106 protein-coding genes, 3 pseudogenes and 1 riboswitch (1 of these 110 cut by a window edge) are annotated in these 111,829 nt (G+C 72.8%); of the genes and pseudogenes, 43 read left to right on the forward strand and 66 right to left on the reverse strand.

Annotated elements, in window-relative coordinates; translation table 11 throughout:
• Both A3Q37_RS37470 and A3Q37_RS06300 read right to left on the reverse strand, forming a co-directional pair.
• Positions 1-241 (reverse strand): annotated as a pseudogene (locus A3Q37_RS37470) (hypothetical protein); the annotation flags it as partial.
• A 146-nt stretch (positions 242-387) separates the two neighbouring features.
• Positions 388-900: a DinB family protein gene (locus A3Q37_RS06300; protein ID WP_065478742.1), complete on the reverse strand. Its 513-nt coding sequence runs from the start codon at positions 898-900 to the stop codon at positions 388-390.
• 143 nt (positions 901-1,043) lie between these two features.
• Between A3Q37_RS06300 and A3Q37_RS06305 the strand changes: the two genes are divergently transcribed.
• Positions 1,044-1,949 (forward strand): Gfo/Idh/MocA family protein, encoded by a 906-nt coding sequence (locus A3Q37_RS06305; RefSeq protein WP_065479508.1) that lies wholly within the window; start codon positions 1,044-1,046, stop codon positions 1,947-1,949.
• Here the strand turns inward: A3Q37_RS06305 and lnt are convergent.
• The 4 genes from lnt to A3Q37_RS06325 all read right to left on the reverse strand — a co-directional run bounded on the left by lnt (position 1,873) and on the right by A3Q37_RS06325 (position 6,350).
• Positions 1,873-3,624 (reverse strand): apolipoprotein N-acyltransferase, encoded by a 1,752-nt coding sequence (gene lnt, locus A3Q37_RS06310; protein WP_065478745.1) that lies wholly within the window; start codon positions 3,622-3,624, stop codon positions 1,873-1,875. The two genes, A3Q37_RS06305 and lnt, sit on opposite strands and share 77 nt — an antisense overlap.
• Before the next feature lie 175 nt (positions 3,625-3,799).
• Entirely contained in the window at positions 3,800-4,297 is a 498-nt protein-coding gene (locus tag A3Q37_RS06315; RefSeq protein ID WP_065478748.1) for a nuclear transport factor 2 family protein, read from the reverse strand.
• Positions 4,298-4,392: 95 nt separating this feature from the next.
• On the reverse strand, positions 4,393-5,262 hold the full coding sequence (locus tag A3Q37_RS06320; protein ID WP_065478751.1) for a universal stress protein: 870 nt from the start codon (positions 5,260-5,262) through the stop codon (positions 4,393-4,395).
• Positions 5,263-5,336: 74 nt separating this feature from the next.
• The gene (locus A3Q37_RS06325; RefSeq protein WP_065478754.1) at positions 5,337-6,350 is read right to left on the reverse strand and encodes a ferric reductase-like transmembrane domain-containing protein; all 1,014 of its coding nucleotides are present in this window, start codon (positions 6,348-6,350) and stop codon (positions 5,337-5,339) included.
• A gap of 228 nt (positions 6,351-6,578) precedes the next feature.
• Here A3Q37_RS06325 and A3Q37_RS06330 point away from each other — a divergent pair, with 228 nt between their 5' ends.
• Together A3Q37_RS06330 and A3Q37_RS06335 are read left to right on the forward strand one after the other, a co-directional pair.
• Positions 6,579-7,253 (forward strand): hypothetical protein, encoded by a 675-nt coding sequence (locus tag A3Q37_RS06330; protein WP_065478757.1) that lies wholly within the window; start codon positions 6,579-6,581, stop codon positions 7,251-7,253.
• A 432-nt stretch (positions 7,254-7,685) separates the two neighbouring features.
• On the forward strand, positions 7,686-8,306 hold the full coding sequence (locus A3Q37_RS06335; RefSeq protein ID WP_065478760.1) for a sigma-70 family RNA polymerase sigma factor: 621 nt from the start codon (positions 7,686-7,688) through the stop codon (positions 8,304-8,306).
• Between the two features lie 37 nt (positions 8,307-8,343).
• Here A3Q37_RS06335 and A3Q37_RS06340 read toward each other — a convergent pair whose 3' ends face one another.
• The 4 genes from A3Q37_RS06340 to A3Q37_RS06355 are packed head-to-tail and all read right to left on the reverse strand — an operon-like array spanning position 8,344 to position 12,695.
• Entirely contained in the window at positions 8,344-9,570 is a 1,227-nt protein-coding gene (locus A3Q37_RS06340; protein ID WP_065478763.1) for an MFS transporter, read from the reverse strand.
• A gap of 10 nt (positions 9,571-9,580) precedes the next feature.
• Complete coding sequence (locus A3Q37_RS06345; RefSeq protein WP_065478766.1) at positions 9,581-10,807, reverse strand: ATP-grasp domain-containing protein; 1,227 nt, start codon at positions 10,805-10,807, stop codon at positions 9,581-9,583.
• The gene (locus tag A3Q37_RS06350; protein ID WP_107471500.1) at positions 10,804-11,958 is read right to left on the reverse strand and encodes a pyridoxal-phosphate dependent enzyme; all 1,155 of its coding nucleotides are present in this window, start codon (positions 11,956-11,958) and stop codon (positions 10,804-10,806) included. Before A3Q37_RS06350 ends, A3Q37_RS06345 begins: the two co-directional genes overlap by 4 nt.
• Complete coding sequence (locus A3Q37_RS06355) at positions 11,955-12,695, reverse strand: class I SAM-dependent methyltransferase (protein ID WP_065478774.1); 741 nt, start codon at positions 12,693-12,695, stop codon at positions 11,955-11,957. Before A3Q37_RS06355 ends, A3Q37_RS06350 begins: the two co-directional genes overlap by 4 nt.
• A 401-nt stretch (positions 12,696-13,096) precedes the next feature.
• Here A3Q37_RS06355 and A3Q37_RS06360 point away from each other — a divergent pair, with 401 nt between their 5' ends.
• Positions 13,097-17,353, forward strand: coding sequence for a bifunctional nitrate reductase/sulfite reductase flavoprotein subunit alpha (locus tag A3Q37_RS06360; RefSeq protein WP_065478777.1), 4,257 nt, complete (start codon positions 13,097-13,099; stop codon positions 17,351-17,353).
• 28 nt (positions 17,354-17,381) lie between these two features.
• A complete protein-coding gene (locus A3Q37_RS06365) occupies positions 17,382-17,948 on the forward strand; it encodes an AAA family ATPase (RefSeq protein ID WP_065478780.1) in 567 nt (188 codons plus the stop codon).
• Between the two features lie 118 nt (positions 17,949-18,066).
• Here the strand turns inward: A3Q37_RS06365 and A3Q37_RS06370 are convergent, their stop codons facing one another.
• Both A3Q37_RS06370 and A3Q37_RS06375 read right to left on the reverse strand, forming a co-directional pair.
• Positions 18,067-18,939, reverse strand: a complete 873-nt coding sequence (locus A3Q37_RS06370; protein ID WP_065478783.1) for an undecaprenyl-diphosphate phosphatase — start codon at positions 18,937-18,939, stop codon at positions 18,067-18,069.
• A gap of 169 nt (positions 18,940-19,108) precedes the next feature.
• Positions 19,109-19,831, reverse strand: coding sequence for a TVP38/TMEM64 family protein (locus A3Q37_RS06375; RefSeq protein ID WP_065478786.1), 723 nt, complete (start codon positions 19,829-19,831; stop codon positions 19,109-19,111).
• 49 nt (positions 19,832-19,880) lie between these two features.
• Between A3Q37_RS06375 and A3Q37_RS06380 the strand changes: the two genes are divergently transcribed.
• From A3Q37_RS06380 to A3Q37_RS06390, 4 genes are all read left to right on the forward strand, one after another.
• Positions 19,881-20,594, forward strand: a complete 714-nt coding sequence (locus A3Q37_RS06380; RefSeq protein WP_065478789.1) for a DNA alkylation repair protein — start codon at positions 19,881-19,883, stop codon at positions 20,592-20,594.
• Positions 20,595-20,648: 54 nt separating this feature from the next.
• Positions 20,649-20,822, forward strand: a complete 174-nt coding sequence (locus A3Q37_RS35435; protein ID WP_176711360.1) for a hypothetical protein — start codon at positions 20,649-20,651, stop codon at positions 20,820-20,822.
• 99 nt (positions 20,823-20,921) lie between these two features.
• Positions 20,922-22,097, forward strand: a complete 1,176-nt coding sequence (tuf, locus tag A3Q37_RS06385) for an elongation factor Tu (RefSeq protein ID WP_065478791.1) — start codon at positions 20,922-20,924, stop codon at positions 22,095-22,097.
• 63 nt (positions 22,098-22,160) lie between these two features.
• Positions 22,161-23,006 (forward strand): spermidine synthase, encoded by an 846-nt coding sequence (locus A3Q37_RS06390; protein ID WP_065478794.1) that lies wholly within the window; start codon positions 22,161-22,163, stop codon positions 23,004-23,006.
• 67 nt (positions 23,007-23,073) lie between these two features.
• Here the strand turns inward: A3Q37_RS06390 and A3Q37_RS06395 are convergent, their stop codons facing one another.
• Positions 23,074-24,168 carry a hypothetical protein gene (locus A3Q37_RS06395; protein WP_065478797.1) on the reverse strand — a complete coding sequence of 365 codons (1,095 nt, stop codon included), beginning with the start codon at positions 24,166-24,168 and terminating at the stop codon, positions 23,074-23,076.
• A 121-nt stretch (positions 24,169-24,289) separates the two neighbouring features.
• Between A3Q37_RS06395 and A3Q37_RS06400 the strand changes: the two genes are divergently transcribed.
• A complete protein-coding gene (locus tag A3Q37_RS06400; RefSeq protein WP_065478801.1) occupies positions 24,290-24,727 on the forward strand; it encodes a DUF4442 domain-containing protein in 438 nt (145 codons plus the stop codon).
• Positions 24,728-24,817: 90 nt separating this feature from the next.
• Here A3Q37_RS06400 and A3Q37_RS06405 read toward each other — a convergent pair whose 3' ends face one another.
• Positions 24,818-25,348 (reverse strand): gamma carbonic anhydrase family protein, encoded by a 531-nt coding sequence (locus A3Q37_RS06405; RefSeq protein ID WP_065479514.1) that lies wholly within the window; start codon positions 25,346-25,348, stop codon positions 24,818-24,820.
• A 160-nt stretch (positions 25,349-25,508) separates the two neighbouring features.
• Here A3Q37_RS06405 and A3Q37_RS06410 point away from each other — a divergent pair, with 160 nt between their 5' ends.
• The 3 genes from A3Q37_RS06410 to A3Q37_RS06420 all read left to right on the forward strand — a co-directional run bounded on the left by A3Q37_RS06410 (position 25,509) and on the right by A3Q37_RS06420 (position 27,629).
• A complete protein-coding gene (locus A3Q37_RS06410) occupies positions 25,509-26,258 on the forward strand; it encodes a DapH/DapD/GlmU-related protein (protein WP_065479523.1) in 750 nt (249 codons plus the stop codon).
• A gap of 155 nt (positions 26,259-26,413) precedes the next feature.
• Positions 26,414-26,986, forward strand: coding sequence for a helix-turn-helix domain-containing protein (locus tag A3Q37_RS06415; RefSeq protein WP_065478804.1), 573 nt, complete (start codon positions 26,414-26,416; stop codon positions 26,984-26,986).
• A gap of 88 nt (positions 26,987-27,074) precedes the next feature.
• Positions 27,075-27,629 (forward strand): YbaK/EbsC family protein, encoded by a 555-nt coding sequence (locus A3Q37_RS06420; protein WP_065478806.1) that lies wholly within the window; start codon positions 27,075-27,077, stop codon positions 27,627-27,629.
• 73 nt (positions 27,630-27,702) lie between these two features.
• Here A3Q37_RS06420 and A3Q37_RS06425 read toward each other — a convergent pair whose 3' ends face one another.
• Together A3Q37_RS06425 and A3Q37_RS06430 are read right to left on the reverse strand one after the other, a co-directional pair.
• Positions 27,703-28,536 (reverse strand): aminoglycoside N(3)-acetyltransferase, encoded by an 834-nt coding sequence (locus tag A3Q37_RS06425; RefSeq protein ID WP_065478809.1) that lies wholly within the window; start codon positions 28,534-28,536, stop codon positions 27,703-27,705.
• A 46-nt stretch (positions 28,537-28,582) separates the two neighbouring features.
• A complete protein-coding gene (locus A3Q37_RS06430; protein ID WP_032778548.1) occupies positions 28,583-28,999 on the reverse strand; it encodes a CoA-binding protein in 417 nt (138 codons plus the stop codon).
• Positions 29,000-29,073: 74 nt separating this feature from the next.
• Between A3Q37_RS06430 and A3Q37_RS06435 the strand changes: the two genes are divergently transcribed.
• The 3 genes from A3Q37_RS06435 (at position 29,074) to A3Q37_RS06445 (ending at position 34,241) form a co-directional block, all read left to right on the forward strand.
• Positions 29,074-29,706, forward strand: coding sequence for a YigZ family protein (locus A3Q37_RS06435; RefSeq protein WP_065478812.1), 633 nt, complete (start codon positions 29,074-29,076; stop codon positions 29,704-29,706).
• A gap of 210 nt (positions 29,707-29,916) precedes the next feature.
• Positions 29,917-31,086 carry an exonuclease SbcCD subunit D gene (locus A3Q37_RS06440; protein WP_065478815.1) on the forward strand — a complete coding sequence of 390 codons (1,170 nt, stop codon included), beginning with the start codon at positions 29,917-29,919 and terminating at the stop codon, positions 31,084-31,086.
• Positions 31,083-34,241, forward strand: coding sequence for an AAA family ATPase (locus tag A3Q37_RS06445; protein WP_065478818.1), 3,159 nt, complete (start codon positions 31,083-31,085; stop codon positions 34,239-34,241). Before A3Q37_RS06440 ends, A3Q37_RS06445 begins: the two co-directional genes overlap by 4 nt.
• Before the next feature lie 22 nt (positions 34,242-34,263).
• On the opposite strand, the gene A3Q37_RS06450 is transcribed toward A3Q37_RS06445, so the two are convergent.
• Positions 34,264-34,710, reverse strand: a complete 447-nt coding sequence (locus tag A3Q37_RS06450) for an Lrp/AsnC family transcriptional regulator (protein WP_065478821.1) — start codon at positions 34,708-34,710, stop codon at positions 34,264-34,266.
• Positions 34,711-34,798: 88 nt separating this feature from the next.
• On the opposite strand from A3Q37_RS06450, the gene A3Q37_RS06455 reads away from it, so the two are divergent.
• On the forward strand, positions 34,799-35,293 hold the full coding sequence (locus tag A3Q37_RS06455; protein WP_065478824.1) for a rhodanese-like domain-containing protein: 495 nt from the start codon (positions 34,799-34,801) through the stop codon (positions 35,291-35,293).
• A gap of 43 nt (positions 35,294-35,336) precedes the next feature.
• Here A3Q37_RS06455 and A3Q37_RS06460 read toward each other — a convergent pair whose 3' ends face one another.
• The 3 genes from A3Q37_RS06460 to A3Q37_RS06470 all read right to left on the reverse strand — a co-directional run bounded on the left by A3Q37_RS06460 (position 35,337) and on the right by A3Q37_RS06470 (position 38,514).
• Positions 35,337-36,218, reverse strand: a complete 882-nt coding sequence (locus A3Q37_RS06460; protein WP_065478827.1) for an ATP-grasp domain-containing protein — start codon at positions 36,216-36,218, stop codon at positions 35,337-35,339.
• Between the two features lie 57 nt (positions 36,219-36,275).
• The gene (locus tag A3Q37_RS06465) at positions 36,276-37,964 is read right to left on the reverse strand and encodes a DUF885 domain-containing protein (protein ID WP_065478830.1); all 1,689 of its coding nucleotides are present in this window, start codon (positions 37,962-37,964) and stop codon (positions 36,276-36,278) included.
• Between the two features lie 70 nt (positions 37,965-38,034).
• The gene (locus tag A3Q37_RS06470; RefSeq protein ID WP_006122929.1) at positions 38,035-38,514 is read right to left on the reverse strand and encodes an Lrp/AsnC family transcriptional regulator; all 480 of its coding nucleotides are present in this window, start codon (positions 38,512-38,514) and stop codon (positions 38,035-38,037) included.
• 59 nt (positions 38,515-38,573) lie between these two features.
• Here A3Q37_RS06470 and A3Q37_RS06475 point away from each other — a divergent pair, with 59 nt between their 5' ends.
• Positions 38,574-39,788, forward strand: coding sequence for a PLP-dependent aspartate aminotransferase family protein (locus tag A3Q37_RS06475; RefSeq protein WP_065478833.1), 1,215 nt, complete (start codon positions 38,574-38,576; stop codon positions 39,786-39,788).
• On the opposite strand, the gene A3Q37_RS06480 is transcribed toward A3Q37_RS06475, so the two are convergent.
• The 5 genes and pseudogenes from A3Q37_RS06480 to A3Q37_RS06500 form a co-directional block, all read right to left on the reverse strand.
• Positions 39,721-41,148, reverse strand: a complete 1,428-nt coding sequence (locus tag A3Q37_RS06480) for a GNAT family N-acetyltransferase (RefSeq protein ID WP_065478836.1) — start codon at positions 41,146-41,148, stop codon at positions 39,721-39,723. The genes A3Q37_RS06475 and A3Q37_RS06480 overlap by 68 nt on opposite strands.
• 85 nt (positions 41,149-41,233) lie before the next feature.
• Positions 41,234-44,005: a DUF6493 family protein gene (locus tag A3Q37_RS06485; RefSeq protein WP_065478839.1), complete on the reverse strand. Its 2,772-nt coding sequence runs from the start codon at positions 44,003-44,005 to the stop codon at positions 41,234-41,236.
• A complete protein-coding gene (locus A3Q37_RS06490) occupies positions 44,002-45,381 on the reverse strand; it encodes an SWIM zinc finger family protein (protein WP_065478841.1) in 1,380 nt (459 codons plus the stop codon). Before A3Q37_RS06490 ends, A3Q37_RS06485 begins: the two co-directional genes overlap by 4 nt.
• A gap of 72 nt (positions 45,382-45,453) precedes the next feature.
• Positions 45,454-47,046 (reverse strand): alkaline phosphatase, encoded by a 1,593-nt coding sequence (locus tag A3Q37_RS06495; RefSeq protein ID WP_065478844.1) that lies wholly within the window; start codon positions 47,044-47,046, stop codon positions 45,454-45,456.
• Between the two features lie 297 nt (positions 47,047-47,343).
• Positions 47,344-47,685 (reverse strand): annotated as a pseudogene (locus A3Q37_RS06500) (PLP-dependent aminotransferase family protein); the annotation flags it as partial.
• A gap of 314 nt (positions 47,686-47,999) precedes the next feature.
• Here A3Q37_RS06500 and A3Q37_RS35440 point away from each other — a divergent pair.
• Positions 48,000-48,842, forward strand: a pseudogene (locus A3Q37_RS35440) (DMT family transporter); the annotation flags it as partial.
• A gap of 186 nt (positions 48,843-49,028) precedes the next feature.
• On the opposite strand, the gene A3Q37_RS06510 reads toward A3Q37_RS35440, so the two are convergent.
• Positions 49,029-49,859: an alpha/beta fold hydrolase gene (locus A3Q37_RS06510; RefSeq protein WP_065478850.1), complete on the reverse strand. Its 831-nt coding sequence runs from the start codon at positions 49,857-49,859 to the stop codon at positions 49,029-49,031.
• A gap of 122 nt (positions 49,860-49,981) precedes the next feature.
• On the opposite strand from A3Q37_RS06510, the gene sigJ reads away from it, so the two are divergent.
• Together sigJ and A3Q37_RS06520 are read left to right on the forward strand one after the other, a co-directional pair.
• Positions 49,982-50,866, forward strand: a complete 885-nt coding sequence (gene sigJ, locus A3Q37_RS06515; protein ID WP_065478853.1) for an RNA polymerase sigma factor SigJ — start codon at positions 49,982-49,984, stop codon at positions 50,864-50,866.
• Positions 50,867-51,151: 285 nt separating this feature from the next.
• Complete coding sequence (locus A3Q37_RS06520) at positions 51,152-51,922, forward strand: GntR family transcriptional regulator (protein WP_065478856.1); 771 nt, start codon at positions 51,152-51,154, stop codon at positions 51,920-51,922.
• 332 nt (positions 51,923-52,254) lie between these two features.
• Here the strand turns inward: A3Q37_RS06520 and A3Q37_RS06525 are convergent, their stop codons facing one another.
• The 3 genes from A3Q37_RS06525 to A3Q37_RS06535 form a co-directional block, all read right to left on the reverse strand.
• The gene (locus A3Q37_RS06525) at positions 52,255-53,412 is read right to left on the reverse strand and encodes an ROK family transcriptional regulator (RefSeq protein WP_065478859.1); all 1,158 of its coding nucleotides are present in this window, start codon (positions 53,410-53,412) and stop codon (positions 52,255-52,257) included.
• 101 nt (positions 53,413-53,513) lie between these two features.
• Positions 53,514-54,164, reverse strand: coding sequence for a response regulator transcription factor (locus tag A3Q37_RS06530; protein WP_030623912.1), 651 nt, complete (start codon positions 54,162-54,164; stop codon positions 53,514-53,516).
• Positions 54,136-55,329 (reverse strand): sensor histidine kinase, encoded by a 1,194-nt coding sequence (locus A3Q37_RS06535; protein ID WP_065479530.1) that lies wholly within the window; start codon positions 55,327-55,329, stop codon positions 54,136-54,138. The genes A3Q37_RS06530 and A3Q37_RS06535 overlap by 29 nt, the downstream gene beginning before the upstream one ends.
• A gap of 108 nt (positions 55,330-55,437) precedes the next feature.
• Here A3Q37_RS06535 and A3Q37_RS06540 point away from each other — a divergent pair, with 108 nt between their 5' ends.
• Entirely contained in the window at positions 55,438-56,370 is a 933-nt protein-coding gene (locus tag A3Q37_RS06540; RefSeq protein WP_065478862.1) for an ABC transporter ATP-binding protein, read from the forward strand.
• Positions 56,371-56,372: 2 nt separating this feature from the next.
• Positions 56,373-57,110, forward strand: a complete 738-nt coding sequence (locus A3Q37_RS06545; RefSeq protein WP_176711361.1) for an ABC transporter permease — start codon at positions 56,373-56,375, stop codon at positions 57,108-57,110.
• Between the two features lie 32 nt (positions 57,111-57,142).
• Here A3Q37_RS06545 and mug read toward each other — a convergent pair whose 3' ends face one another.
• The 6 genes from mug to A3Q37_RS06575 all read right to left on the reverse strand — a co-directional run bounded on the left by mug (position 57,143) and on the right by A3Q37_RS06575 (position 63,161).
• On the reverse strand, positions 57,143-57,757 hold the full coding sequence (gene mug, locus A3Q37_RS06550) for a G/U mismatch-specific DNA glycosylase (RefSeq protein ID WP_065478868.1): 615 nt from the start codon (positions 57,755-57,757) through the stop codon (positions 57,143-57,145).
• A gap of 52 nt (positions 57,758-57,809) precedes the next feature.
• Positions 57,810-59,252, reverse strand: coding sequence for an adenylosuccinate lyase (gene purB, locus A3Q37_RS06555; protein ID WP_006122910.1), 1,443 nt, complete (start codon positions 59,250-59,252; stop codon positions 57,810-57,812).
• Positions 59,253-59,348: 96 nt separating this feature from the next.
• Positions 59,349-60,197, reverse strand: coding sequence for an SGNH/GDSL hydrolase family protein (locus A3Q37_RS06560; protein WP_065478875.1), 849 nt, complete (start codon positions 60,195-60,197; stop codon positions 59,349-59,351).
• 55 nt (positions 60,198-60,252) lie between these two features.
• Positions 60,253-61,272 carry a hemolysin family protein gene (locus A3Q37_RS06565; RefSeq protein ID WP_065478877.1) on the reverse strand — a complete coding sequence of 340 codons (1,020 nt, stop codon included), beginning with the start codon at positions 61,270-61,272 and terminating at the stop codon, positions 60,253-60,255.
• Positions 61,269-62,606 (reverse strand): hemolysin family protein, encoded by a 1,338-nt coding sequence (locus A3Q37_RS06570; protein ID WP_065478880.1) that lies wholly within the window; start codon positions 62,604-62,606, stop codon positions 61,269-61,271. Before A3Q37_RS06570 ends, A3Q37_RS06565 begins: the two co-directional genes overlap by 4 nt.
• A 114-nt stretch (positions 62,607-62,720) precedes the next feature.
• The gene (locus A3Q37_RS06575; RefSeq protein ID WP_065478883.1) at positions 62,721-63,161 is read right to left on the reverse strand and encodes a GNAT family N-acetyltransferase; all 441 of its coding nucleotides are present in this window, start codon (positions 63,159-63,161) and stop codon (positions 62,721-62,723) included.
• Positions 63,162-63,256: 95 nt separating this feature from the next.
• On the opposite strand from A3Q37_RS06575, the gene A3Q37_RS06580 reads away from it, so the two are divergent.
• Positions 63,257-63,484 (forward strand): antitoxin, encoded by a 228-nt coding sequence (locus A3Q37_RS06580; protein ID WP_065478886.1) that lies wholly within the window; start codon positions 63,257-63,259, stop codon positions 63,482-63,484.
• A complete protein-coding gene (locus A3Q37_RS06585) occupies positions 63,481-63,852 on the forward strand; it encodes a fic family toxin-antitoxin system, toxin component (RefSeq protein WP_065478889.1) in 372 nt (123 codons plus the stop codon). Before A3Q37_RS06580 ends, A3Q37_RS06585 begins: the two co-directional genes overlap by 4 nt.
• Positions 63,853-63,873: 21 nt before the next feature.
• Here the strand turns inward: A3Q37_RS06585 and A3Q37_RS06590 are convergent, their stop codons facing one another.
• The 4 genes from A3Q37_RS06590 to bioB form a co-directional block, all read right to left on the reverse strand.
• The gene (locus A3Q37_RS06590; RefSeq protein ID WP_065478892.1) at positions 63,874-64,557 is read right to left on the reverse strand and encodes a class I SAM-dependent methyltransferase; all 684 of its coding nucleotides are present in this window, start codon (positions 64,555-64,557) and stop codon (positions 63,874-63,876) included.
• Positions 64,558-64,871: 314 nt separating this feature from the next.
• Entirely contained in the window at positions 64,872-65,570 is a 699-nt protein-coding gene (gene bioD / locus A3Q37_RS06595) for a dethiobiotin synthase (RefSeq protein ID WP_065478894.1), read from the reverse strand.
• 6 nt (positions 65,571-65,576) lie between these two features.
• Positions 65,577-66,956 (reverse strand): adenosylmethionine--8-amino-7-oxononanoate transaminase, encoded by a 1,380-nt coding sequence (locus tag A3Q37_RS06600; RefSeq protein ID WP_176711362.1) that lies wholly within the window; start codon positions 66,954-66,956, stop codon positions 65,577-65,579.
• Positions 66,949-68,235, reverse strand: a complete 1,287-nt coding sequence (gene bioB / locus A3Q37_RS06605; protein ID WP_065478897.1) for a biotin synthase BioB — start codon at positions 68,233-68,235, stop codon at positions 66,949-66,951. Before bioB ends, A3Q37_RS06600 begins: the two co-directional genes overlap by 8 nt.
• A gap of 148 nt (positions 68,236-68,383) precedes the next feature.
• Here bioB and A3Q37_RS06610 point away from each other — a divergent pair, with 148 nt between their 5' ends.
• Positions 68,384-69,544: an 8-amino-7-oxononanoate synthase gene (locus tag A3Q37_RS06610; RefSeq protein ID WP_065478900.1), complete on the forward strand. Its 1,161-nt coding sequence runs from the start codon at positions 68,384-68,386 to the stop codon at positions 69,542-69,544.
• Here A3Q37_RS06610 and A3Q37_RS35445 read toward each other — a convergent pair.
• Positions 69,537-69,761, reverse strand: coding sequence for a DUF397 domain-containing protein (locus A3Q37_RS35445; RefSeq protein ID WP_255311764.1), 225 nt, complete (start codon positions 69,759-69,761; stop codon positions 69,537-69,539). The two genes, A3Q37_RS06610 and A3Q37_RS35445, sit on opposite strands and share 8 nt — an antisense overlap.
• Before the next feature lie 69 nt (positions 69,762-69,830).
• Positions 69,831-70,694 carry a helix-turn-helix transcriptional regulator gene (locus A3Q37_RS06615; protein WP_065478903.1) on the reverse strand — a complete coding sequence of 288 codons (864 nt, stop codon included), beginning with the start codon at positions 70,692-70,694 and terminating at the stop codon, positions 69,831-69,833.
• 237 nt (positions 70,695-70,931) lie between these two features.
• On the opposite strand from A3Q37_RS06615, the gene A3Q37_RS06620 reads away from it, so the two are divergent.
• Positions 70,932-71,363, forward strand: coding sequence for an ATP-binding protein (locus tag A3Q37_RS06620; protein ID WP_065478909.1), 432 nt, complete (start codon positions 70,932-70,934; stop codon positions 71,361-71,363).
• Between the two features lie 201 nt (positions 71,364-71,564).
• Here A3Q37_RS06620 and A3Q37_RS06625 read toward each other — a convergent pair whose 3' ends face one another.
• Positions 71,565-72,506, reverse strand: coding sequence for a LysR family transcriptional regulator (locus A3Q37_RS06625; RefSeq protein ID WP_065478913.1), 942 nt, complete (start codon positions 72,504-72,506; stop codon positions 71,565-71,567).
• Positions 72,507-72,580: 74 nt separating this feature from the next.
• Between A3Q37_RS06625 and A3Q37_RS06630 the strand changes: the two genes are divergently transcribed.
• Positions 72,581-73,237, forward strand: coding sequence for a LysE family translocator (locus A3Q37_RS06630; RefSeq protein WP_065478916.1), 657 nt, complete (start codon positions 72,581-72,583; stop codon positions 73,235-73,237).
• An 82-nt stretch (positions 73,238-73,319) separates the two neighbouring features.
• Here A3Q37_RS06630 and A3Q37_RS06635 read toward each other — a convergent pair whose 3' ends face one another.
• The 3 genes from A3Q37_RS06635 to A3Q37_RS06645 all read right to left on the reverse strand — a co-directional run bounded on the left by A3Q37_RS06635 (position 73,320) and on the right by A3Q37_RS06645 (position 75,327).
• Positions 73,320-73,793, reverse strand: coding sequence for a C40 family peptidase (locus A3Q37_RS06635; protein ID WP_065478921.1), 474 nt, complete (start codon positions 73,791-73,793; stop codon positions 73,320-73,322).
• A gap of 3 nt (positions 73,794-73,796) precedes the next feature.
• Positions 73,797-73,959: riboswitch (cyclic di-AMP (ydaO/yuaA leader) on the reverse strand.
• Positions 73,960-74,349: 390 nt separating this feature from the next.
• Entirely contained in the window at positions 74,350-74,670 is a 321-nt protein-coding gene (locus tag A3Q37_RS06640; protein ID WP_065478927.1) for a hypothetical protein, read from the reverse strand.
• A gap of 51 nt (positions 74,671-74,721) precedes the next feature.
• Positions 74,722-75,327, reverse strand: coding sequence for an ATP-dependent Clp protease proteolytic subunit (locus A3Q37_RS06645; protein ID WP_065478930.1), 606 nt, complete (start codon positions 75,325-75,327; stop codon positions 74,722-74,724).
• 92 nt (positions 75,328-75,419) lie between these two features.
• On the opposite strand from A3Q37_RS06645, the gene A3Q37_RS06650 reads away from it, so the two are divergent.
• Positions 75,420-75,734 (forward strand): type II toxin-antitoxin system Phd/YefM family antitoxin, encoded by a 315-nt coding sequence (locus A3Q37_RS06650; RefSeq protein ID WP_065478938.1) that lies wholly within the window; start codon positions 75,420-75,422, stop codon positions 75,732-75,734.
• Positions 75,735-75,817: 83 nt separating this feature from the next.
• On the opposite strand, the gene A3Q37_RS06655 is transcribed toward A3Q37_RS06650, so the two are convergent.
• Positions 75,818-76,816, reverse strand: a complete 999-nt coding sequence (locus A3Q37_RS06655) for a hypothetical protein (RefSeq protein WP_065478941.1) — start codon at positions 76,814-76,816, stop codon at positions 75,818-75,820.
• 143 nt (positions 76,817-76,959) lie between these two features.
• Between A3Q37_RS06655 and A3Q37_RS06660 the strand changes: the two genes are divergently transcribed.
• The 7 genes from A3Q37_RS06660 to A3Q37_RS06690 all read left to right on the forward strand — a co-directional run bounded on the left by A3Q37_RS06660 (position 76,960) and on the right by A3Q37_RS06690 (position 82,256).
• Positions 76,960-77,580 (forward strand): TetR/AcrR family transcriptional regulator, encoded by a 621-nt coding sequence (locus tag A3Q37_RS06660; protein WP_065478943.1) that lies wholly within the window; start codon positions 76,960-76,962, stop codon positions 77,578-77,580.
• A 137-nt stretch (positions 77,581-77,717) separates the two neighbouring features.
• Positions 77,718-78,020, forward strand: coding sequence for an urease subunit gamma (locus A3Q37_RS06665; protein ID WP_065478946.1), 303 nt, complete (start codon positions 77,718-77,720; stop codon positions 78,018-78,020).
• A gap of 13 nt (positions 78,021-78,033) precedes the next feature.
• Positions 78,034-78,345: an urease subunit beta gene (locus tag A3Q37_RS06670; RefSeq protein WP_044369300.1), complete on the forward strand. Its 312-nt coding sequence runs from the start codon at positions 78,034-78,036 to the stop codon at positions 78,343-78,345.
• A complete protein-coding gene (locus tag A3Q37_RS06675) occupies positions 78,338-80,059 on the forward strand; it encodes an urease subunit alpha (protein ID WP_065478949.1) in 1,722 nt (573 codons plus the stop codon). Before A3Q37_RS06670 ends, A3Q37_RS06675 begins: the two co-directional genes overlap by 8 nt.
• A 19-nt stretch (positions 80,060-80,078) precedes the next feature.
• Positions 80,079-80,741, forward strand: a complete 663-nt coding sequence (locus tag A3Q37_RS06680; protein WP_065478952.1) for an urease accessory protein UreF — start codon at positions 80,079-80,081, stop codon at positions 80,739-80,741.
• A 67-nt stretch (positions 80,742-80,808) separates the two neighbouring features.
• The gene (ureG, locus tag A3Q37_RS06685; protein WP_065478955.1) at positions 80,809-81,486 is read left to right on the forward strand and encodes an urease accessory protein UreG; all 678 of its coding nucleotides are present in this window, start codon (positions 80,809-80,811) and stop codon (positions 81,484-81,486) included.
• Complete coding sequence (locus A3Q37_RS06690; protein WP_065478960.1) at positions 81,483-82,256, forward strand: urease accessory protein UreD; 774 nt, start codon at positions 81,483-81,485, stop codon at positions 82,254-82,256. Before ureG ends, A3Q37_RS06690 begins: the two co-directional genes overlap by 4 nt.
• 16 nt (positions 82,257-82,272) lie before the next feature.
• Here A3Q37_RS06690 and A3Q37_RS06695 read toward each other — a convergent pair whose 3' ends face one another.
• A complete protein-coding gene (locus A3Q37_RS06695; protein WP_255311752.1) occupies positions 82,273-82,686 on the reverse strand; it encodes a DUF5959 family protein in 414 nt (137 codons plus the stop codon).
• 357 nt (positions 82,687-83,043) lie between these two features.
• On the opposite strand from A3Q37_RS06695, the gene A3Q37_RS06700 reads away from it, so the two are divergent.
• Positions 83,044-84,627: an alpha/beta hydrolase gene (locus A3Q37_RS06700; RefSeq protein WP_255311753.1), complete on the forward strand. Its 1,584-nt coding sequence runs from the start codon at positions 83,044-83,046 to the stop codon at positions 84,625-84,627.
• A gap of 25 nt (positions 84,628-84,652) precedes the next feature.
• On the opposite strand, the gene A3Q37_RS06705 is transcribed toward A3Q37_RS06700, so the two are convergent.
• From A3Q37_RS06705 to A3Q37_RS06730, 7 genes are all read right to left on the reverse strand, one after another.
• Positions 84,653-85,684, reverse strand: a complete 1,032-nt coding sequence (locus A3Q37_RS06705; RefSeq protein WP_065478969.1) for an NAD(P)-dependent oxidoreductase — start codon at positions 85,682-85,684, stop codon at positions 84,653-84,655.
• Between the two features lie 85 nt (positions 85,685-85,769).
• The gene (locus tag A3Q37_RS06710) at positions 85,770-86,486 is read right to left on the reverse strand and encodes a 1-acyl-sn-glycerol-3-phosphate acyltransferase (RefSeq protein WP_065478976.1); all 717 of its coding nucleotides are present in this window, start codon (positions 86,484-86,486) and stop codon (positions 85,770-85,772) included.
• A gap of 198 nt (positions 86,487-86,684) precedes the next feature.
• Entirely contained in the window at positions 86,685-86,843 is a 159-nt protein-coding gene (locus tag A3Q37_RS37155) for a hypothetical protein (RefSeq protein ID WP_176711363.1), read from the reverse strand.
• Between the two features lie 66 nt (positions 86,844-86,909).
• Positions 86,910-87,860, reverse strand: a complete 951-nt coding sequence (locus tag A3Q37_RS06715; protein WP_065478979.1) for a cytochrome c oxidase assembly protein — start codon at positions 87,858-87,860, stop codon at positions 86,910-86,912.
• 123 nt (positions 87,861-87,983) lie between these two features.
• On the reverse strand, positions 87,984-89,009 hold the full coding sequence (locus A3Q37_RS06720; protein ID WP_018516056.1) for a 6-phosphofructokinase: 1,026 nt from the start codon (positions 89,007-89,009) through the stop codon (positions 87,984-87,986).
• A gap of 213 nt (positions 89,010-89,222) precedes the next feature.
• Positions 89,223-89,948: a type 1 glutamine amidotransferase gene (locus A3Q37_RS06725; protein WP_065478985.1), complete on the reverse strand. Its 726-nt coding sequence runs from the start codon at positions 89,946-89,948 to the stop codon at positions 89,223-89,225.
• Positions 89,949-89,982: 34 nt separating this feature from the next.
• Positions 89,983-91,221: a MurT ligase domain-containing protein gene (locus A3Q37_RS06730; RefSeq protein WP_030580492.1), complete on the reverse strand. Its 1,239-nt coding sequence runs from the start codon at positions 91,219-91,221 to the stop codon at positions 89,983-89,985.
• A 114-nt stretch (positions 91,222-91,335) separates the two neighbouring features.
• On the opposite strand from A3Q37_RS06730, the gene def reads away from it, so the two are divergent.
• Positions 91,336-91,881 carry a peptide deformylase gene (def, locus tag A3Q37_RS06735; RefSeq protein WP_065478990.1) on the forward strand — a complete coding sequence of 182 codons (546 nt, stop codon included), beginning with the start codon at positions 91,336-91,338 and terminating at the stop codon, positions 91,879-91,881.
• Between the two features lie 60 nt (positions 91,882-91,941).
• Here the strand turns inward: def and A3Q37_RS06740 are convergent, their stop codons facing one another.
• Positions 91,942-92,616 carry a TetR family transcriptional regulator gene (locus A3Q37_RS06740; protein ID WP_065478996.1) on the reverse strand — a complete coding sequence of 225 codons (675 nt, stop codon included), beginning with the start codon at positions 92,614-92,616 and terminating at the stop codon, positions 91,942-91,944.
• A gap of 185 nt (positions 92,617-92,801) precedes the next feature.
• On the opposite strand from A3Q37_RS06740, the gene A3Q37_RS06745 reads away from it, so the two are divergent.
• Positions 92,802-94,028 (forward strand): acyl-CoA dehydrogenase family protein, encoded by a 1,227-nt coding sequence (locus A3Q37_RS06745; protein ID WP_065479002.1) that lies wholly within the window; start codon positions 92,802-92,804, stop codon positions 94,026-94,028.
• 74 nt (positions 94,029-94,102) lie between these two features.
• On the opposite strand, the gene A3Q37_RS06750 is transcribed toward A3Q37_RS06745, so the two are convergent.
• The 5 genes from A3Q37_RS06750 to A3Q37_RS06770 are packed head-to-tail and all read right to left on the reverse strand — an operon-like array spanning position 94,103 to position 98,230.
• On the reverse strand, positions 94,103-94,591 hold the full coding sequence (locus A3Q37_RS06750) for a glutathione peroxidase (protein ID WP_065479007.1): 489 nt from the start codon (positions 94,589-94,591) through the stop codon (positions 94,103-94,105).
• Between the two features lie 50 nt (positions 94,592-94,641).
• The gene (locus A3Q37_RS06755) at positions 94,642-95,166 is read right to left on the reverse strand and encodes a GNAT family N-acetyltransferase (protein WP_065479014.1); all 525 of its coding nucleotides are present in this window, start codon (positions 95,164-95,166) and stop codon (positions 94,642-94,644) included.
• A gap of 35 nt (positions 95,167-95,201) precedes the next feature.
• On the reverse strand, positions 95,202-95,780 hold the full coding sequence (locus A3Q37_RS06760) for a helix-turn-helix domain-containing protein (RefSeq protein WP_065479017.1): 579 nt from the start codon (positions 95,778-95,780) through the stop codon (positions 95,202-95,204).
• 20 nt (positions 95,781-95,800) lie between these two features.
• A complete protein-coding gene (locus tag A3Q37_RS06765) occupies positions 95,801-97,240 on the reverse strand; it encodes a DUF2252 domain-containing protein (RefSeq protein ID WP_065479021.1) in 1,440 nt (479 codons plus the stop codon).
• A 24-nt stretch (positions 97,241-97,264) separates the two neighbouring features.
• Positions 97,265-98,230, reverse strand: a complete 966-nt coding sequence (locus A3Q37_RS06770; RefSeq protein ID WP_065479024.1) for a DUF389 domain-containing protein — start codon at positions 98,228-98,230, stop codon at positions 97,265-97,267.
• Between the two features lie 173 nt (positions 98,231-98,403).
• Here A3Q37_RS06770 and A3Q37_RS06775 point away from each other — a divergent pair, with 173 nt between their 5' ends.
• Positions 98,404-98,658 carry a DUF6011 domain-containing protein gene (locus A3Q37_RS06775; protein ID WP_065479027.1) on the forward strand — a complete coding sequence of 85 codons (255 nt, stop codon included), beginning with the start codon at positions 98,404-98,406 and terminating at the stop codon, positions 98,656-98,658.
• Positions 98,659-98,665: 7 nt separating this feature from the next.
• Here A3Q37_RS06775 and A3Q37_RS06780 read toward each other — a convergent pair whose 3' ends face one another.
• Positions 98,666-99,541: an acyl-CoA thioesterase II gene (locus tag A3Q37_RS06780; protein WP_065479030.1), complete on the reverse strand. Its 876-nt coding sequence runs from the start codon at positions 99,539-99,541 to the stop codon at positions 98,666-98,668.
• 34 nt (positions 99,542-99,575) lie between these two features.
• Entirely contained in the window at positions 99,576-102,089 is a 2,514-nt protein-coding gene (locus tag A3Q37_RS06785; RefSeq protein ID WP_065479033.1) for an RNA helicase, read from the reverse strand.
• Positions 102,090-102,226: 137 nt separating this feature from the next.
• Here A3Q37_RS06785 and A3Q37_RS06790 point away from each other — a divergent pair, with 137 nt between their 5' ends.
• Together A3Q37_RS06790 and A3Q37_RS06795 are read left to right on the forward strand one after the other, a co-directional pair.
• Entirely contained in the window at positions 102,227-103,018 is a 792-nt protein-coding gene (locus A3Q37_RS06790) for a metal-dependent hydrolase (protein ID WP_065479036.1), read from the forward strand.
• An 83-nt stretch (positions 103,019-103,101) separates the two neighbouring features.
• On the forward strand, positions 103,102-104,637 hold the full coding sequence (locus A3Q37_RS06795) for an ATP-dependent DNA ligase (protein ID WP_065479040.1): 1,536 nt from the start codon (positions 103,102-103,104) through the stop codon (positions 104,635-104,637).
• A gap of 46 nt (positions 104,638-104,683) precedes the next feature.
• Here the strand turns inward: A3Q37_RS06795 and A3Q37_RS06800 are convergent, their stop codons facing one another.
• The gene (locus A3Q37_RS06800) at positions 104,684-106,045 is read right to left on the reverse strand and encodes an NAD(P)/FAD-dependent oxidoreductase (RefSeq protein WP_065479049.1); all 1,362 of its coding nucleotides are present in this window, start codon (positions 106,043-106,045) and stop codon (positions 104,684-104,686) included.
• Positions 106,046-106,268: 223 nt separating this feature from the next.
• On the opposite strand from A3Q37_RS06800, the gene A3Q37_RS06805 reads away from it, so the two are divergent.
• The gene (locus A3Q37_RS06805; protein ID WP_065479053.1) at positions 106,269-107,861 is read left to right on the forward strand and encodes a fused MFS/spermidine synthase; all 1,593 of its coding nucleotides are present in this window, start codon (positions 106,269-106,271) and stop codon (positions 107,859-107,861) included.
• A 123-nt stretch (positions 107,862-107,984) separates the two neighbouring features.
• On the opposite strand, the gene A3Q37_RS06810 is transcribed toward A3Q37_RS06805, so the two are convergent.
• From A3Q37_RS06810 to A3Q37_RS06820, 3 genes are all read right to left on the reverse strand, one after another.
• Positions 107,985-109,766 (reverse strand): ABC transporter ATP-binding protein, encoded by a 1,782-nt coding sequence (locus A3Q37_RS06810; protein ID WP_065479057.1) that lies wholly within the window; start codon positions 109,764-109,766, stop codon positions 107,985-107,987.
• The gene (locus A3Q37_RS06815; protein ID WP_065479059.1) at positions 109,763-111,625 is read right to left on the reverse strand and encodes an ABC transporter ATP-binding protein; all 1,863 of its coding nucleotides are present in this window, start codon (positions 111,623-111,625) and stop codon (positions 109,763-109,765) included. The genes A3Q37_RS06810 and A3Q37_RS06815 overlap by 4 nt, the downstream gene beginning before the upstream one ends.
• Positions 111,626-111,784: 159 nt before the next feature.
• On the reverse strand, positions 111,785-111,829 hold the 3' end of the coding sequence (locus A3Q37_RS06820) for a Gfo/Idh/MocA family protein (protein WP_065479062.1). Its footprint extends 1,440 nt past the window's final position; the window shows 45 of its 1,485 coding nt (coding positions 1,441-1,485); its start codon lies beyond the right edge, outside the window; the stop codon is at positions 111,785-111,787.

Genomic DNA, 111,829 nt, shown 5'->3' on the forward strand with positions numbered 1-111,829 from the left:
CGGCCGGAGGCGCGGGGGAGGGAGACCGGGCGGGCGGCCGGCCCGGATCCGGCACGACCTCCAGCCCCTCACGGGCGGGAGGCTGCACGATCTGCGGGGCCGCGCCCTGAGCCTCCCCGATGCCTCCCGGACCGGGGGAGGACGGGGAGGGAACGGTCCCGGGCGCCACCGAGACGCATCCGGAGACGGCGGTGACCGCCAACCCGACCAGGAGTTTCGCGGTGATTCTGGTTCTCTGCACCCGGCCAACTCTGCGGTGCGGCCCCGCCCCGGGGGCCCCGGAGGGCGGGTAATGGCCCGCACGAGTGACCCGGTCAGCACGGCGCCCCGCACCGCGCCGCCCGGGGCCACCGGCGTCCGGCAGTGCTCGCCGCCGACCCGGGGAGGTCAGGCCCCGGTGGCGCCGTCCACGCGCTCGCGCACCAGGTCGGCGTGGCCGTTGTGCCGGGCGTACTCCTCGATCATGTGCGTGTATATCCAGCGGAGATTGAACGGCTTGCCCGACGAGCTGAGCCCCTGGGAGAAGTCGTCCAGGCCGAACGCGGCGGCGCTCTCGCGCGCCGCCGTCATCTCCGCCCGCCAGACCGCCTCCGTCTCGGCCCAGGTGGTGGTCTCCGACACCTTGAAGTCCGCGTCCGGGTCCTCCTCGGTGGAGTAGAGGTCCGGCAATTCCTCGCCCGCCAGGATCTCGCGGAACCAGAAGCGCTCCACCTCGGCCAGATGCTGTACGAGGCCGAGCAGGGTGAGCGCGGAGGGCGGCACGGACGCCTCGCGCAGCTGGGCGTCCGTGAGGCCCGTGCACTTCGCGATCAGCGTCTCGCGGTGGTAGTCCAGCCAGCCCTCCAGCATGGGGCGTTCGGCGGCGTCGAAGGCGGGTTCCGGGCGTTCGGCAAAAGTCATGGGGTCATGGTGGCCCATGATCATGGGGCTGGCCAGGGGTTTTGCGGACGGACCGGCAGCAGGGTCCAAGGGGGCGGCGACGTATGCTGCCGGGGCGCGAACAGCCGCGCACCGCGGCCCGGCACGGCGACAGGGAGACCCTCGTGAAGATCGGTTGCATCGGACTCGGCGACATCGCGCAGAAGGCGTACCTGCCGGTGCTCACCGCCGTACCGGGGGTCGAACCGCATCTTCAGACCCGTACCCCCGCCACGCTCCACACGGTCGGCGACGCCCACCGCGTTCCGGCCGAGGGCCGTCACGAGACCCTCGACTCCCTGCTCGACGCGGGGCTGGACGCGGCGTTCGTGCATGCCCCGACGGCCGTGCACCCGCAGATCGTGGAGCGCCTCATCGACGCCGGCGTCGCCACCTATGTCGACAAGCCGATCGCCTACGAGTACGCCGAGTCCGAGCGGCTGGTGAACCTCGCCGAGGAACGCGGTGTCAGCCTCGCCGTCGGTTTCAACCGCCGTTTCGCCCCGGGCTACGCGCAGTGCGCGGAGCACCCGCGCGAGCTGATCCTCATGCAGAAGAACCGGGTCGGGCTGCCCGAGGCCCCCCGGACGATGATCCTCGACGACTTCATCCACGTCGTCGACACCCTGCGCTTCCTGGCCCCGGGCACCGTCGACCACACCACCGTGCGGGCCCGGATCGTGGACGGTCTGATGCACCACGTGGTGCTCCAGCTGTCCGGCGACGGATTCACCGCGATCGGCATGATGAACCGGCTGAACGGGTCGACCGAGGAGATCCTGGAAGTCTCCGGCCGGGACACCAAACGACAGGTCCTCAACCTCGCGGACATCGTCAACCACAAGGGGCAGCCCAGCGTGCGGCGGCGCGGCGACTGGGTCCCCGTGGCCCGGCAGCGCGGCATCGAGGCCTGCGTGCACGCCTTCCTCGACGCGGTGCGCCGGGGCGAGACGCTCAGCGCCCGGGACGCCCTGGCGACCCATGAGCTGTGCGAGCGGGTGGTCCGGGAGGCCCTGGAGCAGGCCGCCTGAGCGCCCGCAGCCCCTCGGCGGCGCACAGCGCGGCCAGCGCCGCGAACGCCCCGTACACCGGCCAGTCGCCGAACCGGCCGTAGAGCGTCTCCGCGCGCGCCAGCGGCAGGTCGAACACCTCCGCCGCGCTCGCGTCCGTGGCGAGCGGGCGGCCCACCCGCTCGCCCTCGGGCCCGTACGCCGCGCTGATCCCGGTGAGCGTGGCGTGGACCATCGGGCGGCCGTTCTCGGCGGCCCGCAGCGCCCCCAGCGACGCGTGCTGGGCCGGGGCCCAGCTGTCCTGGAACGTCGAGGTGGCGGACTGCGCGACGAGCACCTGCGCGCCGTCGCGCACCAGCCTGCGGCTCATGTCGGGGAACGCCGTCTCGAAGCAGACCAGCGGGCCGATCCGCAGCCCCCGTGCCCCGTCCGGCAGGGTCATCACCACCTGGCGGTTACCGCGCAGCCGGTCCTCGCCCGCCGCCTTGCCCACGGAGGTCGCCCACCCCAGCAGGGAGCGGGCCGGGACGTACTCGCCGAACGGGACAAGTCGCATCTTGTCGTAGCGGTCCCCGGTCGGCCCGTCGGGGCCCACGAGCACCGCCGACTTGAAGATCCCCGACCGCCCCGAACCGTCCGTCTGCCGCGCGTCCACATTGACCAGCAGATCCGCGCCGACCAGACGGGACAGCTCCGCCAGCCGCCGCGCGGTCTCCGGGTTCTCCCACGCCCCGGCCCCGATGCTGCTCTCGCCCCACACCACGAGGTCCACGCCCCGGCCCGCCAGCGAGCGGGTCAGCTCCTCGCCCCGGTCGAGGCGGCGCGCGACGCTCCCCGGCCCCTCCACGATCCCCGGCTGCACGACGGCGATCCTGACCGTGCCCGCGCTCTCGGGCCGGGGCGCCCAGGCCCACATCGCGGTGACGGACAGGGCGCACACCAGGAGCACGACCCCGGCGGCCGTACGGGCGGCGGGAGCGGCGATCAGCAGCGCCACACCGGTGTTCACCGCCAGCACTAGCAGGCTCACCAGCCACACCCCGCCCACCGAGGCGACCCGCAGAGCGGGGGAGACCTCCCACTGACTCGCCCCGAGGAGCCCCCAGGGCCCGCCGAGCCCTTCCCAGGACCGGACCAGCTCGATCAGCAGCCACCCGGAGGGCACGACGACCACGGCGGCCACGGCACGCCGCGCGGAGGGGGAGCCGCCGAGCAGCCGGGCCACGAGCAGGCCCCAGGGGGCCCAGAGCAGCCCGAGAAGGGCGGCCAGCAGCACGATGAAGACATGGAGGCTCGGCATCAGCCAGTGGTGCACGGCGATGACGAACCCGATGCCGCCGATCCACCCGTCCAGCGCCGCCCGGCGCGGCGTGTGCGCCGTACGGATCAGCGACAGCCAGGGGATCAGCGCCACATAGGCGAACCACCAGAGCCCGGGCGCGGGAAAGGCGAGCGCGGGCAGCGCCCCGGCGAGCAGCAGCGCACCGGCCCGGGTCCAGGGGGAGGCGAGGCGGCCGGCACCGGGGGAGCCCGGGCCGCCCGTCGTGGACCCGGCGCCGGTCGTGCTGCCGCTGGGCGTGCCTCCTGCGGGCGTGCCGTCGTCGGCGGAGCTGCCGCCGGGCGCGTCGGCGCCGCCGCTTCCGGAGGTGTCGGCCGCGTTCCGGCCGACCGGGAGACGCCCGCCCCGGATTCGCATGCCGTGCCCTCCTCGGTCCTGCGCGGGCGGGCGATCGCCCCCGCCGCGTCGACCCCTGGATACCCAGTGTGGGGGAGGTGATCCCCGCCGGACACAGGACGCGGGCCGAGCGGGGCACGGCGTACGGCCCCGGGGCCGGGCGTCGCCCGGCAGGTGCGCAATTCGACGACAGGCTCTACGGACCCGGGGCCCGGCGCCACTTCTCGTGGACGGTGACCGTGCGGATCAGCCAGCCCGGCTCGGCGCGTTGCAGCGCGAAGGTGTACCGGCCGCCGGTCACGAAGTCGGGCGTGGCGCCGCCGGGCTGCCCGGCACCCGCCGCGTCCGGACCGTCCGCCGACTGCCGGGCCAGGCACATCGGATTGAGGTAGTCGGCCCGCACCTCGGCCCGGTCACCGGTGTAGCCGCCCAGGTCCTCCAGGTCTATCCGGCGGTTGACGATCAGGTGCTGGCGTACGGGGAAGAGACGCATCGTCTCCTCCAGCCACCGGGCCACCTCCTCGGCCGGGCCCTCCACGCCGCCCGCGCCCCGGTAGTCCGCGCGGCCGTCCGGGGTGAACAGGGCGCCGTAGTCCGCCCAGGCCCCGTCGTCGACGGCCACCGCGTACCCGGTGATCACCGCATCGATGGCAAGCCGGTCCATTACGGTCGCGAGCGCCACACGCTGTGTCATCGGTCAAGTCTCGGTCAAGCCGCCCGCCGGGCCAAGAGGCCTGCGCCGACCTGAGCGCGGGCCATCTCCCCCCGGTGCGCGCCGGGGGAACGGTCTCAGCAGGGGACGACGGCGACCGGACCCAGCGCGTGCGTGACCGTCGTCTGCGCCACCGGGGACAGCCCGAGCCCGAGCGACTCGCCGCCCTTGCGGCGGCCGATCACCGTCAGGGCCGCCGTCGCCGACGCGGTCACCAGGGTGCGCGAGGCGGAACCGTTGACCGGCTCCCGGACGATCTCCACCTGCGGATACTTCTCGTGCCAGCCCGAGGTCAGCTCGGCGAGCGTCCGGGCGGCCGACCCCGCCGCCTCCTGCCGGTCAAGCACCGGACCGCCCGCGAGCATCGAGGAGAACATCGTCCAGCCGTGGACGATCCGCAGCCGCGCGCCCGGCCGGGAGGCCGCGGTGGCGAAGGCGAACTCCAGGACCGCCTCGCTGCTCTCGTCGGCGGCCACCCCCGCCACGATGTCCGTGAAGGCGTCCGCGTCCGCGCCCCGGTCGTCGTCCCCCTCGGGGCGGTCGTCCTGCACCACGACGACGGGACAGCTCGCCATCGACGCGGTGGCGAGGCTGTTGGAACCGATCATCAGCGAGCGGAAGCCGCCGAGCCCGCGCGATCCGACCACGATCATCGACGCGTCCCGGCCGAGCGAGACCAGGGCCGCCGACGGGAAGTCCAGCGGGGCCAGCGTCGACGGCCGCAGCTCCGGGGCGATGAGCGCGCTCCGGCGTACGGAATCGGCCAGCAGCGCCTCGGCCTCGCGCCGCCCGGTCTCCTCGTCGACCTGCCGGGTGAGCGGGCGGACATGGACGATCAGCAGCGGCAGCCCGCGTCGCACGGCTTCTCGGGTGGCCCAGTCCAGCGCCTGCCGGCTGTGCGTGGAGCCGTCGACGGCGGCGATCACGGGAAGATCGTTGGTGGTCATGCCTCCGAGCGTACGTCGCGGGCCGACGGCGCTCGTCCGTGGTGGCGGACGGCCGCTCGGTCGTGTCAGCAGGGTCAGTCGTGGTTGTGGGTGGAGGAGGTGTCCTCCGGGGGCACGCTGCGCCCGCCGTCCCTGCCACTGGCCACGACGGCGACCAGCGCCACCACGACCGCCACCACCGCGAGCCGGCCGCCCAGCCGCAGCGCCCATCCCGCACGGGCCCCGGCGGTCGCGCCGGGCCGGCCGGGCAGCTTCTCGGAGCGGCGGGCGGGCCGCAGCAGCCGTAGGAGCAGCAGCGCGGCGATCGGGAGCTGGAGCAGCCAGACGGTGGTGCGGAACCAGCCGTCGTACCAGACGTTGGTCCCGTACAGCAGGGTGTGCCAGACGCTGAGGACGTAGACGAGGATCACGAAGCGGTGCAGGACCCGCCAGGTTCTGGGGCCGATGCGGTGGCGTACGTAGAAGAGCAGCCCGAGCGGGATCGCGAGGTAGAGCGCCGCCTGGCCGACGGGGATGGCGATCCGCCCGGTCCCGGAGTCGTAGCCGCCGGGGACGAAGGCCTCCACGAAGGCGGTGGCGACGGCGGAGTTCCAGGCGGCCGTGTCGTGCCGGACCAGTTCGGCCGCGAAGAGCAGGGCGTGGGCCGCGATCAGGGCGATGGTGTTGAGGCTCGTCGTGCGGTGCAGGCGCTCCAGCCGGGGGCCCGACAGCGGCAGGCGGGAGGGGCGCGGGCCGGACAGCATCAGCCCGAGGATGACCGTGCCCCAGGCCCAGAGCAGGGCGGACCAGCCGAACGCCTGGCTGAGGAAGTACATCCAGAAGCCGCCCGCGTCGGCCATGAACGGCATCACGGTGACCGTGGAGGAGGTCTTGTTGCGGATGCGTATGTAGAGCAGGACGAAGACCGCCGCGGTGATGACGAGCGCCACAAGACCGTCGGGCCACGAGTCCCGGAGGTCGGAGCGGAGCGTCGGCCGTCTCGGCTCTCCCGGCCGCCGGGGCCCGGGGACCTGACTGTCGTCGGGCGCGGTGCTTTCGGGTGTCTCGGCGGCCGCTGCCGGTTCATGGGCGGGGGGCGGGTTCGTCATGCGGCCTCTTCGGGGCGGGGATGAGGGGGCGGACGCGGCGGCCCCGGGCCACGAGGCGTACGCAGACGCGTTGTTGGAGCAGTCGGGCGGCGGAAGGGGAAAGTTCCCGGCGCTACCATGTGACATGGATCACAGATGGTGCTGGTGGGGCAAACGAGGTGAACTCCCCCTGTTTCGGCATCTGGTGCTCTTCTCGCCGGGGTGGGTACGGCTGGCACCATGGCTGCCATGGGAGCCGGAACCGCACTCCGACTCGGGCGCACCGCGCTGTTCGCGGTCGTGTGCGTCGCCGTGTCCGGGCTCGGCCATGCCCTGATGTCCGGCGCGCCCCTGCCTCTGCTCGTGCAGGCCGCCGCGCTGCTGCCGGTGTGCGGGGCGGGCTGGTGGCTCGCCGCGCGGCAGCGGAGCGCCCCGGCGACCGTCGCCGCCCACGTCCTGGGTCAGTTGGGGCTGCACGCCTTCTTCTCCGGTGCCGGATCCTGGCTGCCGTCCGGAGCCGGCGCGCACCACGCGGGCGGTGGACACCACGCTTCGGGGGCGATGGGCCACTCCGCGCACGAGGTCCCGATCGGCGGCTCGTCGGATCTGATGGGGCTTCTGGCCGCCTTCGACGGAACGGCGTTCACCCTCGGCATGGCCGCCGCCCACGCGCTGGCCGGGCTGGTCTGCGGCTGGTGGCTGTGGCGCGGCGAGGTCGCCGTCGCCCGGCTGGGCCGCTGTCTGGCCCTGTTCGTCCGCGCCCCGCTGCGGACGGCCTGGCTCCTGTGGTCCGCGACGCCGCCCGCCCCTGCGCCGCCCGCCCGGCGGCGCACCCGCCGCCGGGCCGGCCGCCGCCTCCAGGACCTTCTCGCCCTGCACGCCATCTCCCGGCGCGGGCCCCCGCTCTCCCTCCGCTTCCGCTGACCTCCATCCGCCCTCCGGCCTCTGCGCGCCGGAGGCGGTACGGGTGTGTGCCCCCGCGCACACCCCCGTGACAGGCATGCCGGTCCCCCGGGCCCGCCGCTCTCGGCGGCGCGTCCGGAACGGAACCGGTCACCGGAGCCGGGCGACCGCTGCCGCGGCTCCGCAAGGACGCGAAGGACTGCTGTGACACTTCCTGCTCCCGCACTACCGGCTGCCCCCGCACAACCCGTTGCTCCCGCGCTATCGGCTTCCCCTGCACTACCGGTTGCTCCCGCACAACCCGTTGCCCCCGCACCACTGGTTGCTCCCGTACAACCGGTCGCCGCGCAACGCGCCGCGAAAACCGAGGCCGTGCCTCTGGCCGCTGTACGGTCACCTGCCGCCGCGCCGTCGGCGGGGGCGGCGACCGGCCCCCGGCCGCCGGTCCTCCGGGTGGCCGTCACCCGGCCGCCCCGGCCCCGGGTCCCGGCCGCCCGGCAGAACGACGGGCAGATCACCGACTGGGCGCTGGCCGCGGGCGGCGGGGACCGGGAGGCCGCCGACCGGTTCGTCCGGGCGACCTACGAGGACGTCCGCCGGTTCGTCGCCTACCTCAGCTCCGACGCCCCGGGCGCCGACGACCTGGCCCAGGAGACCTACCTGCGGGCGATGGGCGGACTGGCCCGGTTCGCGGGGCGGTCCTGCGCCCGGACCTGGCTGATGTCGATCGCGCGGCGCGTCGTCATCGACCGGCACCGGGCGGCCGCCGTACGGCCCCGGACCGCCGACACCGCGGACTGGCAGACCGCGGCGGAACGCGCCCAGCCCCGCCATCTGCCCGGATTCGAGGAGTCCGCTGCGGTGCTGGACGCCCTGCGCCGATTGGACCCGGCCCGCCGCCAGGCCTTCGTGCTCACCCAACTGCTGGGCGCGTCCTACGAGGAGGCCGCGGCCGCAGCGGGCTGCCCGATCGGCACGGTCCGCTCCCGCGTGGCGCGGGCCCGCCGCGAACTCGCCGGACAGTGGCGCGCGGAACCGGCCGAACCCGCGCCCGGCGTGTCCGGCGGATCGTGACCGTCGCCACGACGTCCGGCACGCCCCAGGGTGTGCCCTAAGCGGCGCCTGCCCGGGATCCCTCGGGGTCCCGGGCGGTACGGCGCCGGAGCAGGAACACCGGCAGCAGCAGGCACTGGAGGCAGACCGCCGCCCAGAACCCCCGCGCCGAGCCCGCCGCCTCCGCCGCCCCGTACAGCTGACCGCCCACCACCCCGCTCGCGAACGCTCCGATGCCCGCCGCCAGCCGCTGCCGCCCGAACACGCTCGCAGGGGCGGCGGACGAACGGGCCAGCGCCTCCAGGTCGTTCTTGAGGAAGAGCACGATCTCCCCGAGACACAGCAGCGCCCCGCCCACCGCGATCCCGGCGTGCCCTCCGGCGCCGATCGCCGCCATGCCCGCCGCCATCGCCCCGAACCCCCACCGCAACGCGGCCGGGTAGCCCATCGCGGCGACCCGTTCCGCCAGCAGCGGCTGGGCGACGACGAGGAGGGCCGCGTACCCGGTCAGGACGGCCCCGTAGAAGGCGGCGGATGTCCGGGGGACCGCGTACAGCGCCAGGTAGTGCTGGAAGAACATGAACGCGTACACGCTGAGCACGGTCACCACGAACGGCGAAGGCCCCGGGCGCGGCGCGTCCGGAACCCGGTCCGGGGCAGCGGCCCGTGTCTCCTCCCCCCGGTCCGCCGCCCCCGGCGGCAGCAGCGCGTGCCCGGCGCCGACGAGCGCGAACAGCACGGTGACGCAGGAGAACAGCACCCCGGGCGCGCCCATGACGAGGGGTGCGGCGGCCGGAGGGCCCAGCGCCATCCCCGCGTTGAACGCCGAACCGCTCGCCGACAGCAGCCGCGGGCGGGCCGTCTCCGGCGCGCCGTCCACCAAGTACGCCTTGTTCGCCGGGAGATACAGCGCCGCGCCCGCCGACACCAGCAGCAGCGCCCCGACCGCGAGGACCGGACTCGTCAGCCCGGGCACGAACGCGGCGAACCCCGCCGTACGCAGCGCCAGCGCCAGCAGCATCGCGCGCCGCAGCCCGATCCGCCCGGTCACCGGCCCCGCGACCGCGCCCCCGGCGAACTGGATCAGCGAGGCGACGGCCAGCACGAGGCCGACCGTGCCGAGGTCCAGGCCGAGCCGCTGGTGCAGCAGCACCGACATGTAGGGCAGCACGGCGAAGCTGCCCAGCGTGATCAGGAACGAGCCCGCCAGCAGGAACCGTTGGGGACCGGTGAACGGAAGCCGTACGCGGGAACCAGGGGGCACCTTCGCGCGCAGCGGCCTCACCGCCCCGGGCTCACGGCTCGTCCGCGACGACGACCGGGCGGACCCGCACGGCCGCGCTCCACGCCCGGTGCTGGGCCAGCTCCGCCGTGTGCCCCTCGGCCAGCACCATGCCCGTACAGCCCCGCTGGTCGCCGACGTGGACCACGCTCTCGCCGGGCTCGCGCACCGGGAACCACTCCACCGCCCCGGGAAACGCGGCGAGTTCGTCGAGCCCGAGCCAGCCCTTCAGCACCCCGGGCCGCTCCGCGTACACCAACACGAAGCCGTACGCGGGGCCTTCGCCGTCGAGCGAGGCGTCCAGAAGTGCCGGGCGGCGGCCCAGAGCCTCGTCCATCATGGCCGTGTAGACGTTGGTCCGCAGCGTGCGGCACAGCACCTCGCCGACCAGCGCGCCGCCGATCCTCCGGTTGATCTCGACGAGTTCGGGCCCGTCGGCCGTCAGGATGAACTCCACGTGGGCGAAGCCCCGTTGATGCCCGGCCGCCGCCAGGACCCGGCCCGCCCACGCCTCGATCCCGGCCCGTTCGGCCTCCGGCAGCGCCACCGGGAACGCCGCCGCCTCCTCCCGTACCACCGCGGCCCGGGACGTCTGGCGGCTCAGCACCCCGAGCAGCCGGGTGGTCCCGTCCCAGCTGACGGTCTCCGCGCTGTACAGCGGACCGGCGAGGAACGCCTCGGCGAACAGCGCGCCCGCCAGGCGCTGTTCACCCGCCTCCGCCAGCGCCCGGTGCAGGGCCTCCTCGTCGTGCACGATCCACACATCGCGGGACGAGGTGCCCGCCGAGTCCTTCAGGACCGCGGGCAGCCCCACTGCCCGCAGCACCTCCCCGGCGCCTTCGGGACCCGGCGGGACGACCACGGCCGTACTGCGGCTCAGCCCGTGTGCGTGGAGCGTCTCCCGGACCCGGCGCTTGTCCCGCAGCAGCGCCACAGCCTCCGGATCCGGTCCCGGGAGCCCGAGTTCACGGGCCAGGTCGGCGGCCGGCAGGCTCCAGGTGTCCGTCGTGTTGATCAGCCCGGCCAGGTCCGGCACGGCGGCCAGTGCCCGGCGGACGGCGTCCTGGTCCCAGGTGTCGACGTCGACGACGTCCAGCGCGTCCGGCGGCAGCACCGCCAACTCGTGCCGGTAGACCGCGCGGTCGCCCGTCAGCAGGCACAGCCGGTGCCCCGCCTCCGCGGCGGCCTCCGCCATCCGCCCCAGGCCGAAGGACAGGGACTCCAGTGCGACGATCGTCATGGCAGCAGCTCCACGCTCGGTACGGGGGAGGGGACATCGCCCTCATCGGTCCTGGCGGCCTCCGGAGCGGCGCGCCCGGCCCACTCCATCACCGACCACGGCGGCCGCAGTTCGTCCGGCGACGCGATGGTCCGGGGCCGCAGCCCCGCCGGGTCCAGCGCCTCGGCATGCCGGGCGAACACCCGTTCCGCGTAACGGTGTCCGGTGTCGGCGCCCAGCACCAGATGCAGCCGCCCGGGATCGCGGGCCGCCTCCCAGGAGGCCGTCAGATGGGCCGCCCCGGTGGAGAGACCCGCGAACACGGCGTGTTCCCGCAGCAGTCCGACCGCCCCGGCCATCGCATGGCGGAAGTCCAGCCAGTGGACGGTGTCGTACAGCTCGTGGCGGACGTTCCCGAACGGGATCGAGCTGCCGATGCCCGCGATGATCGCCTCCGGGTCCTCGAACCGCTCGCTCCCGAAAGTCACACTGCCGAACGGCTGGATGCCCACCAGCCGCACCGGCCGCCCCGACTCCCGCAGCGCACGCGCCAGTCCGCCGGTCGACGCACCCGTGCCCACCGCGCCGACCACGGTCAGCGGGCCTTCCGGCAGCGCCCCGGTCAGCAGCTCCGCGAACTCCCGGTAGCCCTCGTGGTGGACCCCGTCGTGGTACTGCCGCATCCAGTGGAAGTCCGGCCGCTCGGCCAGCAGCCGGCGCACATGGCGTACGCGCAGCTCCTGGTCCAGACGCAGGCTCTGCGAGGGCGGCATCGCGTCGACCGTCGCGCCGAGGATCTCCAACTGCGCTCGCATGGTGGCGTCCACGGTGGTGGAGGCGACGATGTGGCAGCGCAGCCCGTAGCGGTGGCAGGCCATGGCGAGCGCCAGCGCGTAGATCCCGCTGGAGCTGTCGACCAGGGTCTGCCCGGGGACCACCCGGCCCCGGCGCAGCAGCGAGCGGACCGCGCCGAGGGCCGCGTACACCTTCATCGTCTCGAAGCGGGCGAGGACGACGTCGTCGGTCAGCCGGATCAGGTCCGGGGTCTTCATGGCGTCGGTGATGTGGCGGTGGACGGTGGCGGCCGGCGTGGTGGCGGTGCGCGGAGCGGCGTCCGCCCCCGGCACGGGCGTGGTGGCGGTGCGCGGACGGGCGTCCGCCCCCGCCCTCACTTGCGCCGCCCGCGCACGATGAGCCGGTCCGAGCGCTGGTCGTAGCCGGATGCGTCGAACCCGCCGAAGCACTCCACGTCCGTGAAGCCCGCGCTCTCGAAGAGGGCGTGCAGCTCGGCCGCCGAGTAGAGCCAGGAGGTGATGGAGGCGGTGCGGGCCGTCGTGCCGCGCACCAGCGTCCAGTCGGTGCGCAGCCGCCGCCAGCTGTCGAGGACGGTGTCACGCTGGACGACGTAGGAGCCGTCGGGCAGGTCGACCGCCTTCGGCCGCCCGATCCAGCCCGCCAGCACCTCCTTCCCCATCACGTCCACCAGGAGCTGCCCGCCCGGCGCGAGGCTCTCGTACGCGTTGCGCAGCACCTGGAGGTTGTCCTCGGCCTCGTCGAAGTAGCCGAACGACGTGAACACGTTCAGGATCACGTCGAAGGCGCCCGGCTCCCGGTACGTGAGCATGTCGGCCCGCTCCAGCCGGACCGCGGCGCCCGCCGCGTCGCAGGCGGTACGGGCGCTCTCCAGCATCGACGGGGACAGGTCGACGCCCGTCACCTCGTACCCGCGGCCCGCCAGCGGCACCACGAAGAGGCCGGGCCCGCAGCACAGGTCCAGGACTCTCGTGCCCGGTGGGAAGTCCAGCAGCGGGGAGGACGCGACCAGGGCGGCGGCGGACTCGGCCCGTGCCGGTGGGAACATCGTCGGCGCGAAATCGGACCAGAGCGCGTCGTCCTCGTACCAGTGCATGCCTCGCGGTCTCCTCCCGGGCCCGGGGCCCCGTGGGTGTACTGCGGCGGTCACCCCGGCGGCCGTCCCGTCGCACCGGCCGCCGCTCGCGTCACCGGGAGGGCGTCCGCACCCGGCGTCTCTCCAGTAGTCGGCCGCCCCGGTGGGGAAGTTCCCGCGTAATCACAGGCCGATGTCCTGCCCGGGCCTTCCTCGTGATCACCGGGCGACGTGATCACGGGACGACGCCAGGGGCCCGCTGCCGGAAGCCTCACCGGCGGTTCCCGGCCGGTGTGCAGGCGACGTAACCGGCGTTGTTCGCCCGGTGTCATCCCTGGGTAACGGGCCTTTCCTAGATTCGGGAGCGACCGCCGCCCGCCCCGCGTCCCTCCGGGAACGCCCGCCCCCGAAGGGCCCCGCACATGACCGTGCCGACCCCGCCGCCGGACGCCCCCGCCACCGACCGGGTGCGTACGGTCTGCTCGTACTGCGGTGTCGGCTGCGGGATCGTCCTCGACATCGCCGCCGGGCCCGACGGCCGCCGCACCGTCGTGAAGGCGTCCGGCGACAAGGAGCACCCGTCGAACGCCGGCCGGCTGTGCACCAAGGGCGCGACCGGCGCGGACCTCCTCGCCGCCCCCGGCCGGCTGACCACCGCCCTGGCCCGCGCCGACCGCAGCGAGCAGCCCGCCCCGCTCGGCCGGGACGCCGCCATCGCGGAGACGGCGCGCCGGCTGCGGTCCGTGCTGGACACCCACGGCCCGGACGCGGTGGCCCTCTACGTCTCCGGCCAGATGACGCTGGAGGCGCAGTACCTCGCCAACAAGCTGGCCAAGGGCTTCCTGCGGACCAACACCATCGAGTCCAACTCCCGGCTCTGCATGGCGAGCGCGGGCAGCGGCTACAAGCTGTCCCTCGGCGCGGACGGACCGCCCGGCTCCTACGAGGACTTCGCCCACGCCGACGTCTTCCTCGTCACCGGCGCCAACATGGCCGACTGCCATCCGATCCTCTTCCTGCGGATGATGGAGCGCGTCAAGGCGGGCGCGAAGCTCATCGTCGTCGACCCCCGGCGCAACGCGACCGCCGCCAAGGCGGACCTGTATCTGCGGATCCGGCCCGGTACCGACCTGGCCCTCCTCAACGGCCTGCTGCACCTCCTCGTCGAGAACGGGCACACCGACCCGGAGTTCATCGCCCAGCACACCGAGGGCTGGGAGCAGATGCCCGCCTTCCTCCGCGACTACCCGCCCGCCGCGGTCGCGGAGATCACCGGCATCCCGGAGGACGACATCCGGCAGGCGGCCCGCTGGATCGGCGAGGCGGGCGAGTGGATGAGCTGCTGGACGATGGGGCTCAACCAGTCCACCCACGGCACCTGGAACACCAACGCGCTGATCAACCTGCACCTGGCGACCGGCGCGATCTGCCGCCCCGGCAGCGGCCCGTTCTCGCTCACCGGCCAGCCCAACGCCATGGGCGGCCGCGAGATGGGCTACATGGGCCCCGGGCTGCCCGGCCAGCGATCGGTCCTGTCCGACGAGGACCGCGCCTTCACCGAGGAGCTGTGGGGCATCGAACCCGGCACCCTGCGCGCGGACGGCTCGGGCAGCGGCACCGTCGACCTGTTCCGGCGCATGGCCGAGGGGGAGATCAAGGCCTGTTGGATCATCTGCACCAACCCGGTCGCCTCGGTCGCCAACCGCCGGACCGTCATCGAGGGCCTTGAGGCCGCCGAATTCGTCGTCACCCAGGACGTGTTCGCCGACACCGAGACCAACGCGTACGCCGATATCGTCCTGCCCGCCGCGCTCTGGGCCGAGTCCGAGGGCGTGATGATCAACTCGGAGCGCACGCTCACCCTCTCCCGCCGGGCCACCGACCCGCCCGGGGAGGCGTGGCCGGACTGGCGGATCATCGCGGAGGTCGCCTGCGCCCTGGGGTACGAGGACGCCTTCGGCTACACGAGCGCCGAGGAGATCTTCGCCGAGATCACCCGGGCCTGGAACCCGCACACCGGCTACGACCTGCGCGGAGTGACGTACGAGCGGCTGCGCGGGACGCCGGTCCAGTGGCCGAGCGCGGACGCCGAAGGGCCCGCCCGCAACCCCGTGCGTTACCTCAACGACGGTGTCAGCCAGGAGCTGACCGTACGGCCCGACGGCAGTGTGCCGAGGCTCGCCTTCCCGCTGCCCGGCGGCCGGGCCGTCTTCCACGCCCGCCCGCATCTGCCGCCCGCCGAGATGCCCGACGAGGACTTCCCGTTCGTCCTGAACACCGGGCGGCTCCAGCACCAGTGGCACACCCTCACCAAGACCGCGAAGATCACCAAACTGAACCGGCTGGACCCGGCCCCCTTCGTGGAGATCCACCCCGACGACGCGGCCGCGCTGGGGCTGGCCGAGGGCGACGGCGTCGAGGTCGCCTCGCGGCGCGGCCGCGCGGTGCTCCCGGCCCGGATCACGGACCGGGTCGCGGCGGGGGAGTGCTTCGCGCCGTTCCACTGGAACGACCTGTTCGGCGAGTACCTCGGCGTGAACGCGGTGACGAACGACGCGGTCGACCCGATCTCGTTCCAGCCGGAGCTGAAGGTGTGCGCGGTCCGGCTGGCGAAGGTCGCGGCCCCGGCGGTACGCCTGGCTCCCGCCACGGCGGGGGCTCTCGGCCTGGCGGAGACCGGGGGCGGGGCGGATCCGGCGGACGGGATGGGGCCGGCGGATCGGATAGGGCCCGCGGGATCGGGCGACCGGGCGGGGCTCGCGGACCTGACGGGGCTGGCGGGCGCCCTGGGTCTGGCGGAGACCGCCCCGCCGGTCCTGACCGACGCGGAACGCCGCTATCTGGCCGGATTCCTGGCGGGCCTCGGCACCCGCCCGGCGGGCACCCCGGTGCTTCCGGCGGGCGCCCCGTTCGCCCCGGACCACGCCCTGTGGGTGGACGGAGTGCTGGCCGGCGCCTACTCCCGGCTCCCGGAGCCCCCGGGACCCGGGATCGCGCCCGCACCACCGGAGGATGCCCCGGAGGAACAGAGCGGCCGCCCGGTCGTCGTGCTGTGGGCCTCGCAGACCGGCAACGCGGAGGAGGTCGCCGCGACGGCCGCCCGGACGCTGGCCGCCGAGGGGTACCGCACCACGCTCCTCGGCATGGACGACGGAACGCCCGACGCGCTGCCGAGCCCGGCCGACCTCCTCGTGGTCACCAGCACCTTCGGCGACGGCGACGCCCCCGACAACGGCTCCGGCTTCTGGGAGTCGCTGAACACCCCCGAGACCCCGCGCCTGGAAGGCGTCCGCTACGCCGTACTCGCGCTCGGCGACTCCACGTACGACGACTTCTGCGGCCATGGCCGCCGCCTGGACGAACGCTTCGGCGAACTGGGCGCGGAGCGGCTGGTGCCGCGCACCGACTGCGAACCGGAGTACGAGCAGCCCTTCGGCCAGTGGCTCAAGGAGGTCAGGGCGGCACTGGAGGCGACGAATCCGGAAGGAACGACGGCATCGGAAGCCACGCCGACAAAGGCGATGATCAGAGCAGCGGCACCGGGGGAGAAACAGCCCTCCAGGGCCGAGCCCGTCACAGCCCTCCTGACCGAGAACCGCCTCCTCAGCCTGCCCGGCGCGACGAAGGAAGTCCGCGCCTTCACGATCGACACGCGGCACGCGGAGACCCCGCTGACGTACACGGCCGGGGACGCCCTCGGCGTACGGCCGCTCAACTGCCCCGACCTGGTGGCCGAATGGCTGGCCGTCACCGGACTCGACCCGGCGGCCGAGGTGGACATCGACGGGCACGGGACGGTCGCGCTGGAGACGGCCCTGCACCGCCACCTCGACATCACGCGCATCACCCCGGACCTGCTGCGCCTGGTCGCCGACCACACGGGGGACCGGTCCCTGAAGAAGCTGCTGCGCCCCGACAACAAGGGCGAGAGGGACCGGTGGACGTGGGGGCGGCAGGCCGTCGACGTGCTCGCCGAGTACCCGGTACGGGCCGCAGCCGCCACCTGGGCCGAGGTGCTGGGTCCGCTGCGCCCCCGGCTGTACTCCATAGCCAGCAGCCCTCTTGAGGACCCTCACCGGATGCGCCTCACGGTCTCCGTGATCCGGTACGAGAGCGACCTCGGCCGGATGCGGAAGGGCGTGGCCTCCACGTTCCTCGCGGACGCCGAACCGGACAGCCCCGTCCCGGTGTTCGTCCAGCGCAACGAGCGCTTCCGCCCGCCCGCCGACCCGGCCACCCCGATGATCATGGTGGGCCCGGGGACCGGAGTCGCCCCGTTCCTGGGGTTCCTGGAGGAACGCCGGGCGCTCGGCCACTCCGGCGCCAACTGGCTGTTCTTCGGCGAGCAGCACCGCGCCACGGACTTCTACTACCGCGAGGAACTCGACGCGATGAGCCGCTCGGGCACTCTGACCCGGCTGGACACCGCGTTCTCCCGCGACCAGCGGGCCAAGGTGTACGTCCAGGACCGGATGCGCGAGCACGGGGCCCAGCTCTGGTCCTGGCTCCGCGACGGCGCCCACCTCTACGTCTGCGGCGACGCCTCCCGCATGGCCAAGGACGTGGACCGGGCGCTGCGGGACATCGCCGTCGCCCACGGCGGACTCGAACCCGACGCGGCGGCCGCCCAGGTCAAACAGCTAGCCTCGGACCGCAGATACGTACGGGACGTGTACTGACGGACCGACCGACCGAGGGAGTACGGGAATGGCCTGGGCGGAAGTACCGGTGGACACGAAACCACGGGCGGCGGGGGCGGTCCTGCTGATCGGCATCCCCGGCAGCGGCAAGAGCACGGTGGCCGCGGCGCTGGCCGCCCGGTTCGCCGCCTCCGCCCACATCGAGGTGGACGCCCTCCAGGAACTGATCGTCTCCGGCGGCCGGTGGCCCTCGCCCGACGGGGACGAGGAGGCGGACCGCCAGATCCTCCTCCGGGCCCGCAACGCCTGCCTGCTGGCGGACAGTTTCGCCGCCGCGGGCTTCCTCCCGGTCATCGACGACGTCGTCGTACGCCGCGCCCACCTGGACTTCTACCGCGCCACGCTCACCGGCGGACCCCTGCACCGCGTCATCCTGGCCCCGGGCGCGGCGAAGGCCCGCGAGCGCGATCTCGCCCGGGACAAGACGCTCACGACGGACTGGTCGTTCCTGGAGACGGCGATGCGCGACGAGCTGGCCGACGAGAAGATCTGGATCGACAGCGCGGACCTGACAGTGGCCGAAACGGTCGACGCGGTCCTGTCCGCGACGGGCCTGACGCCCGACCGACCCTGACCCCCCGGCCGTTGTCAGACCCCCACCGTACGGTGGAACCATCTATCCGCGCTGCTGGCTGCTGCGCTGCTGGATCGCCCCGCCCGGCTGCTCCCGGGCGGGGCGCACACCCGTCGGGTCAGCCCGCCGACTCGCCCGCGTGCGGGCTCAACGCGCCGGACCAGATCAGGACGAAGATGAGGATGCCGAGCAGGATGCGGTAGATGACGAAGGGCATGAAGCTCTTGGTGGTGATGAACTTCATGAACCAGGCGATGACGGCGTAGCCGACGAAGAAGGCCACCAGGGTCGCGAAGATCGTCGGGCCCCAGGAGACGTGTCCCTCGCCCACGTCCTTGAGTTCGTACGCGCCCGAGGCGAGCACCGCGGGGATCGCCAGCAGGAACGAGTAGCGGGCGGCCGATTCTCGGGTGTAGCCCATCAGCAGGCCGCCGCTGATCGTCGCGCCCGAGCGGGAGACGCCGGGGATCAGCGCCATCGCCTGGCAGAAACCGTAGATCAGGCCGTCCCTGACGCCCAGGTCCTTGAGCGTCTTGCGCTCCTTCACCACCCGGTGCCTGCCGCCCGTCTCGTCGCGTGCGGCCAGCCGGTCGGCGACGCCGAGCACGATGCCCATGACGATCAGCGTCGTCGCGATCAGCCGCAGATCGCGGAACGGGCCCTCGATCTGGTCCTTGAGCGTGAGGCCCAGCACACCGATGGGGATCGAGCCGACGATGACCAGCCAGCCCATCTGGGCGTCGTGGTCGCTGCGCATCGCACGGTCCGTCAGGGAGCGGAACCAGGCCGACAGGATGCGCGCGATGTCCTTGCGGAAGTAGATCAGCACCGCCGCCTCGGTGCCGATCTGGGTGATCGCCGTGAACGCCGCCCCGGGGTCGTGCCAGCCGGCGAACGCGGCCGTCAGCCGCAGATGCGCGCTGGAGGAGATCGGCAGGAACTCGGTGAGTCCCTGAACAAGTCCCAGGACGAATGATTCGAACCAGCTCATGGGGCTTAGGCCATCCCGGAGGTGATCGTGCATCGGCCACGGGCGGCTGGGCCCGTCGGCTGCGTGCAAAGTGCGGAGTGCGGTCAAGGACAACGAGGTCGCGGGCAGCGTATCGCCTGAAAGTGAACGCCAGGTCGACTGGACCGGTCATCCACGTGCCCCCGTACGCTCAGTTGTCCGGCGTGTCCCGGCCCAGCCGGTGGCGTTTGCGCCAGGCGACCAGCGCCCCGCCGAGAGCGGACAGCACGATGAAGCCCATGGCGGCCAGGAACACCGGCGAGGTCGGCGACGCGGCCTCGCTGCCGGCTATCACGTACGCCGCCGTGTTCGGGATCGACCCGAGACCGGTCGCCAGGAGGAACGGCGGAGCGCCCATCCGGGAGGTCGCCGCACAGTAGTTGGCGGCGGCGAACGGCACCCCGGGGAAGAGCCGCAGCGCCAGGACCGACCGGAAACCGTGCCGGCTCAGCACCCCGTCCGCCGCGGTGAGCAGCCTCCCGCGCAGCAGGGTCCGCAACGCGTCCTGCCCCAGCACCCGGCCCAGCATGAACGACACGCCCGCACCCAGCACCGTCCCCGCCAGCGCCGCCGCCAGACCCGTCTGCGCGCCGAACAACGCGCCCGCCGCGATGTTGAGCAGCGGGCGCGGCACGAACGCCACCGTCAGCGCCCCGTACGCCAGACCGAAGACCATCGCCGCCGTGCCCCCGGTCAGCTGGGGCGGCCAGCCGGACGCCAGCAGCCGCTGCGGTTCGAACAGCAGCATCGTCGACGCGGCCCCGAGCAGGACGACGACGAGCATCGAGAACCGGGACCACGGCGACAGCAGTGTCCGGGTCAGGCGCAGGGCCGGACCCGAGGCGGGCCGGGCGGCGGGGACGGGGTCGAACATTCGGGGAGACTAACCGAAAAGGATGTGTGATCGCCGTAATGTGCGTCGCGTGAACCCCGCCGCCGACGCCCCTGTTCCGCCGGTCAGCGCCCTCGCCGACACCGTCCTGGAGCGGCTCGTCGCCGCCTACGCCCCCGCCGCCGACCCCGTACGGGCCGAGGGCGCCGCCGCGTACATGAAGCACGTCGCACCCTTCCTCGGGATCCCCACCCCCGAGCGCCGGGCCCTGTCGCGGACCGTACTGGCGGGCACCGGGCGGCCGGACGAGCGGGACTGCACGGCCATCGCGCTGCGCTGCTGGCAACTGTCCGAGCGTGAATATCACTACTTCGCCGTCGACTATCTGCGGCGCCACGCCGGCCGCTGCACCTCCGGCTTCCTCCCCGTCCTGCATCACCTCGTCACCACCGTCCCCTGGTGGGACACCGTCGACCTGCTCGCCGCGCATGTCGCGGGCCCCCTGGTCGCCGCCGACCCGGCGCTCGCCCGGGAGATGGACCGCTGGATCGACGACCCCAGCCTCTGGGCCGCCAGGACCGCCCTCCTCCACCAGCTGCGCTACAAGGAAGCCACCGACGCCGACCGGCTGTTCGGCTACTGCCTGCGCCGCGCGGACCACCCCGACTTCTTCATCCGCAAGGCGATCGGCTGGGCCCTGCGCGAGTACGCCAGGACCGACCCCACCGCCGTACGCGACTTCGTCGACGGCGCGCGGCCCCGGCTGTCGCCGCTCTCCGTGCGCGAGGCCCTCAAGAACCTCTGAGAGCCGACCGAAAACCATTCGACGTGGCCGCCGCGCCCGGCCATGATCAGGGGCATGTTCCGGTACGCCTTCCTCGCAGCGCCGTCCGCAGTCGCGGACGCGCCGAAGGCTGCCGTGAACGACGCGGTCGCCGAGGCATGCGCCCGGACCGCAGCAGCAGTTGTCGCAGCAGCAGCCGCATCGGCGTTCGCCGTTGCCGCAGCGCCCATCGGCGGCGCCCGAAGCTGACCCTCCCCCGACAGTCCGGCGGACCCCGCAAGGGGAGGGTCGGCGGGGCCCTGGGGTTCATCTCTCTTCCCGGCTTCGAGTTCTCCGAAGGAATCAGCCATGTCCAAGACGGCTTACGTACGCACCAAGCCGCACCTCAACATCGGCACCATGGGCCACGTCGACCACGGCAAGACCACCCTCACCGCCGCCATCACCAAGGTCCTCAGCGAGCGCGGCGGCGGTTCCACCTCCTACGTGTCCTTCGACCGGATCGACCGGGCCCCCGAGGAGGCGCAGCGCGGCATCACCATCAACATCGCGCACGTCGAGTACGAGACCGACACCCGCCACTACGCCCACGTCGACATGCCCGGGCACGCCGACTACATCAAGAACATGGTCACCGGAGCGGCGCAGCTCGACGGGGCGATCCTCGTCGTCTCCGCGCTCGACGGGATCATGCCGCAGACCGCCGAGCACGTCCTGCTGGCCCGTCAAGTGGGCGTCGACCACATCGTCGTCGCCCTCAACAAGGCCGACGCGGGCGACCCCGAGCTGACCGACCTGGTCGAGCTGGAGGTCCGCGAGCTGCTCTCCGCGCACGGGTACGGCGGCGACACCGTCCCCGTGGTCCGGGTCTCCGGGCTCAAGGCGCTGGAGGGCGACCCGCGGTGGACGGCGGCGATCGAAGGGCTGCTGGACGCCGTCGACACGTACGTACCGATGCCGGTGCGCTACACCGACGCCCCGTTCCTGCTGTCCGTCGAGAACGTCCTGACCATCACCGGCCGGGGCACCGTCGTCACCGGCGCCGTCGAGCGCGGCACCGTCCGCGTCGGCGACAGGGTCCAGGTGCTGGGCGCGGACATCGAGACGGTCGTCACCGGCCTGGAGACCTTCGGCAAGCCGATGGAGTCCGCCGAGGCCGGGGACAACGTCGCGCTGCTGCTGCGCGGGGTGGAGCGCGACCGGGTCCGCCGCGGCCATGTCGTGGCCGCACCCGGCAGCGTCACGCCGAGCCGCCGGTTCACCGCGCAGGTGTACGTGCTGTCGGCGAAGGAGGGCGGCCGGACCACCCCGGTCGCCACCGGCTACCGGCCGCAGTTCTACATCCGTACGGCGGACGTCGTCGGCGACGTCGACCTCGGCGAGGCGGCGGTCGCGCGCCCCGGCGACACGGTCACCATGACCGTCGAGCTGGGCCGTGACGTGCCGCTGGAGTCCGGTCTCGGCTTCGCGATCCGCGAGGGCGGCCGCACGGTCGGCGCGGGAACGGTGACCGAGCTGCTCTGACACCGCCCGCTGCCCGCCACCCCTCGGTTCGGGGTGGCGGGCAGCGGCGGCGACAATGGAGAGGTGAACGAGCCGATACCCGTCATCCGCGAGGTCGACTGCGGCACCGCCCGGCTGCTGCCCGACGTGGACCGCGACCGGGCCTGGCTGCTCACGGTCGACGACGCGCCCCAGTCCTACGTCGACCTCGACGACCCGTCCTACCTGGAGTTCGAGTACGTACGCCGGCTCGCCCACGTCGTGGACGGCGCGGCCGAGCCCGGCGCGCCCCTGGACGTCCTGCACCTGGGCGGTGGCGCGCTGACCCTGCCCCGCTACGTGGCCGCGACCCGCCCCGGCTCGCGGCAGGACGTCGTCGACGCCGACCGGGGGCTGCTGGGGCTGGTCCGGGAACATCTGCCGCTGCCCGACGGGAGCGGCATCACGCTGCACGCGGCCGACGCCCGGGAGCGGCTGGAAGCGGCGGCCCCCGCCTCCGCCGACCTCCTGATCGCGGACGTCTTCGGCGGCTCCCGGGTACCGGCACACCTCACGTCCGTCGAGTACGCGCGGGCGGCCGGGCGGGCCCTGCGCGCGGACGGGATCTACGCGGCCAACCTGGCCGACAGCGCCCCGTTCGCCTTCCTCCGCTCCCAGTTGGCGAACTTCGCCGCCGTCTTCCCGGAGCTGGCGCTGGTCGGGGAACCGGCGGTGCTGCGCGGGCGGCGCTTCGGCAACGTCGTCCTGCTCGCCTCTTACGCGCCCGTCGACGTGGACCCGCTCGTCCGCCGCTGTGCCGCGGACGTCTTCCCGGCGCGGGTCACCCACGGTGCCGCGCTGACCCGGTTCATCGGCGGGGCCCGCCCGGTGGCGGACGCGGACGCGGTCGCCTCGCCCGAACCGCCCGACGGGGCCTTCAGCGTCGGCTGAGGCTCCCGGCGGGCGGGGCGGGGCGGGGCGGCAGAGTGGTGCGGGAACGCGCTGCGCGGTACGGGTGTCAGCCGGTGGGCTCACCCGCGAGGCGGACCGTGCTCAGGATCTGCTGGATGGTGGTGTCCGGCAGCTCGTCCTTGACGCCGGTGGCGGCGTAGAGGACCCAGGTCGAGAAGTCGCCCTTGGAGTTCTTGAAGGAGAACGCGATCGACTTCCCGTCGCTGTCGCACTTCTCCTTGTTGGCCAGCTCCAGGGCGGTGGCCTGCGCGACGCTGCCGGAGAGACCCGACTTGGTGGTGAAGGGCTTGGCCTTGCCGATCTTGACCTTGGACTTCGGGTCGAGCTGGGAGTAGGCGGCCCACACCCAGTTGGCGGCCTCGTTCCGCGCGGCCTCGTCGGTGCTCTTGGCGCCCTGGGCGCCCTTCGTCCCGACGCCGGCGAGCCCGGTGTCCTCCTCGCGGCCGTCCCCGTCGGAGTCGTCGACGCACCACTTGCTCTTGTAGTAGGCGGGTGCGGAGAAGCCGGCGACCGGCGACCCGTCCTCCTTCTTGGCGTCCTCGAAGCCGGCGAACGTTCCCGAACTGGCGACCTCCCAGTCACCGGGAACGTCGAACTGCGTGCCCCACTTGGGGTTGGTGACGACCTTCCAGCCCGGAATGAGCGGCTTGGGGTCGCCGTCGGAGCCCCGCGGGTTCTCCACGGGCGGCGCGGAGCCGGTGGCCGTCTCGCTGGGCTTGGCACTCGGCGACGCGGTCTTCTTGTCGTCGGCGACGTTCTTGCCCTCGTCGTCGTCCTTGCCGAGGACGAGGAATCCGGTGACGCCCGCCGCGATCACGACGGCCAGCGCAGCGACGATCGCCACGATCGTCGTCTTCTTCTTGTCGTCGCCGGGCTTCGGCCCGCCGGGCGGACCCGGGACGGCGTACTGCGGCACCGTCGGCTGCTGGTAGGGATTGGGCTGCGGGTAGCCCGGCTGCCCGCCGGGCTGGCCCTGCGGGTACCCGTAGCCCGGCTCCGCGGGCTGCCCCGGCTGGCCCTGCGGCGGATATCCCGGCTGCTGATAGGGATTCGGCTGCTGGTACCCCGGCTGCTGGTACGGGTTCTGGTTCTGGTCCTGCGGGTTCTGCTCGCCCCCGGGCGGCTGCGTTCCTGGCCACATGGCCAGTAACCATAGATGGGCCGTGCGCCCACTTCTACGCCAGCCCTGTACCGGAGCCGTCACAAGGGGATGGCCAAACGGTGCTACTGGTGAGTAACCTTCGGGCATGAGCGCTGAACAGATGACCGTGGGCGAGATGCTCGTCGCGACGGTTCCGATGGCCCGGACCCTCAACCTCGAATTCCTGGAGACCACCCCGGAGCGGGCCGTCGTCCGGCTGCCCGACCAGGCGGACTACCACAACCACGTCGGCGGACCCCACGCCGGAGCGATGTTCACGCTCGCCGAATCCGCCAGCGGCGCGATCGTCATCGCCGCCTTCGGCGACCAGATGTCACGGGCCGTGCCGCTCGCCGTGAAGGCCGAGATCGGCTACAAGAAGCTCGCCATGGGCGAGGTCACCGCCACCGCGACCCTCGGCCGCCCGATCGCCGACGTGGTCGCCGACCTGGACGCCGGACAGCGGCCGGAATTCCCCGTCGCCATCGAGATCACGCGCGCCGACGGAGCGGTCACCGGCGAGATGACCGTCGTCTGGACCCTGCGCCCCAACGGCTGACCACCGCTGTACGTACATGCGACCGGGCCGCCGCCCCTCCCGTTCCGGAGGGACGGCGGCCCGGCTCGGTGTTCCGGCAGGACGCGGGCGTCAGCCCTCGTGCGCCGCGCGGTGCGCCTTCGCCAGCTCCACGTACCCCGCCGCGTTGAAGCGGATGCTCTCCAGCTCCTCGGCGGTCAGCTGCCGCTTCACCTTCGCGGGCACCCCCGCGACGAGCGAGCCCGGCGGCACCCGCATCCCCTGCGGTACGAGAGCCTGCGCCGCGACCAGCGAACCCGCCCCGATGTGCGCGCCGTTGAGCACCGTGGCGCCCATCCCGACCAGCACATCGTCCTCGATCACACAGCCGTGCAGCACCGCGTTGTGGCCGACCGAGACCCGCGCGCCCACGGTGAGCGGGAACCCGGGGTCGGTGTGCACACTGCAATTGTCCTGGATGTTGCTGTCCGGGCCGAGCGTGATCGGACCGCAGTCGGCGCGCAGCACGGCCTGGTACCAGACGCTGGAGCCCGGGGCGAGCGTCACCTCACCGATCACCACGGACGTCGGGGCCACAAAGGCGTCCACGTCGATGTCCGGCTCCTTGCCGCCCATGCCCGTGATCAACGCCTGCTCCGCCATCGCCTGCTCCTTCGCGCCGGTGTGGTGCTCCTGGGCCCTCTCCACCGGATCGGGCCGACTCTCACGGTAGGCGACGGCCCCCGGCGGGCGCCGCGCAGTGGGGCGAACATCACAGGTCACCGCGGGGATCGCCCACCGCGCCGCCGACTACCGTGAGCGCGTGCCGAAGAACCGAAACACGTTCTCCTTCCTCGCCCGCCTCCCGCGCCGCGCCGCCTCCCGCGCGGTCCACCTCGGCTGGGCCTGGGCACAGCGGGCGGGCGCGGTCACCGCCGAGCACCCCGGGCGGCTGCGGTTCGGCGCGATCGGCGCGGGCACCCGGCTCGCCTTCCCGCAGGGCACCGTGTTCGGGGAGCCGTGGATCGAACTGGGCGCGCACTGCATCATCGGCGAGCAGGTCACTCTCACCGCCGGGATGATGCCGGACCTGGACCTGGGGCCCGACCCGATCCTCACGCTGGGCGACGGGGTGGTGCTGGGGCGCGGCAGCCATGTGATCGCCGACACGACGGTGAGCATCGGCTCGGACACGTACTGCGGTCCGTTCGTCTACATCACCTCCACCAACCACAGCTACGACGACCCGCACGAGCCCGTGGGCAAGCAGTGGCCCCGGATGGAACCCGTCGCGATCGGCCCCGGCTGCTGGATCGGCACCGGCGCGGTGATCCTGCCCGGGGCCCGGCTCGGCCGGAACGTGGTGGTCGCGGCGGGCGCCGTCGTCCGGGGCGAGGTCCCCGACCACGCGGTGGTCGCCGGAGCCCCCGCCCGTGTCGTCCGCAGCTGGGACCCGGAGAAGGGCTGGCAGCCGCCCCTGCGCACGCCCGCACCCGTGCCGATCCCGAAGGGCGTCACGCCCGAGCAGCTGCTGGCCCTCGCCGAGCTGGACGAGGTACGGGAAACGCCGTAGGCCCCCGTAAGCCCTGTGAGGCGGCGGCACGGCCTGGTGAACGGTGGAGTGCGCTGTACGGCAGTGCAATATTCTTGACCCCGGCATGCGCCGTACGTGGCCTGGCCACCCGTACGCCGGTATCCGCACTCCGCCATCCACCGCAGGGACGGTACGTGTCCGACCTCGACCAGCTCACCCAGTCGCTGGCCCGCAATCTCAAGCGCTGGCGGGGCGAGCGCGGCTTCACCCTCGACGCCCTCGCGGCCCGCTCCGGAGTCAGCCGCGGGATGATCATCCAGATCGAGCAGGCGCGGACGAACCCGAGCGTCGGCACCACGGTGAAGCTGGCCGACGCGCTCGGCGTCGCCATCACCACACTGCTCGACCACGAGCAGGGACCCCAGGTCCGGCTGGTCCCCGAAAGCCGGGCCGTCCGCATGTGGTCGACCGAGGCGGGCAGCTCCACCACGCTGCTCGTCGGAGCGGAGGCCCGCGGCCCGCTCGAACTGTGGACCTGCCGGCTGATGCCCGGCGAGGGCACCACGTCCGCCCCGCACCCCGAGGGCACCGTCGAACTCCTCCACGTCACCGAGGGCGAACTGACCCTCCTCGTCGACGGTCTCACCCACGCCGTCCCCGCCGGGACCTCCGCCACCTTCGAGGCGCACGTGCCGCACGGCTACCGCAACGAGGGCGGCGAACCGACGGTCTTCACCATGGCCGTAGCCATCCCGCCCGTCCGCTGAGACGCCTTCGCCGGGGCGCCTTTCGCCGGGATGACCGCCCGCTGAGACGCCCGGCCGGCCCCGCCCCACCGCTGTTAGCGTGAGCGCCATGCGCGCACCCATCGGCACCTTCGAGGACGCCGCTCCCGCCGCGGAACGGCTCGACCTGCTCCCCGCCCCCGTCGTCGCGGCGCTCACCGCGGGCTGGGGCGAGTTCACCGCCGAGCAGCTCGTCCACGTCGACAGCGACCCGGCCGTCGCCGACACCGCCCTCTTCGCCGAGCACCACGGCGTCGAACTGCTCGACACCTCGGCCAACTGCGTCGTCGTGGCGGGCAAGCGCGGCCAGGACGTCACCCTCGCCGCCTGCGTGGTGCTCTCCCGCACCCGGGTCGACGTCAACGGCGCGGTCCGCAAGCACCTCGGTGCCCGTAAGGCATCCTTCGCCCCGATGGAGACGGTGGTCGGCGAGAGCGGCATGGAGTACGGCGGCATCACCCCGATCGGCCTGCCCGCCGCTTGGCCCCTCCTGCTGGACCCGGCCGTCGTGGACGAGGAGTGGGTCCTGATCGGCAGCGGCAGTCGGCGCGGCAAACTCATCGTCCCCGGCAAGGCGCTCGCCGCCCTCCCGGGCGCGGTGATCGTCGAGGGCCTGGGCGTCTGAGCCTCCCCCTTCGAAGGGTCGGGGGCGGGCGGGTCACCCCTTGAACGGCCCGGGGCGGCCGGAGGTGGCCGGCTCAACTCCCGGCTGTCCGGTGCTTCGTGAGCCAGTCCGTGGCGAAGTCGACCGCCGCCCGCAGCCGGACGAGCCGGCACTCCGCCGCGCCCACCCGCCCCGTCCGTACGTCACCCTCGGCGGCGGCCTCCTCGAACGCCGCGCCCAGGGCGGCGAAGTCCCCGTCGTCCAGGGCGACATCCTCGTACTCCCACCACCGGCGCACCCCCCGCGACGCCACCACACAGCGGTAGCTCCGGCGCGGCGGGCCGGGCATCCGGTACTCGCCCAGGTGGAACGCCGTACACGTGGCGTAGCCGGTGCCGAGCAGCAGGATCCGGGCATCCGCCTCGTACAGCCGGGCCAGCGGCGAGTCCTCCCCGAGGTGGCAGTCGGGGCGGTGCCCGGCGAGCAGCCGCGCAGCCCCGGGGCCGAGCCCGGCGAACGAGGTCTGCGGATGCGCGCTGCGCCCGGCCCCCGCCGCCGTCCGTACGGTCTCGGCCAGCGCGCCCATCGACGGCGCGGGCGTCAGCGCCGGGTCGTACGCGGGCATCGCGGCGCGCACCGCGTCGACCGCCCCGGCGTTCAGCCCCCGCACCCGCTCGCGGTAGTGCGGGGAGGTGTCGGAGTTCTCCGTGGTGAAGGCAGGGACCACCACCGTCCCCGACGGTCCGACGGCCCGGCGCAACGCGCCCAGCACCTCCCGCGCCCCGCCCGCCGCCGGCCCCAGCGCGCGCAGCGAGGCATGCACCAGGAGCACATCACCGGGCCGGACGCCGAGCGCGGTCAGCGCGGCCGTCGTCCGGGCCCTGCTGTCGGTCACGTTCGACACGTCGAGTACGTCCACGTCGTCCACGGCGGGGATTCTGCCCGCCCCGGGATGTCCCTCACACCCGGGCAGCTCAGGCGCGTGCGCCCAGCCGCGGAATTTCGATCGCGGGGCACCGGTCCATGACCATGTCGAGGCCCGCCGCACGCGTCCGCCCGTAGGCGTCCCGGTCCACGACACCGAGCTGGAACCACACCGCCTTCGCGCCGACCGCCACCGCCTCGTCCGCGACGGCGCCCGCCAGCTCGCTGTTGACGAACACGTCCACCACGTCGACCGGGAAGGGGATGTCCGCGAGCGAGGCGTACCCCTGTTCCCCGTGGACCGTCTCGGCCTTCGGGTGGACCGGCACCACCCGCTTGCCGAACCGCTGGAGGACCTCCGCCACCCCGTACGCCGCCCGGGAACGGTTGCCGGACAGGCCCACCACCGCCCAGGTGTCGCCTGTGTCCTGGAGAATCCGCCTGATCGTCACGTCGTCTGCGTTCATGCCGGGACAACCCACGGCCCCCACTCCCCATTCCCGCCGGGATCCGCCCTCGCGGCGGCGCATAGGGTGGACGGATGCAGGAGCAGTACCGGACCGTCGCCCGCGCGGGTGTGCACGAGAGCGAGATCAACCGATCCCGTTTCCTCTGCTCGCTCGCCCCAGCCGCCACCGAGGAGGAGGCGCAGGACTTCGTCGCCCGCGTCCGCAAGGAGCACCCGACCGCCACCCACAACTGCTTCGCGTACGTGATCGGCGCCGACGCCTCCGTACAGAAGGCGAGCGACGACGGCGAACCCGGCGGCACGGCGGGCGTTCCCATGCTCCAGATGCTGATGCGGCGGGAGACGCGGTACGTCGTCGCGGTCGTCACCCGCTACTACGGCGGGGTAAAACTCGGGGCGGGCGGGCTGATCCGGGCGTACGGGGGAGTGGTCGGCGAAGCCCTCGACGCGCTCGGCACGATCACCCGGCGGCGCTTCCGGCTCGCCACGATCCGGGTCGACCACCAGCGGGCTGGAAAGCTGGAGAACGACCTGCGGGCCACCGGGCGGGACGTCCGCGAGGTGCGGTACGCCGAGGCCGTCACCATCGAGATCGGGCTGCCGGACGGCGACGTCGAGGCGTTCACCGGCTGGCTGGCCGACGTGACCGCGGGGACCGCGACCCTGGAGCTGGGCGGCGAGGCGTACGGGGACGCGGCCGCGTGAACCTCGTGAACCTCTTGAGGTGAGGGCAGTCCCACGGGTGCCCACGGGTGTCCACGGGTGCCCGTGGGGGGCCAAAATCATGATCGATGCGGGTTCGGCGGGCCGGCGGCGTTAGCGTGGTCGGTGCCGAGCGGGATCACGGGCCGCCGGTGCGCGGCCCACGGGGTGGAGGACGACGACGATGCAGGCCAAGACCGGCGGAGTGATGGCGTGAGGCTCCTGCACACCTCGGACTGGCACCTGGGCCGGTCCTTCCACCGTGTCTCACTGCTGGACGCCCAGGCCGCCTACCTCGACCACCTCATCGCGACCGTCGAGGAGCGCGAGGTGGACGTGGTCCTCGTCGCGGGCGACGTCTACGACCGTGCCGTCCCGCCGCTCAGCGCCGTCGAGCTGTTCGACCGGGCGCTGCACCGGCTCGCCGACGCCGGTGTCCCGACCGTCATGATCTCCGGCAACCACGATTCCGCCCGCCGGCTCGGCGTCGGCGCCGGGCTCCTCGACCGGGCCGGGATCCATCTGCGGACCGACCCTGAGGGCTGCGCCACCCCCGTCGTGCTCGCCGACGACCACGGCGACGTGGCGTTCTACGGGCTGCCCTACCTGGAGCCCGCCCTGGTCAAGGACGCCCTGGGAGCGGGCAAAGCCGGTCACGAGGCGGTGCTCACCGCCGCCATGGACCGGGTCCGCGCCGACCTCGCCACCCGCCCCGCCGGAACCCGCTCCGTCGTCCTCGCGCACGCCTTCGTGGCGGGCGGGGAGCCCAGCGACAGCGAACGCGACATCACCGTCGGCGGGGTCGCCGCCGTCCCCGCCGGGGTCTTCGACGGCGTCGACTACGCGGCCCTCGGCCATCTCCACGGCTCTCAGCGGGTCACGGACCGGGTCCGCTACTCCGGCTCCCCGCTCGCCTACTCCTTCTCCGAGGCCGGCCACCGCAAGACCACGTGGCTCATCGACCTCGACGCCGACGGGAACATCGCCGCCGAGGAACGGATCGACTGCCCCGTGGAGCGGCCCCTCGCCCGGCTCCGCGGCCGCCTCGACACCCTCCTGGAGGACTCCGCCCTGGACCGCCACGAGCACGCCTGGGTCGAGGCCACCCTCACCGACCCGGTACGCCCCGCCGAGCCCATGGCCCGCCTTTCCCGGCGCTTCCCGCACACCCTCAGCCTCGTCTTCGACCCCGAGCGGCCGCCGGAGGATCCGCTCGCCTCCTACGCCCAGCGCCTCAAGGACCGCGACGACCACCAGATCGCCGAGGACTTCGTCGCCCATGTGCGCGGCGGCAGCGGCCCCAGCGACCTCGAACGCACCGTGCTGCGCGCCGCGTTCGACGATGTACGGGTGGACGAGACCGTGCGCGAGGTGTCCCGGTGAGACTGCACCGCCTGAGCATCACCGCCTTCGGCCCGTTCGGCGCCACCCAGGAAGTCGACTTCGACGCCCTGTCCTCCGCCGGCCTCTTCCTGCTCCACGGACCCACCGGCGCGGGCAAGACCTCCGTCCTGGACGCCGTCTGCTTCGCCCTGTACGGGGCGGTCCCCGGCGCCCGGCAGAGCCCCGGGGCCTCCCTGCGCAGCGACCACGCGCCCGTGGACCTGCCCACCGAGGTCCAGCTGGAGCTGACCGTCGGCGGCCGACGCCTCGAAGTCACCCGCAGCCCTGCCCAGCCCCGTCCCAAGAAGCGGGGCGACGGCTTCACGATGGAGAAGGCCCAGAGCAGGCTGCGCGGTTACGACCCCGAGCGCGGCTGGCACGCCCTCAGTAAGTCGCACCAGGAGATCGGCGAGGAGCTGACCCAGCTCATCGGCATGAGCCGGGACCAGTTCTGCCAGGTGGTGCTGTTGCCGCAGGGTGACTTCGCCCGCTTCCTGCGCTCGGACGCCGAGGCCCGCGGCAAGCTCCTCGGCCGGCTCTTCGACACCCGCCGCTTCGCCGCCGTCGAGGAACGCCTAGCCGAACTGCGCCGGGGTGCCGAGGCCAAGGTCACCGCCGCCGACGAAGGCATCCTCGCCCTCGCCCAGCGCATCGCCCAGGCGGCCGGACCCGCCGGGGCCGAGGCTACCCCGATCACCGCCCGGCCCGGCGAACCCGGCCTCGCGGAAGCGGTGTTGGAGTGGGCCGCGATCGCCCGGTCCGGGGCCCGTGAACGGCTCGACATCGCCCACCGCGTCGTCGCCGGGGCCGAGGACCGGCAGCGTGACGCCCGCCACGCCCTGGACGCCGTACGCGAACTCGCCCGCCTCCAGGAGCGGTACGAGGAGACCCGCCGACGCTTTGCGGCGCTGGAGGAACGGCGCCCGGAACACGACCGCTGCCAGGAGGAGTTGGACCGCGCCCGCAAGGCCGACCGGGTCGCCCCGGCGCTGGAACTGCGGGAGGAGGCGGAGCGGGTGTATTCGGCCGCGCGCGACAACCTCGGCCGGGCCAGGGCCCAGCTGCCGCCCGACCTCGCCGACGCGGGCCCCGACCAACTCGCCGAGCTGGAGCGGAAGTTCCAGCAGGAGCTGGGCGGCCTGGAGTCCGCCCGCCGGGCCGAGGCGCGCAGCGCCGAGATCGACGAGGAGCGGGACCGGCTGGAGCGCGAATCCCGGGCCGACGACGCGACCGTCCGGGACACGGAGGTCTGGCTCGCGGGCTGGGACACCGTCCACGCCGGGCTCCGGGAGTCCATCGCGACCGCGCAGGAGGCCGCGACCCGCGCCGAACAGCTCGCCGGACTCCTCGCCCCGGCCCGCCGCCGCCTGGAGGCCGCCCGCCGCCGCGACGCGCTGGCCGCCGAGGTCCGGACCGCCAGGGAAGTGCTCGCCGGGGCCCGCGAGCGCGCCCTCGCCGCCCATGAGACCTGGCTCGGGCTGCGGGAGCGGCGGCTGCGGGACATCGCGGCGGAGCTGGCCGCCGGCCTCGTCGACGGCGCACCCTGCACCGTCTGCGGCTCCGCCGAGCACCCGGCCCCCGCCACGGAGGGCGACGGCCACGTCGACCGCGCCACGGAAGAGACCGCCCTCGCCGCCCACCGTGACGCCGAGGAGACCCGTACCCGCGCGGAGCAGGCCCTCGGACTCGTCCGCGAACGCCATGCCACTGCCGATGCGGAGGCGCGTGAGGGGTGGGCGGAGTCCCGGGGCGCGGACGCCCGCGACCCGGAGGCGTGTGGCGAGCAGGCGCGTGACGAGCTGGCCCGAGGCGCCCAGGCCCGCGACCTGGAGGCGTCCGCGACCGCCCCGGTGGCGAGTGGCGACGACGGCGACGACCGGGCGGTGCCGGACCCCGGCCCGTCCGTCGGTGAACTCCGCGACGCCGTCGACCGGTTGACCGCCGAGCACGCCGAGGCGCACCGCCTCGCCGCCGGGACGCACGCCGCCCGTGAGGCCCTGGACGCCGCCGAGCGCGAGCACGCAGGCCGCCTCGAACTCCGGCAGGAGGCCGAGCGCCGCGCCGCCGCCCGCACCTCCCGGCGCGAGGCGCTGGACCGCGAGCAGGCCGCGCTGCACGGTGAACTCGCCGCCGTCCGGGGCGAGTCCGGGTCCGTCGCCGCCTACGCGGACCGCCTCACGCGGCGGGTGGCACTGCTGGCGGAGGCCGCCGAAGCCGTACGCACCGAACAGGACGCCGCCCAGCGCCGCAAGGAAGCCGACGACAGGCTCTCCGACGCGGCGTTCCGGGCCGGCTTCGACACCCCGGAGGCCGCCGCCGCGACGCTGCTCGACGCCGCCGCACAGCGCGACCTCCAGCACCGGATCGACGCCTGGCAGGCGGAGGCCGCGGCGGTCGCCGACCGGCGTGCCGAGCGCGACGCCCGCGAGGCCGCCGAACAGCCCCCGGCCCAACCGTCAGTGGTGCAGGGCGAGTTCGAGACGGCGGAATGGCTGCTGCGGGAGGCCGCATCGGCACGCGCGGCCGCCCGCGACCGGTGCGCCGAACTCGACCGGCTCTCGGCCCGGGCCGCCGACGAGGTACGGCGGCTCGGCCCCGTACGCCAGGAGTACGAGCGGATCGCCCGGCTCGCGGGCCTCGCGGCGGGCACCTCCGCCGACAACGAACGCAAGATGCGCCTGGAGGCGTACGTCCTGGCCGCCCGCCTCGAACAGGTGGCGGCCGCCGCCACCGCACGGCTCCAGCGGATGTCCTCGGGCCGCTACACGCTGGTCCACTCCGATGCCCGCGCCGGCGGCCGCCGCGCCGGACTCGGGCTGCATGTGGTCGACGCCTGGACCGGCAGCGAACGCGACACCGCGACGCTGTCCGGCGGGGAGACGTTCTTCGCCTCGCTGGCCCTCGCGCTGGGCCTCGCCGACGTCGTGACCGAGGAGGCCGGCGGCGTACGCCTGGACACCCTCTTCATCGACGAGGGGTTCGGCAGCCTGGACGACCAGACGCTGGACGAGGTGCTGGACGTGCTGGACTCGCTGCGCGAGCGGGACCGCAGCGTCGGCATCGTCAGCCATGTCGCCGATCTGCGCCGCCGGATCCCGGCCCGGCTCGAAGTGGTGAAGGAGCGGCAGGGCTCGTCGGTGCGGCACCGCCTGTGACGCCGGGCCCCCTCCGGGCGGTTCAGCGGCCGATCGCGCGGCGGGGGAGCGGTGAGGAGTACACGATGCTCGTGGTGACGGAGCCCAGCGCCCCGATCCGCCCGGTGGTCTCCTCCAGATGCCTCATCGAGCGGGCCGTGACCTTGAGGACGAAACAGTCGTCGCCGGTGACGTGGTGGGCCTCGATGATCTCCGGCGTGGTGTCCAGCAGATCGTGGAAGGGCTTGTAGTTCCCGTTCGGGTAGCGCAGGCGTACCAGGGCGAGGATGGGCAGCCCGAGCCGCTCGGCGTCGACCACCGCCGCGTACCCGCTGATCACCCCCAGCTCCTCCAGCCGCCGCACCCGCTCCGTCACGGCGCTCGGCGACATGGCCACGGCCCGGGCGAGCTCGGCGAAGGTGGCGCGGCCGTCGCGCTGGAGGACGTCGAGGATGCGCCAGTCGGTGGCGTCCGGGGAATAGTCGGTCACCTCACCGAGGCAACAGGGAAATCCCCGGCGGATCAAGAGGAGCGCCGGGGAATCTCACTTCCCGGGCCGGTTTCCCGGTCATAGATTCATGGTCATGACCTCGCACTCCACGGCCACGGCCGCCAACCCCGTCCTGCGCGTCGCACCCGCGTCACCCGCCGCCGCGGCCGCCTACTTCGGCGCTTCGCTCGCCTTCCATGCGGATGTCTCCGACGTCGCCTCCGCGCTCGCCGCCGACGGCGACCCCGGGTTCGTCGTCCTGGACAGCCGCTCCACCGCCTCCTGGGACCAGGGACACATCCCCGGGGCCGTCCATCTGCCCACCGCCCTCATCCCCGAGCAGGCGGCGGCGCTGCTGGACCCGGCCGTCCCCGTGGTCACGTACTGCTGGGGGCCGGGCTGCAACGGCGCGACCCGCGCGGCCCTGGCCCTCGCCCAACTGGGTTTCCAGGTCAAGGAGATGCTCGGCGGGTTCGAGTACTGGGTGCGGGAAGGGTTTGCCTACGAGACCTGGGAGGGCGGCGAGCGGCGCGCGCCCGACCCGCTGACTGCTCCGGTCGACGCGGCGGACTGCGGCTGCTGATCCTCACGGGTCCGGGCGGAGGCCCCCACGGCTCCCGCGGGGTTCAGCGCACCCCAGCAGCCGCCAGCGCGGCGAACAGGTCCCCCGTCTCCGCCCCGGCGGGACCCCCGCTGACCTGGCCGTCGCCCACCTCCACCACCCGCCACACCCCGTCCTCGCGCAACGCCAGGTCGGTGGTGACCCAGCGCAGCCCGAGCCGGCCCACCGTCTCCCGCAGGGCGGGGAGTTCGGGGACGGGGTGGTGGTCGGGGGTGTCCGGGTGGGCGGTGACGAGCACCGCCTCCCCGTCCACCCACCACACCCGCGCCTCGCCGCCCGCGACGAACCGCTCGAAGGCCCGCAGCACCAGGCCGCCCGCGAGAAAGTCACCCTGGAGTTCGACGAATCGCCCGACCACGGAAGCCAGTTGCTTCCGGTCCGTGAGCTCCGGAACGTAACAGGCCTCGTGCCACTCGTGCTTGCGGGACTTCACGAAGTCCTTCACGATGCCGGGCCCCGGCCCCAGCGGCGCCGCGAGCCCGGCCAGCTCGTCCGCGGAGGGCGGCGGATCTCCCGGAACCGCCGTCCGCCAGACACTGCGCGGCGTCAGCCCGTCGAACTCCTCGTACCAACCCGGGAGTTCATGCGCCCGCCGGTAGCCGACGGCGTCGGTGAGCAAGGTGCAGCCCCGCGCGCCGAGCGCCGTCTCCAGCTCCGCGTACCGGGCGGAGGGGATCATCCAGCCGCGGTACCAGTACGGTCCGGAGTCCCGCGCGACCCGGGCCACCGCCCCGGCCGCGTCCCCGGCGAGCAGCGCGTCATGATCGAGCAGGGCGATCCGGCCGCCCGTCGCGCGCGCCGCCGCGAGGTCCTCGGCGAACTGCGGATCGGGCCGCGACGCCCTCAACGGGTCGGCGCAGAAAAGGAATCCGTTGCGCTCGGTCATGACAGGCTGCCTTCCTTCACCTGAGGAGACTCCGGACCGTACGGGTCACTGTGTGAGTCAGAGCCGCGACAGCTCGTCCACCAGATCGTCGAGACCCAGCGACCCCTGCGAGAGCGCCGCCATGTGCCACGCCTTCAGATCGAACGCGTCGCCGTGCGCGGCGCGCGCGTTCTCCCGGCCGAGCAGCCAGGCGCGCTCGCCCAGCTTGTAGCCGATGGCCTGGCCGGGCATCGACAGATAGCGGGTCAGCTCGCTCTCCACGAAGTCGGCGGGGCGGCCGCTGTGGTTGCCGAAGAACTCCTGGGCCAGATCGGGGGTCCAGCGCTCGCCCGGGTGGAAGGGGGAGTCCGCCGGGATCTCCAGCTCCAGGTGCATGCCGATGTCGACGATGACCCGGCAGGCGCGCATCATCTGGGCGTCCAGATAGCCGAGCCGCCGCTCCGGGTCGGGCAGGAAGCCCAGCTCGTCCATCAGCCGCTCCGCGTACAGCGCCCAGCCCTCGGCGTTCGCGCTGACCATGCCGACCGACGCCTGGTAGCGGGAGAGGGTGTCGGCGACATGTGTCCACTGCGCGAGCTGCAAGTGGTGGCCGGGAACGCCCTCGTGGTACCAGGTGGAGACCAGGTCGTACACCGGGAAACGGGTCTCGCCCATGGTGGGCAGCCAGGTGCGCCCCGGGCGGGAGAAGTCCTCGGAGGGGCTGGTGTAGTACGGCGCGGCGGCCCCGCCGGGCGGGGCGATCCGGGACTCCACCTTCCGTACCCGCTCCGCGAGGTCGAAGTGCGTGCCGTCCAGCGCCTCGATCGCCTCGTCCATCAGGCCCTGGAGCCAGTCGCGGACCTCGTCCACCCCTTCGATGTGCTTGCCGTGCACATCCAGATGGGCGAGCGCCTCCCAGGGGCCGGACCCCGGCAGTACCTTCTCGGCCTCCACCTTCATCTCGGCGAGCAGCCGGTGGTACTCCGACCAGCCGTACGCGTACGCCTCGTCGAGATCCAGGTCGGTGCCGTTGTACAGCCGCGACCAGCGGGCGTAGCGCTCCCGGCCGACCGGGTCGGGGGCGCCCTCGATCGCCGGGGCGTACACATCGCGCACCCAGTCTCGCAGCGCGAGCGCCGAGGCCGTCGCCTGCGCGGCGGCCTCGTCCAACTCCGCCCGCAGGGACGCGGGGCCAGGGGCCACGAACTCGGCGAAGAACCCCTCGCTCCCGCCTTCCCCGCCCCACTCCGTCAGCTGCCCGATGAACGTGGCGGTCGCGCGCGGGCCGCCGTACAGCTTGCGCTCCAGACCGAGCGCGAGCGAGGCGCGGTACCCCTCGTACGCGGCGGGCACCGCGCGCAGCCGCTCCACGATCGCCGCCCAGTCCTCGTCCGTCGCGGTCGGCGTGAGGGTGAAGACCTCGGTGATGCTGTGGGCGGGCGACGACAGGTTGGAGACGGCCCGCAGGCCCTCCTCGGCCTCGTGCACGGCGAGTTCCGCCGTCAGGCGCTCCCGCAGGAGCCGTCCGCAGCGCCGCTCGGCATCGCTGTCCGCGCCGGGGAGCTGTTCGGCGGCGTCCAGCTTCCGCAGCGTCGCGCGGATGAGGTCGGCGACCGCCGCCTGGCCGGCCGGTGAGAAGTCGGGCAGCCGGCGCGAGCTTTCGGGCACACCCAGAAAGGTGCCCGTGATGGGGTCGAGTTCGATGAGTGCGTCGACGTAGGCGTCGGCGACCTGACGGGGCAGCGCGCTGCTCGAAGTGTCTGACATGCGGACATCCTCGTACGGCGGCGGCCCTCCCGTCACCACCGGGGGCCGCCCGGTGTCCGGACCCGGCCGGTCAGTTCGCGGCGGGCGGAAGCAACGGACCGCACTCCCACTGCTGGAAGATCAGCCGGGTGTCCACCCGGGCCACCTCCCGGCGCGAGGTGAACTCGTCCAGGACCAGCCGCTGAAGATCCGCCGCGTCGGCCACCGCCACCTGCACCAGATAGTCGTCGGGGCCGGTGAGATGGAACAGCGCACGCGACTCCGGCAGCGACCTGATCCGGTCGACGAACGGCCCGATCAACTCCCGGCGGTGCGGCCTGACCTGCACCAGCAGCAGCGCCTGGAGCCCCCGGCCGAGCTTCGCCGGATCGAGGCGCAACTGGTCCCCGAGGATCACCCCGCTGCGGCGCAGCCGGGCCACCCGGTCCAGACAGGTCGAAGCGGCCACGCCGACCTCGGCCGCCAGCTCGCGGTACGTGGTCCGCGCATCGTTCTGCAACAGCCGCAGAATCTGTAGATCCACCGGATCAAGAGCGACGGAATCGGACATGTGGCGAACGTAGCACGGGGAACGGTCGCTACGAACCGGTAACTGTTCAGAGTGACGCCATGGACAACGAAGTCTCGATGACGCCCCTTGCTCCCACCCCGTCCAGGGCTCTCGCCACCGAAGCCGTGCACGCCGGACGCGACGACCTCGCCTCCCTCGGCGTGCACGCCCCGCCGATCGACCTGTCCACCACCTACCCCTCCTACGACTCGCGCGACGAGGCGATGCGTATCGACGCCTTCGCCACCACCGGCTCCCTCCCCGACGGGCCGCCCGTCTACGCCCGGCTCGACAACCCCACCACGGGCCGCTTCGAGACGGCGCTCGCCCGGCTGGAGGGGACCGACAGCGCGGTCGCCTTCGCCAGCGGGATGGCCGCGCTCACCGCCGTCCTGCTCGCCCGCGCGAGCCAGGGGCTGCGCCATGTCGTCGCGGTCCGCCCGCTCTACGGGTGCAGCGACCATCTGCTCGGCGCCGGGCTGCTGGGCACCGAGGTGACCTGGACCGACCCGGCTGGCATCGCCGACGCCATCCGCCCGGACACCGGCCTGGTGATGGTCGAGACGCCGGCCAACCCGACCCTGGCCGAGGTCGACATCCGGGCCGTCGCCCACGCCTGCGGAACCGTGCCGCTGCTGGTCGACAACACCTTCGCCACCCCCGTCCTCCAGCGCCCCGTCGAACACGGCGCCCGCATCGTCCTGCACAGCGCCACCAAGTACCTCGGCGGCCACGGGGACGTCATGGGCGGCGTCGTCGCCTGCGACGAGGAGTTCGCCGCGACGCTGCGCCAGGTCCGGTTCGCCACCGGCGGGGTGCTGCACCCGCTGGCCGGCTATCTGCTGCTGCGCGGCCTGTCCACGCTGCCGGTACGCGTCCGGGCGGCCTCGACGAGCGCCGCCGAACTGGTCCGCAGGCTCACCGCCGACCCGCGGATCGCCCGGGTGCACTACCCGCGGATCGGCGGCGCGATGATCTCCTTCGAGGTGTACGGGGACCCGCACCGGGTGATCTCCGGGGTGCGGCTCATCACGCCCGCCGTCAGCCTCGGCAGCGTGGACTCGCTGATCCAGCACCCGGCCTCTATCAGCCACCGCATCGTGGAGGAGGGAGACCGGCGGGCGGCCGGCGTCGGCGACCGGCTGCTGCGGATGTCGGTCGGCCTGGAGGACGTCGAGGACCTGTGGGCGGATCTGTGCCAGGCGCTCAGCGACGGGCCCGTTCCGTCGGCACGGACGGCCGAGCGGCCTCTTCACTCGTCAGCCGGGCGGTGATGACGAGCGTGCCCTCCTCGATCTGGTAGTCGAGGGGAAGCTCCAGCGCGCGCATCGCGGCCACCATGCCGGTGTTGCGGGACTGCGTCACCGCGTACACGCTGTCGCAGCCCGCTTCCTCGGCCAGCGCCACCAGGCGGCGGAGCAGCTCGGAGCCGATGCCCCGGCGCTGCCAGTCGTCCTCGACGAGGAGGGCCACCTCGGTCTCGTCGCCGTCCCAGAGGAGGTGGCCCAGCGCCACCAGCCTGCCCGACGCCGTCTGCACCGCCAGGGTGCGGCCGAAGCGGGGGCTCAGCAGATGGTCGAGATAGCGGTCGGCGTCCGCGACGGGGCCGTGGTAGCGCAGGCCCAGGGTGTTCTGCGAGCAGCGGTCGTGCATGGCGCGGGCGGCGGCGAGATCGGCGCGGTCCGCGCGGCGCACGGTGATCTCGTTGCCCTCGGGCAGCGTGAGGACGTCCTCGCTGCGCGGCACACGGGGACCGAGCCGGGCATCCAGCTCGACCAGGGCGCGCGCCCGCGCGAACTCGGTCGGCGTGAACGGCAGATAGGGCCGCTCCACGGAGATCACCCCGCCGGACGGGTCCCGCAGCCGCATCACCGTCTCCTCCAGCACGCCCTCGACCGGGGCGCTCTGCCCGGTCGCCCGGCCCGTGACGGAGACGGCGGGCAGCGAGTGGATCGTGCACCGGCCGAGCAACTGGCGCAGGGCGAGCGGCAGCTCGGCCGCGTCCAGCGCCGTCCGCGTGGCCAGCGACAGCACCCGGGTCGGGGTGTCCACCAAGTCGTGGGCGTCCGCCCGCTCGATCCAGGTGGAGGCGCCGCCCGCGGCCGCGATCCTCCGGGACAGCTCCTGCGCCTGGAGCGAGGCCGGGGCCCGCAGCAGGAACTCGTCGACGGTCCCCTGGGCGAGCGGGTGCGTCTGGAGGGTCAGGATGTCGACGCGGAGCCCGGCGAGCGCCGTGCACAGCGCGGCCAGGCTGCCCGGGGCGTCGAGCACCGTCGTCCGCATCCGCCACAGCGTGGTCCCGGTCTCCTCGGCGCCGGTCACCCCGCCCCCGCCGGTGCCCTCGGCCTCGCCCGCCGTCGCACCGGTCCCGCCCGTCGCGCCGGCCCCGACCGGCGCGGCGTCCGCCTCGTCCGACGGGGGTGCGTGACTGTGGCGCCGGGCCCACCAGGTGTGGAACGCGGCCGTGGCCACCAGCGCCACCGCCGAGGCCATGAGCAGGTAGGGCCCGTCCGGCTGGTGTCCGATCAGGTTGGCGATCGCGTCGGCCACGGCCACGGCGGTGAACAGGGCGGCCAGTTCGATCAGGTCCCGCCGCCAGTGGTGCGGACGGCGGGCGCTCTTCGCGGAGGTCACATCAGTCATATCCTCACTGTGAACGAACGGTGTTGCCTGATCACGAACGCCTTGTGACTGATGGGTTACGTGTTGATCTGGTCCCCTATCGTCGCTTTTCGGTCAGATTCCGGGGCGCCGTTCCTTGATCCTTCCGCTCTCCGAACGCGGCGAGCAGCCGGGCGGCCTGGCGGACCGTCTGGGACGAGCCCTTGCGCCCCGCTGTCGCCGCGAGCCCCGCTATCGGCTCGATCCCGCCCGTACCGCAGCGCTCGGCGCACTCGGCCGCCACGGACAGCAGATCCCCGAGTCCCCGGGGCGTCTTCTCGTACGCCAGGAGGCCCGGCAGCATCGCCGCCAGCACGGTCAGCACCGTCCGGCAGGCGCCGGTGGCGGCCGCCGTGCCGAGCGCGTCGGCCGTACGGTTCACCTTCACCAGGTCGCGGTCGACCAGGATCGCCAGCTCCCGCCCGAGCAACGCCCCGTCCAGCCGCCCCCGCGCGGCCAGCACGAGCAGCGTGTCCACCGCCGCCGTCCGGTCCTCCGGGTGCCGGGCGCCGAGTCCGTAGGCCAGCGCGAGATGCATCGCCCCGCCGATCTCGCCCGCGCTCTCGGCCAGCGCGGGCAGGAACCCGACGGCTCCCCGCTGCCCCTGATCGGCGGCGAACATCAGGTCCGGCATCAGCCAGGCGGCCAGCGTCTCCGGATCGCCGGGCAGGGTGGCCGTCCAGTGCGAGGACCGTTCGGGACCCCAGTGGTAGCACTCCTGGGCGCGGGGGAGCTGGGCCCGGCCCAGCCAGTGGAAGGCCTCCGGGAACTCGCGCTGGATCACCAGCCGTTCGCGGGTGGCCAGCAGCACCTGACGGGCCCCGGTCGTCTTCCGCTGCCACCAAGTGCCCTCCGAGGGGCGGGAGACGGCGGTCGCCGGATGCCGCAGCACCGGGGCCACCGACTCCTCGGCACGGATCCAGGCGGCCAGCCGGTCGCCCTCGCCGGTCCCCAGAGCCTCGGCCGCCGCGGCGGCCTCCGCCCGCTCGGGGCGGTCACTTCGACGGACCCGCAGCAGGGCCTGGGCGAAGTCGGCGGGACCCGGGTGGACACCCAGCTCCCGGTAGGTTCGCAGCCGTTCCACGAGCTCGGCCGCCTCGACCGCCCCCGTGTGCCAGGTCGGCGTCGCCAGCAGGAACGGCACCCGCCCGGCCGCTATCGCCTCCGACGCCTCCCACACCCGGTCGAGCAGCACCCCGTTGAGCGCGGCATGGGCACAGGCGTCCGACCCCGTCACGACCGTCTTCGCCCGCCACGCGACCCTGTCCCGCTCGGAGACCAGGCCCAGCAGCGAGGCCACCACGACGGAGAGCCCGTGCGAGGTCGAGATACCCCGCGGATCGACCATGTACGGAGACAGGCCGTGCTCGACGAAATGCACCCCGGCCAGCGCCTCCCGCAAGCTCCCCGTCAGCTCCTCCCGGTCGCTCCGGGCCAGCCGGACGAGACCGTCGAGCGCCCGCTCGAATCCGGTGATCCCGGCCGAGGTGTCCAGGACGGCCGACGCCGGGATCCAGCGCTCCGACGCATGCGCCTTCACCCGGGCCGCCACCTCCTCGACCAACTCGGCCACGGTCTCCGGCGCCGGCTCCTGACGCCGCAGCACCGGCGCGGGCGGCAGGAACTCCTCGTACGTCTCCTGCGGCACCTCCTCCACGAGACCGCCGAACAGGGTGGTGACCGCCTCCCGGTGCACGGGGCCCAACTGCGCGGCGGCCGAGGCCAGCAGCTCCCGCACCTCCGGACCGGTGGCGGCGGGGAGATACCGGGCGACCAGCTTCAGGGCCCGCTCCTGGACATCGATGGCCTCGTGGCCGAACGCCTCGGCGACCGCCGGAAGAAGCTCATCCGCCGTCGAGGAGTCCCGGCGCAGCACCTTCCCCAGCAGGGTCAGCTGGGCCCGTACCAGCTTCTTCTCCTGGCGGAAGAGGACCGCCCCCGACACGTCCGCCAGCTCCCGGACCGGCAACTCACCCCGCGCGTCGAGCCGTACGAGCACCTGCTGCGCGTGCGAGGCGACCGGGGCGATGCCGTCCGCCGCCATCGCCGTCCAGTCCCGCAGATGGCTTTTCTCCTCGTCCTCCGTGGCCTCCAGCCGCTGGAGAACGGCCAGGAAGAACCGCTGGTCGACGGATTTGCCGCCGCGCATCAGACGCGCCACGCACCGCTCCACCAGATACGACCGGTCGAGCACCCCCTCCTCGGCCAGCGTGCACAGCGCTCCCGGCCAGTGGTCCTGCGGATCCGGTGCGTCGTAGAAATCGACCTGCGGTGGCAACTCCGCCATCTCGAACAGCCGGGGCGCCAATACAGCGGTGTGCGGATCGTCCCGCAGGACCTCGGTCAGCGGACGCCGGGTCCGGTGCCGCCAGCGCGCCGCGCCGACCAGCTCCGTCCAGCCCGTCACCAGGTTGTCCGTGACGGGGATCGGGACCCGGGCGATCCGCGTCAGCTCGCCGACAAAGATGTACTCCGCGTCGGACAGGGCCGAGCGCCCCGCGAAGCGGTGGGCGAGGTCGCCGAGCCACGCCGGATCGCGATCCTTCAGCGAGGCGAGGATCAACGGATACGGGGAACGGGTCCAGTCACGCAGATCACGGCCGCCGATCCAGGCGGCACACGCCGCCGCCCCGGTGTGACAGCCCGCGCCGGCCACCAGCAGCGCCTTGCGGATCCGGTCGCGCCGCCGCCAGTCCCAGCCCCGCACCTCCTTGCGCAGCTCCTTCAGCTCGGCGAGCGCGGAACGGCGGCCCGGCCGGTCCAGGGCGAGCACCAGCGGCGGCACATCGTGGTGACGTCCCGCCCGCACGGCGGTCAGCAGCTCGTTCATCGCGCACCTCCGGCGACCGTCGCACCCCGGCGGACCATGCGCACGGCGAGCGCGTGTTTGCAGGGCCCCCGACGCCCCCGGTAGTCCGCCCACCACTGACACGTACAGCTGAACGTGGAACCGCTCTCCCGCACGTGGTAGCGGCGGTCCCCGGAAGCGACCGTCGCCCGCGAACCGTCGAGGGACACCGCGCCCTCACCGGCCAGCCGCCGGGCGGCCACGAGCCGCGGATTGTGCCGCTCCGCCCGGTCCGCGTCGTACGGCAGCTCGCGGTGGAAGTACGCCGCGTCCGCCAGGTCGTACCCCACGCGGCCCGCCGTGCCCAGCCGGGTCAGCGCGGCCCGCACCCGCTCCACGCTCAGCCCCGACTGCTCGGCCAGCGACGCCGGTTCGATCCGGGGCTCCCAGGCGAGCAGCACCGACACCAGCTCCGCGTCGGCCGCCGCGTCATCCGTGGCCAGCGCCTCCAGGACGCCGCCCTCGCCCGAGAACCCCCGCGCGGAATCGGGGGAGAGCGTCAGCGTGAGCCGCATCCCGGGCAGCACCACCTCCCAGGCGCTCGCCGCCGCCGCACCGTCGGCCACCGGCCCGTACACCCGCAGGGCCGTCGCGTCGCGCAGCACCCGCTGCAACGCCGCCAGCCGCTCCGGGCCCGGCAGGCACACCGCGCCCGGCACCGGCCGGGTCGTGGGGCGCAGGGACCCGCCCGACGCCACCACCCACCGGGCGCCGCGCGCGGCGTTCCCCGAGGACGGGGTGCGGGGCAGCGAACGCAGGAACGCCACCGCCCGCGCCGCCGTCAGCTCGGCCCGCAGATCGAATCCGGCCGAGGCGACCTGCGCCTCCGCGAAACCGCGCAGCCACCGGTCGGGCAGCGGCACCTTCTTCTCCACCACCGGACCGTCCAGCGTGGTCACCGCAAGCTCATCGGGTCCCACCCGCAGATGCAGCGGATCGTCCGCCGTAATCCGCGAAAGCGCCTCCCGCAGCGGAGCGTTCACATCCACATTCGTCGTCCCGTGGCCCGTCTCCTGCCCGTCCAGCCCCTCCTGGAGCACATCGAGCCGGGCGTACACCCCGCAGCAGCCGGAGAACGACTCGAACCGCAGCCGGTCCCCGTTCCCCGTCACCACCGGGTCCAGCGAGGCGGGCAGCGTGCGCTGGTAGTAGCGGGCGGCGGCCACGTCCGCCACCGCCAGCAGCCCGCGCGCCGCTATGCGCGGATCGGAGAGGAAGCCCGCGAAGAACCGCGGATGCGCCTCGGCTCCGCGCGGGGTGAGCCCTCCTGCGGTCTCCAGACCGAGGGAGGGCCCCACCTGCGAGGACTCCAGGGTGGACGGGCGTGCGTAGGCCAAGGCCTGAACGGATCGGCTCATGGAAAAAAGCGTAGAACCCACCACTGACAACGGCCCTCGCCGAAGCCGCCGTTCGCCCTCCGAAGCCCCTGTCTACTGGCCGACGCGGCCCGGCCGGAGCACCTTGGTGAAGAGCACCGACCCTCCTTCAGCCCGCAGCCGCACCGTCAGTTCCGCACTGCCCCCGTCGATCTCCACCTCGCCGAAATACTGGGGCGACTCCATCGGCGAGACATTGGCCCGGTCGGGGGCCCGCACGAAGACCCGGTCGGGGCCGAACGTGCCGTCCAGCGCATTGGCCGGGAAGCCGCCCGCGGCCAGCGGGCCCGACACGAACTCCCAGAACGGGGCGAAGTCCTTGAACGCCGCCCGCTCCGGCGCGTAGTGCTGGGCCGAGGTGTAGTGGACGTCGGCCGTCAGCCACACCGTGCCGGTGATCCCGCGGTGTTTGACGAAGCGGAGCAGCTCGGCGATCTGGAGCTCCCGCCCGAGCGGGGCCCCGGGGTCGCCCTGCGCCACGGCCTCGAAGTCCGTCGCACCGTCCGGGACCACCAGGCCGAGCGGCATGTCGGCGGCGATCACCTTCCACTCCGCCCGGGAGGCGGCGAGCGAGCGCTTCAGCCACCGCAGCTGCTCGGCGCCGAGGATGCCCGTCGTGTCGTCGGGCTGCCGATTGGGGGAGTTGGCGTTGCGGTACGACCGCATGTCGAGCACGAACACGTCGAGCAGCGGACCGTGGTGGACGACCCGGTACATCCGTGACCGGCGCCCGGAACCGTGCGAAGGGGCGAGCGGCACGTACTCGTGGAAGGCCCGCACGGAGCGCGCCGCGAGGATGTCCACGTTCTTCTCGGTGTAGCGGGCGTCGTCGAGGATCTGGCCGGGATACCAGTTGTTGCGCACCTCGTGGTCGTCCCACTGCACGACGGACGGCACCTGCGCGTTGAAGCGGCGGACGTTCCCGTCGAGCAGGTTGTAGCGGAAGTTGCCCCGGTACTCGTCCAGCGTCTCGGCGACCTTCGCCTTCTCCTCGGTCATGACGTTGCGCCAGATCCGGCCGTCCGGCAGCGTCACGCTCTCCTCCAGCGGACCGTCCGCGTAGATGCTGTCGCCGCTGCACAGGAAGAAGTCCGGGTCCAGGCGGCGCATCTCCTCGTACACCCGGTAGCCGCCGATGTCCGGGTTGATGCCCCAGCCCTGGCCCGCGATATCGCCCGACCACAGGAAACGCACCCCGGACCGGCGCCGCGCCGGAGCCGTGCGGAACGTCCCGTACACCGGTTTTCCGGTACGGCGCGGATCGGCCGGATCGGCGAGCGTCACACGGTAGTGCACCTGCTCGCCCGGCGGCAGCCCGTACAGCGGCGTGGTCCCCGTGAAGTCCGTGCCGGGCCCGATCGACGGCCCGTGCCACCTGCGGACCCGCCGGAACGACTCGGTCGCCGAGGTCTCCACCAGCATCCGGGCCGGCCGGTCCGAGCGCACCCACAGCAGCGCCGACGAAGAGGTGACGCCGCCCACCTGCACACCCCAGGACGCCTCGGGCCGCCCCGCCAGGTGCAGCGCGGGAGCCGCCGATGCGACCGCGGTCGGGAGGGCGAGGGCCGCCGGGGCGATCAGCGAACCGCGCAGGACGGCACGACGGCCGGGAGAGGAAACGAGCGGACGGTGCGGACGGTGGGACATCGAAGCGCCTCCAGGGAGGTGGTCGGGCGGTGCACTGTACGGGGAAGGGCACGGCCCGCCCGGTACGGAGCCGGTCTGCGCCATGCCTAGTGCCCTGCGGCGGCCGGAGCCCGAACCCCGGGTGAACTGCGCCCGTCGGCCGGGCCGGTGGGCATTCGAGGCCGGGCGGTCGGGCCTGACCGGCGGCACCGGTCGCCGGTTGGCGCTGGCCGTCGGTTGGCACCGGCCGTCGGTCGGCCGAGACTGGGTGGCCGCTCCCGGCCGGTCGTGCCCCAGCCCGTCGACACCGGCTGCCGGTCAGCCGGAGCCGGAGCCGGCCCGTCCGGTCCGCCATGCCTCCGCCAGCGCCGCGACTCCCCGGGCGATGTCGCCCGGGGCGAGATGGGCGTACCCGAGAACGAGCGGCAGGGTGCCGTCCTCGGAGCCGGCCGTTCCGCAGTCGCGCAGCGGTCGCAGCGCGATGCCCGCCCCCGCCGCCCGTTCCAGGAAGACGTCCTCGGGGCCGTACCGTGCGGGCAGCCGGGCGATGATGTGCAGCCCCGCCGCGATCCCGCTGACCGCCGTGCCGGGGAAGTGCTCGTCGAGCGCGGCCACCATCGCGTCCCGGCGTTCCCGGTAGGCCCGTTGGCAGCGCCGCAACCCGGCGAGTTCACGGCTGGAGGGCAGCCGCGTGCCGCCCGCGAGCCGGCCGGAGCGGACCGCCTCCCGGAGCGCGGACCGCAGCGCGCGCCCCCGCCCGCGCGCCGGCGCGGCAGCGGCGGGCAGCAGCAACTCCCAGGCCGGAGAGAGCGATTCCGCCGTCGGGCGATGCGGATCGCTCCCCGAACCGGCCCCCGACCCAGCTCCCGACTCGGCCTCCGTCCCGGCGCCGGGATCCGGCCCCGAATTGGTCCCCGAACTCGTCATGGAAGTGGACCTTAAACCGGTCCGTCGCCGACCCTAGCGTCGGCCCCATGAACGCAACCTCTCTGCGCGGGGCCCTTCTCGCGGCCCTCGCGTGTGTGCTGGTGGGGGCCTCCTTCACGGCCAACAGCGTCCTCGGCGACTACCCGTTCGCGGGCGGCCAGGCACTCCGCTACGGTCTCGCCGCGCTGCTGCTCATTCCGTTCCTGCGCCGCGACCCCGACTCCGCGACGGCCCGGCTCCGACGCCTCACCCGCCGCCAGTGGGGGCGGATCGCCCTGCTCGCCGCCGTGGGCATGGTCGGGTTCAACCTGGCGGTCCTGACGGCCGAACAGACGGCGGAACCGGCTGTTCCGGGCGTCTTCGTGGGCTGTGCGCCGATCGTGGTCGGCGTACTCGTCCCGCTGCTCGACGGCCGTCGTCCGTCCCGCGTCACGCTGTACGCGGCGGGCCTCGTCGCCGTCGGGGCGTTCACCGTCCAGGGCTGGGGGCGCACCGACCTGGCGGGCGTGCTGTTCTCGGTGGGCGCGCTCGCGGGCGAGGTCGGCTTCGCGGTCCTGGCCGTTCCGGTTCTGCGGCCGCTGGGCCCGAAACTCCTCTCCGCGACGGTCTGCGGCGTCGCGGCCGTCGAGTCGGCGCTGCTCGGTCTGCTGCTGGACGGCGGCTCGTTCCTGCGGGTCCCGACGGGCGGCGAGGCGACGGCCCTGCTGTGGCAGGCCGTCGTCGTCACCGTGATCGGGTTCGTCTGCTGGTACAGCGGGATGCAGCGCATCGGTGCGGAACGCGCCACGCTCTTCTCCGGGCTGATCCCGGTCTCCGCCGCCCTGACCGCCCCCGTGGTCGGAGCCGGGACGTACGGCCTGGCACAGGGCGCGGGCAGCCTTCTGGTCGGCGCCGGTGTGGCGTACGGCTCCGGCGTCCTCGGCCGACGCGGAACTCCTTGCGGACGGCGCGAAACCCCCGGCGGACGGCGCATGACCCCCGGCGGACGGGACGGAACCTCCGGCGGACGGCCTGAGCGCCCCACACCAGAAGGCCGCACACCGGAGCGCCCCACGCCGGAAGCCCCGCGCGACCGCTCAGCGGCTGGTGTCCAGGATGACGCGGGCCACCAGCGCCGGGTCGTCGTTCATCGGAACGTGCCCGCAGCCGGGCAGCCGCACGAGCCGGGCGTCGGGGATGACCCGCTTGGCGCGGATCCCCTGCCGGCGCAGCAGGATCCGGTCGCGGGTGCCCCAGGCGACGGTGACGGGGATGCCCTTCACGTCATCACCGAAGAGGGTGTCCCGGCCGACCTCCAGCGTCTGGTGGAAGCCGGTCGCTTCGCGCAGGGCGAGCGTCTCGGCGACGGCGGCCTCCGGTGAACGCCGGCCGGGCCGGGCGTAGATGGTGCTGGTGAGGGCCGTCCGGCCCGCCGCGCTGCGCGACAGGCGCTCGATCAGCGGCACCGGCAGGGCCAGCGCGCTCCGGCGCATCGCCCGCAGGGTGCCGAAGGCGTAGAGCCGCTCCGCCTCCGTCCAGAAGCCCGCCGGGGACAGGGCGGTCACCGACCGCGCCATGTCGGTACGGCCGAGCTCCAGCGCGAGCAGCCCGCCCAGCGAGTTCCCGGCCACATGGGGGCGGTCCAGGCCGAGTTCGGAGCAGAAGGCGCCGAGGACCGGGCCGACGGTCGCGAGATCGTACGGAACTCCGTCCGGCAGCGCGGGCGAGGTGCCGAAGCCGGGCAGGTCGACGGCGATCACCTCACGCTCGGCGGCCAGGATCCGCGTCACCGGGTCCCAGGCCTGGAGGTGGTGGCCGATGCCGTGCAGGAGCAGCAACGGTTCGCCCGAGCCGGTCCGTTCGTACGCGACCGAGACCGGTCGGGGGCCGTCGGCCGTGGCGACGGTGAAGGAGACCGTGGTGGTCATGCTGCCGCTCCCTGGAGTGGGTAGACATCTCGTCAATAACAATTACCGTCGGGTAGCTTGCAGTTCAAGAGGCTCGGCGATTCCCGCTGGACACCCCGTGGCCCGTGGGCTGGGATGGATCGATGACCGTCGACGTCGCGACCGAGATCTTCGAAGAGCACCGGCCCGTCCTCACCGGTGTCGCCTACCGCATGCTCGGCCGCGTCGCCGACGCCGAGGACGTCGTCCAGGAAGCGTGGCTGCGGTGGGCGGCGGCGGGCCGCGAGGACGTCCGGGAGCCGCGGGCCTTTCTCGTACGGATCACCACCCGGCTGGCCATCGACCGGCTCAGGCATCTTCAGTCGCGCCGGGAGACGTACCCGGGGCCCTGGCTGCCGGAGCCGGTGGTCACGGACTTCGGGCCCACGCTGCCCGACACCGCGGAACGCGCCGTCCTCGCCGAATCCGTCTCGCTCGCCGTGCTGGTCGTCCTCGAATCGCTCTCGCCGCTGGAGCGCGCGGTGTTCGTGCTCCGGGAGGCCTTCGGATTCCCGTACGCCGAGATCGCCACCACCCTGGACCGTACCGAGGCGGCCGTCCGGCAGCTCGCGGGCCGCGCCAGGCGACACGTGGAGGAGCGCAAGCCGCGCTACGACGTGGACCCGGCCGAACGGCGCGACCTCACCGAACGCTTCCTGGCCGCCGCCTCCGGAGGCGGCATCGAGCAGCTGCTCGCCCTGCTCGCCCCGGACGTCCGGCTCGTCACCGACGGCGGGGGCAAGGCGAAGGCGGCGCTGCGGGTCATCGAGACCGCGGACAAGGTCGGCCGCTTCCTCTTCGCGGTGGCGGGCGAAGTCGACCCCGACGGGGAGGTCCGCGTCATGGAGCTCAACGGCGGACCCGCCGTGGTCTTCTTCAGTGGAGGGAAAGCCGACACCGTCTTTCAGATCGAAGTCAGCCAAGGTGTCATTCAATGCGCCTATATCATTCGTAATCCGGACAAGCTCTCCGGATTGCCTGTCGAATAGCCGCACGCGCCAGGGGCCGTCCCGGTCCCCATCAGTCCCACGGGTCTGCCGCGTGCCTGGTCAGAGCCCCGCCGTCCATCGCGATGGCGGGGCTTTGTGCTGCGCTCGCCTCACGGCACCGCGAACGTCGTGTGAACGCTCTGCGCCAGAGTCCCGTTTCGTTCCGTTACGGAATAAGGATTGGTCTTGACCAAGGGGGTATGCCGTCCTAGGGTCTCCACTTAAGGCAGGAACCTTTAATAAATAACGTCGCGGAATTGGCGCCGGGCGATTGCGGAGGACAGGGTGGGGACCACGCAGCTGGAATCGGTACAGGAGCCGAAGTACTGGCACCTCAAGACCGTGCTCAGTGAGGCACTCGACTCGGACTTTGCGGTGGGGGAGATCCTGCCCAACGAGCGGGACCTCGCGGCGCGGTTCGGTGTCGCGCGAGCCACGCTCCGGCAGGCCTTGGAGCAGCTCGAACTCGAAGGCAGACTGCAACGCCGCCGTGGTGTCGGGACGACCGTCGCCCCGCCGCGCGTGGGTGTCGCCGTCTCCACCGACCAGCGGGAGTGGGCGGACGGCGTCGGCAGCGAGGCCTGGCAGCCGCTCGACAGCACCATGGGCAAGGCCCCGGCGCCGGTGGCCGCGATGCTCGGAACGGACCCCGCCGAGCCGGTGCACGTGGTGCGCCGGATCCGCGACACCCAGGGGCAGGCGGTAGCGGCGGAGCTGCTGTACGTCCCCGCCTCCTCGGTCCCCGACCTCTCCGCCATCGAGGCCCCGTCCGGCGCCGTCCGCGCCCGGAGCGTCCTGCGCGAGCTGCACCGGCTCGGGCTCCAGGGCCAGGACCGCTCCGTGGAGCTCGGCTCCGCGCGGGCGGACGACGCGAAGGAACTGGACCGGCTCCCCGGCGCCCCCGTCCTCGTCGTCACCACCCGGTATTTCACCGTGGACGGTACGGCGGCCGTCTCGGTCGCCACCTACCGCGCGGACACCTGCCGGCTCACCTTCGGAGACTCCGGCGCGCTGGAGATCAGCCACGACGACCAGCCGGAGCGCCAGGCCTCCTGACACCGGCGGCCCGCTGGACCCCGCGCCCGCCGTTCTTCCCGACGACTTCGGTTCTCGGGGGAGAACGGCGGGCGCGAGTCGTTGAGGCCAGCCTGCGCGTGACGCGCTCGGTCCAGGTCTGCCCACGCCTGCCGCCGCCCAGTCCCTGGCCCGCTTGCGCCTGTCGCGCGTCGTCCTGGTCTGCTTGCGTCTGACCCGCTCAGTCCCCGGCCCGCCCGCGCCCGCGCCAGAGGCACTTAGTCCCCGGCCCGCCTACGCCTGACGCGCTCCGTCCCGGCCCGCCCGCGCCCGGCGACGCGCTCCGCCCTGCCCCGCCCGCCCCCGACGCGCGGTCAGCGGCGGGCCGTCACGGCTCCCTCGACGGCGAACAGTTCCTCTTCGACATGGTCCAGGGCCAGCCGCAGGGCCCCCGTCGCGACGGCGGCCTCTCCGAGCAGCGACAGGGTCACCCGGGGCGGGCGCAGGCAGTAGCGGGCCAGCTCCTTGCGGAGGGGTTCCAGCACCCCGTCCAGTCCGGCGGCCCAGCCGCCGACCACGACCAGCTCCGGGTCGAGCGCCAGCACCAGCGCCGCCACATCGTGCACCAGCCGCTGAACGAACCGCTCGACCGCCGCCTGGGCCCCCGCGTCGCCCTCCTTGGCCTTGGCGAACACCACGGCCACCGCCTGCTCGTCCAGCGGGTCCAGCGGTGTGTCCGTCGTCGACAGCAGATGCTCCGGCGTCAGCTCCCTGCCCAGCAGGTGCAGTGCGCCGATCTCCCCGGCGGCCCCGCCGAACCCCCGGTGCAGCCGCCCGCCGATCAGAGAGCCCGCACCGGGGCTCAGCCCTGCCAGGACGAAGACCACGTCGTCGGACTCGGTGGCCGCACCCTTCCAGTGCTCCGCCACCGCGGCGGCGTTGGCATCGTTCTCGACGAGTACGGGGCAGCGGAACGAACGACGCAGCCGCTCCCCGAGAGGGAGGCCGGTCCAGTCCGGCAGGGCCGTGCCCAGCCGTACGGTGCCGTCGGCCTCCACGATCCCGGGGCTGCCCACGCCGACCGCGCGCAGACTGCTCCGGGCCACTCCGGTGCGGCGCAGCACGTCCGCGATGACGGCCCGGACCTGGTCGAGCCGGTCGTCCGCGCCGGCGGTCTCCGACACCACGCGGGAGCCGGCCCCGATGATCCGACCGTCCAGCCCCGAGATGAGCGCTGAGACCCGGTGCGGGCCGATCTCCACACCCAGGAGGTGTCCCGCCTCGGCCCGGAAGCGGAACCTCCGGGCGGGGCGTCCCTGGCGTCGCGCCTCGCTCTCGTCGGGCACGGCCTCGACCACGAGACCCGCTTCGAAAAGCCCCTCGACGACCCCTTCGACCGTCGGCCGGGACAGCCCCGTGATCCGCGTCAGGTCCGTCAGCGTCGGCGCGCCGGCCCCCCTCAGGGCGTGCAGCACTACCGCGGAATTGATCCGCCGCAACAGCGACGGGTCCCCACCGGTCAGCCGGCCCACGGTATGTCCTCCCAGCTCGTGCGCATGTTCTGCCGGATCGTACTCGCTGGCCGGGACCCCTGCGACCAGCGAGGAAAGCCGGTACCGAGCCGCAACCTGGGTCACCCCGGGGCGACGAATCCGGACTCGTAGGCGGCGATGACCGCCTGCGTGCGGTCCCGCGCGCCCAACTTCGCCAGGACCGAGCTGACATGGGTCTTGACCGTCTGGATCCCGACGACGAGGTCGGCCGCGATTTCCGCGTTCGACAGCCCTCGGGCCATCAGCCGGAGCACTGCCGCCTCCCGGTCGGTGAGTGCCGCCCGATCGAGGGCGGCCCGCGCCTTGTCCGTCCCGTACTCGGCGGCGAGCTGCCGGACCGCCGCCGGAAACAGCAACGATTCACCCTCGGCCACCAGCCGCACGGCGTGCACGATCTCCGCCGGCCTGGCGCGCTTGAGCAGAAAGCCGTCCGCCCCCGCCCTCAACGCCTCGTACACGTACTCGTCGTTCTCGAACGTCGTCACCACCAGGATCTTCGGAGGATCCGGCACCGTACGCAGCACCAGCCGGGTCGCCTCGATGCCGTCCATCAGCGGCATCCGCACATCCATCGCCACCACGTCGGGCCGCAACCGGTTCACCAGGGGGATCACCGCGGCGCCGTCCGCCGCCTCACCCACCACCTCGATATCGGGCTGGGCCTCCAGGACGGCACGCAGACCGGCGCGCACCAAGGGCTCGTCATCGACCAGAAGAACGGTGAAGGGCATCCGACCAGCGTATGCCGTCCAGAGGGAGGCTCACGCGCACCCGCCACTCACCCTCCCGCGACTCCGTCCGTGCTTTCCCGCCCAGCAACGCGGCCCGCTCCCGTATACCGCGCAGTCCACTGCCGCTCCCCGGCAGACCGGCCGTCCCGGACAGCGGGTTGACCACCTCCAGCTCCAGCCGCTCGTCGGCCACCGTGATGCTCACCCGGACGGAAACCGGTCCCGCGTGACGGAGCACATTGGTCAGACTCTCCTGAAGAATCCGATACCCCTCCCGGGAAACCGGTGCCGGGACCAGGCCGAGATCCCCGGACACCCGCGCATCCACCGTCGCCCCGGAACTTCTCGCGGAGTCCAGAAGCCGCTCCGCCTCTCTCAGCGTCGGCCGCCGGCTCACGGGTGTGCCGGATTCGCGCAGCACCCGCAGCACCCGCTCCAGGTCCTCCAGCGCATCGCGGCCCGTCTCCTCGATGGCGGCCAGCGCCCGCTCCGTGAAGACGGGATCGTTCGCCGCCCGCGCCGCACCGGCCTGCACCACCGCCACCGTCAGCGCATGGCCGATGGAATCGTGCAGCTCCCGAGCCATGCGATTGCGCTCCAGCAACTGCTCGGTCAGCTCCTCCAGCACACTCAGCCGGTCCGTCGGCGAGGGGCCCAGCAGCCACCGGGCGGCGGCCGTACTGAGCCGGCCCCCGAGCACCACGAGAACGAGCAGCGGAACGATCGGCAGCGGTGCGAGCAGCACGTTCCACCAGTGCGGGCTCAAACCTTCCACCAGCCCGCCCGGAGGCCTGCCCGTCACCGAAAGGACGAGCTCGATCGAGGCCACGGGCAACCACAGGGCCAAAATCGCGGCGGCCGATATCAGGAGCCGCACCTCCAGCCAGAGCACGGTCCGCCACCGCTCGGCCCAACTGACCGAGGACGCCACCGCGATGGAGGCGTCGGGCTGCCCGCGCTCGGACGGAGTCAGCAGCAACTGCGCCTGTAGGCCCTCCTCGAGACGCATCGCGGGTATGAGGCCCACCGGCACCGCGAAGAGCAGGGGCATCCAGAGCTGGTCGGAGATGAAGAACCACACGCTGGCAGCGGCGGCCGGAATGAACATGTGCAACCAGCGGCTGTAAGTGACCGCGCTGGTCAGCGGGGTGAGGATGCGGTGCATGTCCTCATCGTCCCAGCGGGCCGAGCGGACCGGCTCCCCCATGAGAGGGAGACGAACCCCGCCGGCGGGGGAAGCGGCACACCCGCCGCACCGGCCAGGCTCGAAGACATGACCAGCATCGACGTCCACGAACTCACCAAGGAGTACGGAACCACCCGTGCGGTGGACCGCCTCAGCTTCCGCGTGCGACCGGGCAGGGTCACCGGATTCCTCGGCCCCAACGGCGCCGGCAAGTCCACGACCATGCGTCTCGTTCTCGGCCTGGACCGGCCGACCGGCGGCTCCGCCACGATCGGCGGGCGGCCCTACGCGGAGCTCCCCGAACCGCTGCGCACCGTCGGCGCCCTGCTCGACGCCCAGGCCGCGCACGGCTCACGCACAGCGCGCAGCCACCTGTCGGCACTCGCCGTGAGCAACGGCATACCCATGTCGCGGGTGGCGGCAGTGCTGGAGGAGACCGGACTCGGCGACGTGAGCACCCGGCGCATCAAGTCCTTCTCCCTCGGCATGCGCCAGCGTCTTGGGATCGCGGCCGCCCTGCTCGGCGACCCGCAGGTGGTCATGCTGGACGAGCCGTCGAACGGGCTGGACCCCGAGGGCATCATCTGGATCCGCGAACTCATGAAACGACTCGCCCGCGAGGGCCGGACGGTGCTGGTCTCCAGCCACCTCATGAACGAGACCGCCTCCTTCGCCGACCACCTGGTGGTGCTCGGCCGGGGCCGCCTGCTCGCCGACATGCCGATGAAGGAGTTCCTCGACTCCCGCAGCCGCCCCCGTGTACGCCTGCGCACGACCGAACCCGGCAGGCTCCGCCCGGCGCTGACCACCAGGGGTCTGACCGGGATACAGGCCGAGGACGACCGCTGGACGATCGACGGCGTCACAGCGGAAGAGATCGGAGCGATCGCCGCCGCCGAGGGCATTCCCCTGCTCGAACTGGGCGATGAACGGGCCACGTTGGAACAGGCCTACCTCGACCTCACGGCCGACGACACCCCCTTCGCCGCAACGACCACCCGCGACCGCACGGAGGCGTGAACATGACCTTGACGGCAGTACTCCACTCCGAGTGGATCAAGATCAGGTCGATACGGTCGGCCTACGGCTCCCTGATGGCCGTCTTCGCCATCACCCTCATCGTCACCGTGCTCGTCCTCGGGACCGTCGGCCAGGAGCAGGCGGAGCGGGCCGGATCCGATGCGGTCCTCAACGCCTTCTTCGCACTGAACTTCGGGCAGATCGCGGCCATCGCGTTCGGAGCGACCGCGGTTTCCTCGGAGTTCCTCAACGGAGCCCTGCGTATATCGCTCGCCGCGGTTCCCCGCCGCTCCCTCTTCTACGCGGCGAAGATGACGGCGATCGGCGGGGCGACGCTCGTCATCGGGCTGGTGACCAGCTTCGCGACGTTCCTGGTGGGGCAACTCTTCCTGGAGGAGCACGCGATCGGCCTGGGGCACCCCGGTGCGCTGCGCGCCGCCATCGGAGGAGGGGTCTATCTCGCGCTGATGGCGCTGCTCGCGGCAGGTCTCGCGGCACTCATGCGCAGCGCTGTCGCGGTGCTCAGTCTGCTCATACCGCTCCTTCTGATCGTCCCCTTCGTGCTCGTGGACGTCGCCACCGCGGTCGTGCGGTATCTGCCCGACCGCGCCGGGCAGGCGGTGCTGCACCAGAATCCGGGAGACGGCCTGGGGCCATGGACGGGCCTGGTAGTGGCAACCGCATGGGCGTCGGCAGCGCTCCTGGCGGGCTGGTGGGCGGTCCGCAACCGGGACGCGTGAGGCCCAAACCGAAAGGAGGCGGCGGGCTCGCCTCAGTCGGTCAGTGCCGGGCCGACGGTCGGCCGGCCGGCGGGGAGGGGCGGGTGAGCACAGCCTCCCGGAGGGGAGGAGCAGTCGAGCACGGCCTCCCGGAGGCGGGCGTACTCCTCGGCCATGCTCTGCACCGTCCAGTGGGCGTTGAGGCCGCTGGGGTTGGGGAGGGCCCACACGCGGGCGCCGCCGATCGTGCGCTCCTGCCGGCCGATGCGGGCCTTGGGCTTCCCGAAGGCCGTGCGGTAGGCGGTGATGCCGACCACGGCGAGCCACTGTGGGGCGAGCCGTTCGACCTTGGCGGTCAGGTCGGCCCCGCCCTTGCGGAACTCCTCCGCGTCCAGCTCGTCCGCCCGGGCCGTGGCCCGCGCCACCACGTTGGTGATCCCGAGTCCGAGGCCGAGCAGCTCGCCCTGCTCCGCCGGACGCAACTGCCGCGGGGTGAAACCGGAGCGGTGCAGGACCGGCCAGAACCGGTTCCCCGGGTGGGCGAAGTGGTGGCCCGTCACCGCGGTCGTCAGGCTCGGGTTGATGCCGCAGAAGAGCACGCGCAGACCGTCCGCGGCCACATCGGCGACGATGCGGCCACGGGCGGCGTTGAGCTCTTCGGGCGTCATGCGACCTCGGAATTCGTACGGCTTCGGGGCCGTACGGTGACGGCGGCGCCGGTCAGAGGATCGAGCCGGGGGTGTAGCCCGCGGCCTCGGGGTGCTGCTTGGTGATCTCCTCGATCCGGGCGACCAGCGACGTCACCTGGTCACCGGCGGCGCCCGTGAACGACAGCTTGTCGGCCATCAGCTCGTCCAGCTGCGCGCGGTCCAGCGGGATCCGCTCGTCCGCGGCGAGCTTGTCGAGCAGCTCGTTGCGCTCGGCGCCCTGCTCCCGCATCGCGAGGGCGGAGGCGACCGCGTTCTCCTTGATCGCCTCGTGCGCCAGCTCACGGCCGACCCCGGCCCGTACGGCGCCCATCAGGACCTTGGTGGTGGCCAGGAAGGGGAGGTAGCGGTCCAGCTCGCGCGCCACGACCGCGGGGAACGCGCCGAACTCGTCCAGCACCGTCAGGAAGGTCTCCAGGAGGCCGTCGAACGCGAAGAACGCGTCCGGGAGCGCCACCCGGCGGACCACGGAGCAGGACACGTCGCCCTCGTTCCACTGGTCGCCCGCCAGCTCACCCGTCATCGAGGCGTAGCCGCGCAGGATCACCATCAGACCGTTGACCCGCTCGCAGGAGCGCGTGTTCATCTTGTGCGGCATCGCGGACGAGCCGACCTGGCCGGGCTTGAAGCCCTCGGTCACCAGCTCGTGGCCCGCCATCAGCCGGATGGTCTTCGCCACCGACGAGGGCGCCGCGGCCAGCTGCACCAGGGCGGTGACCACGTCGTAGTCGAGCGACCGGGGGTAGACCTGGCCGACCGAGGTGAACGCCTCGGCGAAGCCGAGATGCCCGGCGATGCGCTGCTCCAGCTCGGCGAGCTTGCCCGCGTCGCCGCCGAGCAGGTCCAGCATGTCCTGCGCGGTGCCGACCGGGCCCTTGATCCCGCGCAGCGGGTAGCGGGAGAGCAGGTCCTCCAGGCGGCCGTAGGCGACCAGCAGCTCGTCGGCGGCGGTCGCGAAGCGCTTGCCCAGCGTCGTCGCCTGCGCGGCGACGTTGTGCGAGCGTCCGGCGATCACCAGCTCGCGGTACTCCGCCGCGAGCTTGCCGAGCCGGGCCAGCACGGCCACGGTGCGGTCGCGCATCAGCTCCAGCGAGAGGCGGATCTGCAACTGCTCGACGTTCTCCGTCAGATCCCGCGAGGTCATGCCCTTGTGGACCTGCTCATGACCGGCGAGGGCGTTGAACTCCTCGATCCGGGCCTTCACGTCATGCCGGGTGACCTTCTCGCGCTCGGCGATGGAGGCCAGGTCCACCTGGTCCAGCACCCGCTCGTAGTCGGCCAGCGCCGCGTCGGGCACCTCGATCCCGAGGTCCTTCTGAGCGCGCAGCACCGCCAGCCACAGCTGACGCTCCAGCTTCACCTTCTGCTCGGGGGACCAGAGGACGGCCAGCTCCGCGGAGGCGTAGCGGCCGGCCAGGACATTGGGGATGCGAGGCTTCGCAGACACGGCGTTCACGTAGACGGATTCTACTGGCGATTCGTGCAGGCCAGCGCCGCGCCCCCGTTTGTGGCTTGCTACGAGGGAGGGCCGGCCACGCACGAGGGAGGGCCGCTACGAGGGTGCGGGGGAGGCGGCCCGGCGCCACTCCGTCACCGGGCCGGGGGTCTCGGCGTCCGCGGGCGTGATCCAGAAGGCCTGGCCCGTCGCCGCGTCGAACTGGGCGCCCGAGCGTCCGTCGCCGGAGGAACGGCCGGTGAGCCGCCGTCCGATCCAGGGGGCCAGGTGCTGCCGGGCGAAGCGGATGTCCTCCGCTCGCCGGGCCGCCCAGCGCGGCGGCGCGGTCGCGGGCATCCGCGCACGCCAGTCCAGCTCCGCCGGCAGCCCCAGCGTCTGCCAGACGGCCTCGGCGACGCGCCGGTGGCCCTCGGCGGTGAGGTGGAGCCGGTCGACGTCCCACATCCGGGGGTCGGCGATCGAGGGCGCGGAGTAGAGGTCCACCACCGCGGCGCCGTGCTGCCCGGCCAGCTCGTCGATCAGGGCGAACAGCGCCTCCACCCGGGGGCGGAACCGGTCGAACACCGGCCCGCTGCGGCCGGGGCTGCGCATCAGCACCAGCTGCTTGCAGGTCGGTGCGAGACGCTCCACGGCCTCTTCGAGCCGACCCCTGACCATCCCCATGTCGCACTTGGGTCGCAAGGTGTCGTTGAGGCCGCCGACGAGCGTGACCACATCGGCCCGGAGCGCGGCCGCCGCCTCCACCTGCTCGTCGACGATCTGGCCGATGAGCTTTCCGCGTACGGCGAGATTGGCGTACCGGAAACCGGGGGACCGGACCGCGAGCCGGGCGGCGAGGACGTCGGCCCAGCCGCGGTACGTACCGTCGGCGAGCAGGTCGGACATGCCCTCGGTGAACGAGTCGCCGACCGCGACGAGACTGGTGTAGGAGGCATTCAATTCCATGGCCCGATGAGCGTACCGGTCGGTAGGTCGGTAGGCCAGCCGGTCGGCCGGGAGGTCAGCGGGACCCCGGCCGTCCGACGAGTTCGCGGAGCACGTCCTCCATCGTGACCATGCCCGCCAGCCGCCCGTCCTCGTCGAGGACCGCCGCCAGATGGGTCCGGCTGCGGCGCAGCGCGGTCAGCGCGTCGTCCAGCGGGGTCGCCGCCCGGACCCGGGCGATCGGCCGCATCGCCGACACCGGGAAGGGAACGTCGCGGGGCGTGGCGTCCAGGGCGTCCTTCACATGGAGGTAGCCGAGGATGCGCTGCTCGCTGTCCATCACCGGGAAGCGGGAGAACCCGGACTCGGACGAGAGCCGCTCCAGCTCCTCCGGGGTCGTGCCGACCCTCGCGTACAGCACCCGGTCGACCGGCATCACCACGTCCCGCACCGGCCGGCGGCCCAGCTCCAGAGCATGGTGGAGGCGTTGCGCGGAACGGTCGTCGACCAGCCCGGCGTCCCCCGCGTCCTGCACCATCCGGGCCAGTTCGTCGTCCGAGAACGTCGCGGAGACCTCGTCCTTCGTCTCCACCCGCAACAGCTTCAGCAGCGCGTTGGCGAACGCGTTGATCGTGAAGATCACCGGCCGCAGGGCCCGGGCCATCGCGACCAGCGGCGGACCCAGAAGCAGGGCGCTCCGGGCCGGTTCGGCCAGGGCGATGTTCTTCGGGACCATCTCGCCCAGCAGCATGTGCAGATACGTCGCCACGCTCAGCGCGATGACGAACGACAGCGGGTGCACCAGGCCGTGCGGCACCCCGACCGCGTCGAAGACCGGCTCCAGCAGATGCGCGATGGCCGGTTCGGCGACGATGCCCAGCACCAGGGTGCAGAGCGTGATGCCGAGCTGGGCGGCGGCGAGCAGCGCCGATACGTGCTCCAGGCCCCAGATGACGCTGCGGGCCCGCCGGTTGCCGGCCTCGGCCTCCGGTTCGATCTGGCTGCGGCGCACCGAGATCAGGGCGAATTCGGCGCCCACGAAGAAGGCGTTGGCCACGAGGGTCAGCAGACCGATGAAGAGCTGGAGAACGATCACCGTCCGTCCTCCGTCCGGTCCTCGGACCCCGGCAGCGGGGCGTGCAGCAGGGCCCGCGCGGCCCGGCGGCCCGACGCGTCCACCACATCGATCCGCCAGCCCGCCAGCTCGACGCTGTCGTCCACCGTCGGGATCCGCCCGAGCTCGGCGGCGATCAGCCCGGCGAGGGTCTCGTAGGGCCCCTCCGGCACCCGCAGACCGATCCTGCGGAGCTGGTCGGTGCGCGCCGCCCCGTCGGCCGACCACAGGGTGCGGCCGTCGGCGTCCTCACCGGCGGCGGCGAGATCGGGCGTCTCGTGCGGATCGTGTTCGTCGCGGACCTCGCCGACGACTTCCTCCACGATGTCCTCCAGCGTCGCGACCCCGGCCGTACCGCCGTACTCGTCGATCACCACGGCCATGGCGAGCTTCCCGGACAGCCGGTCCAGCAGCCTGTCCACGGTGAGCGTCTCCGGTGCGAGCAGGGGCTCGCGCAGCAGCTCCGAGACGCGGGTCCGGGGCCGCCGGTCGGCGGGGATCGCCAGCACGTCCTTGATATGGGCCACGCCGACCACGGTGTCCAGGCTGCCCCGGTAGACGGGGAAGCGGGACAGACCGGTCGCCCGCGTGGCGTTGGCGACATCCTCGGCCGTCGCGTGCAGGTCCAGCGCGGTCACCTGGACCCGCGGGGTCATCACGTTCTCCGCCGTCAGCTCCGAGAGGTTCAGGGTGCGGACGAACAGCTCGGCGGTGTCCGCCTCCAGCGCGCCCTCCTTCGCGGAGTGCCGGGCCAGCGCCACCAGCTCCTGCGGGCTGCGGGCGGAGGCCAGCTCCTCGGTCGGCTCCAGACCGAAGCGGCGCACGATCCGGTTGGCGGTGTTGTTCAGATGGCTGATGAAGGGCCGGAACACCGCCGTGAACCCGCGCTGCGGTGTCGCCACCGCCTTGGCCACGGCCAGCGGGGAGGAGATCGCCCAGTTCTTCGGGACCAGCTCGCCGACCACCATCAGGACCACCGTGGACAGCGCCGTACCGATGACGAGCGCCAGGGTGGACGCGGCGGCGGGATGCAGCCCCGCCGCCTCGACGGGGCCGCGGATCAGCTTGGCGATGGACGGCTCGGAGAGCATGCCGATCACCAGGTTGGTGACGGTGATGCCGAGCTGGGCCCCCGAGAGCTGGAACGTGAGACTCCGGACGGCCTTCAGCGCGCTCGCGGCACCCCGCTCGCTCCGCTCGACAGCCCGTTCGAGTTCGCCGCGCTCCACCGTGGTCAGGGAGAACTCCGCCGCGACGAACGCGCCGCAGGCGACGCAGAGCAGCAGGGCGACGAGCAGCAGAAGCACTTCGGTCATCGGTTCACCTCCGTCCCATGATCGGGCAGGGGCGGGGGGACCGCGCGGTGTCGGAGGAGCCGGAGGAGCACGTCATCGTAGGCGTCTGCCCAGCAGCGGCCCTCTCCTACCGCGTCAGTCCGTCAGATGCCTCACCCAGCGGCTCCACTGCGGCTCGGGCCCATACCCCGCCGCGCGCCAGGCGTGGTGGGCCGAGGCGTTGCGGTCGAGGACCATGGCGTCGGCGCGCCGCCCGCCCAGAGCGGTGAACCGTTCCTCCGCCGCCGCGAGGAGGGCGCTCCCCACGCCCCGGCGCCGCTGGTCCGGGTGGACCGCGAGGCGGTAGAGATGGCAGCGCCAGCCGTCGAACCCCGCGATGACCGTGCCGACCAGCACCCCCTCCCGCTCGGCCAGGATCAACGCTTCGGGGTCCCGTTCCACCAGGCGGGCGACCCCGTCCCCGTCGTCGCTGATGCTGGTGCCCTCGGCGGCCACCTTCCAGAAGGCGAGGACCTCGTCCAGATCGGCCGGGGTCGCGGACCGTATCGACATCGAAAGATCGTTCATGGCGGCCATCCCACCATCCGCCGCACCGGGGCGTCGATCGCATTCCGGATGGCGGTCGCACGCTCCCCTTGCCGGTGCTAGCGCGACCGCGCTAGCGTGGTCGGGTGCCCAAGACACAGCTGAACGTCCGAGTGGACGAGGCCACCGCCGAGGCCGCGCGGCAGCGCGCGCTGGAGAGGGGGATGAGCGTGAACCGCTACATAGAGGAACTCGTCCAGCGGGACGCGGGCGAGGCGGGACACACCTTCGTCGAGGCCGCGGCCGACTTCATGAAGCAGTACGAGTCGGTGTTCGCCGAGGAGTTCGGCCCGGAGCGCGAAGGCACCCGTTGAACCTGCGGATCGACCTCTCCTGGCTGCTGATGGTCGCCGAGCACAAGACGCCCGGAGACCCGCAGGTCGTCGACTGGGGCGCGCTCGTCGCCGCCGTGGCCCGGCACGACGCGGAGATCTTCGGCAGCACCGTCTACAGCGACCCGCACGCACGGGCGGCCGCCCTGTTGCAGCTGCTGCTGCATGTGCCCGCGCTCGAACACTCCAACGCGATGTTCGCCTCGGCCGTCGCGTACGGCTACCTCGTCGCCTCCGGGCTCAAGGTCATCACCTCGCCCGAGCAGGTCCGCGATCTGGCGCTGCTGGTGAAGCAGGGCAAGGCGGACGTACGGGCGATCGCCGACGAGCTGCGCCGGTGGAGCGTGTGAGGCTTCAGTCCCCGTCCTCGTTCAGCCCCCGTCTTCCGTGAACGGCTTGCGGGCCACGCCCAGGACACAGGGCGACGAGGGCATCTGAAGGCCCGTCTCCGGAATGCGCAGCCTGCGGTACGTGCCCAGCTCGAAGCCCGCCGCCTCGATCGCGGCCAAGGGGTTCCGGGCCGTGTGGCAGCCGCCGAAGAGCAGCGGCCACAGGGTCCGGTCGGCCGCCCGCTGCGCCGTCGCCAGCGCCCGCCCCGGCGCCAGCCCGTGCTCGAAGAACCGCAGCTCGCCGCCCGGCCGCAGGACCCGCTTGATCTCGGCGAGCGCCCGGGGCAGATCCCGTACGGTGCACAACACCAGGGACGCCACCGCCCCGTCGAACGCCTCGCTCTTGACCGGCAGCGCCTCGGCCGCCCCTGGCACCACGTCCACCGGCACCTCGGCGCGCAGGGCGGCGCGGACCGCGAGCTGCCGCAGCGAGCGTTCCGGCTCCAGCGCCACGACCTCCGAGACGGCGCCGGGGTAGTGGGCGAAGTTCAGCCCGTTTCCCGCACCGACCTCGATGACCCGGCCGGAGAGCCCCGACAGCAGCTCCTCGCGGTACGCGGCGACGCCGCCCCGCAGATCGGCGGCCACGCTGAACCGGGCGTAGAAGCGGGCGAAGACCGGGTGGTGCACGGCGTCCCGGGGGAGCTTCCTGCTGCGCAACTGCATGACGGACCTCCGTTACGGAGAGGGCGTGGGCACCTAGGGGGTGTCGTAGGCCTGTCTGAGGCGATTCTCCCCCGAATCGCCTCCGGATAGCCCCCGGGCGGCCCGGGACGCATGGTCCGGTAGCGCCCGGACAGCCCCGCGAGGTCCGGTCAGTGGCCTCCGGGGAGCCCCGCGGCGTCCGGCCCGGCAGCCCCCGGGCAGCCCGAAGCCTTACCGGAATGGGTCCTACCGGTCCAGGCCTCACCGAACGGGCCCTACCGGTCCGGGCCTTACCGAACGGGCCCTGACGGAACGGGCCCGACCGGTCCGTGGCCTCAGTGCCGTCCCGGAGCCCAGCTTCCGCCCAGTTCCGGCGCGAGCCACCGCGCCGCGCCCGCCGCGAAGTCCGCGCCCGGCAGTGCGCCCGCGCCGGCCGGCACCGCGCCCAGCAGCGGCGCACCGGCCGCCACCGGCAAGTCCTCGATGTTGCACCGGGACGCGAGGTCCGGCTCCGCCGGCATGCTGCCGATCACCACACCCCGGCAGCCGAGCCCCCGGCTCCGCAGCGCCTCGGCCGTCAACGCGGTGGCGTTCAGCGTGCCCAGACCCGCCGGGGACACCACCAGCACCGGAGCGGACAGCAGCCGGGCCGCGTCCGCGAGGGTCCCGCCCTCGTCGTCGAACCGCACGAGCAGCCCGCCCGCACCCTCCACCAGCACGAGGTCGTGCTCGGTGGCCAGCTTCTGAGCCGCCTCGGCGACCTCGAACGGCCGCACCGGCGCGAGCCCCGCCCGCCGGGCCGCCGTGGCCGGGGCCAACGGCTCGGGGAACCGGGCCAGTTCGACCGCCGTCACATGACTGCCCGCCAGACGCGCGACCTCGGCCGCGTCGCCCGGCTCCCCGGGGGCGAGCCCGGTCTGCGCGGGCTTGAGCACCGCGACCCGGCGCCCCCGCGCGGCGGCCGCCACAGCAGCGGTCACCACGGTCTTGCCGATCTCCGTGCCCGTACCGGACACCACCAGAATCGTCGACATATCGGTTCAGCCCTCCCGGGCCGCGGCGCACACGGCCCGGCAGATCCGGGCCACGTCCTCGTCGCCCGTGACGTACGGCGGCATCGTGTAGACGAGATCGCGGAACGGCCGCAGCCACACGCCCTCGCGCACGGCCGCGCGGGTCGCCGCCGCCATGTCCACCTCGTGGTCGAGCTGGACGACCCCGATCGCCCCGAGGACGCGTACGTCCACGACGCCCGGGAGATCCGCTGCGGGAGCGAGCCCGGCGCGCAGCCCGGCACCGATCCGCGCCACCTCGCCCTCCCAGTCCTGCCCGAGCAGCAGGTCCACCGAGGCCGAGGCCACCGACGCGGCCAGCGGGTTGCCCATGAACGTCGGCCCGTGCGCCAGCACCGGCACCTCGCCGCTGGAAATGCCCTCGGCCACCCGGGTGGTGCACAGCGTCGCCGCCATCGTGAGATAACCGCCGGTCAGCGCCTTGCCGACGCACATGACGTCCGGCGAGATCCCGGCGTGCCCGGCGGCGAACAGCGTGCCCGTACGCCCGAAACCGGTCGCGATCTCGTCGAGGACCAGCAGTACGTCGTGCTCGTCGCACGCCTCGCGCAGCACCCGCAGATAGGCGGGGGAGTGGAACCGCATCCCGCCGGCCCCCTGCACGACCGGCTCCACGATGACCGCCGCCAACTCCTCGGCGTGCGCGGCGACCAGCTCCCGCAGATGGGTGACGTACCCCGGATCCGGCTCCGCGTCGAAACCGTCCGGCGGGGCGTCGGCGAAGACCTGCCGGGGAAGAGAGCCCGACCACAGCTCGTGCATCCCGCCCTCCGGGTCGCACACCGACATCGGCTGCCAGGTGTCCCCGTGGTAGCCCCCGCGCCAGGTCAGCAGCCGACGCTTGGCCGGACGGCCCGCCGAACGCCAGAATTGCAGGCACATCTTGACCGCGACCTCGACCGACACGGACCCCGAGTCGGCGAGGAAGACATGCTGGAGCGGTTCGGGGGTGATCTCCACCAGCCGGGTCGCCAGCCGGACGGCGGGCTCGTGCGTGAGCCCGCCGAACATCACATGGCTCATCCGGTCCAGCTGGCCGCGTGCGGCCTCGTTGAGAACCGGGTGGTTGTAACCGTGCACCGCCGACCACCAGGACGACATGCCGTCCACCAACTCGCGCTGCCCCTCGACGGGTTCGGCGAGCCGGAGCCGTACCCCGGAGGCCGACTCCACGATCAGCGGCTCCTGCCGGCCCGGCATCGGACCGTACGGGTGCCAGACGTGCGCCCGGTCGAGCGCGCGCAGCTCGTCGGGGGCGTACGGCTTGGGCGCGGCGGGTCCGGAGTGCGCGACCGGCCCGGAGGGCTCGGCGGGCCGGGGGAGCGCGGGGGCGTACGGCTCAGGCATTGGGGGCGAGATCCGTCCCCGCACCGCGCCGGCGCACCGCCACCAGATCCGTACGCGGCGCGCCGTTGACCTCCGTACGCGCCGCCCCGTTCGCCTCCGAACGCGCGGCCGGAGCATCCGCGTCCGCGTCGGCGACGGCCACCGGTTCCTGCTCCGCGTGGCCACCGCACGGTCCGCAGCCGCCCCCGCCCCCGTGCGAACCGCACCCTGCGGACTCCTGCGTTCCGCACCCGGCCGGCTCCGCCGACGTACCGCAGCCGCCGGCCAGCGCGTCGGCCCGGTGGCGCGGCAGGGTCGTCGTGCCCGCGCCCTCCACCTCGAAGCCGGCGTCCGCGATCATGTCCAGGTCGGCCTGACCGGCCTGGCCCTCACTCGTCAGATAGTCGCCCAGGAAGATCGAGTTGACCAGGTGCAGGGCCAGCGGCTGCATCGAGCGCAGATGCACCTCACGGCCGCCCGCGAGCCGCACCTCGACGTCCGGGCAGACGAAGCGGACCATCGCCAGAATGCGCAGGCAGCGCTGCGGGGTGAGGTTCCACTCCTTGGCGAGAGGCGTCCCCTCGAACGGGATCAGGAAGTTCACCGGCACCGAGTCCGGGTCCAGGTCGCGCAGCGCGAACACCACGTCGACCAGGTCCTTGTCGCTCTCGCCCATCCCGGCGATCAGCCCGGAACACGCCGAGAGGCCGGCCGCCTGGGCCTGCTGCACGGTCTCCACCCGGTCCGCGTAGGTGTGGGTGGTGGTGATCGCCCCGTACGTCTCCTCGGACGTGTTCAGGTTGTGGTTGTACGCGTCGGCGCCCGCCGTACGCAGCCGGTCGGCCTGGCCGTCGGAGAGCAGACCGAGGCAGGCGCAGACCTCGATGCCCTCGTTCTCCTCCTTGATGGCCTCGATGGTCTTGGTGACCCGGTCGACGTCCCGGTCCGTGGGCCCGCGTCCGCTCGCCACCAGACAGACCCGCTTCGCGCCGCCCGCCACCCCGGCGGCGGCCGCCTTGGACGCCTCCTCCGGCTTCAGCCAGGTGTACTTGAGGATTCCGGCCTTCGAGCCGAGCCGCTGCGAGCAGTAGGAGCAGTCCTCGGGGCAGAGCCCGGACTTGAGATTGACCAGATAGTTGAGCTTGACGCGCCGCCCGAACCACTGACGGCGCACCTTCCCGGCGGCGGCCACCACGTCGAGCAGCTCGTCGTCGGAGGTCGCCAGTACGGCGAGCGCTTCTTCGCGGGTCGGCAGTTCGCGCCGCAGCCCCTTGTCCACCAGCGTGTTCAGCAGGTCCATGAAAGATGATCCTGACGTACGGCACCGCCTCCAGCCAAGGAGGAACCAGACAGGAGACCCGGGCGGGGGTGTGTGTATTGCCACACCCTGACCTGCTGCGCACCCGGCTAGGGTCTGTGGGCTGCCTACAAAGACAGGGACCCGCCCCATGTCCTTCGCCCCGTTCGACTGGATCGACGCCGAGGCCCGCCGCCGGGCCGCCGCCGGACTCGTACGCACGCTGCGTCCGCGCGACGCCGAGCCGGAGCTGCTGGACCTCGCGAGCAACGATTACCTGGGCCTCACCCGGCATCCGGAGGTCACCGCCGCCGCGGCGGCCGCCGCCCACCGCTGGGGAGCGGGCGCCACCGGCTCCCGGCTGGTCACCGGATCCACCGCCCTGCACGCCGAACTCGAACGGGAGCTGGCCGCGTTCTGCGGGTTCGAGGCGGCCCTCGTGCTCTCCTCCGGGTACGCGGCCAACCTCGCCGCGCTGACCGCACTCTCCGGCCGCGGTTCCCTCATCGTCTCCGACGCGGGCAACCACGCCTCGATCGTGGACGGCTGCCGGCTCTCCCGCGCCGAGACCGCCGTCGTCCCCCACGCGGACCCGGACGCGGTCGCCAAAGCGCTCGGGGCCCATGACGGGCGGGCCCTCGCCGTCACCGACTCGGTCTTCTCCGTCGACGGCGACGCCGCCCCGCTCCCGGCCCTGGCCGAGGTCTGCCGCTCCGCGAACGCCGCCCTGCTCGTCGACGACGCCCACGGCCTCGGCGTCCTGGGCGACGGCGGACGAGGAGCGCTCGCGGCGGCCGGACTGGCGGGCGGCGACGGGATCGTGGCCACCCTCACCCTGTCCAAGTCGCTCGGCAGCCAGGGCGGAGCGGTCCTCGGACCCGCCCGCGTCATCGACCACCTGGTCAACACCGCGCGTACGTTCATCTTCGACACCGGACTCGCCCCGGCGGCGGCCGGCGGCGCGCTCGGCGCCCTCGAAGTGCTGCGACGGGAGCCCGAACGGGCCGCCCGCGCCCGCGAGGTGGCCACCGCGCTGTACACGCGGCTCACCGCCGCCGGGCTGAAGGCGGTGAGGCCCGACGCGGCCGTCGTCTCCGTCCGGGCGCCGTCGGCGGACACGGCGGTGCGCTGGGCGGCCGACTGCCGCACCGCCGGACTGGCGGTGGGCTGCTTCCGCCCGCCGTCGGTCCCGGACGGCATCTCCCGACTGCGGCTGACCGCGCGCGCCGACCTGACCGAGGAGCAGATCACGACCGCGGTGGCCACGATCGTCGCCACCGCTCCCCGGCAGGCGGACGCCGACGTCAGCTGACGTGCCGTGGACCGGCTCCGTGCGGACCGAGCCCGTCCACGAAGGCGGTCCAGGCCGCCGCCGAGAACCGCAGCGGCGGCCGGTCCACGTCCTTCGAGTCCCGTACGCCGAGGAGCGCACCGCCGATCCGCGCGGTCTCCACGCAGTTGTTCATCCCGGTCGACCGGCTGCTGCGCCGCCACCGCGGGGCGGGCGGCGCCGTGGACGGCGGTGGCATCGGTGGCGGTGGCGGCGGCGGTGGCGGCGGTGAGTCGGTCAGTGCGCGTCGGTCTGACATGGCGTCCCCTCAGCTGCGTCTGAAGCTACGTCCGGTCTCGGTGATGAGGTCCAGCGAGTGTTCGGGCGACAGCGCATGCGCCTGCAAGGTACGGAAGGCCGAGCTGTACGCCTCAAGGTCTTCTCTCCGCTCCAGATAGAGGCTACTCGTCAAGTGGTCAAGAACGACCACATCCAGATCAGAAATGTTCGGAAAGGAGAAGATGACGAAAGGGCCGGTGAGTCCGACGTAACCGCCCACCGAGAACGGCAGCAACTGAAGTTGCACATGTGGCAGTTGAGACACCTGGGCAAGGTGCTCCAGCTGGTCCCGCATCACTTCGGGCCCACCCACCTCGCGATGGAGCACGGCCTCGTCCAGCACCGCCGTGAACCGCAGCGGCGGGCTCGCGCGCAGTACCCGCTGGCGGGTCAGCCGGACTTCGACCAGCGAGTCGAGCCGGCCGTCCGGTAACCCGTCCAGCGAGGCACGGGTCACGGCACGCGCGTATCCGGCGGTCTGGAGCAGCCCCGGCACCACCGAGGTCTCCAGCGTCCGGACCGTACTGGCCTGCGACTCCAGGCTGATGAAGTCGCGGTACTGCGGCGGGATCAGCCCCCGGTACGCGTGCCACCATCCCGAGCCGCCGCCCGCCGACCCCGCGAGGACTTCGAGCAGGGAGCGCAACTGGGGGTCGCGCACCGCGTAGACGTCCAGCAGCCGCGAGACGTCCGCGGGGGTCACCCCGCTCGCACCGGTCTCGATGCGGCTCACCTTCGACTGGTGCCAGCCGAGCAGCCGGGCCGCCTCCCGGCTGGTCAGCCCGGAGGCGTGGCGCAGGGCCCGCAGCTCCTCACCGAGCTTGCGCCGCCGGACGACGGGGCCGTGCAGCATGCCGGTCTCCTTCCGCTGTCGGGAGGGGCCGGTCCGCCGCCGGGACCGGCACCGCAGAGGGGCCAGTGTGCCGTCCGTCCACGCCGTACGGGTCCCGAATTCACCGCTTCGAGCGACAGATATATGCATATCTTGGCCGAACGTCGTTACAGGGAGCTGCATCAATGGCAATCTGGCGCGAAGCACAATCCCGGCCGGCCGTCGGTCGGCCCGGGGCGGGAAAGGGGCGGTGTCGCCATGGCGGACCATCAGGAAGCAACCGTCACTCTGCCGAGCGATCCGGTCTCGGTCTCCGCGGCCCGCAGACATGTGGCGAAGACCCTGGCCGGATGGGGGATGCCCGACGACAGCGAGTTCGCCGACACCATCCGGCTGATCGTCTCGGAGCTGGCCACCAACGCCGTGCAGCACACGTTCGGCCAGTCGCCCACCTTCACCGTGGACCTGCGCCTCGAACGCGACGAGGAGCTGTATCTCGGCGTCACGGACAGTCACCCCCGGTGGCCCCAGAAACTGCCCGCCGCGGTACGGCAGGACAACGGCCGGGGGATGGTCATCATCCGGATGCTGGCCAAGGAGCGAGGCGGACGGCTCCAGGTCACGCCGACCGCCGAGGGCGGCAAGACGGTCTGGATCGCGCTGCCTTGGGTGGTCGCGGTCCAGAGCTGACGTTACGGTCCGGGCCTCGGCGGGCCGGCCGGTGGCGGCGCGGTCCGGGGCTGGCGTTACGGTCCGGACTTCGGCGGTCCGACCGCCGCCCCGGTCCGGAGCCGACCGGGCCGGATCCCACGCTGACCGGCCGGAGTGGACCCGACGGGTGACCCGGTCGCCGGCGGAGCCTGGAGGGCCGAGCCGGCCGGCCGGCTCGGGTCAGCCCGACGGGGGCCGGTTCGGCCCCGGCGCCGTGCCTCCGCGGCCGAATCCGCTGCGCAGCAGCGCGAGCAGCGTCGCGGCGGCCGCGCTCGACCGGTCGCCCCGGTGCACCACGGAGATCGTCCGGCGGAACGACGCGGGCTCCAGCCTCCGTACGGACAGCGGGGCCGGTGCCATCGAGGCGACCATCTCCGGCACCACCGCCACGCCGAGCCCCGCGCTGACCAGCGCGCACACCAGCGCGTACCCCGGTGATTCGCAGACCACCGCGGGCGTCGCCCCCACCGCGGCGAGCGCGTCCTCGACCCCGCGCCGGGGCGGATGGGTCGGCGCACTGCTGATCAGCGGCCGCCCCGCCAGCTCCCCGACCGGCAGCCGCCCGGTGCCCTCGGCGAGCCGGTGCCCCACCGATGTGACCAGCACCAGCTCCTCGACCAGAAGGGGGTCGACGAGCACGCCCGCCGGCGGCGGCCCGACCGCTCCCGGTTCGTAGGCGTGCGTCAGGGCGAGGTCCACCTCGCCCGCGGCCACGGCGGCGATCCCGCCGGGCGGTTCGTGGTCGGCGACGGCCAGCTCGACCTCGGGGTGGGCCCGCCGGAAGGCGCTGAGGACGGGCGGCAGCAGATGGATCCCGGCCGTCGTGAACGTCCCCACCCGCAGCCTGCCGCCCGAGAGCCCGGCCAGCCGCGCCAGCTCGTGCCGCGCCTGGTCCAGTTCGTCCAGTACCCGGCGGGCCCGGCCCGCCAGCAGCTCGCCCGCCGCCGTCAGCCGCGCCCCGCGATGGTGGCGTACCAGCAGCGCCGCCCCCGCCTCCCGCTCCAGCTTGGCCAGCTGCTGCGAGAGCGCGGGCGCGGTGTAGCCGAGGCGGGCGGCGGCCCGGGTGATCGATCCGGCCTCCGCGACCGCCACCAGCGCCGCGAGCCGTGTCGGGTCGTACATGAAAGCGTTCCTTTAGGCAGACCCAGAAGATTGCAAGTACACGCTAAAGGCTCCGCAGGTCCAAGGTGGACCTCATGGACGCACAACTCATCGCCTTCACCGGGGTCGCCGCCGGCATGGTCGCGCTGCCCGGCGCCGACTTCACCGTCGTCGTACGCAACGCCCTGGCCTCCCGCACCGCGGGCCTGGCCTCGGCGGTCGGCGTCGCCGGGGGACTGCTCGTGCACACCGCGCTCGCGGTCGCCGGACTCGCCGCGGTGCTGGTGACGATGCCCGTGCTCTTCCGCACCGTCCAGCTGCTCGGCGGCGCGTACGTCCTGTACCTCGGGCTCAGCGCGCTGTACGCGATCCGCCGCCGAGCGCAGGACGGCTCGGGCCCGCCTTCCGGCGCCCCGGAGGGCGAGCCCGAGCGGCCCGCGCCCAGGGAGTTCGGGCGCGCGCTGCGCCAGGGGTTCCTGACGAACGCGCTCAACCCGAAGGCCCCGGTCCTCTTCCTCAGTCTGCTGCCGCAGTTCGTGCCCGACGGTCAGCCGCCGCTGCCCAGGACCCTGTTGCTCGCGGCCCTGGTGGTGGTGCTGGCGCTGATCTGGTTCCCGGCCGTCGCCCTGCTGGTGGACCGGCTGGGCCGGTGGCTGCGCCGCCCGCGTACCGCCCGCGCCATCGAGGGCGGCAGCGGGGTGGCGCTCACCGGTCTGGGACTCGCCCTGGTCACCGGCCCGCTGCTGCGCTGAGCCGGCCGCGGGCAGCGGGCGGTGCGCGCAAGGGAAGGAGGGCAGGGGCAGTGCCGCAAGGAAAGAGCGTCCGGTCGGTGGGTCAGCGGACCCGTCCGTACCAGACGCTCTTGGACCAGATTTTCGCCAGTCGCACCACGTCCCCCGATTTGGGGGAGTGCCAGATCTTCCCGGCCCCGGCGTAGATGCCCACGTGGTAGACGCTGCGCCCCGAATGGAAGAAGACGAGGTCGCCGCGTTTGCGCTGCGACTTCGGAATATGGCGGGTCTTGTTGTACTGCTGTTGTGCCGTGCGGGGAAGCTTCTTGCCGGCCTTCTTGAACGAGTAGAGCGTCAGCCCCGAACAGTCGAAGCGGCTGGGGCCCGCCGCTCCGTACTTGTAGGGAGCCCCCTTCTTCGACGCGGCGATCTTCAGGGCCTTCGTCGAGTGGGAGGTGGCGGCCTCGGCGTCGCTCACCAGACCGGGCGCCAGCATCGAGGACGTCACGGCCAGGGTGAGCGCCGAAGCCGTACCGACCCGGGCGAACAGAGACGGGACATGAACCTGCGCAGACATGCGCAACCCTTCGTCAGCCGCCTGTGAAGGATGACCTGTCGGGTTCGGGCTGGCGAAGTTGCCCGGCCGCGTCGCGGCTTCACCCCGAGGGCTTCCCGGTCTCCCGGTCGGCCCGTTGTGCTCGGGTCCTCCACTCCTGCCGATCCACTTCTGTCGACCAGTCATCCGGGCGGCGGCAGGACTCGGCGTCCGCCCGGACCGCCCCGCCGCGGCGGCGGGGGCTTGTCGTCCCAGGGATCTTGACGCACTCCGTGCCGGATTTCCGAGCTGAAACGGCGATTTGTGAGTCTCCTCACCACTGATCCATTCAGGTGGACAGGCCGGATTCGCGCCCGCCGTCGAGCCCGGCGCACACCCTCGTACCAGGGACGAAAGGACGCATTTCGAGTACGGGCCGCGCTCCGAACGCAAGTTGGGCCGTCGCTCGCACGGGTGACCGTCTACGCCGAACGAGCGAGGAAAAATGATCGCGGGATCGGGCGTGTCGTGCGGCGGTCCGGCCGGTCCGCTCCCGTAAGGCGCTCCCGGCGTGCGAGGCGGGTCAGTTCACTGCGGGTCAGCTCGCCGGCGGCCGGTTCGCCGGCGGAGGCATCGCGACCCGGCCCGCCCGGCGCTCCCCGTCCAGGACGCGCAGGGCTCGCGCCAGGGTGGCGGCGTGCAGCCGTGACTCGCCGCGCTCGTGCATCAGGGCCAGCGCGTCGCGCAGCGCCGCCGCCCCGGAGGCCAGGGCCTGGGCGGCCCGCAGCGCGCTGTAGGTGTCGCCGCCGTGGGCCGGGTTGATGCGGCCCACCTGGTCGAGCACGGCCAGGTAGCAGTCGACGAACTCGCCCTCGGCGCGGGTCAGTGCGGGCAGGGGCGGGAACTCGGGTGGCTCCATCGGCGTTTCACCTCGCGTCGTACGGCGCCGGTCGTACGGCGGCCGGGTGGGTCAGCGGTTCTCCACGACGTGGTCGACCAGCCCGTAGGCGAGGGCGGCCCGCGCGTCGAGGATGGTGTCGCGCTCGATGTCGGCGGTGATCTGCTCCGCGGTCCGGCCCGTGTGCCGGACGAGCATGGCCGCGAACATCTCGCGGGTACGCACCAGTTCGCGCGCGTGGATCTCCAGGTCGGACGGCTGGCCCCGCAGCGGCTCCTCCAGTGCGGGCTGCTGAATGACTACCCGCGCACCGGGCAGCGCATGTCGCCGCCCCTGCGCCCCGGCCGCCAGCAGGGCCGCCGCGTAGGAGCCCGCCTGCCCCAGGCAGAAGGTCTCCACCGGGCAGGTGAGGTAGCGCATCGTGTCGTAGACCGCCGCCATCGCCTGGAACGTACCGCCGGGGGAGTTGATGTACAGCGACAGGGGCCGGTCCGGATCGGCGTGCTCCAGATACATGAGCTGGGCGATGAGGTCGCTCGCGGCGGTGTCGTCGACCGGACTCCCGAGGAAGACGATCCGCTCGGACAGCAGCTTGGAGTACGGGTCCTGCGTGCGGGTCCCGGTCGCGGTGCGCTCGGTGAACTCGGGAAGGACGTAGCGGGCGGCGGGGCGGATCATGGCGTGCCTCTCTCCTGGAGCTGACCATTCGTCCGGGCGTCCCGTCATCCGTAAAAAATGTACAGGACGTACAGAAGGTTATGATGGTGACTATGGCCTACGAGATTCCGGTGACGCAAGCACGGGCAGAGCTCGCCGAACTGATCAACCGCGTCGTCTACGGCGGTGAACGCGTCGTGGTGACCCGGCACGGCAAGCCGCTCGTCGCGCTGGTCTCCGCCGCCGACCTGCAACGACTCGAAGCGGAGGAGTCCGCGGCCGAGGAGCAGGTGATCAGCTCGGTCTCCTCGATCGGCTCCGCGCCATCCGCTCAGGGCGAACGGCGCAGGTTCGGCATCGCCGCCGAGCACCGCCCCCAGGACGGCCACGGTCACGCCAACCGCAACGACGACGGCCGGGACGCCTGACGTCGGACTGCCCCGCGACAGCACGAAGCCGGGTGCCCTCCCTGAGGAGGCGCACCCGGCTTCGGCGCGTCCGGATCCGGTGCTCAGCCGGTCAGGGCCGGCTCCCGGGCGGGCCCGGCGGACTCGGCAGCCGTCGGCTCGACGGCCTTCGGTGTCCGCCGCGCGAACAGCACCGCCGCCAGTCCGAGCACCGACCACAGTGAGAGCGTCAGGAGGGGCCCGCCCGCCGCGCTCCCGTCGAAGAAGGCGACCGAGCGGAGCAGGGAGCCGCCCGCGCCCGGCGGGAGCCACTGGCCGATCATGCCGACCGGTTCGGGCAGCAGCTGCGGTGCGCTGGTGACGCCGGAGAAGGAATTGCCCAGCAGAACCATCAGCAGGGCGCCGAGCCCGATGCCGCCCGTCCCGAACAGGGCGGCGAGTCCTGCCACCCCTGAACCGATGGCCAGCACGGTGAGCCCGAGCACCCCCGCCTCCGTCCACCAGTCGCCCGTGATCACGCCGAGCCAGCTGTGGGTCACGGCCGTGGCGGCAAGCCCCACCAGGGCGGACGCCGCGAGCAGGGTCAACGCGGCCCGCGCCCCGCGCAGCCCCATGAGGGTGACGACGGCTCCGGCCGCCATTCCCGCCAGGGCCAGCGGCAGGACACTCGCGCCGAGTGCGCTGCCGCGCGGGTCCCCGGTCGGCGCGGCCACCACATCGGTGACCTTGACCTGCGTGCCCTCCGGGGCGGACGCGGTCACGGCCTCGCGCAGCAGCTGGGAGACGACCGGGCTCGCCGCCGACGCGGTGAGCAGGTGCGGCCCCTGCGGGGTGGCGACGACGGCTCCGTATACGACCCGGTCCTCGATCGCGGCGCGGGCGGCGGCCTCGTCCTCGTAACGGTGCACCTCGAAGGCGCCCTCGCGCTGCTCGAACCGCTGCTCCAGCTGCTCGGCGGCCGGCGCCGCACCCGCCACGCCGACCGGGAGGTCGCGTGGCGCGATCCGGGCGGCGGGCCAGGCGAAGGCCCAGAGGGCGAGGGTCACCATCAGGGGGACCAGCAGGATCACCGCCACCGCGCGGCGGTTGGGTGCGGTGGACATGAGAGGCCTCGATTCGTGCGACGGGCGGGGAATCCAAAGAAGGATGAATCCAAAGAGAAGGATCGTTCGTTTTACGACTGGTTCCCACTGTCGGCACGCCTCGTTCGATTGTCAAGAAGGAACGTTCGTTTTAGGTTGAGGTCATGGCCCGCGTATCCCAGGAACACCTCGACGCCCGCCGCCGTCAGATCCTCGACGGCGCGGCGCGCTGCTTCGCCCGCAACGGTTTCCACGCCACGTCCATGCAGGACGTCCTCAAGGAGGTGGGGCTGTCCGCCGGAGCGGTCTACCGCTACTTCCCCGGCAAGGAGGACATCATCGCGGCCATCACCGAGGAGGCCTTCGTCGTCGTGCGCGGCGCCTTCGAGGAGGCTGCCCGTATGACGCCGCCGCCCACCCCGGACGCGCTGCTCAGCCGGGTGCTCGGCGGGGTGCTCGCGGGACGGGTGTACGGGCTGGAGCGCCGCACCTTCGCCGCGCTCGTGGTCCAGCTCTGGTCCGAGACGCTGCGCGACGGACGGCTCGCCGCACTCCTCGACGAGGGGTACGCCACCATGCGCCTGGCCTGGGTGAAGCTCGTCGACGCCTACCGTTCCGCGGGGATCCTGGGAAGCGACGTGCCCGACGACCATGTGGCGCGCACGATGATCGCGGCGGCGCAGGGCTTCATCGTGCAGGAGGCGCTGTTCGGGGACGTACGCCCCGAGGTGGTGGAGAACGGGTTGCGCGGTCTGATGTCCATCACCCCGCAAAAGATCAGTTAACGCAATGGAAAAACTTCCGCCCTAACGTGCAATGCCTGGTCGCGAGGGTGTCGTTCCCGTTCAACGAGTTGTTGAACGGGGATAGTGTCCCGCTGCGTCCGGAGCCGGAGCCGGGCGGAAGACGATGAGGTGGAAGCGTGCAACTGACCCCGCACGAGCAGGAGCGTCTGCTCATCCATGTGGCCGCCGACGTGGCCGAGAAGCGCCGTGCGCGCGGGCTGAAGCTCAACCACCCCGAGGCCGTCGCCCTGATCACCGCCCATCTGCTGGAGGGCGCCCGGGACGGCCGTACCGTCGCCGAACTCATGGCATCGGGACGGAAGCTGCTCACCCGGGACGACGTCATGGAGGGCATCCCCGAGATGCTCCACGACGTCCAGGTCGAGGCCACCTTCCCGGACGGCACGAAGCTCGTCACCGTCCACGAACCGATCGTCTGACGGGGGAGCGCCGATGATTCCCGGAGAGATCCTGTACGGGGACGGGGACATCCCCCTCAACGAGGGGCGGGCGGTCACCCGCCTCACCGTCCTCAACGCCGCCGACCGCCCCGTCCAGGTCGGCTCCCACTACCACTTCGCCGAGGCCAACCCCGGGCTGCGCTTCGACCGCGCCGCCGCCCACGGACTGCGGCTGAACATCGCCGCCGGTACGGCGGTCCGCTTCGAACCCGGCATCCCCGCCGACGTCGAACTCGTCCCCCTCGCCGGCCGCCGCGTCGTCCCCGGCCTGCGCGGCGAAACCGGAGGTGCCCTCGATGCCTGACCTCAAGCGCGCGGTCTACGCCGACCTGTTCGGGCCCACCACCGGCGACCGGATCAGGCTCGCCGACACCGATCTGCTCGTCGAGATCGAGGAGGACCGCTCGGGCGGCCCCGGACACGCGGGCGACGAGGCGGTGTTCGGCGGCGGCAAGGTGATCCGCGAGTCCATGGGCCAGGCCCGCACCACCCGCGCCGAAGGCGCGCCCGACACCGTCATCACCGGCGCCGTCATCATCGACCACTGGGGCATCGTCAAGGCCGACATCGGCATCCGGGACGGCCGGATCACCGGCATCGGCAAGGCCGGGAACCCGGACACCATGGACGGCGTCCACCCCGACCTGGTGATCGGCCCCGAGACCGAAGTCATCGCGGGCAACGGCAAGCTGCTCACCGCAGGCGCGGTCGACGCCCACGTCCACTTCATCTCGCCCACCCTTGTCGACCAGGCGCTCTCCAGTGGCATCACCACCCTCGTCGGCGGCGGCACCGGCCCCGCCGAAGGCACCAAGGCCACCACCATCACCCCCGGGCCCTGGCATCTGGCCCGGATGTTCGAGGCGCTGGAGACGTTCCCCGTCAACATCGGACTGCTCGGCAAGGGCAACACGATGTCGCAGGACGCCATGCACTCCCAGCTGCGCGGCGGAGCACTGGGATTCAAGATCCACGAGGACTGGGGCGCCACCCCCGCCGTCATCGACGCCTGCCTCACCGTCTGCGAACGGACCGGCGCCCAGCTCGCCATCCACACGGACACCCTCAACGAGGCCGGGTTCGTCGCCGACACCCTCGCCGCCATCGCCGGCCGGACGATCCACGCGTACCACACCGAGGGGGCGGGCGGCGGGCACGCGCCCGACATCATCAGCGTGGTCTCCGAGCCGTACGTCCTGCCCAGCTCGACCAACCCCACCCGGCCGCACACCGTCAACACCATCGAGGAACACCTCGACATGCTGATGGTCTGCCACCACCTCAACCCGGCCGTCCCCGAGGACCTGGCGTTCGCCGAGTCCCGGATCCGGCCCTCCACCATCGCCGCCGAGGACATCCTCCACGATCTCGGCGCCATCTCGATCATCTCCTCCGACTCCCAGGCGATGGGGCGCATCGGCGAGGTGATCCTGCGGACCTGGCAGACCGCCCACGTCATGAAGAAGCGGCGCGGTGCCCTGCCCGGGGACGGGCGGGCCGACAACCACCGGGTCCGTCGCTATGTCGCCAAATACACCATCAACCCGGCCGTCGCCCAGGGCATGGGCGGCGAGATCGGCTCCGTGGAGACCGGCAAGCTCGCCGACCTCGTGCTCTGGGACCCGGCGTTCTTCGGCGTGAAACCGCAGACCGTCATCAAGGGCGGCCAGATCGCGTACGCGCAGATGGGCGACGCCAACGCCTCCATCCCAACGCCCCAGCCGGTGATGCCCCGCCCGATGTTCGGCGCGCTGGGCCGGGCGGCGGCCCGGGGCTCGGTCAACTTCGTCTCCGCCGCCGCGATCGAGGACGGCCTGCCCGAACGGCTCGCCCTGGACAAGCCGTTCACGCCGATCACCAGCACCCGGGGGGTCACGAAGGCGGACATGTGCGAGAACGACGCCGTGCCCCGTGTCGAGGTCGACCCCGACAGCTTCGCCGTCACCATCGACGGCGATCCGGTCGAGCCGGCCCCGGCGGCGGAACTGCCCATGGCCCAGCGCTACTTCCTCTTCTGAGAGCCGGCGGACCACAGCTATGTCACGCGCAGCTCTCCTCGTCCTGGCCGACGGCCGGTTCCCCGCCGGAGGCCACGCCCACTCCGGCGGCGCCGAACCGGCCGTCGCCGAAGGGCGCGTTCGCGACGCCGACTCCCTCGCCGACTTCTGCCGGGGCCGCCTGCACACCGCGGGCCTCACCGCCGCCGCCCTCGCCGCGGCGGCGGCCCACGGCCTCGACCCGCTCGCCCTCGACGAGGCCGCCGACGCCCGTACGCCCTCACCCGCCCTGCGGGCCACCGCCCGGAAGCTGGGCCGGCAGATGATGCGGGCCGCCCGCGCCACCTGGCCGAGCCCCGAACTGGACGCGCTCGCCAAAGCCCGGCCGCGCGGCGCCCACCAGCCCGTCGTCCTCGGGCTCACCGCGCGGTCGGCGGGCCTCGGCCCCGAGGACGCCGCGCACTGTGTCGCGTACGAGACCGTCAGCGGGCCCGCCACCGCCGTCGTCCGGCTCCTCTCCCTTGACCCCTTCCACGCCACCGCCGTCCTCGCCCGGCTCGCCCCCGAGCTGGACCGGGTCGCGGAACAGGCCGCCGAGGCAGCCCGGCAGGGCATCGACGCCCTGCCCGCCGCCTCGGCCCCGCTCCTCGACATCACCGCCGAGGCGCACGCCGCCTGGCCGGTCCGCCTCTTCGCCTCGTAGGTCGGGCCGGGCCCGCCCCGCCCCACACGGACACCTCAGCCACCCCTCCACCACCACGGGAGTCCCCATGCACCTCGGCCACACCCACGACGGCCCCGCCGCCGTCAGCGCCGACGCCACCCGCCCCGACGGCACCCGGCGCGCCCTGCGCATCGGCCTCGGCGGCCCCGTCGGCTCCGGCAAGACGGCCACCGTCGCCGCCCTCTGCCGCGAACTGCGCGACCGGCTCTCCATCGCCGTCGTCACCAACGACATCTACACTCGCGAGGACGCCGACTTCCTCCTCAACAACGCCGTCCTGCCGCCCGAGCGGATCCAGGCCGTCGAGACCGGCGCCTGCCCGCACACCGCGATCCGCGACGACATCTCCGCCAACCTCGAAGCGGTCGAGGACCTGGAGGACGCGGTCGGCCCGCTCGACCTGATCCTCGTCGAGTCCGGCGGCGACAACCTCACCGCCACCTTCTCCAAGGGCCTGGTCGACGCACAGATCTTCGTCATCGACGTCGCGGGCGGCGACGACATCCCTCGTAAGGGCGGCCCCGGCGTCACCACCGCCGACCTCCTCGTCGTCAACAAGACCGACCTCGCCCCGTACGTCGGCTCCGACCTGGAGCGGATGGCCCTGGACGCCAAGAAGCAGCGCGGCGAACTCCCCGTCGCCTTCACCTCGCTGACCTCGGCCGAGGGCGTCGGACCGGTCGCCGACTGGGTGCGCACACGGCTCGCCGCCTGGACCGCGTGAGCGTCCACGCGCGGGCCCGGCTCCGCGCCGAGCCCGACGGCCGGGGCGGCACCGCCCTGCCCGTCCTGGAGAGCGACGGCCCGCTCGCCCTGCGCCGCACCCGTTCCCCGCACCCCACGTACGCCCGGGCCACCGTCGTCGGCGCGATGAGCGCCCCGCTGAACGGCGACCGCCTCGCCATCGAGGCCGAGGTCACCGACGGCGCACGCCTCACGGTCGACGCGGCGGCGGCCACGGTCGCGCTCCCGGGCCCCCTGCCGGACGCCGACCCGTCCACGTACACGGTCAACCTGACCGTGGGGGAGGGGGCGGCCCTGCACTGGCTCCCCGAACAACTGGTCTCCGCCCACGGCAGCCGCCTGCACCAGACCACCCGGGTCCAACTCGCGCCCACCGCACGCCTCCTGCTGCGCGAGGAGCAGATCCTCGGCCGCCACGGCGAACCCACCGGCGCCCTCACCACCCGCCTCACCGTCCACCGCGCGGGCCGCCCCCTCCTCGACCAGCAACTGACCTACGGCCCCGACGCCCCCGCCGGCTGGGACGGCCCCGCAGTCCTCGCCGGCCACCGCACCACCGGCCAACTCCTCCTAGCCGACCCGACCTTCGAGGACGCCCCGCTCCCCGCCCGCCTCCTCGGCCCCACCGCCGCCCTCACCCCACTGGCCGGCCCCGCCGTCCTGGTCACCGCCGTGGCCGCCGACGCCCGCCTGCTGCGCGGAATCCTGGACGACGCGACGTGTGAACTGCTGGACGGGCTGAAGGCGTGAGGTCATCAGGTCCCCTCTACGCGACCGCCTTACGTACGCGCTCAAGCCGCAGCCGGTTCTCTTCCACCCACCCGGGTGCCACATCTACGGGAACCTGCACGGCAATCTGCGTCGATGGCGAGTCGTGCACAGTCACCTCCATCGGATCCTCGGGAACCACTGACAGCCACGCACTACGACCGTCAGGCGGCCACTCGGCTCCCTCCTCCGCGTCAAGGGCATCGAGGCAACGGCCCCATGCATCCAGATCCCCGCCTGAGATGTGCAGTCCAACGGTGCCGCTGACGAAGCCGCTCTCCAGCACGATCTCGGCCGCGTAGTACCTCTCTTCCCCTGCCGGCATCGGCGCATCACACGCAACCCGGAGGGTCACGCTCTGCACGCTGTCAGCGAACCGGAAGAGCTCCAGGGCGTGTGCATCGTCGATCACGACCACCTCATGGACGAGTGAGCGAACAAGACACTCCGATTCTCCCGTACCCCATGCCACAACGATGACGGCCCCTCACGCGTGGCCACTCGGAGATACCGGACAGGTCCTCGCCTCGCTGGGCGGCGCCGGCCCGCACCTGGCTGGGCACGTACGTGTCTCTCAGCTTCGGCGGGGGCAGCCCCTCGACCCACCAGCCGCTGACTCCGTTCAGCGAACTTCCTTCACCGGTTATGGGTTCGGTAAAGAAACAGGTGTACGCCCTGGCCCCAGGCGCCCCGCAGACGAAAGGATCCCCGCGACGTACCGATGACCACGCCGCCCTCTCGGCGGCGGATCGGATGAAGGGGGATACACGTGAGACGTACGACAGTGCTCGGCTCGGCCGGGGCTCTCGTCGCGGGCACGCTCATAGCGGGGGCCATGGCCGCGCCCGCCGCGAGCGCCGACGGCCGGCACCACGGCCGGGGCGACGCCGAGGCGCGCGGGGTCGCCGTCGCGGCGCAGCGGGCGGCGAAGGCCGGGATCGACTGGAAGGACTGCCCGGAGGACTGGGGTCTGACCGCCCCCATCCAGTGCGGCTGGGTGACCGTGCCGCTCGACTACGCCAAGCCGAACGGCAAGAAGATCAAGCTCGCCGTCGACCGGCACGTCAGCACCGGCACGAAGCGCGAGCGGCAGGGCGCCCTGCTCTACAACCCGGGCGGGCCCGGCGGTTCGGGGTTGCGCTTCCCGACCCGGATCACCACCGAGAACCCGCTCTGGACGAAGACCGCGAAGGCTTACGACTTCGTCGGTTTCGAGCCGCGCGGCGTCGGCCACTCGGCGCCGATCTCCTGTGTGGACCCGCAGGAGTTCGTCAAGGCGCCCAAGGCCGACCCGGTCCCCGACAGTGAGGCGGACAAGCGCGCCCAGCGGAAGCTGGCCCGCGAGTACGCCGAGGGGTGCGGCGAGCGCAGCGGTGAGATGCTGCCGCACATGACGACGCCGAACACGGCACGCGACCTGGACGTCATCCGGGCCGCGCTCGGGGAGAAGAAGCTCAACTTCCTCGGCGTCTCCTACGGCACCTACCTGGGCGCCGTCTACGGCACGCTCTTCCCGACCCACGTACGGCGCATGGTCGTCGACAGCGTGGTCGACCCGTCGCGGAAGAACATCTGGTACCGGGCGAACCTCAACCAGGACATCGCCTTCCAGATGCGCTGGGACGACTGGAAGGCGTGGGTCGCGCAGCACGACGACGTCTACGGCATCGGCGACACCCCGCAGAAGGTCGAGAAGGCCTGGCGGGAGCTGCGGGCCGCCGCGAAGAAGAAGCCCATCGGGGGCGTCGTCGGGCCCGCCGAGCTCATCGGCTTCTTCCAGAGCGCCCCGTACTACGACTCCGCCTGGGCCCCCACCGCCAAGACCTGGAGCGACTACCGGGCCGGTGACACCCAGGCGCTGATCGACGCCGCCGCCCCCGACATGAGCGACCTCGCGGGCAACGCCGCCGCCGAGAACGGCAACGCGGTCTACAACGCCGTCGAGTGCGCCGACGCCCAGTGGCCCACCGACTGGCGCACCTGGGACCGGGACAACACCCGGCTCCACGAGAAGTACCCGTTCATGACGTGGGCCAACGCCTGGATGAACCTGCCCTGCGCCACCTGGCCCGCCAAGCAGCAGACCCCGCTGGAGGTGAAGACCCGCAAGGGCCTGCCGCCGGTCCTCATCGTGCAGTCCACCCGCGACGCCGCCACCCCGTACGCGGGCGCGGTCGAGCTGCACAAGCGGTTCAAGGGCTCCCGGCTCATCACCGAGAAGGACGCCGGATCCCACGGCGTCACCGGACTGGTCAACCCCTGCGTCAACGAGCGGGTGGACACCTACCTGCTCACCGGGAAGACCGACCGGCGCGACGTGACGTGCACCCCGCACGCCACGCCGAAGCCGTAAGTCTCGGGCGTACGGCCGGGACCGCTCAGTGGCGGTCCCGGTCGTACGCCGCCAGCCAGGCGTCCTCCGCCGCGTAGTCGAAAAGGCCCTCGCCGTAGTTCCTGAGCATCTTCGGGAACGCCTCCCGCCAGTCGCGCCCCGCCAGCTCCCCGGCCAGCCAGTCGACCGTCTCCGGCAGTGATTCCACGTACCCCGTCACGGGGCGGTAGCCGAGCTGTTCACCGGCGGCCGTCATGTCGTAGACCACCGGGTGCGCGCCGCTCCACGGCGTCTCGCCCACCTGCCCCTCGGGCGCCGGGCCGTCGATCAGCACCGTCTCCGTCTCCCGCCCCAGCACCGCGTCGATCGCCGACGCGATCTCCGCGACCGTCGGCGCTTCGGGGTCCGCCGCGTTCAGTACGCGCGATCCCGGCTTCCCGGCGGCCAGCCGGATCAGCTCCGCCGCGTTGGAGACATGGAGTGGGTGGAAGCGGCTCTTCCCGCCGTACGCGAGGACCCGGCGCCGCCGACCGTCCAGCAGCCGCTTCACGACGTACAGTTCGCGCGGTGTGCGGCAGTACGGGCCGTGGACCGCGCCCGCGCGCAGCAGCGTCACCGGCAGCGCCTCGCCCGCCGCCAGCAACTCCCGCTCCAGCAGGACCTTTCGCGTCCCGTACGTGGCGTCCCCCGGGGGCACTGTCCACTGGGTCTCGGGGAGCGGCACGGGGTAGCGCGGGAAGCCGTCCGGTTCGGCCTGGGTGTCGAAGCTGCGGCCCCGCTCGTCCTCGTACACCGCACCGCTGGAGATCACCACCGCCGAGCCGATCCGGCCGGCCAGCCCGGTCAACTGCCGGGCGTGCGCGCCGTCGAACGCGACCATGTCGACCAGGACGTCACAGCCGTCGCCCAGCGCCTTCTCCAGCGCCCCTTCCTCGTCGCGGTCGAGCGCCACCGCCCGTACCCCGGCGTCCCACCCCTCGTCCCGGTCACCGCCGCGCGAGGCCGCGGTGACCTCCCAGCCGTCGGCGGCCAGCGCGCGGACCGCGGCCCGCCCGATCTGGCCCGTCGCTCCCAGCACCCATGCGTGTCCGTTGCTCATGGAAGCGACGCTAGGGGAGCGGGGCCGGCCGGACCAGGTCGCTCTGCCGGTGGCGAATTCGCCCTCAGCGTCGCAGCTTCGGGAACTTCCTCGGCGGCGCGGCAGCCTGCTCGGCCGCCTTCACCTTGGCCGCGTACTCGTCGACGTACTCCTGGCCGGAGAGTCCGAGGATCGCGTACATGATCTCGTCCGTCACCGCCCGGATCGCCGCCTTCTGGTTCTCCATGCCCGCGTAGCGGGAGAAGTCCAGCGGTTCGCCGAAGCGGATCTCGACCTGCTTGATCTTCGGCATGACCTGGCCGGGCGGCTGGATCTCGAAGGTGCCGACCATCGCGCACGGGATCACCGGCACCTGTGCGGTGATCGCCATGACCGCGACCCCGACCTTGCCCTTGTAGAGCCGCCCGTCGTGCGAGCGGGTGCCCTCCGGATAGATCCCCAGCAGCTCGCCCTTGTTGAGCACGCCGAGCCCCTCGCGGATCGCGGCCTGCCCGGCGTCCTTGCCGGACCGGTCCACCGGGATCTGGCCCGCGCTGCGGAAGAAGGCGGCCGTGAGCCGGCCCTTGATCCCCGGGCCCGTGAAGTATTCGGCCTTCGCCAGGAAGGTGATGCGGCGCTTGATGATGGCCGGCATCAGGAAATGGTCGGAGAAGGAGAGATGGTTGCCCGCGACGATCGCCGCGCCGTCCTCGGGGATGTTCTCCAGGCCCTCGATCCGGGGCCGGAACAGCAGCCGCAGCACGGGCCCCAGAACGACATACTTCAGGACGTAATAAAACACCTTGTGGGTGCACCTCGCTCTGCCGGGCCGACTCAGGACTCGTACTACCAGGTCATGGTGGTGCCGGGACCCTACCCGCAGGGTCCCGGCACCACCATGCGACCGTAGCGAACCGGTCTCCCGACGCGTACCCGCCTCCGGGCCCGTCAGGCGTGGTCACCCGCCGTGGCGTCGGGGGTGTTCACCCACCGTGATGTCTCAGGTGTCCTGGGTGGCCAGCATGCCGATGGTGCACAGTCCCAGCACCACCCAGCCGAACCAGAGCCAGCCACTGCTTCCCAGCGCCACCGTGTACGCGGTCACCGCGACCAGCGCCCCGACGGTCAGGTATCCCATGGTCTTCGTCGATCCGGACATGCGCGCACGCTCCTCGTCGGCCGCGCGGCCGTTGTCCCCATGGTCACCCCGTATGCGCCCTCCGCGCTACTGTCCGCGCGCCTGCAAAGACGCGAGATAGGCGTTGTACGCCGCCAGCTCCTTGTCACCGTCGCGGTCCGCGGCCCGGTCCGAGCGCCGGGCGGCACGCTGTTCGGAGTTGTACCACTGGTAGACCAGCGCGATCAGCACCAGCACCGAGGGGATCTCGCTGAACGCCCAGGCGATGCCGCCCGCCCAGTTCTGGTCGCTCAGGGCGTCGATGCCCAGCGAGGCGGGCGGATTCTCGTACGTCTTCACCATCGGCGTCGACGCCATCATCAGCGCGATCCCGAAGAACGCGTGGAACGGCATCCCGGCGAACAGCTCCAGCATCCGCATCACATAGCCGGGGCGGTGCGGACCCGGGTCCACACCCATGATCGGCCAGAAGAAGACCAGACCGACCGCGAGGAAGTGCATCATCATCCCGAGGTGGCCCGGCTTGGAGCCCATCAGGAAGTCGAAGATCGGCGTGAAGTAGAGCGCGTAGAGGCTCGCGATGAACAGCGGGATCGTGAACACCGGATGCGTGATGATCTTCATGTACCGGCTGTGCAGCAGCTTCAGCAGCAGCTCACGCGGGCCGATCCGGCCCCGGCCGGCCGGCGGCAGCGCGCGCAGCGCCAGCGTCACCGGGGCGCCGAGCAGCAGCAGGATCGGCGACAGCATGCTGATCACCATGTGCTGCACCATGTGCACGCTGAACATGACCATGCCGTAGTCGTTGAGCTTGGTGCACATCACCAGCGCGATGCTCAGCACACCCACCGTGAAGAACACGATCCGGCTGACCGGCCAGCCGTCCCCGCGCCGACGCAGCCGCACCACGCCGTACCCGTACAGGGCGAGCGCCAGGACGCAGCCGGTCAGGAAGAACGGCTCGACGGAGAGCTCCAGCCCCCGCCCCAGCGTGAACGGCGGCAGATCCATGTTCATGCCGTGCCCGCTGTGATCCATCTGTTCACTCCCGATGGGGACACGTCCCCGTTTCGTGCCGGTTGTCCGGTCCAGAGTAGAACTGCCCCCGGTCGCGGTCGCGGCCGGGGGCAGTTCTGGCAGGACGTGTCCTGACGAGGTCTTCTAGAGCACGCACTCCGCCTCGGCGTACCGCTCGGCCGGGACCGTCTTCAGCGTCTCGACCGCCTCCGCCAGCGGAACCATCACGATGTCCGTGCCGCGCAGCGCGGTCAGCATCCCGAACTCGCCCCGGTGCGCCGCCTCCACCGCGTGCCAGCCGAACCGGGTCGCGAGGACGCGGTCGTACGCGGTCGGCGTACCGCCGCGCTGGACATGGCCGAGGATGACCGGGCGGGCCTCCTTGCCGAGCCGCTGCTCCAGCTCGCCGGAGAGCTGCGTGGCCACCCCGGCGAACCGCTCGTGGCCGTAGATGTCCTTGACGCCCTGCTCGAACTGCATGGAGCCCTCGCGCGGCTTGGCGCCCTCGGCGACCACCACGATGGCGAACTTCTTGCCCGCCGAGAACCGCTTGCCGACCAGCTCGGTCAGCTCGTCGATGTCGAAGGGGCGCTCCGGCACCACGATCGCGTGGGCGCCGGCGGCCATGCCCGAGTGCAGGGCGATCCAGCCGGTGTGACGGCCCATGACCTCCACGATCAGCACCCGCTGGTGCGACTCGGCAGTGGTCTTCAGCCGGTCCAGCGCCTCGGTCGCGACACCGACGGCGGTGTCGAAGCCGAAGGTGACATCGGTGGAGGCGATGTCGTTGTCGATGGTCTTGGGAACCCCGACGATCGGCAGCCCGGCCTCCGAGAGCAGGTTGGCCGCCTTCAGCGTGCCCTCGCCGCCGATCGGGATGATGGCGTCCAGGCCGAGGTCCGCGACATGGCCGCGGGCCCGCTCCACCCCGTCGCGCAGATGCGCGGGCTGGACGCGGGAAGAGCCGAGGATCGTGCCGCCGCGGGCCAGGATGCCGCCCACCGCGTCGAGGTCGAGCTTGCGGTAGTCCGCCTCCAGCAGGCCCTTCCAGCCGTCGTGGAAGCCGATGACCTCGTCGCCGTGGTCCACCACCGCGCGGTGCACGACGGAACGGATGACGGCGTTGAGGCCGGGGCAGTCGCCGCCGGAGGTGAGTACGCCAATGCGCATGGCCCGGGAACCTTTGCAACGTGTAAGTCGACGACCGGACCACGCCGTCCGGTTGGATCCCCGCCACCCTACCGGCGCAGGGTGGCGGGACCGAACCGGCCGTCCGCCTGCTGGACTTCGCTCAACCGAGCGGAAAACCCTTCAGGCGGGCTCCGCTCAACCGAGCGCGAACCCCCTCAGGCGGGGGCTTTGCTCATGCGAGCGGAAAGTGACTCAGGCGGGCTGCGTCGCGGCCGAGATCCGCTCGGCGCGCAGCGCCTCGTACCACCGGTCGTCGGTCGGCGGCAGCGCGTTCACGTCGAGGGCCAGCTTCAGCAGCAGATCGGCGATCTGCGGGTTGCGGGCCATCACCGGACCGTGCATGTACGTCCCGAAGACCGTGTCGTTGTACGCGCCCTCCGTGCCGTCCCCCGTGCCGTTGCCCCGGCCGAACCGCACCCGGGCGAACGGCCGTGCCGTCGGGCCGAGATGGGTGACGCCCTGGTGGTTCTCGAACCCGGTCAGAGGCTCAAGCCCCAGCTGCGGGTCGATGTCCGCCAGTACGTCACCGACGCACCGCGCGCCCTCGCCGCGGGTGGAGACCACGTCGAGCAGACCGAGACCCTGCTCGCGCTCACCGAGGTCGTTGATGAACTCGTGGCCGAGGATCTGGTAGCCCGCGCAGACCGAGAAGATGATCGCGCCGTTGGCCGCGGCCCGGCTCAGCCCGCCGTCGCGGCGCAGCCGCTCCGCCGCGAGACGCTGCGGCCGGTCCTCACCGCCGCCGATCAGATAGATGTCGCCGGACGTCGGCACCGGCTGGTCGCTGCGCACGTCGACGCGCTGCACGTCCAGACCGCGCTGCCGGGCCCGCCGCTCCACGACCAGGGCGTTGCCCTGGTCGCCGTAGGTGCTGAGCAGGTCGGGGTAGACCCAGACCAGACGCAGACCGTTGTTCATACTTCGTCCTCTCCGGAGATGACCGGGGCCGGGGTCAGTTGCCGACACGGCGGCGCAGATCCTGGAAAGCGGTGTAGTTGGCGATGACCTCGATGCGGCCGGGCGGGGCGTACTGCACGGCCTCGTCCAGGTTCTCGCAGACCCGGAAGTCGAGACCGGCCACTTCGAGCCGGACCGCGAGGTCCAGCTTCCGGTCGCCGAGCACGAAGATCGGGTGCCCGGCCAGCTGGGTGTAGTCCACGTCCCACAGCCAGGAGGTGTCCGTGCCGTCCGCGCCGCGGGCGTTCACCGAGAGGATCACCGGCGTCGGCGGCGGGTCGATCAGCGAGAACGTCTCCAGCCAGCCGGCCGGGTTCTTCGCCAGCAGGAGCCGCAGCTCACGGTTCTGGAAGGTGACGACGTCGTACCGTCCGGCGACCGCCTGCACCTGGTACATCCGCTCCAGCGCGACCTGCGGCGGCACACCGAAGACCGCGGCCACCGCGGCCGAGCTGGCGGCGTTCGCCTTGTTGGCGCGGCCGGGCAGCTGGAGGTGGATCGGCCACGCCGAACCGTGCGGGTCCAGGACGTAGTCGCCGTTCAGCGCCCAGCTCGGGGCGGGGCGGCGGAAGCCGCACTGCCCGCAGAACCAGTCGTCGCCCGGACGCTGCATCACACCGCCGCAGGACGGGCAGGACCAGGCGTCGTCCTTCCACGCCTGACCGGCCGCCACCCACACCACGTTGGGCGAGGAGGAGGCCGCCCAGACGACCAGCGGGTCGTCCGCGTTGGCGATGATCACGGCCTTCGAGCCGGACAGGCCCTCGCGCCAGTGCTCGGCCATCATCCGGGTCTCCGCCGCGCGGTCCAGCTGGTCGCGGGAGAGGTTGAGCAGCGCGATGGCCTTGGGCGTGGTGTCCCGGGCCACCCCCGCCAGATACTTCTCGTCGACCTCGATCACACCGAACTTCGCGTCCGAGCCACCGGCCAGCGCCGAGGTGATGCCTGCGGGCATGTTCGCGCCGAGCGCGTTCGACACGACGGGCCCGGCGGCCCGCAGCGCCTCGGCGATCAGCCGCGTGGTGGTCGTCTTGCCGTTCGTCGCCGACACGAGGATCACGTCCAGGTGCTGCGCCAGCCGCCCCAGCAGGTCGGGGTCGAGTTTGAGCGCCACCCGGCCGCCGATCACCGATCCGCTGCCCCGCCCCGCGGCGCGTGACACCGCCGCCGCGGCCTTGCCCGCCGTCACGGCCAGTTTGGCCCGCGGCGACAACGGCTCCGTGTTGCCTGCCATCGTCCTAGATCCTCCTTGCATCGGTCCGCGCCCAGCCTATCGATGTCCGCCGCATCGGCCGCACCGCGGCACCACGGGAACTCCCCGGCCCCGGCGGAACGTACGCTTGCCGCCATGCGAAACCGCCCGATCCCCGGCAGTTCCGGACTCGTCCGTGAGATGAGTCTGCTCGGCGACCCGTTGCTCCACCGGCCCTGCGAGGACGTCACGGACTTCGGTCCGTCGCTCGCGAAGCTGGTCGAGGACATGTTCGCCACGATGTACGCCGCACAGGGTGTCGGGCTCGCCGCCAACCAGATCGGCGTCCCGCTCAAGGTGTTCGTCTACGACTGCCCGGACGACGACGATGTCCGCCATCTGGGACACGTGGTCAATCCCGAACTGGTCGAGGCGGACGGACTCACCGTACGCGGACCGGAGGGCTGTCTGTCACTTCCGGGTCTGGAAGCGGGCACGGAACGCTTCGACCACGCGGTGGTGGAGGGGCTGACGATGACCGGCGAGCCGGTCCGGATCGCCGGGACGGGATGGTTCGCCCGGTGCCTCCAGCACGAGTGCGATCACCTGGAGGGCACCGTCTACCCCGACCGGCTGACCGGGCTGCGGCGCTCCCGGCTGCTGCGCGCGGCCCGCAGGGCCTCCTGGGCGCGGCAGGGCTGAGCGACACCGGGCGCCGCGGCCCGGCATCTCAGGACCTCAAGACCTCAGGACCTCGGGACCTCAGAACCCCGGGCCGCCCTTGACGTCGCGGTCGCCCGCCTCCGCCAGCCGCCCCCACAGCAGATCGGCGAGGCTGCTCACCAGCCGCTCGCGGGAGCAGGGCCGGTCGGCGAGCCACCAGTCGCCCGCCGCGTGCATCATGCCGACGATCCCGTGGCCCCAGATGCGGGCCATCTGCTCGCCGTCCGGCCCCAGGTCGACCCGCTCGACGATCACCTGGCCCAGCTCCTCGCCGAGGCGGCGCAGCAGCGGTGCGGAGTGCCGGCCGACGTCGAAGCCCTGCTCGGGGGAGGGGGAGGCGTCGGCGGTGTCGGCGGCTCCGTCGGCGGGGTGCATCAGGAAGCGGTAGACCTGCGGGCGGGCCTCGATCGCGGCGAGATAGGTGTTGAGCGTGGACTCCACCCGGGCACGCCGCTCGGCGGGCGCGTCCAGGGCGGCGCGCAACGCGCTGAGCAGGGCGTCGGTGTGGCGTTTGGCCAGCGCGCGGTAGAGGCCGCCCTTGTCCCCGAAGTGGCGGTAGAGGATCGGCTTGGTGATCCCGGCCTCGGCGGCGATGGCGTTCATCGAGGCCTGCGGTCCGTCCCTGAGCACCACCCGGTCCGCCGCTTCCAGCAACTCACGGCGGCGGCGCTCGGCCGCGGTCCGCTGCCGCTCGGAGCTTCGTGCGGTCTCCATGTCGTCTCTCCCACCCCTGGCCACGCGGTGCCGTCACACCGCTTCTGCACGCCCGCGCAACGTAACACTCCACGGGGCCGGAGCCGGATCGGCTCCATGGCGGTTGACAGTACCTACTTGCCGGTAACAGACTGTGGTTACCGCAAGTAACGCATGGTTTTCGCCGCAGTGCCTGGAGGGGAAACATGGCCGAGTTCACGCTTGACCTCAACGACGACCAGAAGCAGGTCAAGGAGTGGCTCCACGGCTTCGCGGCGGATGTCATCCGCCCCGCCGCCGCGGAGTGGGACGAGCGTGAGGAGACGCCCTGGCCCGTCATCCAGGAAGCGGCCAAGGTCGGCATCTACTCCCTGGACTTCTACGCCCAGCAGTTCTTCGACCCTACGGGTCTCGGCATCCCCATGGCTATGGAAGAGCTCTTCTGGGGCGACGCCGGTATCGCCCTGTCGATCGTCGGTACGGGCCTGGCGGCCGTCGGCGTCCTCGCCAACGGCACCGAGGAGCAGATCGGCACCTGGATCCCGCAGATGTACGGCGACGCCGACGACGTGAAGGTCGCCGCCTTCTGCTCCTCCGAGCCCGACGCCGGCTCCGACGTCGCCTCGATGCGCACCCGGGCCGTCTACGACGAGGCCAAGGACGAGTGGGTCCTCAACGGCACCAAGACCTGGGCGACCAACGGCGGCATAGCCAACGTCCACGTCGTCGTCGCCGTCGTCGACCCCGACATCGGCTCCAAGGGCCATGCCTCCTTCATCGTGCCGCCGAACACCCCCGGCCTCTCCCAGGGCCAGAAGTTCAAGAAGCACGGCATCCGCGCCTCGCACACCGCCGAGGTGGTTCTGGAGGACGTCCGCGTCCCCGGCCACTGCCTGCTCGGCGGAAAGGAGAAGCTCGACGAGCGCCTCGCCCGCGCCCGGGAGCGCGCCAAGGCGGGCGGCGAGCGGGTCAAGAACGCGGCGATGGCCACCTTCGAGGCCTCCCGCCCGGCCGTCGGCGCGATGGCCGTGGGCACCGCCCGCGCCGCCTACGAGGTCGCCCTCGACTACGCGAAGACCCGCAGCCAGTTCGGCCGCCCGATCATCGACAACCAGGGCATCGCCTTCCAGCTCTCCGACATGCGCACCCGCATCGACGCGGCCCGGCTGCTGGTCTGGCGCGCCTCCTGGATGGCCACCACCGGCAAGCCGTTCACCTCGGCCGAGGGCTCCATGTCGAAGCTGTACGCCAGCGAGACCGCCCGGGACGTCACCGCGCAGGCGATCCAGATCCTCGGCGGCAACGGCTTCACCCGCGAGTACCCGGTCGAGCGCATGCACCGCGACGCGGCCATCTACACCATCTTCGAGGGCACCAGCGAGATCCAGCGCCTGGTCATCGCCCGCACGCTCTCGGGCATGCCGATCCGCTAGCGGATCGGCGGGCGGCAGGCATACGGAAGGGGCGGCCGGGGACGTGGGTCCCCGGCCGCCCCTTCGCTGTGGGCTCAGCCCGGCAGATGCGCCTCGATCGCCGCCACGACCTCCGTGGACTCCGGCTCGGAACGCGGACGGATCCGGGCCACCGGCTCACCGGCCGGTGAGATCACGAACTTCTCGAAGTTCCACTGGACGTCACCGGCCTCCCCGTCCGCGTCCGCCAGCCGCGTCAGCTCCGCGTACAGCGGGTGCCGGCCGTCGCCGTTGACGTCGGTCTTCTCCAGCAGCGGGAAGCTGACCCCGTACGTCGTCGAGCAGAACGTCTGGATCTCCTCCGCGCTGCCCGGCTCCTGCCCGGCGAACTGGTTGCACGGGACGCCGAGCACGGTCAGGCCCCGGTCCCCGTAGTTCTGCTGCAACCGCTCCAGGCCCTCGTACTGCGGGGTGAGCCCGCACTTGGAGGCCACGTTCACCACCAGGACGGTCCGGCCGCTGTACGCGCCCAGCGTCGTCGGCTCGCCCGTGAGGGTGCGCAGCGGAATGTCGTGCAGCGTCATGAAGCTCTCCCTGTTCCTTGCGTGGTGCCGCTCATTGTGCCGCCCGCCGTTCATGGAGCGGCGAGCTCCTTGTAGTAGAAGGTCGTCGGCTTGAGGCTGCCCGCCGGATCGGCCGCGTATCCCGGCACGCTCCCGGCCCTCGTCCACCCCGCCTTGCAGTAGACCTGCTCGGCCAGGCTGCCGGTCTCGGTGTCCAGGATCAGCAGCGTGATGCCCTCGGTCGCGGCGTACGCCTCCACCGCCGCGAGCAGTGCCCCGCCGATCCCCTGACCACGCGCGGACGGGCGGACCATCAGCTTGGCGACCTCCGCGCGGTGCCGGGCGTTCGGCAGCGGGGCGCGGACCAGGGCGATCGTCCCGGAGACCCGGCCGCCCTCGCGGGCGATCCAGATGCCGATGCTCCCGGCCTCCACGGCGGCGGCCCGCTCCCGCCACCAGATGGCGGCCGTCTCCCGGTCCAAGGGGGCCAGGAAACCCACCGAGGACCCCTCATCGACGGTCTCGACCAGCAGGCCGGCCAGGTCGTCGGCGTACGTGACCAGCTCGGGGGCGGACACATGGACGATCTCGGTCATGGACGGGGTCCTTTCGCGGGGGACGGGTCGAGGGGTCAGGGGAGGACGATCAACAGGGCGTAGCGGGCCTGCCCCGGTCCCGCGCAGTGGAAGCGGGACGGGCCGTTCAGCCTGAAGCGGAGGCAGTCCCCGGTGCACACGCTGTGCGTCACCTCGGCGACCGTCACCTCCACGGTGCCTTCCAGTACCCAGATGTGCTGCTCGACACCGGGCACGGGCGCGTTCTCGTACGCGACCGACGCACCCGGTTCCAGGACGGACTCCACGACCTCGGCGCGCAGCCCGGGATGCGGCGGCGAGACCGACCGCCGGACGAACCCGGCCGCCTCGTCGCGCCAGACCGTCTGCCGGGCCGCGGGCACCAGCGGCGGGGGCTCGGCCTCCACCTCCATCAGGAGCCGGGACATCGTCCGGCCGTAGACCGTGCAGAGCCGCCCGAGCAGCGTGGCGGTCGGGCTCACCTCGCAGCGTTCCAACCGCGAGAGCGTCGACCGGCTCACCCCGCTGCGGCGGGCCAGCTCGTCCAGGGACCAGCCGTGCTCGGTGCGCAGGTCCGCCAGCCGCACGGCGAGCCGGACGCCCATGGGGTCCGGCTCCTCGATCTCATCTCCCATATGCGGGATCATATCCCCGATCAGGGAATTCCTCCAGGTGGCGCCGACGCCGCCGGCAGCCGTCCCGCGGCCACCGCGTCGACCAGCGCCCGGTGATCCAGCTCGTTGCGGTCCGCGTACGACTCCGCGAACGTGGCGATCGCCCGGTCGAAGACGTCCTTGGAGCCCAGGTAGCCGGCGATGGCGATCCGGTCCCCGGACCTCGCGTGGGCGCGGGCCAGCGTGGCCCCGCACACCTCGCCGAAGACCCGCAGCCCCTTCGGCGCCATCGACTCCGGTTCGGCGATGCCCTTCCAGTCGCGCAACTGGCGCACATAGAAGTCCCGGCTCCGGCCGTCGATGCCGTCGGCCCGCTCCCAGCCGAGGAAGATGTCACCGGCCGCCTGCATCAGGCGCTGCCCCGCGACCACCCGCTCACCCTGGTTGGCGTACCGGCTCGCCCCGGCGAACTCGGCCAGCACCGAGGCACCGGCCTCCTTGGCCTGGAGCAGCAGCGGATCCCCGCCGTCCCGGCCGAGCAGCAGGACGATCCAGCACCGGGTGCCGACACTGCCCACACCGACGACCTTCCGGGCCACGTCCACCAGCGTGAAGTCCTCCAGCAGGCTGCGCCGGTCGGGCGGCAGGCTGCGCGCGTACCCCGCCAGCATGGAGCCGAACTGCCGGAACACCGCCTCCCGGTCCGTCCCCGGCGTCAGATCGGTCAGCGGGACGACCATCGGCGGGTCCGCCGCGATCCGCAGCCGCCCGTCGACCACCTCGGCGAGCTTCCCGAACGCCTGGAGACTGTCCCGGGACCGGGCCTTCCCCAACGCCCGGTCGACCGTCCTGCGCCCCCGTCCGCCCAGCTGCTCCGCGGCGACCGTACGCAGCCGCTCGGCGTCCGTCCGCGCGTACCAGACGTCCAGATTGCGCATGCCCGCGAACCGGGCCATCGCCTCCCGGTACGAGCGGACCGTGGCCCGGACGATCCCGGCCCGCTCCCGGTGCGTGAAGCCGTTCGCCCGCCCCGCGATGACGAGGCTCGCCGCCAGCCGTTTGACGTCCCACTCCCAGGGACCCGGCAGCGTCTCGTCGAAGTCGTTGATGTCGAAGAGCAGATTCCGCTCGGGGGAGGCCAGCAGCCGGAAGTTCAGCAGATGGGCGTCCCCGCACAACTGCGCCCGGATCCCCGACACCGGGGTGCCGGCCAGGTCGGCGGCCATCACCGCGGCCGCTCCCCGGTAGAAGCGGAACGGGGACTCGGACATCCGCGCGTAGCGGATCGGCACCAGCTCGGGAACCCGCTCCGCGGACTGCGTCTCCAGGACGGTCAGCGGATCGGGGCGGTGCGGCGACGGGGTGAACTCCGCGTGGCCCGACCGGGGAGCCTTCCGGCGGGCGGCCTTGCCCAGCGCCGTGCGTTCGGCGGGCGTCGCGTGCGGTGCGGCACGCATCCGCGCCTCGGCTTCCCGGTCCATGAGGTGGCCCCTTCCGGTGGTTTCTCAGGCCTCTTCGGCGATCCGGCGCTCACGGTCGCGCCGCAGGCGGACCCGCTGCCAGATCGCGCGCTGGGCCTTGAGCGTGGCCGTGCCCACCACGATCAGCACGAGGATGTTGACGACGAGCTGGACCGCCGAACCCCACACGTCGGACCAGCTGGTGAACGCCGTGGAGACGGCGATGTCCGCGGCGGCCGGGATCGTCGTCACGGAGATGAACACCCCGAGCAGGGCGCTCGTCCTGGCCTCGGTGAGCGACACGATCCCGACGATCCCGGCCAGGGTGGCGACGGCGACGGAGAAGAAGTTCGGCGTGTTGATGAGGTTGGACACGGGCCGCAGCCCCCGGTCGAACGCCTCCGACTCCAGCCCGAACCCCCGGATGAGGAGGGCGAAGAGGAAGGTGACCACGATGGTGAGGAGGAAGCCGACGCCCAGCGCGGCCAGCCCGCTGCGCACCATCGACCGGTGACGCCGGTCGATCCCCAGCGCCACGCTGACGATGGCGCCGTACTCCGGCCCGACGACCATCGCCCCGACGATCAGGATCTGGGAGTTGGTGACGATGCCGACCGAACCGATCAGCCCGGCGATGACCAGGTAGAGGTAGAAGCTCGGCGGATACCGGCCCCCGGATCTGATGCGCGCCTCGACCTGTTCCCAGACCGGCGCCCGGCTCAGCGGCCCCAGCTCGCGCCGCCCGCCCTCGGTGGCCGCGCCGGAGAACGCCATGTCGACGGGTTCGATGACGAGGGAGCCCCGCCGGTCGAGGCGGACCGCGCGCAGCCGGTGCAGTACGTCGTTGGCCGCCCCCGTCAGTACGTCGCAGGCGATGGCGTCCCCGTCGGGGCGGCGCGCGGCGTCGCGCTGGACGATCAGGTTGAGCACGCACGGATCGGCCGAGAGCAGGCCGACGACCTCGTCGGTCAGGTCCGGCGGGCTCACCGCGCGGATGTGGATCATGTCCATCCCGGCACCTCCGCGGCTCCCGGCCCCGTCGTACGGAGCTGTGCCCGGCGGGCGGCCCGGGGCTCACTCCAGTAACGCGGCCCCCGCACGGTTCGGCAAACCGGCGGTCGCCCGACCGGGCCGGGAGACGGAGGCCTTGGGCGGTCGCCCGCCCGGGCTGGGATCATCGAGGGGTGGACACACCCGATGCCTTTCCCGAACTGCTGCCCGGGGCCGACGAAGCGGTCCGCGAGGAGACGGCCACCGACGACGGGACGCCGGAGGGCCGCCGCCTCGTCCGCTGCCGGCTCTGCGGCCGGCCCCTGACCGGCACCGACTCACGGCGGGCCGGCCTCGGCCCGTCCTGCGACGCCAAGCTGCACCCGGCGCCGCCGGACATCCGCACCCGCCGCCACGAGGTCGACCAGGACCCGCTGCCCGGTACGTGAAGAAGCCCTACGGCAGGTCCAGCCGCCGGAACAGCCCCTCCTGCACCACCGACACCAGCAACTGCCCCGCACGGTCGTAGATCCGGCCCCGCGCCAGGCCCCGCCCGCCCGTCGCGATCGGCGACTCCTGGTCGTACAGGAACCACTCGTCCGCCCGGAACGGCCGGTGGAACCACATGGCATGGTCCAGCGACGCCATGTCGAAGCCGCGCGGACCCCACAGCGGCTCCACCGGGATGCGGACCGCGTCCAGCAGCGTCATGTCGCTCGCGTACGTCAGCGCGCAGGTGTGCACCAGCGGGTCGTCGCCCAGCGGGCCCACCGCCCGCATCCACACCGCGCTGCGCGGATCGGCGTCCTGGATCTCGTCCTTCGTCCAGCGCAGCCGGTCGACGTACCGGATGTCGAAGGGCTGGCGGCGGGCCATCCGCTCCAGCGCCTCCGGCAGCGCGCCCAGGTGCTCGCGCACCTCGTCGGCGACCGTCGGCAGCTCCTCCGGGTCCGGGACGATCCGGGCGGGCGGCAGCTGGTGTTCAAAGCCCGCCTCCTCGGGGCGGTGGAAGGACGCCGTCAGGTTGAAGATCGTCCGGCCCTCCTGGACCGCCGTCACCCGGCGGGTGGCGAAGGACCGGCCGTCCCGGACCCGCTCCACCTGGTAGACGATCGGCACCCCGGGACGCCCCGGCCGCAGGAAGTAGGCGTGCAGCGAGTGCACCGGCCGCTCCCCGTCGGTGGTCCGGCCCGCCGCCACCAGCGCCTGGCCCGCGACCTGCCCGCCGAAGACCCGCTGGAGGGACTCGTCGGGGCTGCGGCCGCGGAAGATGTTGACCTCGATCCGCTCCAGGTCGAGCAGATCGACCAGGCGCTCGGCCGGATTCGTCATGCCGTACCTCTCCCGTCGCGCGTCAGGGGCCGGTTCACAGCTGGCCGACCTCGGTGACCCGGACGACCGCCCGGCCCTCCTCGTCGGACGCCGCGAGATCCACCTCGGCCTTGATGCCCCAGTCGTGATCGCCCGCCGGGTCGGCGAACGCCTGCCAGACCCGCCACAGCCCGTGCGCCGGGTCCTCCTCGATCTTCAGCAGCTTCGGGCCCCGCGCGTCCGGACCGGTCCCGATCTCCTCGTGCGCGTCCCAGTACGCGTCCAGGGCCTCGCCCCACGCGTCCTCGTCCCACCCGGCATCGCCGTCCAGCTCGCCCAGGTCACCGGCCCGGTCCAGCGCGGCCAGCTCCACCCGGCGGAACATCGCGTTGCGCACCAGCACCCGGAAGGCGCGCGGGTTCGCCGTGACCGGCTTGACCTCGTCCGCCTTCTCCTGGGCCTCCTCGGCGGTCTCCACCTCGGGGTTGGCCAGCTGCTCCCACTCGTCCAGCAGACTGGAGTCCACCTGACGCACCATCTCGCCCAGCCAGGAGATCAGGTCCTGGAGATCCTCCGACTTCACGTCGTCCGGGATCGTGTGCTCCAGCGCCTTGTAAGCGCTCGCCAGATACCGCAGCACGATGCCCTCGGTCCGGGCCAGCTCGTAGTGCGAGGTGAACTCCGTGAACGTCATGGCGCGCTCGTACATGTCCCGGATCACCGACTTCGGCGACACCGGATGGTCGTTCACCCACGGGTGGCTCGTGCGGTACACGTCGTACGCGTGCCACAGCAGCTCGCTCAGCGGCTTGGGGTACGTGACCTCCTGGAGCCGCTCCATCCGCTCCTCGTACTCGACCCCGTCCGCCTTCATCTGCCCCACGGCCTCGCCGCGCGCCTTGTTCTGCTGGGCGGCCAGGATCTGCCGGGGGTCGTCCAGCGTCGACTCGACGACCGAGACCATGTCCAGCGCGTACGAGGGCGATTCGGCGTCCAGCAGGTCGAACGCGGCCAGCGCGAACGTGGACAGCGGCTGGTTCAGCGCGAAGTCCTGCTGGAGGTCGACCGTCAGCCGCACGATCCGGCCCTCCGCGTCCGGGGTCTCCAGCTGCTCCACCACCCCGCCGTCCAGCAGCGAGCGGTAGATGGCGATGGCCCGCCGGATGTGCCGCAGCTGCGCCCGGCGCGGCTCGTGGTTGTCCTCCAGCAGATGCCGCATCGCCTCGAAGGCGTTGCCCGGGCGGGCGATGACCGCGAGCAGCATCGTGTGCGTGACCCGGAAGCGCGAGGTCAGCGGCTCCGGCTCGGACTGGATCAGCTTGTCGAACGTCGACTCCGACCAGGCGACGAAACCCTCCGGGGCCTTCTTGCGGACCACCTTGCGCTTCTTCTTCGGGTCGTCGCCCGCCTTCTTCAGCGCCTTCTCGTTCTCGATGACGTGCTCGGGGGCCTGCGCCACGACGAACCCGGCCGTGTCGAACCCGGCCCGGCCGGCCCGGCCCGCGATCTGGTGGAACTCCCGCGCGCGCAGGGTCCGCACCCGGTTCCCGTCGTACTTGGTGAGTGCCGTGAACAGCACCGTACGGATCGGGACGTTGACGCCCACGCCGAGCGTGTCCGTACCGCAGATCACCTTCAGCAGCCCCGCCTGGGCCAGCTTCTCCACGAGGCGGCGGTACTTCGGCAGCATCCCCGCGTGGTGCACCCCGATGCCGTGGCGTACGTAACGGGAGAGGTTCTGGCCGAACTTGGTGGTGAAGCGGAAGCTGCCGATCAGATCGGCGATCTTCTCCTTCTCCTCCTTCGTGCACATGTTGATGCTCATCAGCGACTGCGCCCGCTCGACGGCCGCCGCCTGCGTGAAGTGCACGATGTAGACCGGCGACTGCCGGGTGTCCAGCAGCTCGGTCAGCGTTTCCGTGATCGGCGTGAAGCGGTACTCGTAGCTCAGCGGCACCGGACGGGTCGCCGAACGCACCACCGAGGTGGGGCGGCCCGTACGGCGGGTCAGGTCCTTCTCGAACATCGAGACGTCGCCGAGCGTCGCCGACATCAGCACGAACTGCGCCTGCGGCAGCTCCAGCAGCGGAATCTGCCAGGCCCAGCCCCGGTCCGGCTCGGCGTAGAAGTGGAACTCGTCCATCACGACCTGGCCGATGTCGGCGTACTTCCCGTCGCGCAGCGCGATGGAGGCCAGCACCTCGGCCGTACAGCAGATCACCGGGGCGTCCGCGTTGACCGAGGCGTCGCCGGTGAGCATGCCGACGTTCTCGGTGCCGAAAAGCTTGCACAGGTCGAAGAACTTCTCCGACACCAGCGCCTTGATCGGCGCGGTGTAGAAGGTGACCTTGTCCTGAGCCAGCGCCGTGAAGTGCGCGCCCGCCGCCACCAGGCTCTTGCCCGAACCGGTCGGGGTGGACAGGATCACGTTCGCCCCGGAGACCACCTCGATCAGCGCCTCCTCCTGAGCCGGGTACATCGTGATGCCCTGGCTCTCGGTCCATGAGGAGAAGGCCTCGAAGAGGGCGTCCGGGTCGGCGGTCTGGGGGAGCTGGTCGATGAGGGTCACGCCCCCATCTTGCCTGTCTTCCGCCCGGATGAGGGAACCGGCGGACGGCACGAAGATCACGGACGGTACGCTGCGGACTCAACCTGCCCGCGCCGCACCGGTGATGGGCGCACGAACCACTGGGGGCGGGACAGACCATGATGGGACCGGCACACTCTCTGTCAGGGGCAGCGGCCTGGCTGGGGGTGGGCGCGGCGGCCGCCGCCGCGGGCCACACGATGCCGTGGCCCGTTCTTGTCGTCGGGGCGCTGATCTGCGCGGGAGCCGCGCTCGCCCCCGACCTCGACCACAAGTCCGCGACGATCTCGCGCGCCTTCGGACCGATTTCCAAGACCCTCTGCGAGATCGTCGACAAACTCTCGTTCGCCGTCTACAAGGCCACGAAGAGCGCCGGGGACCCCCGCAGGACCGGCGGCCACCGCACCCTGACCCACACCTGGCTCTGGGCCGCCCTCGTCGGCGCCGGCTGCTCCGCCGCCGCGATCTTCGGCGGCCGCTGGGCCGTCCTCGGCATCCTTTTCGTCCACCTCGTGCTGGCCGTCGAGGGCCTGCTCTGGCGGGCCGCCCGGGTCTCCAGCGATGTGCTCGTCTGGCTGCTCGGCGCCACCAGCGCCTGGATCCTCGCGGGCGTCCTGGACCAGCCGGGCAACGGGGCGAACTGGCTCTTCGACGCCCCCGGCCAGGAGTACCTGTGGCTCGGCCTGCCCATCGTGCTCGGCGCCCTCGTCCACGACATCGGCGACGCCCTGACCGTCTCGGGCTGCCCGATCCTGTGGCCCATCCCGATCGGCCGCAAGCGCTGGTACCCGATCGGCCCGCCGAAGGCCATGCGCTTCCGGGCCGGCAGCTGGGTGGAGATGAAGGTCCTGATGCCCGCCTTCATGGTCCTCGGGGGAGTGGGCGGGGCCGCCGCCCTCAACTACATATGACGGCTCGCCCGGCCGGTCGGCGTCCGGTGCGTCCGGTGCCTCTCCGGCGGGCGGTGCGCTCCGCCCCGTAGCACCATGGGCGCATGCTGCTCGCCGAGCTCGCCCAGGTGTCGCTGGAGGTCGCCGCCACCTCCGCCCGGTCCCGGAAGGTGGCGCTCCTCGCCGGCCTGTTCCGGGACGCCGGACCCGAGGACGTCCCCGTCGTCATCCCGTACCTCGCCGGACGGCTGCCCCAGGGCCGGATCGGGGTGGGATGGCGGACCCTCGGCGACCCGGTGGAGCCCGCGGCGGAACCCACCCTCACCGTCACCGGTGTCGACGCCGGACTGACCGCCCTCGCAGCCGTCTCCGGACCCGGCTCCCAGGCCCGGCGCAAGGAGCAGCTGCGCGCCCTGTTCGCGGCCGCCACCGAGGACGAACAGCGCTTCCTGCGGGCCCTGCTCACCGGCGAGGTGCGCCAGGGGGCCCTGGACGCCGTCGCCGCCGACGCCCTGGCCCACGCCGCCGACGCCCCGCCCGCCGACGTCCGGCGCGCCGTGATGCTCGCCGGGTCGCTCCAGGAGGTCGCCGGGGTCCTCCTCGCGGACGGGCCCGAGGCGCTCGCCGCGTTCCGGCTAACGGTCGGGCGGCCCGTCCAGCCGATGCTGGCCCACACCGCCGCCTCGGTCACCGAGGCCGTCGAGAAGCTCGGCCCCTGCGCGGTCGAGGAGAAGCTCGACGGCATCCGGGTGCAGGTCCACCGCGACGGCGACCGCATCCGCGCCTACACCCGCACCCTCGACGACATCACCGACCGGCTGCCCGAGCTGACCGCCGCCGTCGCCGCCCTCCCGGCCGGCCGCTTCATCCTGGACGGCGAGGTGATCGCCCTGGGCGAGGACGGCAGACCCCGGCCTTTCCAGGAGACCGCATCGCGGGTGGGCTCACGGCGGGACGTGGCGGAGGCGGCGGCGCACGTGCCCGTCGTCCCGGTCTTCTTCGACGCGCTCCTCGTCGACGACGAGGACCTGCTCGACCTGCCCTTCACCGACCGCCACGCGGCCCTGGCCCGGCTCCTCCCCGAGCATCTGCGGGTCCGCCGCGCGCTCGTCCCCGACGCGGAGGACCCGGGGGCCCGCGCGGCGGCCGACGCGTTCCTCGCCGACACCCTGGAGCGCGGTCACGAGGGCGTCGTCGTCAAGGACCTCGCCGCCGCCTACAGCGCGGGCCGCCGGGGCGCGTCCTGGCTGAAGGTGAAGCCGGTGCACACCCTGGACCTGGTGGTGCTGGCCGTCGAATGGGGCAGCGGCCGGCGCACCGGCAAGCTTTCCAACCTGCACCTGGGCGCCCGCCGCCCGGACGGTACGTTCGCGATGCTCGGCAAGACCTTCAAGGGGCTGACCGACGCCCTGCTGGAGTGGCAGACCGAGAAGCTGGGCGAGCTGGCCACCGACGACGACGGCCATGTCGTCACCGTACGCCCGGAACTCGTCGTGGAGATCGCCTACGACGGACTCCAGCGCTCCACCCGCTACCCCGCCGGGGTCACCCTCCGCTTCGCCCGCGTCCTGCGCTACCGCGACGACAAGACCGCCCAGGAGGCGGACACCGTGGAGACGGTGCTGTCCCGGCAGCGGTGAGCGCGCCCCTGTCCTGAAGGGGCGCGCTCGTACGGGGCCCGGCGGCTCAGTGCTTGATGACCGTCGCCGCCGTGTGCTCCTTGATCTGCTCGGGCGTCAGATACACGTCCGTGTACTCGAAGTCCCGCAGCGTCGCGGGCTTGCGGGACTGGAACCCGGTCCGTACGAAGTCGTCACCGGCGACCGCGTTCAGCATCCAGTTCGTCATCACCCGGGTCTTCGCCACGTTCGTCCGCAGCGCCGACCAGTGGTAGCCGCGCGCCACCGCCTGCGCGGGCAGCCCGCGCAGCTCGATGCCCAGCGGCTTGGACACGGCGTCCTTGCCGCCGAGGTCCACGACGAGCCCCAGATCCTTGTGCACGTAGTCCTTGAGCGGCTCGTGGCGCAGCGAGGCGATCAGATTGTCCGCCAGCACCCGGCCCTGGCGCATCGCGTGCTGTGCGGTGGGCGGGCAGACCGCCCCGTCGCCCTTCGCCAGGTCGGGCACCGCGGCCGCGTCGCCGAGCGAGAACACCCCGTCCGCGCCCGGCAGTCTCATCTGCGGGGTCACGGCGAGCCGCCCGCGTACCGTCTCCGCGCCCAGCGTGGCGACCAGCGGGCTCGCGGCCACTCCGGCGGTCCAGATCAGCGTCCGGCAGGGCAGCACCCGGCCGTCGGTGAACGTGACCTCCTCCGGCCCCGCCTCGGCGATCGAGACCCCGAGTGACACCTCGATGTTCCGCTTGCGGAGCACCTCCAGTGCGGCCTGCCCGAGCTTGTCGCCGAGCTCCGGCATCAGCTTCGGCGCGATGTCGATCAGATGCCACTTGATCAGGCGCGGGTCAAGACGCGGGTAGTGCTTCACCGCGTTGGTGGTCAGCCGCTGGAGACAGGCGGCCGTCTCCGTGCCCGCGTACCCGCCGCCGACCACCACGAACTGGAGCCGGGAGGCCCGCTCGGCCTCGTCGTGACTGGCGTCCGCCAGATCCAGCTGGGCGATGACGTGGTCCCGCACGTACGCGGCCTCGGCCAGCGTCTTCATCCCCCGCGCGTTGTCCAGCAGCCCGGGGATGTCGAAGGTGCGGGTGACGCTGCCCGCCGCCAGCACGAGGTAGTCGTACGGCTCGTTCACGATCTCGTCCGTGATCTTCCGGATCACACAGACCTTCGCCTGTGTGTCCACGCCGATCGCCCCGCCCGGCACGATCCTGGTCCGGTGGCGGCGGCTGCGGCGCAGCGACACCGCCACGGACTGCGGCGTGAGCACCCCGGACGCCACCTGGGGGAGCAGCGGCAGATACAGCTGGTACGAGAACGGCGTGACGAGCGTGATCTGGGCCTCGCCCGGAGCGAGCCTGCGCTCCAGACGGCGTACGCACTCGACGCCTGCGAAGCCGGCGCCGACGACGAGAATCCTGGGTGGTGCCACGGTCTGCGTCCCTTCTCGGGCTTGCGTGGTTCTGCGCTCGCCTGCCCCGTTTACCGGGTGATTCACCCCTCATCCTCACCGCAGGCTCCGGCATCCGCCTCCTGACAGGGGTGAAACGGGGCCCGGACAGTGGGGCGGGGCTGTGTTCGGGAAACGGCCCCGGGCCCGGACGTGCTTACGTCGGACGGGAGTTCGGCCGCCTGCCCCGTGCGAGGATGCTGCGGTGACCACCTCGCCCTCCTCGCCCGTGGCCGACGACTCTCCCGTGTCTTCCGCGGGCTCTCCCGTGTCTTCCGTGGGCGACGGTTCGCCCCGCGACCGGGGCCTGGGTTCCCGGGCCGCGGCGGTCCTCGTGTTCGGGTCGTCGGCCGCGGTCCTCGTGGTCGAGATCGTCGCCCTGCGGCTGCTCGCCCCCTACCTCGGCCTCACCCTGGAGACCAGCACGCTGGTGATCGGCATCGCGCTGACCGCCATCGCCCTGGGTTCCTGGCTGGGCGGGCGCATCGCCGACCAGGTCGATCCGCACCGGCTCATCGCCCCGGCGCTCGGCGTGTCGGGCGTGGTCGTCGCGCTCACCCCGCTCCTGCTCCGTACCACCGCCGAGTGGTCTCCCGCGCTGCTCCTGCTGGTCGCGTCGGCGACCCTCCTCGTCCCGGGCGCGCTGCTCTCCGCCGTCACCCCGTTCGTGACGAAGCTGCGGCTCACCAGCCTCGCCGAGACCGGGACGGTCGTCGGGCGGCTGTCGGGCGTCGGTACCTTCGGAGCCATCGTCGGCACCGTCCTCACCGGATTCGTCCTGGTCACACGGCTGCCGGTCAGCGCCATCCTGATCGGCCTGGGCACGCTGCTGGTGCTGGGGGCCGCCGTCACCGGCTGGCAGGCCCGGCGCTGGCGGCGCGCCACGGCCGTGGCCCTCGCCACCGTCGTCGCGGGCACCCTCGCCACCGGGTTCGCCCCGGGCGGCTGCGACGCGGAGACCCGCTACCACTGCGCCCGGATCGTCGCGGACCCCGACCGGGACACCGGCCGCACCCTCGTCCTGGACGGCCTGCGCCACTCCTACGTCGATGTCGAGGACCCGGCGTACCTGAAGTTCGCGTACGTACGCGCCTTCGCGTCCGTGGTCGACACCGCCTTCCCCGAGGGCGAGCCGCTGACCGCCCACCACATCGGGGGCGGCGGCCTCACCTTCCCCCGCTACCTCGCGGCCACCCGCCCCGGAACCCGCAGCCTCGTCTCCGAGATCGACCCCGGGGTCGTCCGCATCGACCACGACCGGCTCGGCCTCGGCACCCCTGCCGCGACCGGCATCGACGTACGGGTGGAGGACGGGCGGCTCGGCCTGCGGCGGCTCGCCGCGCGCAGCCACGACCTGGTCGTCGGCGACGCCTTCGGGGGCGTCAGCGCGCCCTGGCACCTCACGACGTCCCAGGCGCTCAAGGACGTACGCCGGGCGCTCGACGCGGACGGTCTGTACGTCACCAACCTCATCGACCACGGCCGGCTCGCCTTCGCCCGCGCCGAGGTCGCCACCCTCGCCGCGACCTTCCCGTATGTCGCGCTGCTCGGGCAGCCCGCGGACATCGGCCTGGACCCGACCGCTTCGGTCGTCGGCGGCAACATGGTGGTCGTCGCCTCCGCCCGGCCGCTCGACGCCCCCGCCATCCAGGAAGCCATGGACGCCCGGGACGTCGGCTGGAGGATCGCCACCGGCGACACCCTCACCGCCTGGACGGGGAACGCCCGGGTGCTCACCGACGACCACGCGCCCGTCGACCAGCTCCTCCAGCCCCACCCCGTCCCAGCGGCCCGGTGACATCCGGACGGCTCGGTCGCGCCCGACCGGCCGGGTGACATCCAGGACGGCCGGTGAGACCGAACGGCCCGGTGACCCCACGCCGTTGAGGCGGGGTCACCGGGCCGTTCGGACAAAGACGCCTCACCCGTGCCAGGACCGCCACAGCGACGCGTACGCGCCGTCCGCCGCCACCAGCTCGTCATGGCTGCCCAGTTCGCTGATCCGGCCGTCCTCCACGACCGCGATCACATCCGCGTCGTGCGCGGTGTGCAGCCGGTGCGCGATCGCCACCACCGTACGGCCCTCCAGCACCCGGGCCAGGGAACGCTCCAGATGGCGGGCGGCCCGCGGGTCCAGCAGCGAGGTCGCCTCGTCCAGCACCAGCGTGTGCGGATCGGCGAGCACCAGCCGGGCCAGCGCGATCTGCTGCGCCTGCGCCGGGGTCAGTGCGAATCCGCCCGAACCGACCTCGGTGTCCAGCCCCTTCTCCAGAGCCTTCGCCCAGCCGTCCGCGTCGACCGCGGCCAGCGACGCCCACAGCTCCGCGTCCTCGGCCCCCTCGCGGGCGAGGCGCAGATTGTCCCGGAGCGAACCGACGAAGACATGGTGCTCCTGGTTGACCAGGGCCACATGCTCACGGACCCGCTCCGCCGTCATTTGCGACAACTCCGCCCCGCCGAGCGTCACCTCACCGGTGCGCGGGGCGTAGATCCCCGCCAGCAGCCGGCCCAGCGTCGACTTGCCCGCGCCGGACGGGCCGACCAGGGCGAGCCGGGTGCCCGGAGCCACGTCGAGCGACACCTGGTGCAGGACGTCGACGCCCTCCCGGTACCCGAAACGGACCTCGTCCGCCCGTACGTCCCGGCCGTCGGGGCCGACCTCGGCGTCGCCCGCGTCCGGCTCGATGTCCCGGACGCCGACCAGCCGCGCCAGCGACACCTGGGCCACCTGGAGCTCGTCGTACCAGCGCAGGATCAGCCCGATCGGATCGACCATCATCTGGGCCAGCAGCGCCCCCGTCGTCAGCTGCCCGACCGTCAGCCAGCCCTCCAGGACGAACCAGCCGCCGAGGAGCAGGACCGCGCCGAGGATCGTCACGTACGTCGCGTTGATGACGGGGAAGAGCACCGAGCGCAGGAACAGCGTGTACCGCTCCCACGCGGTCCACTCCTCGATCCGCCGGTCCGACAGTGCCACCCGGCGGCCGCCGAGGCGGTGCGCCTCCACGGTCCGCCCCGCGTCCACGGTCTCCGCGAGCATCGCGGCGACGGCGGCGTAACCGGCGGCCTCCGAGCGGTACGCGGACGGGGCGCGGCGGAAGTACCAGCGGCAGCCCACGATCAGCACCGGCAGCGCGATCAGCACGGCCAGCGCCAGCGGGGGAGCGGTCACCGTCAGCGCGCCGAGCAGCAGACCCGCCCACACGACGCCGATCGCCAGCTGCGGCACGGCCTCGCGCATCGCGTTCGCCAGCCGGTCGATGTCCGTGGTGATCCGGGACAGCAGATCGCCCGTCCCGGCCCGCTCCAGCACACCGGGCGGCAGCCCGACGGACCGGACGAGGAAGTCCTCGCGCAGATCCGCGAGCATCTCCTCGCCCAGCATCGCGCCCCGCAGCCGCATGGAGCGGGTGAACAGGACCTGGATGACCAGCGCCACCGCGAAGATCGCGGCCGTACGCTCCAGATGCAGATCGGTGACCCCGTCCGAGAGGTCCTCGACCAGACCGCCCAGCAGATACGGTCCGGTGATCGAGGCGATCACCGCCACCGCGTTGACCGTGACCAGGACGGTGAACGCCCTGCGGTGCCGGTGCAGCAGACTCCGTACGTAGCTCCGCACGGTCGTCGGTGTGCCCACGGGCAGCGTCGTCGCCGACTCCGGGGCCGCGGGGTCGTACGCCGGGGGTGCGACGCCGATCATGCCCTCTCCTCGATTTCCTCGATGCTCTTCATGGCGGGGACGTCGTCGCTCTTCAGGACGGGGACGTCGCCGACGCCGTTGACCGCGTTCGCGGCGGCCGCCTCGTCGTCGGTCTCGCGGGTCACGACCGCCCGGTAGCGCGGTTCGGTGCGCAGCAGGTCGCGGTGGTTCCCCACGGCGACGACCGTGCCCTCGTGGACGAGGACCACCCGGTCGGCGGCGTCGAGCAGCAGCGGCGACGAGGCGAACGCCACCGTCGTACGTCCCTGGCGCAGCTTCGCGATCCCGGCGGCGACCCGTGCCTCGGTGTGCGAGTCGACCGCGGAGGTCGGCTCGTCCAGCACCAGCGCCTCCGGGTCGGTGACCAGGGACCGGGCCAGCGCGAGACGCTGGCGCTGGCCGCCGGACAGGGACCTGCCGCGCTCGGTGATCCGGGTCCGCATCGGGTCCCCGTCACTGTCGGCGGACGCCTGGGCGAGGGCGCTCAGCACATCGCCGCACTGGGCCGCCTCCAGCGCCGCGTCCGCGGTGACCAGGCCCGACGACGGGACGTCCAGCAGCTCCCGGAGCGTGCCGGACAGCAGTACCGGGTCCTTGTCCTGGACCAGGACCGCCGCTCGCGCGGCGTCCAGCGGGATCTCGTCCAGGGCGACCCCGCCGAGCAGCACTGACGGGACCGCCGCGGCCTCCCCGTCGTCCTCACCGGTCTCCGCGTGGCCGCCGAGCCGTTCGGCCAGCCGGCCCGCCTCGTCCGGGTCGCCGCAGACGACGGCGGTGAACTGCCCGCGCGGGGCCATCAGCCCGGTCGCCGGGTCGTACAGATCGCCGGTGGGCGTCACCCCCTCCACCGTGGCCTCCTGCGCACTGCGGTGCAGCGACAGCACCCGCACCGCACGCTGGGCGGACGGCCGCGAGAAGGAGTAGGCCATGGCGATCTCTTCGAAGTGACGAAGAGGAAACAGCATCAGGGTGGCCGCGCTGTAGACCGTGACGAGCTGGCCGACGTCGACGCGGCCGTCCCGGGCGAGCGTCGCCCCGTACCAGACCAGGGAGATCAGCAGGATCCCCGGCAGCAGCACCTGCACCGCCGAGATCAGCGCCCACATCCGGGCCGAGCGCACGGCCGCGCGGCGGACCTCCTGCGAGGCGCGGCGGTAGCGGCCGAGGAACAGCTCCTCGCCGCCGATCCCGCGCAGCACCCGCAGCCCGGCGACGGTGTCCGAGGCCAGTTCGGTGGCCTTGCCCGCCTTCTCGCGCTGTTCGTCGGCGCGGCGGGTCGCGCGCGGCAGCAATGGCAGCACGGCCAGGGCCAGCACCGGCATGGCGAGTGCCACCACCAGCCCGAGGGACGGCAGGTAGATCGCCAGGCCGACGCAGATCACCACGAGGGCGGTGGCCGCGGCGGCGAACCGGGAGAGGGCTTCGACGAACCAGCCGATCTTCTCCACGTCACCGGTCGACACGGCCACGACCTCACCGGCCGCGACCCGGCGGGTCAGCGCGGAGCCCAGCTCGGCGGTCTTGCGGGCGAGCAGCTGCTGGACCCGCGCGGCGGCGGTGATCCAGTTGGTCACGGCGGTCCGGTGGAGCATGGTGTCGCCGACGGCGATCAGCACGCCGAGGGCCACGATGAGACCGCCCGCCAGGGCGAGCCGCCCACCGGAGCGGTCGATGACGGCCTGGACGGCGAGCCCCACGGTGAGCGGCAGACCGGCGATGCCCAGCTGGTGCAGCAGCCCCCAGGAGAGGGACTTCAGCTGTCCGCCGAGCTGATTGCGGCCGAGCCAGAACAGGAAGCGAGGGCCCGAACGTACATCGGGGTCGCCGGGATCCGAATACGGAAGGTCGCGAATCTGCATGACGTCCCAGGGCTCGTGAAACGGAGATCCGGAAAGGACCTCGAAGACGGGGTGACGTGCAAGGCTCCCTGTTCGTCCCGTTCCGGGGCAACCGGTTTTATTCCGGTCGCCCCCGCCCTGCGGGGTTCCGGGCCGGACGGGCCCGGAACCCCGGAGACGTCACTCCGCGGGCTTCTCCGAGTCCATGCCGGACCGGGCCTTCTT

Origin of the sequence: Streptomyces sp. PTY087I2 (assembly GCF_001687325.1) — a bacterium.
GTDB lineage: Bacteria > Actinomycetota > Actinomycetes > Streptomycetales > Streptomycetaceae > Streptomyces.

Coding starts and splice junctions, on each gene's coding strand:
- A3Q37_RS06300 (WP_065478742.1), bottom strand. CDS start 900: ATGACTTTTGCCGAACGCCCGGAACCCGCCTTCGACGCCGCCGAACGC.
- lnt (WP_065478745.1), bottom strand. CDS start 3,624: ATGCGAATCCGGGGCGGGCGTCTCCCGGTCGGCCGGAACGCGGCCGAC.
- A3Q37_RS06315 (WP_065478748.1), bottom strand. CDS start 4,297: ATGACACAGCGTGTGGCGCTCGCGACCGTAATGGACCGGCTTGCCATC.
- A3Q37_RS06320 (WP_065478751.1), bottom strand. CDS start 5,262: ATGACCACCAACGATCTTCCCGTGATCGCCGCCGTCGACGGCTCCACG.
- A3Q37_RS06325 (WP_065478754.1), bottom strand. CDS start 6,350: ATGACGAACCCGCCCCCCGCCCATGAACCGGCAGCGGCCGCCGAGACA.
- A3Q37_RS06330 (WP_065478757.1), top strand. CDS start 6,579: ATGGGAGCCGGAACCGCACTCCGACTCGGGCGCACCGCGCTGTTCGCG.
- A3Q37_RS06345 (WP_065478766.1), bottom strand. CDS start 10,807: ATGACGATCGTCGCACTGGAGTCCCTGTCCTTCGGCCTGGGGCGGATG.
- A3Q37_RS06355 (WP_065478774.1), bottom strand. CDS start 12,695: ATGCACTGGTACGAGGACGACGCGCTCTGGTCCGATTTCGCGCCGACG.
- A3Q37_RS06360 (WP_065478777.1), top strand. CDS start 13,097: ATGACCGTGCCGACCCCGCCGCCGGACGCCCCCGCCACCGACCGGGTG.
- A3Q37_RS06365 (WP_065478780.1), top strand. CDS start 17,382: ATGGCCTGGGCGGAAGTACCGGTGGACACGAAACCACGGGCGGCGGGG.
- A3Q37_RS06370 (WP_065478783.1), bottom strand. CDS start 18,939: ATGAGCTGGTTCGAATCATTCGTCCTGGGACTTGTTCAGGGACTCACC.
- A3Q37_RS06375 (WP_065478786.1), bottom strand. CDS start 19,831: ATGTTCGACCCCGTCCCCGCCGCCCGGCCCGCCTCGGGTCCGGCCCTG.
- A3Q37_RS35435 (WP_176711360.1), top strand. CDS start 20,649: ATGTTCCGGTACGCCTTCCTCGCAGCGCCGTCCGCAGTCGCGGACGCG.
- tuf (WP_065478791.1), top strand. CDS start 20,922: ATGTCCAAGACGGCTTACGTACGCACCAAGCCGCACCTCAACATCGGC.
- A3Q37_RS06395 (WP_065478797.1), bottom strand. CDS start 24,168: ATGTGGCCAGGAACGCAGCCGCCCGGGGGCGAGCAGAACCCGCAGGAC.
- A3Q37_RS06400 (WP_065478801.1), top strand. CDS start 24,290: ATGACCGTGGGCGAGATGCTCGTCGCGACGGTTCCGATGGCCCGGACC.
- A3Q37_RS06405 (WP_065479514.1), bottom strand. CDS start 25,348: ATGGCGGAGCAGGCGTTGATCACGGGCATGGGCGGCAAGGAGCCGGAC.
- A3Q37_RS06420 (WP_065478806.1), top strand. CDS start 27,075: ATGCGCGCACCCATCGGCACCTTCGAGGACGCCGCTCCCGCCGCGGAA.
- A3Q37_RS06430 (WP_032778548.1), bottom strand. CDS start 28,999: ATGAACGCAGACGACGTGACGATCAGGCGGATTCTCCAGGACACAGGC.
- A3Q37_RS06435 (WP_065478812.1), top strand. CDS start 29,074: ATGCAGGAGCAGTACCGGACCGTCGCCCGCGCGGGTGTGCACGAGAGC.
- A3Q37_RS06455 (WP_065478824.1), top strand. CDS start 34,799: ATGGTCATGACCTCGCACTCCACGGCCACGGCCGCCAACCCCGTCCTG.
- A3Q37_RS06460 (WP_065478827.1), bottom strand. CDS start 36,218: ATGACCGAGCGCAACGGATTCCTTTTCTGCGCCGACCCGTTGAGGGCG.
- A3Q37_RS06465 (WP_065478830.1), bottom strand. CDS start 37,964: ATGTCAGACACTTCGAGCAGCGCGCTGCCCCGTCAGGTCGCCGACGCC.
- A3Q37_RS06470 (WP_006122929.1), bottom strand. CDS start 38,514: ATGTCCGATTCCGTCGCTCTTGATCCGGTGGATCTACAGATTCTGCGG.
- A3Q37_RS06475 (WP_065478833.1), top strand. CDS start 38,574: ATGGACAACGAAGTCTCGATGACGCCCCTTGCTCCCACCCCGTCCAGG.
- A3Q37_RS06485 (WP_065478839.1), bottom strand. CDS start 44,005: ATGAACGAGCTGCTGACCGCCGTGCGGGCGGGACGTCACCACGATGTG.
- A3Q37_RS06490 (WP_065478841.1), bottom strand. CDS start 45,381: ATGAGCCGATCCGTTCAGGCCTTGGCCTACGCACGCCCGTCCACCCTG.
- A3Q37_RS06495 (WP_065478844.1), bottom strand. CDS start 47,046: ATGTCCCACCGTCCGCACCGTCCGCTCGTTTCCTCTCCCGGCCGTCGT.
- A3Q37_RS06510 (WP_065478850.1), bottom strand. CDS start 49,859: ATGACCACCACGGTCTCCTTCACCGTCGCCACGGCCGACGGCCCCCGA.
- sigJ (WP_065478853.1), top strand. CDS start 49,982: ATGACCGTCGACGTCGCGACCGAGATCTTCGAAGAGCACCGGCCCGTC.
- A3Q37_RS06530 (WP_030623912.1), bottom strand. CDS start 54,164: ATGCCCTTCACCGTTCTTCTGGTCGATGACGAGCCCTTGGTGCGCGCC.
- A3Q37_RS06535 (WP_065479530.1), bottom strand. CDS start 55,329: ATGCACCGCATCCTCACCCCGCTGACCAGCGCGGTCACTTACAGCCGC.
- A3Q37_RS06540 (WP_065478862.1), top strand. CDS start 55,438: ATGACCAGCATCGACGTCCACGAACTCACCAAGGAGTACGGAACCACC.
- A3Q37_RS06545 (WP_176711361.1), top strand. CDS start 56,373: ATGACCTTGACGGCAGTACTCCACTCCGAGTGGATCAAGATCAGGTCG.
- mug (WP_065478868.1), bottom strand. CDS start 57,757: ATGACGCCCGAAGAGCTCAACGCCGCCCGTGGCCGCATCGTCGCCGAT.
- A3Q37_RS06560 (WP_065478875.1), bottom strand. CDS start 60,197: ATGGAATTGAATGCCTCCTACACCAGTCTCGTCGCGGTCGGCGACTCG.
- A3Q37_RS06570 (WP_065478880.1), bottom strand. CDS start 62,606: ATGACCGAAGTGCTTCTGCTGCTCGTCGCCCTGCTGCTCTGCGTCGCC.
- A3Q37_RS06575 (WP_065478883.1), bottom strand. CDS start 63,161: ATGGCCGCCATGAACGATCTTTCGATGTCGATACGGTCCGCGACCCCG.
- A3Q37_RS06590 (WP_065478892.1), bottom strand. CDS start 64,557: ATGCAGTTGCGCAGCAGGAAGCTCCCCCGGGACGCCGTGCACCACCCG.
- bioD (WP_065478894.1), bottom strand. CDS start 65,570: ATGTCGACGATTCTGGTGGTGTCCGGTACGGGCACGGAGATCGGCAAG.
- A3Q37_RS06600 (WP_176711362.1), bottom strand. CDS start 66,956: ATGCCTGAGCCGTACGCCCCCGCGCTCCCCCGGCCCGCCGAGCCCTCC.
- bioB (WP_065478897.1), bottom strand. CDS start 68,235: ATGGACCTGCTGAACACGCTGGTGGACAAGGGGCTGCGGCGCGAACTG.
- A3Q37_RS06610 (WP_065478900.1), top strand. CDS start 68,384: ATGTCCTTCGCCCCGTTCGACTGGATCGACGCCGAGGCCCGCCGCCGG.
- A3Q37_RS35445 (WP_255311764.1), bottom strand. CDS start 69,761: ATGCCACCGCCGTCCACGGCGCCGCCCGCCCCGCGGTGGCGGCGCAGC.
- A3Q37_RS06615 (WP_065478903.1), bottom strand. CDS start 70,694: ATGCTGCACGGCCCCGTCGTCCGGCGGCGCAAGCTCGGTGAGGAGCTG.
- A3Q37_RS06620 (WP_065478909.1), top strand. CDS start 70,932: ATGGCGGACCATCAGGAAGCAACCGTCACTCTGCCGAGCGATCCGGTC.
- A3Q37_RS06625 (WP_065478913.1), bottom strand. CDS start 72,506: ATGTACGACCCGACACGGCTCGCGGCGCTGGTGGCGGTCGCGGAGGCC.
- A3Q37_RS06630 (WP_065478916.1), top strand. CDS start 72,581: ATGGACGCACAACTCATCGCCTTCACCGGGGTCGCCGCCGGCATGGTC.
- A3Q37_RS06635 (WP_065478921.1), bottom strand. CDS start 73,793: ATGTCTGCGCAGGTTCATGTCCCGTCTCTGTTCGCCCGGGTCGGTACG.
- A3Q37_RS06640 (WP_065478927.1), bottom strand. CDS start 74,670: ATGGAGCCACCCGAGTTCCCGCCCCTGCCCGCACTGACCCGCGCCGAG.
- A3Q37_RS06645 (WP_065478930.1), bottom strand. CDS start 75,327: ATGATCCGCCCCGCCGCCCGCTACGTCCTTCCCGAGTTCACCGAGCGC.
- A3Q37_RS06650 (WP_065478938.1), top strand. CDS start 75,420: ATGGCCTACGAGATTCCGGTGACGCAAGCACGGGCAGAGCTCGCCGAA.
- A3Q37_RS06655 (WP_065478941.1), bottom strand. CDS start 76,816: ATGTCCACCGCACCCAACCGCCGCGCGGTGGCGGTGATCCTGCTGGTC.
- A3Q37_RS06660 (WP_065478943.1), top strand. CDS start 76,960: ATGGCCCGCGTATCCCAGGAACACCTCGACGCCCGCCGCCGTCAGATC.
- A3Q37_RS06670 (WP_044369300.1), top strand. CDS start 78,034: ATGATTCCCGGAGAGATCCTGTACGGGGACGGGGACATCCCCCTCAAC.
- A3Q37_RS06675 (WP_065478949.1), top strand. CDS start 78,338: ATGCCTGACCTCAAGCGCGCGGTCTACGCCGACCTGTTCGGGCCCACC.
- A3Q37_RS06680 (WP_065478952.1), top strand. CDS start 80,079: ATGTCACGCGCAGCTCTCCTCGTCCTGGCCGACGGCCGGTTCCCCGCC.
- ureG (WP_065478955.1), top strand. CDS start 80,809: ATGCACCTCGGCCACACCCACGACGGCCCCGCCGCCGTCAGCGCCGAC.
- A3Q37_RS37155 (WP_176711363.1), bottom strand. CDS start 86,843: ATGTCCGGATCGACGAAGACCATGGGATACCTGACCGTCGGGGCGCTG.
- A3Q37_RS06715 (WP_065478979.1), bottom strand. CDS start 87,860: ATGGATCACAGCGGGCACGGCATGAACATGGATCTGCCGCCGTTCACG.
- A3Q37_RS06720 (WP_018516056.1), bottom strand. CDS start 89,009: ATGCGCATTGGCGTACTCACCTCCGGCGGCGACTGCCCCGGCCTCAAC.
- A3Q37_RS06725 (WP_065478985.1), bottom strand. CDS start 89,948: ATGAACAACGGTCTGCGTCTGGTCTGGGTCTACCCCGACCTGCTCAGC.
- A3Q37_RS06730 (WP_030580492.1), bottom strand. CDS start 91,221: ATGGCAGGCAACACGGAGCCGTTGTCGCCGCGGGCCAAACTGGCCGTG.
- def (WP_065478990.1), top strand. CDS start 91,336: ATGCGAAACCGCCCGATCCCCGGCAGTTCCGGACTCGTCCGTGAGATG.
- A3Q37_RS06740 (WP_065478996.1), bottom strand. CDS start 92,616: ATGGAGACCGCACGAAGCTCCGAGCGGCAGCGGACCGCGGCCGAGCGC.
- A3Q37_RS06745 (WP_065479002.1), top strand. CDS start 92,802: ATGGCCGAGTTCACGCTTGACCTCAACGACGACCAGAAGCAGGTCAAG.
- A3Q37_RS06750 (WP_065479007.1), bottom strand. CDS start 94,591: ATGACGCTGCACGACATTCCGCTGCGCACCCTCACGGGCGAGCCGACG.
- A3Q37_RS06755 (WP_065479014.1), bottom strand. CDS start 95,166: ATGACCGAGATCGTCCATGTGTCCGCCCCCGAGCTGGTCACGTACGCC.
- A3Q37_RS06760 (WP_065479017.1), bottom strand. CDS start 95,780: ATGGGAGATGAGATCGAGGAGCCGGACCCCATGGGCGTCCGGCTCGCC.
- A3Q37_RS06765 (WP_065479021.1), bottom strand. CDS start 97,240: ATGGACCGGGAAGCCGAGGCGCGGATGCGTGCCGCACCGCACGCGACG.
- A3Q37_RS06770 (WP_065479024.1), bottom strand. CDS start 98,230: ATGGACATGATCCACATCCGCGCGGTGAGCCCGCCGGACCTGACCGAC.
- A3Q37_RS06780 (WP_065479030.1), bottom strand. CDS start 99,541: ATGACGAATCCGGCCGAGCGCCTGGTCGATCTGCTCGACCTGGAGCGG.
- A3Q37_RS06790 (WP_065479036.1), top strand. CDS start 102,227: ATGATGGGACCGGCACACTCTCTGTCAGGGGCAGCGGCCTGGCTGGGG.
- A3Q37_RS06795 (WP_065479040.1), top strand. CDS start 103,102: ATGCTGCTCGCCGAGCTCGCCCAGGTGTCGCTGGAGGTCGCCGCCACC.
- A3Q37_RS06810 (WP_065479057.1), bottom strand. CDS start 109,766: ATGATCGGCGTCGCACCCCCGGCGTACGACCCCGCGGCCCCGGAGTCG.
- A3Q37_RS06815 (WP_065479059.1), bottom strand. CDS start 111,625: ATGCAGATTCGCGACCTTCCGTATTCGGATCCCGGCGACCCCGATGTA.